This is a genomic window from Micromonospora sp. WMMD754 (assembly GCF_049315235.1).
Taxonomy (GTDB): Bacteria; Actinomycetota; Actinomycetes; order Mycobacteriales; family Micromonosporaceae; genus Micromonospora; species Micromonospora sediminicola.
In genome coordinates, this window is sequence record NZ_CP186058.1 from 6,057,875 (window position 1) to 6,171,331 (window position 113,457).

Sequence of the window (113,457 nt, forward strand, 5' to 3'; positions counted from 1 at the left end):
TCGCCGCGTTGCGCAACGCGCTGCCGGACAGCCCCTGCGCCCAGCTCGGCTGCTGCGCGTGCCAGAGCAGCGTGTGACCGCGCACGCTCATGCCGTTGGCCCGGGCGTGGCTGACCAGCCGGTCGCCGCCGGTGTAGCTGAACCGCCCCTGCTGGGGCTCGGTGGCGTCCCACTTCATCTCGTTCTCGGCCACCACGGAGTTGAACTCGCGGTTCAGGACGGTCGAGTACGTGCTGTCGGACAGTTTGCCGGTGGCGACCGCGGCACCGAAGTAGCGGCCCTTCTCGGCCGCCGCCGCGCGCAGCGTCGTGCCGGCGTCGGCGGCGGGGGCCAGCGCCACCGCCATGCCGGCCGCCAGCGCGCCGGCCAGCAGGCCGGTGGACAGCAGGGCTCTCGTTGGTCTCATACGGATTCCTCTTCCGGGATTGCGACGGTGGTGATGCGACGCCTCGACCCGTTTCCGGCGGTGGTGTCGAGGTCCGACCAACACGGCTCGCCCGGTGAGCCCTGCGGTGCTCCTGCCCTGCCCTCGACTGTGAGCGATAACATCCGCCCCGTCAAGCCCGGCGGACTAGGGATACACGTCCTCGTGCGCCTTGCGGTAGTCCGCGATCTCCGCCAGGCGGCCGGTCGCCGCGAGTGTCGCCCAGGCCGGGTTGCCGAGCAGCGCGCGACCCACGGCGACCAGGTCGAACTCCCCGCCGACCAGCCGGCTCGCGAGGCCGGAGACCGATTCCGGGCCACCCGGACGCAGGAACTCGCGGGTCAGTCCCACCGAGCCCACGGTGATCGACGGCAGGCCGGTGAGCCGTTTCGCCCAACCGGCCAGGTTCAGCGCCGAGCCGGCGAACGCCGGCTGCCAGAACCGGCGCTGCGAGGCGTGCAGGACGCCCGCGCCCGCGTCCGCGAACGCGGTGAGGATCTCCGCCAGCTCGGCCGGGGTCTCGGCGATGCGGGCGTCGAAGGCGCGCTCCTTGAACTGCGAGAACCGCACGATCACCGGACGGTCCGCCGAAAACTGTGCGCGCACCGCGCGCACGACCTCGGCCGGGAAGGCCGCCCGCCGCGCCGGTGAGCCGCCGTACCGGTCGGTCCGCCGGTTGGTGTACGGCCAGAGGAACTCGTCCAGCAGGTACCCGTGCGCGGCGTGGATCTCCACGGCGTCGAAACCGACCCGGCCGGCCGCCCGCGCCGCGGCCGCGTACGCCGACAGCAGCTCGTCGGCGTCGGAGAGCGTCATCGCGCGGGCGGGCGGCCGCCCCGGTTCCGGCACGCCGGACGGGGTCCACGCCGGGCGGCCGTCCACCGGCTCGCGCAGGCTGCCCAGGTGCCACAGCTGGGCGGCGATCCGGCCGCCGGCGGCGTGGACCGCCTCGACCACGCGCCGCCAGCCGGCCTCGGCCGGGCCGGGCGTCAGCCTCGGCACCGTGTCCTCGTGGCCGGCGCTGGGGTGGTCCACCAGGACGCCCTCGGTGACGATCAGCCCGATGCCCTGCTCGGCGCGCCGCCGGTAGTAGTCGGCCGCCTCCGGGGCGGGCACCCCGCCGGGCGCGCGGTTGCGGGTCATCGGGGCCATGACGATTCGCGATCTCAGCGGCATCCCGGCGACGGTGACGGGTTCGAGCAGGGCGGCCACCGGTGATCCGGTGTCGACGGTTGCGGTCATGGCCCGACCGTAGGAGGTGACACCGGTGTCAGGGGCAAGGCCGTTCAGGCCGCCGGTGCCGCGCCGTCGTCGGGGACGGTCATGTCGGCGACCACGTCGTCGAGCACCGACACGGCGTGCGCGAGACGGGCCATCTCGGCGACCATCCGGGACCGCTCCTCGCGCAGCCGGTCGGTGAGCCACCCGGTGCGGATGTCGGGGTTGGTGACGCAGGGCAGCAGCTCGGCCATCCGCCGGCTGCTCAACCCGGCGTCGAAGAGCCGCCGGATGAGGTCGACCCGCTCGACCGCCGACTCCGCGAACACCCGCTGTCCGCTCGCGGTGCGTACGGCCGCGAGCAGGCCCTGCTGCTCGTAGTACCGGATCGACCGGGCACTGACCCCGGTGCGTGCCGACAGCTCCCCGATGCGCATCACGCCTCCCGTCCGTTCCGACCTGTGCCTCGAGCATGCCAGCCGCCGCCGTGGTGTTCGACTGCCGATCGGGTACGTCCACTCGACGCCGCTCGAATCGCGCGACGTCTTCGCCGGCGGGGTGCGGGAACGCATCCCCGCCGGGTGGTCGACGCCCGGACCGTCCGGGCCGGTCAGGGCAGCAGCTCGACGTAGCCGCCGGAGCCGTGCACCCGGATCCGCTGCCCGTCCCGGATCAGGCGGGTGGCGTCCGGCACGTTCACCACGGCCGGCAGGCCGTACTCGCGGGCGATCACCGCACCGTGGGTCATCTGGCCGCCGACCTCCGTCACCAGGCCGGCGACGGCGACGAACAGGGGTGTCCAGCTGGGATCCGTGTGCGTGGTGACCAGGATGTCGCCCGGTTCGAGCTCGGCGCGGGCCAGGTCCAGGACGACCCGGGCCCGCCCCTCGACGGTCCCGTGCGAGACCGGCAGCCCGACCAGCGCTCCGGCGGGCACGTCGTCGCGCCGGTACGCCCCAGTGAGCGCCTCGCCGTCGGAGGTGAGCACCCGGGGCGGCGTCAGGGTCCGGTGCCACCGGTAGGCGTCCCGGCGCTCGCGGACGAGTCGCCCGTCGATCCGGTGCGTGCGCACCACGTCGCGGAACTCCGCGAGCGTGAGGAAGAAGACGTCCTCCGGGTCGGTGAGCACCCCGTCCCGGACGAGCCGGTCGGCCTCCGCCGTCAACGCCTGCTTGTAGAGGAAGTAGCGGCTGACGATGTCGTACTTCGGGTACTCCCGGTAACCGATGAAGGTCCGGACCCGGTCGATCATGCGGCGGGTCTCGTCGGCCCTGGCCTCCCCGTCCGGCCGGGCCCGCAGCCGGGTCAGCACCTCCCGGGCCTTGCGATCCGCCGCCTGCCGCCCCTGCTCGAAGCGCCGCGCGGCCTCACCCGGGGCGAAGTTCCGCACGTGGTCGAGGATCAGCGGCACGAGAGTGGCCGGACGCTCGCTCCACCGTGGCCGGGTGATGTCGATCTCGCCGACGCACCGCATGCCGTACCGGTCGAGGTACGCCCCGATCGCCTCGCGCGCCTCCGTGCCGCCCGGCAGTCCCGGCAGCTCGTCCAGGAAGTCGTCGTCACCGTCGACGTCGCGCAGGAACGCCACCACCTCGGGATGCGGGCGGATCACGTCGGCGACGTCGAGCAGCGCCAACCCCATCTCCGAGGTGACGTTCCCGGGCGCGGAGAGGGTCAGCGTGTCGGCCGCGTTCGTCTCGCCCAGCCACTCCCCCAGCTTGTCGTTGAGCCACCAGGTGGCCTCCATGCCCGCCATGATCGCCTGCACGTTCACCGGATCGGCGAGGACCCGCTTGTGCTCGACGAACGCCTCCTCCTCCAGGAAGTCGAACAGCTCCGGCCCGGACCGGGCGCGGATGTCGCGGCGCAGCGCGGCGATGCTGGCCCGGCTGCGTTCGACGAGCGCGGTGACGACGTCCGGGTCGGTCTCGACCGCGGCCGGCGGGCCGCCGAACGGCGGCCCGGCGGGGGTGTGCTCGGGCGGCGTCGACGCGATGTCCCCGCGCTCCAGGACCGTCTCCAGCGCGTCCCGGGTCAGCGGGTCGGACCGGCTCATAAGGCCGAGGAAGGCGGCCCGGCCCGCCGGCGTGGCCAGATGCCGGGTGGCGTCGACGAACAGCCGGCCGCCGGCCTCGTGCATCGGCGCCATGGCGGTGCGCCGCCACATCGACAGGCCCAGCGGCTTCATCGCGTCGGTCATCATCTGCTGGTGCCCGACCGACAGGTAGACGCGGCTCTCGTCGTCGTCGACGGCCGGTAGCGGGAACAGCGTGGTGATCGGCCGGCTCTGGAGGATGTGGAAGTCGTCGTCGACCAGCCCCCACTCGATGTCCTGGGGGCGCCCGAACCCGGCCTCGATCCGCCGGCCCAGCCGCACGAGCCGGACGACCTGCTCGTCGGTGAGCGCGGGCTGCTCCTGCCGCGCCGGGTCGACCTCCTCCTCCCGGGTCCCGCCGCCGGGCAGGGCGTGGACGGCGCGCCGCTTGGCGGCGATCCTCCGAGCCACGATCTGGTCGTCGCGGACGGTGAACACGTCCGGGTCCACCAGCCCCGAGACCAGCGCCTCGCCGAGGCCGAACCCGGCGTCCACGGTGGCGACCCGGCGGTTGCCGGTGACCGGGTCGGCCGTGAACATGATGCCGGCGGCGTCGGGGAACACCATCCGCTGCACGACCACGGCCATCCGCACGCTCCGGTCGTCGACGCCGTTGCGCCGGCGGTAGGTCACCGCCCGCTCGCTGAACAGCGAGGCCCAGCACCGGCTGACGTGCCGGAGGATGTCGGCCGGACCCCGCACGTTCAGGTAGGTGTCCTGCTGGCCCGCGAACGAGGCCGTCGCCCGGTCCTCCGCCGTGGCGCTGGAACGTACGGCGTAGGCGGCGTCGGAGCCGAGGCCGGCCAGCGCCCGGGTGATCTCCGCGGCGACGTCCCCGGGCACGGCGACGTCCTCGATCGCGCGACGGATCTCCGCGCTGAGCGACCGGATCGCCTCCCGGTCCTCCGGCCGCAGCCGGGTGAGCCGGTCGAGCCGGTCGGTGAGGGACGGCGTCTCGGCCGTCACCCGCCGGAAGGCGTCCGTCGTCACGCAGAAACCGGCGGGCACCCGCACGCCGCCGACGCGCGACAAGGCGCCCAGGTGCGCGCCCTTTCCGCCGACGACGGCGACCTGCGTCCCGTCGACCGCGTCGAGGCCCACCACAAACTGTCCGGTCATCGCCGCTCCCCCGTTTTCCCAGCTCAGCCGCGTCCGGCCGACGATTCTGCGGCATGACCGGGGTCTTGCGGCAAGCCCCCGGGTGCGATATACGTTAGAAGTGGCAGGGAGTCGCCTCCCTGCCTTTGCCATGTCCGGCTGTCCTCCAGTCGGTCCGGCTCGGGTCGCGCCCGGCCGGTCAGGTGCCACACGCGACGCGGCTGCCGGTCGGGAGCCGCACGCGCGCCCCGACCCTGCTCTCGGCCTTGGCCGACACGTCCCCGCCGACTCCGTCGGCTCGAACCGTCCGGATATCCCCTATTTGTCGGTAAAGCGATGGTGCGTGAACTCGCTCTCGTTTCCGCGTGGGCGGAATGGCGGGGACCGTGCCGGGGCAAGAGCGGATCACGAGGGCCGCGGCGAGGCGACCCGGACGGGCAGAATCACGCGTAGTGAGGGAGACTCGGGCGATGACCGGCGCTGACACCGACCCGCGTACGCGTGCCGACGTGTTCGCCGTCGACGGCGAGATCGGTCCCGACCTGGCCCGGGTCGACTGGTCGGCGCACCCGCTCGGGCCGCCGGAGGAGTGGCCGCAGAGCCTGCGCACCGCGGTGCGGATCCTGCTGTCCTCCCGCTTCCCGATGTGGATGGCCTGGGGTCCCGAGCTGACCTTCTTCTGCAACGCCGCCTACCGCCGGGACACGCTGGGCCGTAAGTACCCGTGGGCGCTGGGCCGGCCGGCCGACGAGGTGTGGGCCGAGATCTGGGACGACATCGGCCCCCGCATCGACACCGTGCTGCGCACCGGCGAGGCGACCTGGGACGAGGGGCTCCTGCTGTTCCTGGAGCGCGCCGGCTACCGCGAGGAGACCTACCACACGTTCTCCTACAGCCCTCTGCGCAACGACGACGGCACCCTGGTCGGCATGCTCTGCGTGGTCAGCGAGGACACCGAGCGGGTGATCGGCGAACGCCGGATGGCCACGCTGCGCGACCTCGGCTCCGACCCGAGCGTGGTCCGCACCGAGCGGGAGACGCTGGCCTTCGCCAACCGCCAGTTGGGGCGCAACCGGCAGGACCTGCCGTTCGCGCTGACGTACCTGTTCGGTGCCGACGGTGACGCGCGGCTGGTGGAGGCGACCGGCCTGGCCGCGGGCCACCCGGCGGCGCCGGCGGCGTTGTCGCCGGCCGACCCGGCGCCGGTCTGGCCGGTGCGGGCCCTGACCGAGGGTGAGGCGGTACGGGTACCGCTCGACGGCCCCGCCTTCGCCGATCTGCCCGCGGGCGCGTGGCCCGATCCGCCGACCGAGGCGCTGCTGGTGCCGCTGCGGCAGCAGGGCGCGGCGCCCTACGGGTTCCTCGTGGCCGGGCTGAACCGCTACCGGGACCTGGACGACGGCTACCGCGGGTTCGTGGAGCTGGCCGCCGGCCACGTGGCGACCGGCATCGCCAGCGCCCGCAGCTACCAGGCGCAGCAGCGTCGGGCCGAGGAACTGGCCGAGCTGGACCGCGCCAAGACCGCCTTCTTCTCCAACATCAGCCACGAGTTCCGCACCCCGCTGACCCTGATCATGGGGCCGGTGGACGAGCTGCGGGGCCTCATGCAGGACGCCGACCCGCGGATCCGCGAGGAGCTGGAGGTCATCCGCCGCAACGGGCTGCGCCTGGGCCGGCTGGTCAACAGCCTGCTCGATTTCTCCCGGATCGAGGCCGGCCGGATGCAGGCCCGCTACGAACCGGTGGACCTGGCCGCGGTCACCGCCGACCTGGCCAGCGTCTTCCGCTCGGCGATCGAACGTGCCGGCCTGACCTTCGAGGTCGACTGCCCGCCGCTGCCCGGCCCGGTGCACATCGACCCGGGCATGTGGGAGAAGGTCGTGCTCAACCTGCTCAGCAACGCCCTGAAGTTCACCTTCGACGGCAGCGTGCGGGTGGAGCTGCGGGCGGAGGACGGGCAGGCCGTCCTGCGCGTGTCCGACACCGGCATCGGCGTCGCGGAGGACGAGCTTCCGCGCCTGTTCGAGCGCTTCCACCGGATCGAGAACGCCCGCTCCCGCTCCGACGAGGGCAGTGGGATCGGGTTGGCCCTGGTCAAGGAGCTGGTCGGGCTGCACGGTGGCACCATCACCGCCAGCAGCACCCTGCGGGAGGGCACCAGCTTCACGGTCCGGCTGCCGTTCGGGGTCACCCACCTGCCCGCCGACGCGCTCGCGCCCGCGGGCACCGGCCGGGTCGCGGCGTCGGCCGAGCCGTTCGTGCAGGAGGCGTTGCGCTGGCTGCCCGGTGACCTCTCCGACATGCCCCCGGACGACGCGGCCCCGGTCGACGGGCCGGTCACGCCGCTGCCCGGCGGCGCGCCGGCCCGGATCCTGGTCGCCGACGACAACGCCGACATGCGTGAGTACCTGACCCGCCTGCTGCGCTCCGCCGGGCACCGGGTGGAGGCCGTCGCCGACGGTCAGGCGGCCCTGGAGGCCGCGCGTACCCGGACGCCGGACCTGGTGGTCAGCGACGTCATGATGCCCCGCCTCGACGGTCTGCAACTGGTCGCCGCGCTGCGTACCGATCCGCGCACCGCCGGCACTCCGGTGCTGCTGCTCTCCGCCCGCGCCGGGCAGGAGGCCTCCATCGAGGGGCTGGAGGCCGGCGCCGACGACTACCTGGTCAAGCCCTTCCCGGCGGCCGAGCTGCTGGCCCGGGTCCGGGCCAACGTGGAGCTGGCCCGGCTGCGCAACCACCACGCGCGCTGGCGCACCGCCCTGGTCGACTCGTTGCAGGAGGCGTTCTTCGTCTGCGACGAGGACGGCGCGGTGGTGGAGATCAACGCCGCGTTCACCGACATCCTCGGCTATGGCCCCGAGGGACTCCCCTACCCCCCGGTGCAGCCGTGGTGGCCGGACCCGGAGGCCGAGCCGGAGGCGCACCGCCAGGTGGCGGCGGCGTTCTCGGTGCTGATCGGCCAGAACCAGGGCACCTACACCGTGCCGGTGACCCACCGCAACGGGCACCGGCTCTGGATCGCCGCCTCGTTCAACCAGGTCGACGACCCCGACACCGGCCGGCGGATGATCGTGGGCACGTTCCGCGACGTCACCGCCGAGCACTACGCGGTGCAGCGGGAGACCGCCCTCGCCGGGCTGGGCATGCGGCTGTCCCAGGCGGAGGACCTGCCCGACGCCCTCCACGGCGTCCTGGACGAGCTGCGCCGACTGTGGCGCGCCACCGGCGTGGTCACGGCCGTGTTCGGCGAGGCCCCGACCCCGGTCGTCACCGCCACCGACGCGGCGCTGCGCTGGGACTCGCTGCCGGACGCGCGCCGACAGGCTCTGGTCGCGCTGCGGGACACACCGCTGCTGACCCCGGTGGCGACACGGACGCACGGCGCCGGCATCGCGGTCGAGCACCCGGACGGCACCATGGCGATCTGGATCGACCTGGGCGAGAAGCGGCCCTTCACCGAACAGGACCAGACGCTGCTGGCGCTGCTCGCCGGCCACATCGGTCAGGGCCTGCACCGGGTGCACCAGATCGACCAGCAGCGTGAGACCGCACTGGCCCTGCAGCGGGCGATCCTCGGCCCGGCGCAACTGCCGGCCGGCTTCGCCGTGCGCTACTCCCCCGCCACGCTCCCGCTCAAGGTCGGCGGCGACTGGTACGACACCGTCGAACTGCCGGACGGCCGGATCGCGATCGTGGTCGGCGACTGCGTCGGCCACGGCCTGCGGGCCGCCACGGTGATGGGGCAGTTGCGCAGCGCCTGCCGGGCCCTGCTGCTGCAGGACGCCAGCCCCGCCCAGGCGCTGGCGGCCCTGGACCGGTTCGCCGCGCTGCTGCCCGGGGCGTCCTGCGCCACGGTCTTCTGCGGCGTGCTCGACCCGGCCACCGGGCGGTTGCGCTACTCCAGCGCGGGGCACCCGCCGGCCATCGTGGTGCGCCCCGACGGCACCTCACAACTGCTCGAACAGGGCCGGTCCCGGCCGCTGGCCGTCCGCCCGGGACTCGAACGCCCCGAGGCCGAAGCCACCGTGCCGGCCCGGGCCACCCTCATGCTCTACACCGACGGCCTGGTGGAGCGCCGGCGCCAGCCGCTGACCGTCGGCATCGCCCATGCCACCGCCGCGATCCAGCAGGGCCGCGGCACCCCGGTCGAGGACCTCGCCACCGAGGTGATGGACCAGCTCACCCCGGAAGGCGGGTACGCCGACGACGTGGCTCTGCTGCTCTACCGTCACCCCGGCCCACTGGAGCTGGACTTCCCGGCCGAGTCGTCCCGGCTGGCCGAGGTGCGCACCGCGTTGCGCGGGTGGCTGGACCGGTGCGGGCTGGCCCCCGCCAGCGCCTACAACGTGCTGGTGGCCGCCGGCGAGGCATGCGCCAACGCCATCGAACACGGCCACCGGGACAGCCCCGGCGGCCGGATCCGGTTGCGCGCCGCCGCCACCGCGGACGCCCTGCGCCTGAGCGTCACCGACAGCGGCCACTGGCGCGACCAGAACCGGCCGGCCGACCCGCACCGTGGGCGGGGTCTCGTGCTCATGCGCGCGTTGATGGACACCATCACGGTCACCCCCGGAGCCGGCGGCACCACCGTCCACATGCAGGCAAGGATCATCCGATGAGCACGGCCCTCACCCTCACCACCGGCAGCCGGCCCGACGGCACCCGCGTGCTGACCGCCGTGGGCGAGATCGACATGAGCAACGCGGCCTCGTTCGCCGACGCGCTCGGCGACGCGGTTCGGCCCGACGGGGATCCCCTCGTCGTGGACCTCACCGGCGTGGAGTATCTCGACAGCGCGGGGCTGGCCGCGCTGTTCCCCCACGCGGAGCGGATCGCGCTGATCGCCGGCCCGCTGCTGGAGCCCCTCCTGACCATCTCCGGGCTGGCCGACCTCACCACCGTCAAGAGCGGCTGACCGAGCCGCCCACCTGGGCGGGGCGGGCGGCGTACCGGCGCGTCCGGCGCCGCCGTCCCGGCGAGGTGGAGCGGCCCCGTGCCCGGCTCGGCGGTCAGCGGGACGAGCGCAGCCAGTCCGCGTAGTGGGTGGGCGCGAGTCGGGCGTCCGGGCCCGGGACGAGGACGTCGCCGTCGACGGCGGCGAACATGCCGGCCGAGTCGTCGACCACCACGTTCCGGTCGTCGTGCCGCGCGGCCAGGGTGACCCGGCCCAGCTCGTCGAGGGTGAAGGCGTCCGGTCCGCCGACGTTGCGGATGGCGTTGAGCGGCGCGCCGGTGGCGACGTGGACGACCGCGGCGACCACGTCGGCGGCGGCCATCGGCTGCACCGGGGTGGCCGGCAGCCGCACCGTGCTGTCGTCGGAGGTCCAGGACAGGATCGCGTCGACGAACTCGAAGAACTGGGTGGCGCGCACGACCGACCAGGGGGTTCCGCTGTCCCGGAGCAGTTCCTCCTGCAGCGTCTTCGCCCGGTAGTAGTCCAGCTGCGGCACCTGGTCGACGCCGACGATCGACAGCACCACCTGGTGACCGACGCCGGCGCGCTGCCCGGCGGCGAGCAGGTTGCCCATCGAGGTGCGGAAGAACTCCAGCGACGCCTCGTCGAAGGTCGGCGAGTTCGCCACGTTGACCACGACCTCCGCCCCGGACAGCACCTCGTCCAGCCCCTTGCCGCTGATCAGGTCGACGCCGGTCGAGAGCGCCGCGGGCACGGCGTCGTGCCCGGCCTCGGACAGTTCGCGGACCACCTGCGACCCGATCAGACCGGTGCCACCGATGACGACGATCTTCATGGTTCCCGCCTTTCCCGACGTGGCTCAAGCACGACGGATTCCCGTTCGAGGAGGCCTCAAACTCGGACACGTTATATCCGGGATATTAGTCGGATAGAGTTTGTCCGAGTCAAGGGGGTGGGCGGGTGAAGCTGTCCGGTGGGGTCGAGTGGGCCCTGCACTGCTGCGTGGTGCTGACCACGGCCGCGCAGCCGGTGCCGGCCGCGCGGCTGGCGGAGCTGCACGACGTCTCCGGCAGCTACCTGGCCAAGCAGTTGCAGGCGCTCTCCCGCGCCGGCCTGGTGACCTCCGTGCAGGGCAAGGCCGGCGGATACGTGCTCACCCGGGCGGCGGAGCAGATCACCGTGCTCGACGTGGTGACCGCCGTCGACGGCGCCCAGCCCACGTTCGTCTGCACGGAGATCCGCCAGCGCGGGCCGCTGGCGAGCCCACCCGAGGCCTGCACCCGGCCGTGCGCCATCGCCCGGGCCATGGCCGACGCCGACGCCGCCTGGCGCGACGCGCTGCGCGCGGTGTCCGTGGCCGACCTGGCCCGCAGCGTGGACGAGGACTACGGGCCGGCCACGCTCGCCGGCGTACGCGCCTGGCTGGGCGGGCCGGACGACGCCGGCCGGGGCTGACCGCGTACCTCGGATCGCCTGGCCGGCGACCACCGCGAGCAGGCGCAGCTTCCCGTGGCGATGCGGCGCTGAGATCCCCCGTCGAGGCGGCTACCCGGCGTGCCGCGCGATCACCAACGGGGCGTGCGCGTGGTGCAGCACCGCGTGGCTGACCGAACCGAGCAGCAGCCCGGCCAACGCGCCCCGACCGTGCGCGCCGACCACCACCAGCTGCGCCGAGGCCGACTGCTCCACCAGCACCCGCGCCGGGGCGCCGCGCACCGACCGCTGCCGCACCTCGACGTCCGGGTAACGCTCCGACCAGCCGGCGACGGCCTCGGCGAGGATCCGCCGCGACTCCTCGGCCAGCGCCTCGGGGTCGTAGACCAGGGGCACGATGTCGCCCGGCCCGATCGGGGTCGGGTACAGCCAGGCGTGCACCACGACCAGCGGCGCGCCCCGGCGGGCGGCCTCCTCGTACGCGAACCCCACCGCGACGCCGGAGTGCGCCGAACCGTCCACGCCCACCACGACCGGGCCGTCCGCCCGCGCCTCGCCGCGCGTCACCAGCACCGGACAGTGGGCGCGGGCGGACACCTGGAGGGTGACCGACCCGATCAGCAGGCCGGCGAAACCGCCCAGGCCACGATGGCCGAGCACCATCAGCGTCGCGCGCCGTGACTCCGCCACCAGCACCGCCGCCGGCGCGCCGTCGACCACCACGCCGGTGACCGGCACGTCCGGCGCGACCTTGCCGGCCTCGGCGACCGCCTCGGCGACGCACCGCTCGGCCTGGTTGCGCAGCCCGGCTCCGGCGGGCGCACCGGGCGCCGGGGTGAGCGGCGCCCGGGTCAGCGGCCAGATGAACGCGTGCACCACCCGCAGCGGCCGGTGCCGGAAGGCCGCCTCGCGGGCGGCCACCCGCACCGCGTCCAGGGCGGTGGCGGAGCCGTCCACCCCGACCACGACGGGGTCCGCGGAATGGATCGTCATGACAACCTCCTTCACGATCGTCAACCGGACCGGCGGGTCAGCCGCAGCAGCAGCCCGGGCAGGACACCCACCGCGGCGCAGCCGAGCAGGTCGGGGAGGGCCAGCGGCGCGGTGCCGAGCAGATCGCGCAGCGGCGGCAGCAGCACGCCAGCCACCTGGAGCGCCGCGGAGACGGCGACCGCGAGCGGCAGCGCGCGGTTGCGGTCCGACGAACCCGGCGAGCGGGTCGCGCGGACGGCCAGCGCCACGCCGAGCTGGGAGAGGCCGAGCACCACGAAGACCACCGACTGCCACGGCCGGTCCGCGTACGCGGCCGCCACCCCGGCGCCGAGCGCCGCCGCGGCGATCAGCGCGCCGGTGACGAGCACGTCACGGCCCAGCCCGCCGCCGAGCACCGACTCCTGGGGCGAGCGCGGGTGGCGTCGCAACGTGCCCGGCTCCGCCGGCTCGGCACCCAGCGCCACCCCGGGCACACCGTGGGTGAGCAGGTTGATCCAGAGAATCTGCGCCGGCAGCAACGGCACGGGCAGTCCCAGAAGCGGGCCGAGAAGCATCACCGCGATCTCGGCCACTCCGCCGGCGAGGGCGTAGCGCAGGAACCGACGGATGTTGTCGTAGATCCGGCGGCCCTCGCCGATCGCCGTCGCCACCGTGGTCAGGTCGTCGTCGACCAGCACCAGGTCGGCGGCCTGTCGGGCCACCTCGGTGCCGCCCCCCATCGCCACGCCGATGTCCGCGCGCCGCAGCGCCGGGGCGTCGTTGACGCCGTCACCGGTCATCGCCACGACGTGTCCGCGCGACTGCAGACCGGCGATGATGTCGAGCTTCTGCTCCGGCTGGGTCCGCGCGTACACCCGGGTGTCGGGATGGGCCCGGCCCGGGTCGCCGTCGTCGCCGTTGGCCAGCGGGTCGCCGTCGGTCCAGAGCCCGAGCCGGCCGCCGATCGCCGCGGCGGTCGCCGGGTGGTCTCCGGTGATCAGCACCAGCCGGATCCCGGCCTCCTCGAAGCCCGCGGCGATGCCCGGCGCCTGGACACGCAGTGGGTCACCCACCCCGACCAGGCCCAGCGGTCGCAGGCCGGTCGGGCGGGCCGGGTCGGGAGGGGTGTCGACCACGGCGGAGGCCACCGCCAGCACCCGCAGCCCCTCGGCGGCGAGCCGGCGCGCGGACTCCGTCAGCTCGGCCAGCTCCTCGGCGTCGGCGTCGGTCAACGGCGTGGTCAGCACGTTCTCGGGCGCACCCTTGCACACCACCAGGTACCGCCCGTCGCCGCGGCGGTGCACCGTGGTCATCCGGCGCAGCTCCTGGTCGAAGGGGTGCTCCGCCACCCGGGGCCACGCGTCGCGGGTGGTCTCCGGGTCGACCCCGCACCGGGCCGCGAACGCGACCAGCGCCGCCTCCAGCGGGTCGCCGATCGCGGACCACTCCGGCCGGTCGTCGGTCGGTGGCGTCAGCGTGGCGTCGTTGCAGAGCAGCCCCGCGCGGGCCAGCCGGCGCAGCTCGTCCGGCGCGTCCACCGGCTCGTCCCGGTGGCGCACCTCGCCGTGGGGGGCGTAGCCGGTGCCGGTGACGGCGTACCGGGCACGACCGGCGGTGACCGCCTGCTGCACCGCCATCCGGCCCTCGGTGAGCGTGCCGGTCTTGTCCGAGGCGATCACGGTGACCGAGCCGAGCGTCTCCACCGCGTGCAGGCGTCGCGGGATGGCCCGGCTGCCGGCCATCCGGCGGGCGCCCAGGGCGAGCGCGAGCGTGACCACGGCGGGCAGCGACTCCGGGACGGCCGCCACCACGAGACTCACCGCGGTGACCGCCATCTGCGCGACCGGCCGCCCGTCGAGCACGCCGAGGGCGAAGACCAACGCGGAGAGGACCACCGCGGTCAGGCCGAGGACCCGTCCGAGCGAGGCCAGCCGGCGTTGCAGCGGGGTGGGCGCCGGCCGGGTGGCGGCGACCAGTGCGCTGATCCGGCCCAGCGCGCTGGACGCGCCCGTCCGCAGCACGGTGCCGGTGGCCCGGCCGGTGGTCACCACGGTGCCCGCGCTCGCCTCCTCGCCGGCCGACCGCCCGACCGGCACCGACTCGCCGGTCAGCGCCGACTCGTCCAGGCTGAGCCGGGCCGCGTCGGTGAGGCGCAGGTCGGCGGGCACGACGTCACCGGCCTCCAGCCGGACGAGATCGTCGCGGACCAGCGCCGCGGCGGGCAGCACGAGGTCACGGCCGTCGCGGACCACCCGCGCGGTCGGCGCGGCGAGCCGGTCCAGGGCCGCCACCGCCCGGTCGGCGCGGATCTCCTGAACCACGCCGATCGCGGTGTTGATCAGGACGACCAGCACGATCACCGCGGTGTCGGGGTAGTCGCGAAGCAGGGTGGTCACCACGGCGGCGGCCAGCAGGAGCGCCACCAGCGGGTCGGTGAGTTGGCGCAACACGCGGCCGGCCGGTCCACGACGGCGCGGCGGGGCGACCGTGTTCGGCCCCTCGGCGCGCAGCCGGGCCGCGGCCCGGGTGGAGGTGAGCCCGGCCGCCGGCGGCGGGATCGGGGAGGTCGCGGTGGTCGTCACTGTGCCCGGCCCGCCGTTGCTCACCCGCATCACCCTCACGTCGTTCCGTGCCCCGCGCGTCGGCGCCCTCCCAGCCTGGCCCTCGCGGCGTCGGACCGTCAGGGGCCGAGCGCCCCGGGACCCGGGACCAATGGCCCCCGAGCGATGAACCCCGGCCGGCCCGGGCCGGTTTGTGCCGGCGCACCGGGGGCACTGGGCGGTCATGACGGAACCCGAGCAGTTCGGACGGCAGCAGGAGGACCCGCTGGAGACCGGGCGGGTGTTCCAGGACGCCGAGGGACGGCGCACCACCGACCCGGCCGAGGGGGAGGCGAACGCCACCCACGACGCCGACCGCAACGCCGCACACCTGGCCCACGGCGAGGTCGGCCCGGGCGTACCGGAGGAGTAGCGGCGGCGGTCACCTGTCAATGTACTGTTGACAGGTGACTCCGGAGCTGACCCGCCTGTCCGAGGTCGCCGCGGCCCGGGCCCGGCTCGACGAGCGGGAGCTGGAGTTGATCGACCGGGCCCGGCACGACGGGGCCACCTGGGCCGAGATCGCCGGCGCGTTGGGCCTGAGCAGCCGGCAGGCCGCCGAGCAGCGCCGGCAGCGTCTCGTGGCGGCGCGCCGGTCGCGGCAGGCGCGGCGGGACCGGGCCTGCGCCCCCGACGTCGCGGCGGTGCGGGCCGCCGTGTCCGACCTGCACCGGTGGATCGAGGCGGACCGGGGGTGGGACGGCCGTTTCCGCCGAGCGCCGCTGGTCCGGCGCACCACCGTCACGGCCCTCGACGCCGCCGCCCCGGGTTCGCTGTACGCGCTCGCCGCGTACCTCGTCGGCGACCTGACCGACGTCGGGCCGCGACTGCCGGCCCCCGCCCGTGAGGCGACCCGCCGCCTCGCGGCGGCGCTGTCAACGCATCGTTGACGTTGCTCCACAGCATTGCCAGTGGATGACTCAACGCCGGACGATATGAGCCTTCTCCGCTCAACCCTGGAGGGCTCGTGCGTCGCAACGCCGTCCTGTTCGTGGCCATCTCCCTGCTGTCCGGCCTCGGCAGCAGCGCCATGGCCCTGGTCGCCGGCATCTGGATCCTCGACCTGACCGGCTCCACCGGCCTGGCCGCGCTCGCCGGGCTCTGCGTCTACGCCCCGGTGCTGGCCGGGCCGTGGCTCGGCGGGCTGCTCGACCGGGCGCCCCGGCGACCGCTGGTCATCGGGGTGAACCTCGCGCTGGCCGCCGTCCTGCTCAGCCTGCTCACCGTCCGAAGCCCGGACCAGGCCTGGCTGATCTTCGTCGTCTCGCTCGCGTACGGCGTCGGGTACGTGCTGATCGACGCCGGTGAGACCGCGCTGCTGCCGGCGGCGCTGGACCCCGCGCGCCTGGCCGACGTCAACGGCTGGCGCTCCAGCGCCCAGGAGGGCACGAAGCTGATCGCGCCGCTGCTGGGGGCCGGGCTGTACGCCTGGCGGGGCGGGCACCCGGTCGCCGTGTTCAGCGCCGCGACGCCGGTGCTCGTCGCCGCGCTCTACGCGGCCCTGCGGTTGCGCCGGACGCCGGCGCCCGCACGGACGGGCGAGCCCCGGCCCGGCCTGCGGGCCGGGCTCGCCGTTCTTCTCCGGCGGCGGGCGGTACGCGTACCGGTCGCGCTCGCCGCGGTGTCGATCGCGATGTCCGGCTTCACCACCGCGCCGCTCTACGCCGTGGTCGTGACCGAGCTGGCCCTGCCGTCGACGTTCCTCGGCGTGCTGGCCGGCGCCCAGGGCGCCGGTTCCGTGCTCGCCGGGCTGGCCGTCGGCCGGCTCGTCTGCCGTTGGGGCGAGGTCGGGGTGGGGATCGCCGGCACCGCCCTCTTCGCCGCCGGCTGCCTGGGTCGGTGCCTGCCCTGGTGGCCGGCCACGGTCGCCGCCTCGGTGGCGATCGGCGTGGGTCTGCCCTGGACGCTGGTCGCCGCCGTCACCGCCGTGCAGACGCACACTCCGGCGGCGGTGCTCGGGCGGGTGTCCGGCACCGCGAACACGGCGATGTTCGGACCGATCACGCTGGCCATCCCGCTCGGCTCGGCGGCCGTCCACGTCGGCGGTCGTCCCCCGCTGCTCGCCGCCGCGGCGGCCTGCCTGACCGCCGCGCTGGTGGCGACGGTCCGTCGTCAGTCCGGTTCGGACGTCGACCGGCGGGACAGGTGGCGGATCAGCTCCGGACGCGAGCGCAGCCGCAGCTTCCGGTAGACGTTGCCGAGGTGGTACTCGACGGTCTTGGGAGACAGGAAGATCCGGGTCGCGATCTCCCGGTTGGTCAGCCCCTCCGCGACGTGCAGGGCGATCTGCCGCTCCTGGCTGGTCAACCGGTCGACGGTCCGGTCGTCGCGGGCCGGCGCGCCCCGGCCGGTCGCGTCGATCTCCACGCGGCACCGCCGGGCCCACCCCTGCGCGCCGGCCGCCTCGAACAGCCGCAGCGCGGCGTGCAGCTGGACCCGGGCGTCCCGTCGCCGCTTCGCCCGGCGCAGCCGCTGGCCGTAGCAGAGCAGCGTGCGGGCCCGCTCCAGCGGGACGACCGTCGGGTCGCACCGCGCCAGCACCGCCGGGAAGACGACGTCCAGGTCCGGCTCGGCGGCGAGCAGGCCGGCGACCCGGGCCGTGGCGGCCGGGCCGCCGTCCGGCAGGTCCCGAAGCCGTTCCGGGCGGGACAACCAGGCGTACGCCTCGGCCAGCTCGCCGGCGACCGGCAGCCAGCCCGGCGCGGTGATCCCGCCCCGCGCCTGGGCGGACCGGATCCACTCCAGGTCGGTCACGGCCTCCTCCCACCGCGCCGCGACGACCGACATCATCGCGGCGGCGTACCGGAGCCGGGCCTCGACCTCCCCGAACTCCGCCGGCAGCAACCGCCGCGCGTCGTCGATGTGCGTCCGCGCCTCCGACTCGTCCCCGAGCAGCCCCTCCACCAGGGCGAGGGTGGCCAGCGCCTCCGCCCGCAGCAGCGGCAGGGCCACCTGCTCGGCGATGCCGACCGCCTCGGTCGCGGCCCGGTACGCGTCGTGCAACGCGCCGGCGCGCCAGCGGAGTTCGGCGAGCCGCGGCAGGGCGTAGGCCAGCAGGAACACGTCGTCGGCCGCGCGCGCCCGGTCGATCTCCGGCTCCAGCAGCGCCCGCGCGGCGTCCAGGTCACCGAGCCAGCAGAACACCTGCGCGAGTTCCGCGGCCGAGCCGTCGGCGTGGCCCGCGCAGGCCGCGACGCAGTCGCGGGCCGACCCGGCCCCCTCCGGCCGGCCGGCCAGCACCTGCGCGGCGGCCAGCCGGATCGCCCCCTTCGGCCAGGGCGTGCCCGGCGCGGTTCCGGCCAGTTCCACGATGCGCTCGCAGAACGGCAGCATGCCGGTGACGTCGAGTCGCGCCCAGAACTGGTTGACCCCGGCGCTCATCATCTTGGCCGCGCCGAGCGGGTCGGTGCGCGCGCACTCCTCCGCCTCGGCCAGGTACGCGTCGTCCACCACGGTCAGGTCGCCGTGCTGCTGGGCGAGATGGGCGAGCAACGGCGTCATCCGGCACCGCAGGTCGACCCGCCGGGTGAGTCCGAGCGCCTCCTCCCCGAGCGCCACGGCGTGCCGGCTCGCGCCCGCGTTCGTCCAGGCCCGGGCGGCCCCGATCAGGCGCCCCGCCCGGACGTCCGGGTCCGGGGTGAGGCGGGCCGAGCGCTCGTACGCCCGCGCCTCGGCCACCACACCACCGCGACGCTGTGCCCGCTCGGCCGACCCGGCCAGCAGCGCGGCGACCCGCTCGTCCGGGCCGGTCGTCGCGGCGGCGAGGTGCCAGGCCCGGCGGTCGGCCGTCTCCGGGCCGGTCAGCACCGAGGCGATCGCCAGGTGCGCCGACCGGCGTCGCCCGGGTCCGGCCGCCGAGTGCACCGCCGCCCGCATCAGGGGGTGGCGGAACGTCACCTCCCGGGTCGTGACCCGGATCAGACCGGCGTCCACGGCGCGGTCGAGCGCGTCCAGGCCCAGCCCGTCCACCGTCAGCACCTGGTCCAGCAGCGCCAGCCCGGGGGTCTCGGCCACGGCGCAGACGACCAGGGCCCGCCACGTCGCCTCGGGCAGGTCGCGGGCGTGCGCCAGGACGCTCGTCCGGATCCGGTCGGCCAGCACCAGCGGTTGCTCCAGCGGCAGCCAGCCGTGCCGGCGTTCCTCGGCCAGCGTCACCGGCAGCTCGACCAGGGCGAGCGGGTTGCCGGCGGTGGCGACCGCGAGTTCGGTGGCGACCCGCCGGTCCAGCCCCGCGCGCATGGCGAGCCGCACGGCGGCCTCCGGCGCCAGGCCGGTCAGCGGCAGCTCCGGCACGCCGCGCCCGTCGAACCCGGGCACGTCGCGGGTGGCGAAGACGATCGCGACGCGGTCCGCGAGCAGCCGCCGCGCGGTGAACAGCAGCGCCTCGGCCGAGGCCGGGTCGATCCAGTGCGCGTCGTCGACCAGGCAGAGCACGGGCGTCGCCTCGGCGGCCGCGGTGAGCAGGGTCAGCGTCGCCACGTACGCGGCCAGCCGGTTGACCGCGCGGGACCCGCCGTCGACGGCGAACACGGTACGCAGCGCGTCGGCCTGCTGGGCCGGCAGGCCGTCCAGCCGGTCGAGCAGCGGGCGGGCGAGTTCGTGCAGCGCGGAGAACGGCAGGTCGGCCTCGAACGGCACCCCGGTGGCGCGCAGCACCCGCATCCCGACGGCCCGCTCGGCGCAGTGGTCCAGCAGGGCCGTCTTGCCGACGCCCGCCACGCCCCGGACGACCAGCGCTCCCCCACGACCGTCGCTCGCGTCGGCCAGCAACGCGGCCAGGCGGCGGCACTCGTCGGTCCGCCCGAGAAGGCCCTCCCGCCCGTCCCGGGCCGTGCCGTCGGCGAGGGTCGGAACCGTCGCACCACCCATGGACGCACGCTAACCGCTGATCGGTTCCGGACCGGCGGGGCCGACGCGAACCCGACATCCCCGTGCCGGGACCCGCGTCGACTAGGAGGTTCCCGGATCCGGGCGCGTCCCGCGCTCCCTAGCGTCTGCACCAGCCGGGGACGAGCACCGACGGGGACCGTCCCGGGGTGCGCCGGTCCCGGCGAGGGAAGGCGAGGTCCGATCCGATGGGAGACGCAACGATGATCAGAAACAGAGTCGGCGGGGCGGTGGCGGCGAGCCTGCTGGCCGCCGGGCTGGGTGCCGCGGCGCTCGGGCAGCCGGCGCAGGCGGCGGGCGGCCACTACCAGATCGTCAACTACGGCAGCGGGAAGTGCCTGGAGGTGGACCGGTACGGCGCCCCGTCGTCGCTGGGCGGGCTCGTCGTGCAGCGGACCTGCGACGGGCAGGCCGTGCAGCGCTGGTCCCCGGTGGGTCAGAGCACCTACACGTTCGTCAACCAGTCCAGCGGCATGTGCCTCGACGTCCGCAACGGCGTGAACGCCGACGGCACGCCGTTGCAGCAGTGGGCCTGCACCGGGACGACCAGCATGAAGTGGACGGTCAACCCGAACTCGTTCAGCGGGGTGCACCAGGTCAGGTCGCAGATCGGCGGCCGGTGCCTGGACGTGCGCGGCGGCTCCTCCGCCGACGGCGCGACCGTCCAGATCTACCACTGCACCGGGTTCGGCAACCCGGCCCAGGTCTGGTCGTTCGTGCCGGCGTGACCGCCGGACGCGGCCCGTCCCCGGGAGTCGGGGACGGGCCGCCGTCGGCGCTCAGCGCCAGGTGTCGGTGGCGGTGCGCGTGCCGCCGCCCGGTGTGGTGAAGGTCCGGTTCGCGCCGGACTCCCAGGTCACCGAACCGTCCGGGTTCCGCTTCACGTACTTGTACTCGACCGCCGTGTTCGGCGGCAGCTCGACCGTCGCCCGCCACACCGGGTAGGCGGCCGGGGAGAGCGGGACCGCCGCGGCCGGGTTCCACCCGCCCAGCGCCGGGACGTTGCCGACGACGAAGACGTTCTGGCCGTACGCGGTGGTGGCGGTGACGGCGAACGTGGCGGCCACCGTCGAGGTGACGGTGTCACCCCGGAACGTCTCGGTCACCGCGTAGGTGCCGGCGGCCGGGGTGGTGAGGGTCCGGTTGGAGCCGGACTCCCAGGTGACCGCCCCACCGGTGGTCACCTTGACGAACTTGTACTCCACGGTGGCCGACCGGGGCAGGTCGACGGTGGCGCGGTAGCTGCCGCCGCCCTGCGCGGCCAGCTTCACGGCGTTCGCCGGCGACCACGAGCCCAGCTCGGGGACGTTGCCCACGACGTACACGTCCTGGCCGGCCGCCGGGGTCGCGGCGACCGTGAACGTGGTGGCGACCCGGTCGGTGGGGTTGCCGGTCGGCGAGGCGGTCGGGGACGCGGTCGGCGACGGGTTCGTGCCCGGCCGGGCCCCCACGTGGATCGCGACGGCGTCGTTGGCCGGGACGGTCACGGTGGCCCGGCCGCCGGAGACGGTCACCGTGCCTCCGGTGCAGCCGGTGGCGGTGGCGACGCCCGAGATGACGTCGCAGTACCGGCCGTCGGCCAGGCCGGTGGTGAAGGTGGCGGTGGTGGCGGAACCGGAGTCGTTGATGCCGATCCAGGCCCGGTCACCCCGGTGGAAGCCGATCACGTTGCTGGTCACCGTGGTGAAGTCGGAGACGGTCTTCACCGGGCGGGCGGCGTTCGCCCAGCCGACCATGCCCTTGATGCCGGTGGTGCGGCTCAGGCAGGTCCAGGCGGCGCCGCAGACCGTGTCGGTGACCCGGCCGATGCCGTCGTGCGGCGGTGACTGGTTGCGGTCGGTCCAGGTGAAGCTGTCGTAGACCGAGGGCTTGCCGTGCGGGTGGGCCAGCCCGAAGTAGGTGGCGAGCACGTAGTCGGTGCCGTTCTTGTAGGACAGCACCACCCCGTCGCGCTCCAGGTCGTGGTTGGTGACCATGGCGAAGACGTTGGCGCTCGGCGCGTCGAGGTTCCAGTTGGCCACGTTGGCCAGCGCGGCGATGGAGCCCTGGAAGGCCGAGCGGATGCCCTTGGCGTACGCGAAGTCCAGCACGTCGCCGTTGCCGGTGAACGCCCGGGCCTGCAGGGCCGGGTTGCTGGCGCCGTCGAAGATCTCCTGGGCCACGTACGGGCGTCTGCCCTCGGCGACGGTGTTGTTCAGCTTGCCGAGGATCGCGGCGAAGTCATCCTTGCGGACGTGTTTGACCGCGTCGACCCGGAAGCCGTCGACGCCGAGCCCGATCAGGTCGTTCAGGTAGCCGGCGATCGTGTTCCGGACCGCTTCCTTCTCGGTGTAGAGGTCGGACAGGGACAGCAGCTCGCAGCTGGTCACCTGGGCCTCGTTGTTCCAGTCGCTGATGCCCCCGCCGGTCGGGCAGTTGTCCCCGGGGCGGTGGAAGTCGCCGCTGCCGTAGGGCACGGCCGGGTAGCTGTAGCCGGAGAACTCGGTCCCGGCGTACCCGCGCGTGCCGGCCGGGTTGTTGGTGCCGGCCATGTGGTTGACCACGGCGTCGACGTAGACCCGCACGCCGGCGGCGTGGCAGGCGCTGACCATGGCGGCGAACTGCTGTCGGTTGCCGAACCGGCTGTCCAACCTGTACGACACCGGCTGGTAGACCTCGAACCAGGGGTGCACGCCGTCGGGGCTGCTCGGCAGGCTGACCGACTCCTGCGGCGGCGCCACCTGGACCGCGCCGTAACCGGCGGGGCCGAGGTGGTCGGTGCAGGCGGCGGAGACCGAGGCCCAGTTCCATTCCCAGAGGTTGGCGGTCACCTCACTGTCGTTGAGGACGGTGGCGGCGCGGGCGGGGGCGGCGGTGGTGGCAGCCGTGACGACCGCCGAGCCGCCGGCCGCGACCAGCGCGGCGGCGAGCATCAGGCGGCCGGCACGGCCACGGGGGTGTGGCCTGGCGGATTCCATGGCAGGGGGACCTCTTCCGTGCTCGACGGGGGTGCGCGGAGGTGGACGGCCGTCCGGGTAGCGAACACCATGCGGGATCCATGAAAGTCTTTGCAATACCTTGCGGCAAAGTTTTCGAAACCGGCTGGCAACACCTATGCCGCAACATCCCCCTCGACCAGCGGAGATCCCTTCTCGACGGACGTCGACGACGCGGGCAGCGCTCCCACGGCGCGGGACGACCGGGCTTGCGCTCTGGGAAGACTGGTCGGGTCGAGCAAGAAATTCCAAACCGCGTTCCGCTGATCCGACCTCGCACCCGGGGATCCGTCACGCGACCCTTCCGGTCCGGACGGCGCGACGCCGCAGGACGACGGCGCCGACCGCGTTGAGGGACACGCCCCACAGCAGCGCCGCGGTCACCCACCACGCCCATCGCGGGCCACCCGGCGCCGCGCCGAGCAGCCCCTGCAGAGCCCCGTACGGCGTGAGCCGGTCGCGGGCCGTGCCCAGCGGCGTGAGCAACGCGTACGCCCCGAGCGGCAGCACGATCGTGGCCGGGCAGGCCCACCCCGGCCGGGCGATCAGCAGTCCCAGCCCGGTGCCGACGAGCTGCGCGAGCACCTGCACCAGCACGCCCGCCACGGCGAGCCCGCCGACGTGCGCCCACGGGTCGGACGCGGTGGACCCGGACGTGGCCAGTGCGGCGACGAAGAGCGCGTCGCCGGCCAGCCCCGCGGCCACCGCGATCAGCGTCGCCGCGGCGAGCGTGGGCAGCACCGGGGCGCCGGGCGCCCGGCGGAGGTCGTGGGCGAGCAGGACACCGACGAACGGCAGCGGGACGGAGACGAACGCGTGCACCGTCTCGGCGAACGTCGCGGCGGTGCGCTCGGCGGGCGGGAGCCCGGCCAGAAGCGCGGCGGTGGCGAGGATCCCGGTTCCGACCGTCACCAGCAGAAGGAGCCGGCGTCCCCGGCTGCCGGCCGCACGCCGCAGCGCACCGGTGGTCGTCTCGTGCAGGTCCACGTGGGCCTCCCCCTCGTCCGGTCGACCCGACCGAGGATCGCCGTCGCACGGGTGCCCGGGCACGAGCCGGAGGACCGACCCGCACCCCTACTTTGGTAGCTGGCGTCGCCACCCGTACCGCCTAGGCTGCCGGCATGGCCGCCGCGCTGTTCGCCCTGCTCGTGCCGGACCCGACCGGCGACCGGGTGACCGCGCGGCACCGCCTCGCCGACACCGTGGCGGTCACCGTGGCGCTGGGTTACGGCCTGACCATGCTGCGGATCGGTGACGCGACCGCGCCCGGCGCGGCGATCCCGTGGCCGGTCGACGTGCTGATCGGCGTGCTCTGCGCCGTCCCGCTGCTGCTCCGGCGACGCCGGCCGGTGCCCGTGCTGCTCGCGCTGCTGCCGTTCGGCGCGATCTCGGTGACCGCGACCGGGCCGATCCTGGTCGCGCTGTTCACCGCGGCGGTCCGCCACCGGGCCCGGCTGCTGTTCACCCTGGGCGCGGCGCACGTCGGCACCGGCGTGGTCTACTTCCTGCTCCAGCACGACCCGCCGTACCCGGTCTGGGTGGACGTGGTGATGCGCGCGGTGACCGGCGTCGCGGCGATCGGCTGGGGCCAGTTCGTGCAGGCCTACCGGCGGCTGACCGAGTCGCTGCGCGCGCACGCCGCGCGGTTGCAGGCCGAGCAGCACCTGCGCGTCGACCAGGCGCGGCTGACCGAACGGGCCCGGATCGCCCGGGAGATGCACGACGTGCTGGCGCACCGGATGTCGTTGATCAGCCTGCACGCGGGCGCGCTGGAGGTACGCACCGACGCCCGGCCCGAGGAGATCGCGATCGCGGCCGGCGCGATCCGGTCCAGCGCCCACGAGGCCCTCGAGGAACTGCGGGCCGTGGTCGGCGTCGCGGACCGGCCGGAGCCGCCGCAGCCCGGCTTCGCCGACGTGCCGGACCTGGTGGCCGGCGCCCGCGCGGCGGGGATGCGGGTCGACTACGCCGACGAGGTGACGGGTGACGAGCCGCCGACGGCGCTGGGACGGACGGTCTACCGGATCACGCAGGAGGCGCTGACCAACGCCCGCCGGCACGGCAGCGACGCCAGCGCGGCGGTCCGGCTGGCCGGCCGACCGGGCGACGGACTGCGCGTCGTGGTGGTCAATCCGTCGTCGCCGACGGGCGGACGCGCCGGCCGGCCGGGTGGGATGGGACTGGTCGGCATCGGCGAGCGGGTGGCGCTGGCCGGCGGGCGGGTGAGCCACGGCGCGGAGGGCGGGCAGTACCGGCTGGAGGCGTGGCTGCCGTGGCCGACGTGAAGGGACCGCCCGCCGCCGGGCCGGATCGCGGCCGGCGGCCGATCCGGCTGGCCGTCGTCGACGACGACCCGCTGGTCCGGGCCGGGTTGCGCATCCTGGTCGGCGGGTCGCCCGACATCGAGGTGGTCGCGGAAGCGGCCGATGGCGCGCAGGCCGTGTCGATGGTCCACGCGCACTGGCCGGACGTGATCCTCATGGACGTCCGGATGCCCCGCGTCGACGGGCTGGTCGCCACCCGCCGGATCCGCTCCCGGCCGGGCGCACCGGAGATCATCGTGCTGACCACGTTCAACGCCGACGAGTACGTGCTCGACGCGCTCCGCGGCGGCGCGTGCGGCTTCCTGCTCAAGGACACCCCGCCGCGGGAGATCCTCGCCGCCGTCCGTACCGTCGCCGCGGGTGCGGCGATCCTGTCGCCCGCGGTCGTCCGTCGGCTGATCGACCACGTCGCGGACCCGGTCGCGGGAAGCCGCCGGGCACGCGCGCGGGAGCGGCTGGCCGCCCTCACCGACCGGGAACGGGACGTGGCGGTGCTCGTCGGTCAGGGCGGGTCGAACGCCGAGATCGCCGCCGGGCTGGGCATGGGCGTGCCGACGGTGAAGGGGCACGTGTCGCGGCTGCTGGCCAAGCTGGGCCTGAACAACCGGGTGCAGATCGCCCTGCTCGTGCACGACGCCGAGCTGCTCTGAGCGTCGTCCGGCCGCACGGGTCGACGGTCGCCGGGCAACCACGGCGGCCGGTGGTCAGTAGCGACTGCGGGGCAGCCAGCCCAGGAAGCGCGCCCGGGCCTCGGCGACCGGCATGGTGGGCAGGTCCTCGGCGGCGGCGACCAGACACGTGCCGAGGTAGACGGCCAGACCCGCGGTGGTCCCGCCGAACTCGACCAGCAACTGGCTCTGCTTGGTCGGACAGGGCCACTCCGCCGCGCACCCGGTGCACCGCCAGTCCGGCGGCAGCGGCAGGTGCGCGGGCGGCGCGGCGACCACATAGCGGCGGGACGCGTCGTTGCGACTGCGCGGTTCCCGGTGCGGCGTGTGCGGACCGGCGGGAGGGGCGTGCGACAGCCGGTGACGGGCCCGGGTGAGCATCGCGCCGACACGGACCAGCACGTCCGGTCCCAGCCGCTGCGCGAGCACCGCGGTCAGCAGGTGGTGCCCGAGCGCGTCGAACTCCTCCGGCGTCCACCCCAGTCGCCGGCACAGTTCGGCCAGCGGTCGGCCGTCCGCGGCGGCAGTCCCGCGCAGGGCCTCGTGCAGCGTCTCCCGCAGCGCCACCCCGAGGGCCGTCTCGTGGCCGTCGAACCGACCGCCACCGCCGGCGGCGCCGTCGAGACGCCGCATCGACTCCGCGGCCACCACCCACGCCACTCTTCGTGCCTCGGACCCGTCCACCCGCGCCCCCTGTCGACCGCACCCGGTACGCCCCAGGCACCGACCCTTCCCGATCACGCGGGCCGGGACTACGTCCGACAGCGAAAGGACGTGACGACACCTGGTCGCTGAACGAAAGTCCTATCAATGGGATCTGCGTTAGGCGCAATTCCCGTTGGGGAAATGGCATCGGGAGAACGCGAAGCGCAGTACCATCCAGGACTCACGAAGGACATTCGGCGGCGGCGCAGTTCGGTCGCAATCCCGCATTCCCTCCATCGCGGGCGAAGGACTCCCACTTACGGCATCGAGTTCGCCAAGGGGACGCTGTGAGGCTCGAATCGACCGTCAGCCACCACTTCGACAGCCGGGACCCGGAGCACATCCACCGCCATCTCACCGAGGCGTACGGCACCCGGGGCATGCGCATCGACAGCGACGAGCGCCGCTACCGGCTGAGCCACCGCCGGCTGCACGCCGGGCCGATCCGCGTCGACCGGGTCGTGCAGTCCACCGACCTCCGGGTGGAGGTCGCGGAGATCGAGTCCCTGGTCGTCTGCGAGAGCACGACGAGCACGGTCACCCGTAGCTGCGACGGGGAGGAGAGCCGTTACCGGCCCGGTGACGTGTTCCTGAACGCCCGGCCCGGTCGCCCGTACCGGGTCCGGTGGCAGCCCGGCGAGGTGGTGCTGTGCCAGCTCGACCGGCAACTGTTCGACCAGATCGCGTCCCCCGCCCCGGGACGGCGGCCGTCGCCGGTCCGGTTCACCGGGCTGGAGCCGGGCTCGGCCGTCCTCGCCGACCACTGGCGGGCCACCGCCCACTACGTTCGTCTCGCGGTGTTGAGCAATCCCGAGGCCAGTCGCCAGCCGCTGGTCCTCGGGGCGGCGGCACGGACCCTCGCCGCCGCCGCCCTCGCCGTCTTTCCCAACACCGCGCTGACCGAGCCGACCGGCCCGGACCGGCGCGACGCCGTCGCGCCGGTCCTGCGCCGCGCGATCTCCTTCATGGAGGAACACGCCCACCGGGACATCGGTCCCGCCGACGTGGCGGCGGCCGCGGCGGTGTCCGTCCGATCGCTGCAACTGGCCTTCCGGCGGCACCTGGACAGCACCCCGATGGCCCACCTGCGGCAGATCCGGCTGGAACGTGCCCATCAGGACCTGCGGCTCGGCGACCCGCAGCACGACACGGTGAACCGGATCGCCACCCGGTGGGGCTTCCTCAGCCACAGCCGGTTCACCGCCCACTACCGGTCCGTCTTCGGCATCCCGCCGAGCCGGACGCTGCACAGCTGAGGGTCAGCCCCCGAACTGCCAGCTCAGCCCGTCACCGCCGAGCCGGACGAGCAGCAGGACGATCCAGACCAGCAGGTCGAGCACGCCCAGGGTGACGCCGAGGCGCCCACCGATCCGGCCGAAGCGTCCGCCGGCGGGATTCCGCGCCGCCCGCAGGCCCAGCACGATGGCGATCGGGCCGAAGAGCACGTTGAACACGAACAGGCCGGCGCCGCCCAGCATGAGGGCGGCCGAGGCACGGCCGTCGAGACGCGGCGTGTTCCCGGCGGAGCGGCGGGGCGCGGTGTGGATCGGCCGTTCCCGGCTGGCGACGGACATGGGTGTCTCCCTTCGCGGAGGAGCGGGGTTCTCCCGGTGCGGCCCGATCAGCCCTCGCGGGCGCGGCGGCGGGCCAGCAGGCCGCTGCCGCGGGTCAGGACCCCGACACCGCCCGCCACCAGCGCGGCCGCGACCAGGCAGAGCAGCGGCCGGTCGGAGAAGGCGGCGGTGCCGAGCGTCAGGGCGGCCAGCCAGAGCGCGGCCATCAGGGCGAGCATCGGATCGACCTCCACATCGGATTGGTGAACACTTGTTCACTCGGTGCCCAGGCTAGGGGAACGAAAACGTCGGTGCACAGGTGTTTACTGAGTGACGTGTCCCATAGCCGATCCGCGCGCAAGGAACTCACCCGGCAGGCGCTCCTGGACGCCGCCGTGCACCTCCTCGCCGACCAGGGCCTGAGCAGCCTCAGCCTGCGCGAGGTGACCCGGGCGGCGGGCATCGTGCCGGCCGCGTTCTACCGCCACTTCGCCGACATCGGGCAGCTCGGGGTCGCCCTGGTGGAGCAGTCCCTGGGCGGCACGCGCGACGCCGAGCGGATGGTCCGCATCGGACTGACCGGCAGCGACGAGCTGATCGAGCAGTCGATGGCCGTCCTGTTCGAGGAGGTCCGGCGCCACCCGGAGCGGCACCGGTTCATCGCCCGGGAGCGGTACGGCGGCGTCGCCGTGGTGCGCCGCGCCATCGAGGAGCAGCTTCGGCGCGGCGCCGACGAACTCGCCGCCGACCTTGTCTCCGGCGACCTGGACGCCGCCGCCTACCTGCGCGACTGGCCGGCCGAGGACGTCCGGATGGCCACCACGCTCTTCGTCGACCACATGTGGCAGACCGCCGCCGCCCTGCTCGACGTGGTGGACGACCCGCGGGCCATGGCGGACCTGCGCGACCGCGCGACCCGGCAACTCCGCCTCGTCGTGGCCGGGTGCGAACACTGGCGCGGCTGACCGCGCCCGACCACGACCCCGGGCACGGGCGAGCCCCGGTCGATCCGGGGACGGATCGACCGGGGCTCGCCGGACTGACTGCGGATCAGGCCAGGTCGAAGCGGTCCAGCTCCATGACCTTGGTCCAGGCGGCGACGAAGTCGGTCACGAACTTCTCCCGCGCGTCCTCGCTGGCGTAGACCTCGGCGAGGGCGCGCAGCTGGGAGTTGGATCCGAAGACGAGGTCGACCGCGGTGGCGGTCCACTTCACCTGGTCGGTGGCCAGGTCCCGGATCTCGTACACGTGCTCGTCGGACTCCGACGCCTTCCACCGGGTGCCCGGCGAGAGCAGGTTGGCGAAGAAGTCGTTGGTGAGCACGCCCGGCCGGTCGGTGAGCACGCCGTGCGACGTGCCGCCGACGTTGTTCCCGAGCGCCCGCAGACCGCCGACGAGGACGGTCATCTCCGGCGCGGTCAGGTCGAGCATGTAGGCACGGTCGACGAGCAGCACCTCCGGCTGGGTCTTCTCCCCCGGCCGCAGGTAGTTGCGGAACCCGTCGGCGCGCGGCTCCATGACCCGGAACGACTCGACGTCGGTCTGCTCCTGGGTGGCGTCGGTGCGGCCCGGCCGGAACGGCACGGTCACCTCGACGCCGGCGTCCCGCGCCGCCTTCTCGACCGCGGCCGAGCCGGCGAGCACGATCAGGTCGGCGAGCGAGATCTGGGCGCCGCCGGCGGCGTTGAACTCCCGCTGGACGCCCTCCAGGGTCGCCAGCACCGAGGCGAGCTGCTCCGGCTGGTTGACCTCCCAGTTGCGCTGCGGCTCCAGCCGGATCCGGGCGCCGTTGGCGCCACCGCGCTTGTCGGTGGAGCGGTAGCTCGCGGCCGACGCCCAGGCGGTGGAGACCAGCTGGGCGGTGGTGAGTCCGGAGTCGAGCACCTTCGCCTTGAGCGCGGCGACGTCGGCGTCACCCACCAGCTGGTCCTCGGCGGCCGGCACCGGGTCCTGCCAGAGCTGGGCCTCCGGGACCCACGGCCCGAGGAAGCGGCTGACCGGGCCCATGTCGCGGTGCAGCAGCTTGTACCAGGCCTTGGCGAAGGCCAGCGCGAACTCGTCCGGGTTCTCCAGGAAGCGCCGCGAGATCTTCTCGTACGCCGGGTCGACACGCAGCGACAGGTCGGTCGTGAGCATCGTCGGCCTGTGCTTCTTCGACGGGTCGTGGGCGTCCGGGATGATCGCCTCGGCGTCCTTGGCGACCCACTGCTTCGCCCCGCCCGGGCTGGTGGTCAGCTCCCACTCGTAGCCGAAGAGGATCTCGAAGAAGCGGTTGCTCCACTGCGTCGGCCGGTCGGTCCACGTCACCTCGAGACCGCTGGTGATCGTGTCGCCGCCCTTGCCGCTGCCGTGGGTGCTCAGCCAGCCCAGGCCCTGCGCCTCCAGCGGCGCGCCCTCGGGCTCCGGACCCACGTGGTCGTCGGCGACGCCCGCGCCGTGGGTCTTGCCGAACGTGTGGCCGCCGGCGATCAGCGCGACGGTCTCCTCGTCGTTCATCGCCATCCGGCGGAAGGTCTCCCGGATGAAGTGCGCCGCCGCCAGCGGGTCGGCGTTGCCGCGCGGACCCTCCGGGTTGACGTAGATCAGGCCCATCTCGGTCGCGCCGACTCCGGCCGCCATCTCCTTCTCGGAGGCGTAGCGCTCGTCGCCGAGCCAGGTGTCCTCCGGGCCCCAGAAGATCTCCTCGGGCTCCCAGACGTCCTCCCGGCCGAAGCCGAACCCGAAGGTCTTGAAGCCCATCGACTCCAGGGCCACGTTGCCGGCGAGCACCAGCAGGTCGGCCCAGGAGATCTTCTGGCCGTACTTCTGCTTGACCGGCCAGAGCAGCCGGCGGGCCTTGTCCAGGTTGGCGTTGTCCGGCCAGCTGTTGAGCGGGGCGAAGCGCTGCCCGCCGTCACCGGCGCCACCGCGACCGTCCTCGATGCGGTAGGTGCCCGCCGCGTGCCAGCTCATCCGGATCATCAGGCCGCCGTAGTGCCCGAAGTCGGCCGGCCACCAGTCCTGCGAGGTGGTCAGCACCTGGGTGATGTCGCGCTTGAGCGCCTCGACGTCGAGCTTGGCGAACTCCTTGGCGTAGCTGAAGTCCGCACCCAGCGGGTTGCCCTTGTCGGAGTGGGCGTGCAGCACCGACAGGTCGAGCTGGTTGGGCCACCAGTCCCGGTTGGTGCGCGGACGACCGCCGGTCTTCGGGGTCGGCGAGTCGATCGCGGGGTTCTCGCTCTCGCTGCCGTGCGCGGTCACGGAGTCGTGCGCGACCGGGCAGCCGGCCGCCTCCTTGGCGTCCACGCCCTGAGCGCTGACGGGCGCGTTGTCCTGGGTGTCGCTCATCTGCTTCCTTCCGAACAACTGGCGGATCACTGGGCGGTACGGGCGGTCGCGCACCCGGGGCAGGTGCCCCAGTAGACGACCTCCGCCTCGTCGACCACGAAGCCGTGGTCGTCCGAGGCGGTGAGACAGGGGGCGTCGCCGACGGCGCAGTCGACGTCGGCGATCGCGCCGCACGAGCGGCACACGACGTGGTGGTGGTTGTCCCCCACCCGCATCTCGTAGCGGGCGGTGGCGCCGGCCGGCTGGATGCGGCGCACCAGGCCGGCGTCGGTGAGCGCCCGCAGCACGTCGTAGACCGCCTGGTGGGAGACCGTGGGCTGGTCCGCCCGGACCAGCGCGATCACGGTGTCGGTGTCGACGTGCGGGTGGTCCCGCAGCGCGGCGAGCACCGCCAGCCGGGGGCGGGTCACGCGCAACGAGACCGCTCGGAGCTGGGTCTCGAAGTCGGCCGTCACCCGACGAACACTAGTCCAGTCTTTTGGAATGAATCAAGTTTTTGCCCGGGTGTGTCCGCCGGCACACACGAACGGTGGGGGCGCCGCGTGACCGCGGCGCCCCCACCCCTGGGGACCGGCTCAGCCGGCCGAGCAGCTCGCCGTCGGCGTGTTGCTGTTGCCGTTCTTGTAGAGCGTGATGCCGAAGGAGTTGCCGTTGCCGTTGGGACGGGCGGTGAGCGTGCCACTGGTGCCGCTCACCGAGGCGTTCCAGCTGTTCTGCAGGCTCTGGCCGCCCTGGGTCTGGATGCTGACCACCCAGTTGCTGGACCCGCTGACCGAGAAGGTCACGTTGAACCGGTCGCCCCACTCCTCGGCCCGGCTGACGCTGACCGTGCACCCGCCGCCGTTCGGCGGCGGGGTGGTCGGGTTGGACCCGCCGGAGCCGCCCACGGTGATGTTGGAGTTGCCGCTGCTCTGGTAGCCCTCCGTGGCCATGATCTGGTAGTCGTGGCTGCCCAGGTTCATGCCGTAGCGGGACCAGGCGTCGAAGTGGTTGCCCGCGGTGATCGTGCCGCCGACCCGCTTCGACTGCCGGACGCTCCAGTACTGGTAGAACGTGCGCGTGCCCTCGATGGAGGGCGCGTTGACCCGCTGGGTCCGGTAGATGTCGTACGTGCCGCCGTCGGTGGAGACCGAACCCATGTAGCCGCTGCCCGGGGGCCGCCAGCTGCCCCAGCTGTCGACGATGTAGTACTCGACCAGCGGGTTGCGGGTCCACCCGTAGAGCGTCAGGTAGGCGTTGCCGGAGGGGTTGAAGCTGCCGGAGTAGGTGACCGTGCGACGGGCCCCCGGGTTCCAGCCCTTGCCGGCGACGAAGTTGTTGATGCCGCTCCACTGGGTGCTGTACTGACCGCCGTTGCCCATGGTCATGGAGACGTTGCCACTGTCCTTCCAGAAGGAATAGAAGTAGCCGTTGTGCGTGCCGGTCGAGTTCGAGGTCACTGTCTGGTCGGCGTAGGCCGGGCCGGACAGGACCGCGGTCGCGCCGGCGGCGACCAGCGCCACGGCGCAGGCCCCGCCGAGGACTGTCCTGAGGCGTCCGCGTCGGCGGCTGCCCGAGCGGACGGGGGCGTCGTTCATGGGCGTGTTTCCTCCCTGGGACGGCCGGCACGAAGGCCAGCGGGATGACACGGACCGCGCGGTGTGGGCGGACATCGACGGCTATAGAGGTGCGTCGATGGCGCCAGTATTGAAGTCGTCCGTTCGTCGTGTCAACGACTTCCGGAAACGTTCTGGAAACACGAACCGGCGTCCATGAGGGATCCCGCCCCGGCAGCGCGGTCGCCGACCGGGGCCGGCCACCCATCGGGAACCGAAACTTTCGACCCCGTTCCGGTGTCGGACCGGGATGCGCGCGCCCGGTACCGTGAGCGGTCCGAGGCCAGACGGTTGGAGGTCGGGATGCCGGACGAGCTGCTGCCCTACGTCGAGGTCACCGACCCCGGGTACGCGCAGCGGGCGGCGGGCACGTTCACCGCGCGTCCGCACGGCCCGGCGGTGCTGCTCCACGGCCCGTGTCCCCGCTGTGGCCACGCGACCACCAGCGCGCTGGTCGACGAGCTGTACCGGCGGGAACCCGCGACGGTCGGGCCGGACCCCGGCTACCGGACGGTGCTGTGCGAGTGCGCCGCCGAGCATCCGCAGCGGCCCGCCGCGATGGTGGGCTGCGGCGCCTACTGGACGCTGGTGCTGGAGGACGAGGCGTGATCCGGCTACGCCCCGGCCCGCCGCCGACCGCGACCGACCTGCGCCGCGCCCAACAGCTGTCCGGCCTGCTGCGCGGCGAGCTGGACCGGGTACGCGGGGCGGCGCTGGCCTGGCGCAACGGCCTCGGCGGGCTGCTGGTCGCGCTGCTCGGCTTCGGTCTCGTCCGGGGCCGCACCGACGTCACCACGCTGCGGCCGGGCTGGGCGGCGGCGGTCGGGCTGCTGCTGCTCGGCGCCGTCGTCGTCGGCGCGGTCGGCGCCCTCGCGCTGCTGCGCGCCGCGCACGGCCGGCTCACCGTCACGCCGGTGTCCGCGCTCGCGCCGTCACCGCTGGCCGACCACCAGGAGGCGGTGGCCGCCGCCCGCGCGCTGCGCGCCGGCGTGGTGCTGGTGCTGGTCTGCGCCGGCCTGCTGGTCGCCGCGGTCGGCGTGACCTGGTACGCCCCGGCCCGTCCCGCCCCGGCCGCCGTCACCACCCGCTGAGCCGGTCACGGGCCCAGGTGCGCGTACGCGGCCCACAGCTCGGCCCGGCCGGGCAGCGCGGCGCGCAGCCCGCGAACGGCGTGGTGCAACGCGACCGCCGCCCGGTCCGGGTCGACCCCGCCGGGCACGGCCAGCGCGTCGTAGAGGTCGGCGCAGAGCTGGACGGTCACCGGGTCCGAGATGGACCAGAGCGCGCCGACCACCTGCCGGAACCCGGCGAGCTGGAACGCGGTGCCGAGGGTCAGCACCTCGTCGGGCAGGGCCGCCCCGCCCTGCGCCGTCTCGCAGGCCGACAGCACGGCCAGCGCGGCGGCCCCGCCCGACGGACGCCACAGGTCACGCACCCGGAGCGGCCCACCGCTGAGCGCGAGGTGACCGGCCAGCGGATCGCCCAGGTCCTGCCGGCCGTGGCAGGACAGGTGCACCAACGGCTGCCCGGGCAACGCCGCGACGACCGCGTCCGCAGTGGCGCTCGCGCCGCTGAGCGTGCCGCCGTAGGGCAGGTGACCCCGGACGATCCGCGCCTCGTGTGCGGCGCCGGGCAGGTCGGGCAGGCCCGGTGTGTGCGGCAGGCTGACCACCAGCGCCCGGTCGACCGGCGTCGGCACGTCCGGCACGGCCCGCCGGGCGCGGTCGAGCGCGCGCAGGGACGCGGTGTAGGAGGGGACCACCCGGTCCAGGACGCCGGGCCCGCCGTCGAGCGGCGCGGCGGCGTGCAGCGGCAGCAGCGTCAGCAGGCCGGTCGGGCACCACCAGAACCGCTGCCACTCCCCCGGCTCTCCGGACGGCGCGGCCACGTCGAGGACCGGCGCGGCCACCGCCCGCCAGAGCCAGTCCAGCGTGCGACCCACCGTGGCGCGGGCGGCCACCACGCGGCGGCTCGCCGCCGGCTCCGTCACCGGCGGCGCCTGCCCGGTGAGCACCGCCACCGCCACGACGAACTGGGCGGTGCGGGCCGCCACCTCGGCCGGGGTCACCTCGGGCAGCGGCACGACGGTGACGTCACCGGCGGCGACGACCAGCGCGTCGCTGCGGCGCTCCCCCACGTTGACCAGCGCCACCGGTCCGCAGCCGGCGGCCAGGTCGGCGAACTCCGGCGGGCGCAGGAAGCGGTCGAGCCCCGGCAGGGCGCGGATCTCGGCCAGTAGCCGCCGTCGGCGTTCGGCCAGCGCGTGGCGGCGCTCCGGGGGCGGCCCGCCGGCCGGGCGCGGGGTGGTGTCGGCCCCGGCCGGGCGGAAGCCGTCCAGTTCGGTCTGTACGGCGGTGAACGCGGCGGCGAGGTCGGGTGCGCCGGCCCGCAAGGCGGTGAGGTCGGCGGTCGCGTCGTGTGCCCGGGTCAGCAGGACGCCGCGCCCGTACTCGAGCACCTCCACCGCGCGGCGCGGATCGCCGAGCGCGACGGCGACCGCCGCGGCGTCGGTGGCCAGCCCCCGGAAGCGGGCGAGCAGCCGGGCCTGGTCGTCGGGGTCCATGCCGTGCCAGGCGACCAGGTCGAGCAGCTCGATCGCGGCGGCGTAGCCGTCGAGGGCAGCCGGCAGGTCGTCGGCCAGGTCGGCCAGGCGCGCCGCGCGGTGGGCGGCGACCGCGCGCAGCGACGACGGCGCGGCCGGCACCGACGCGGCCTCCCGCAGCGCCGCCCGGGCCCGCGCGTCCGGCACGGCGCCGGGCGCGGTGGTCGCCTCCAGCGCGGTGGCCAGGTTGCTCAGGCACATGGTCCGGTCCGGGTGCTCCGGCGGCAGCACGTCGGCCGCGCCCCGGTACGCGGCCAGCATCGCCTCGGCGTCGTCGGCGGTGGCGGTGGCGCGGTGGCGCACCAGCAGCGCGTTGCCGAGGTTGGTCAGCGCCCGGTGCCGGTCGGCCGGGCGCAGCGGGCCGGCCCGGGTCAGCCCGTCCAGCAGGTCGATCGTCTCGTCCAGGGCGGCGGTGTCCCCGGTCGTCCGGTGCCGCAGGAACAGGGCGGTCGCGAGGCTGCCGCCGCTCTGGGCGTACTCCTGGGGGTCGGTCGGGTCGGCGAGGGCGACCGCCTCGCGCAGCGCGGCGACGGCGGCGTCGGTGTCGCGCCGGGCGGCCCCGGTCGCGGCGGGGCGGGTGTCGTCGACGGCGAGTTCGGCGCGGCGGTTGAGCGCCGCGCCGTAGTTCGTCAGCGCCGCCGCCCGGGCGGGGTGGCCGGGCGGGGCCGCCTCGACGGCGTCGGCGAGCACGGCGACCGCCTCGGCGAGCGTGGCGAGATCCTGGGTGACGGCGAACCGGGCCTGGAGCACCAGGCCCAGGTTCGACAGGTAGTCGGCCGGCGTCCGGGGATCCGTCTCCGCCACCGCGGCGCGCAGCGCCTCCGCGGCCGGCTCCAGCAGGTCCGGGTCGTCACCCTGGTCGGCCCGCTCACGCAGGGAGTTCCCGAGGTTGTTCAGCGACCGGTGGCGGGCCGGGTCACCGGGGGGCAGCAGCGCGACGGCCTCGCTCAGCGCGTCGCAGGCGGCCCGCCACGCGTCGACGGCGCCGTGCTCGGGACGGCCCCGTGCCAGGGCGTACCCGAGGTCGGCCAGGCGACGCCCGCGCACGACCGGGTCGTCGGCGGCGGCCACCCCGGCGCGCAGCAGCCGCACCGCCTCGGCCAGGTCCCCGGCGTCGCCGCCGCGCTCGTAGCGGTGGGTGAGCAGAATGCCGACCTGGTGGCGCAGCGCGTCGTCCCCGGTGGCCCCGGCCGCCGCGCGGTAGGCCGCGAGGGCCGCGTCGAGGTCGGCGCCGGCGGCCGGGGCGCGCTCGTCGGCGCGGTAGCGGTCCTCCAGCAACGCGGCGAGGCCGCCCCACGTGGGTCCGGCCAGTTCCGCGTCGAGGGGGGTGTCGGCGCCCACGGCCGCCCGGAGCGCGTCGATGCCGGCGTCCCGGTCGGCCGGGGAGCCGTCGCGCAGGAAGCGTTCGGACAGGACGATGCCGTGCAGCGCGGCGAGGCGGGGGTCACCGGTCGGCCGGCCGCGGCCGAAGGCGTCGACGGCCTCGTCCAGGTCGGCCGGGCGGCCGTGGATCCGCCACCGGTGCCGGAGCACCTGGCCCAGGACGGCCGAGGCGAGGGCGCGGACCGTCGGGTCGGTCGCCGACGCCGCCGCCTCGCGCAGCAGGCCCCTCGACTCGTCCAGCGTGGCCGGATCGCCGTCGACCTCGAACCGGTCGGACAACACGTTGCCCAGGTTGAACAGGCGGGTGGGGCGCTGCGCGTCATCGGCCCGGGTGGACTCCAGGCTCTCCCGGTGCGCGTCGATCGCGGCCGGGAGGGCACGCGACCGGCCCAGGTGCCGGAACTGGTCCCGGTGCACGCGACCGAGCATGGACAGGTAGGTCGCCCGCTCGGGGCCGGGCGGGGTGGCGTCGATCGCCTGCCGCAGCAGCGCCTCGGCCCGGTCGGCGGCCGCGTACCGCCCGGTGCGTTCCGCGTCGCCCATCAGCAGCACCGCCTGCATGGCGAGCGCGGCCGGCGCGTCGGTCGACGTCGCGCGACCGGTCTCCGGGGCCCGGCTGCGGGGCACCCGGGCCGGGTCGGCGACGGGGGCGTGCGCGCGGTAGAGGGCGAGCAGCGACGGCGGCACCCGGTCCGGGGCGGCGTGCAGCAGCAGCCGGGTCAGCGTCACGGCCTGGGCGAGGTCGTCGGCGTCCCGACCGGCCGGCAGCACCTGGTAGCGGTACCAGTGCAGGCAGGCGAGCAGGAACAGCGCCTCGGCGGTCCGTTCCGGCAGCGGCGCGGTCGGTTCGGTGGCGCTGACCAGGTCGACCACCGCCTCGGCGTCCCGGGCGGCGCCGGCGTCGAGGAGGTGACGCGGATCGTGGCCGGCGCCGAAGCGGTCCAGGCGCTCGCGGAGCCGGCGTACCGGATCGGACCGGAACCGCTGCCACATCGGACCTCCCGGGGATCGGTCCACCATGCGTAGCAGGAGGGACGCGGACCGTGCCAGGGGGTTGTCCGCTTCTGTTCAGCCTCCGGTGCGGTGCGGGGCGCCGGTCTCCGCGTCGAGGACGGCGCCGCTGACCTCGCCCACGAACGCGACGACCTCGTCGGCCCGGCCCGGATCCGTGTCCGGGCCGTGGTCGTACCACCAGTCGTGCGCCCAGGTGATGAGGTCCGCCCACCGGGGCAGGTCGACGACGCTCCGCTCGGCGGCCCGCCGCTTGGACAACTGCCGACCGTGCCGCAGCCGCTGGAACGCCCGGCAGAGGGTGAGCACGGCGTAGGACTGGGCGCCGGGGGTCGTCATCCCGGTCACCCAGTCCGGCCAGTCCCGGACGTGGTCCAGCAGGGCCGCCCGGACGCGGTCCGGGTCGACGGCGGGCAGCAGCTCGGCTGCCGGCGGCCCGAGCAGGCTGCGGCCGTGGTCGTGGACGGCGGCCCAGGTGACGATCCGGTGGGTGGTGGCGGGCAACAGGTGCAGCAGTTCGCCGGGGCTGACCCGGGCGATGAGGTGGTCGCGGTCGACCCGCCCGCGCGCCGCGTCGTGGACGGCGTCGCGGGACACGTACTCGACCTCGATCCGCCCGGCCCAACCCGGGTGCCGCCGGTCGAGGCCGCGGTGCAGCCCGGCGAGCACGGCGAGCAGGTGCTCGTCCGGGTCGTGGTCGAGCACGGCGAGCAGGTCCAGGTCGCTGCGGTCCGGGGCGAAGTCGCCGGCCACCAGCGAGCCGTGCAGACAGAGCCCCAGCAGGTGGTCGCCGAGACCCGCGCCCCACGCGGCGCGGAGGTCGGACAGGACGGCTTCGGGAGACGGCATCGGATTCCTTCCGGTACGCAGACGGCCTGGCAACCGGTCAGGGCGAGGCGGAGAAAGCGGCGGTCAAGCCGAACAGCCCGCAGCAGAGCAGCCCGCCGACGGCCAGGACGACGAGCAGGATGCTGTAGTTCGACCACATGCCGAAGCGGGTCACGTCGGTGCCGTACCCGTCGTGGACGCGGTTGCGCCAGCCGCCGAAGCGGAACGACAGGTGGTGCGCGGCCCCGGGCTGGGCGACCAGCGAGGTGGTGATGACCGGGATGCCCATGAAGTCGGTGTACCGGACGTCGCGCGGCCCGGCCGGGACCGCGACGTGCCAGGTCCCCTCCCCCGGGATGGCGACCACCCGACCGTCGACCTTGAAGCGGCTGGTCGCCGGCGCGGGCACCAGGTAGGGGCCCCGGTTGACCGTGACGACGAGCACCGCGCAGCCGGGCGGCGGCGTGATCGGGTGCGGGTAGGCGATCAGCGGCGTGACGGCGCCGGGCATCGGCGGGTACGGCTGGGCGGGGTGATAGGACACGGCCCGGATTCTGGCACGGCAGCGCACCCGCACCGCGGCGGGTCGGCCAAATCGTTGAACCAGTAAGTTCAGTGTTATACGGTGAACCACATGGTTCAGCAAGAAGTCCTGAATCGGGTGTTCGCCAGCCTGGCCGACCCCACCCGACGCGACATCCTGATCCGGCTCGGCGCCGGCCCGGCCACCATCAGCGAGCTCACCGCGCCGACCGGGATGAGCCTCACCGGCATGAAGAAACACGTCCAGGCGCTGGAGAACGCCGGCCTCGTGGTCACCGAGAAGGTCGGCCGGTCGCGACAGTGCCGGCTCGGCGACGCCCCGCTGGACGACGCGATGGCCTGGATCAGCTTCTACCAACGGCTCTGGGCGCGCCGCCTGGACGGCCTGGACGCCTATCTCACTCTCCACAACGGCCCGAAGGAACGTGACCGATGACGCTCGACATGCGAATGACCCGGCAGCTTCCCGGCACCCCGGAGGACGCCTTCGACGCCTACACCGACGCCGAGAAGCAGAAGATCTGGTTCAGCATCCTCGAAGAGGAGCCCGGCGTGGTCGAGATCGAGGTGGACCTGCGGGTCGGCGGGCGGCAGACGGCCGTGTGGGGCCCCTCCCCCGAGATGCTGTTCCGGGAGACGCAGACGTTCCTGGAGATCGACCGGCCGCACCGGCTGGTCACCGAGTCCACCGGCAGCAGCCCCGACGGCACCACCATGACCACCCGCATCGAGGTCACCTTCGAGGAGCACGACGGCGGCACGCTGATGACCGTCGTGCAGAGCGGCTTCCCGACGCCCGAGCTGCGTGACTTCTTCGTCGGCGAGGTCATGCCCGGGGCGTTCGACCGGATCGAGGCGTACCTGATCCGCGAGCGGTCGCATGGCTGACCTGTCCCGCGCCGCCATCGTCGCGCTCGCCGTCGTGGGCGCGGTGGTCGTCAACCTCGTCGTGTACGCCGTGGGCCGGGCGGCCGGCGGCACGTTCCGGTTCACCGCCGCCGGCGGACCGGCCGAGGTCGACGCGGTGACCGTGGCGGCCTTCAGCGCACTGCCCCTGCTGGTCGGGCTCACCGCCGTGGCCCTGCTGGCGCCGCGCGCCGGCTGGGTCGTCCGGGCCGCGTCGGTCGTCGGCCCGGCGCTCGCCGTCCTGACGATCATCCTGATGACCCTGCCCACGGACCTGGACGCCACCAGCAAGACGACGCTGGCGCTGTGCCACCTGACCCTCGTCCCGATCGTCGTCGTCGCGGTCGCCGCCCTCGGCCGGCGCACCCGGGTCGTCGCGGACCGGCTCGCGACCTGAGCGACCGGCCCCCGGGGCCGCCCGCCGCCTCACTCGGCGGCGCAGGCGACCCCGTCCGTGCCGGCGAGCAGCTCCGTGGTGGTGTGTGCCCGGATGCCGTCCGGGACGTCGTCGGTGAACCGCGCCACGACGTCCCGGACGTGCCGCTCGGCCGGTCCGGCCAACCCGTCGTAGACCGCCGTGAACAACTCCCGCGCGGCCTGCCGGGGCCAGTCCGCCGGCAGGAGTTCCAGCGGCAGCCGCGGGTCGAGCGTGGGAAAGCGCCGGAACGTGTCCATCACCTCGGTGCGCGCCCGCACCGCCTCCGCGCCACCCGGCGACGCCGATCGGCCCGCCAGCGGGGTCCACCGGCGCAGGAACGTCTCGTACTGCCGGCGGATCGCGGCGAGGTCCCAGGCCTCGATGGGCGCCCGCTGGCCGAGCAGGTCCGAGGCGGCCTGCCGGCCCCGGAACACGGTCACGGCGCCGTCGGCGAGCGGAGCGAGACGCGAGCGGGCCGCCGGACCCAGCTCGTACGGCGAGATCCACAGCCCGTCGTACAGCGGCGCGCAGCCCAGCCAGCGGAGCTGGCCGCGCAGGGCCCGGCGCTGCGCGGCCCGGTCCTGCGGCAGCGAGAAGGCGACGACGGTCCAGCACCCGTCCCACGGGGTGGCGGTGGTGGCGGTGAGGATCCACCGGCCTCCCGCGCAGAGGTTGGCGGCGGCGGCCGGGCTGAGCCGGTAGGCGCTGGTCCGCCCCCGCCGACTGCCCTCCAGCACGCCGCGACGGGCGAGCCGGCTGATCGCGGTCCGAGCGCCCGCGCTGGTCACGCCCGATTCGCCGAGCAGCGCGACCACGGCGGCGGACGGCAGGGCCGCCCGGCTGTGCACGGTGTAGTCCGCCAGGAGGGTGACCGCGAGCCCCTGCGGCGACGCGCCGGCCTGCCGCCGGGGCAGTCGCGGCGGGGCCTCCCCGTCGTCGGGGTAGATCTCCTCGATGTCGAAGGGGCTTGCCACAGACGCTCCGGGCTCGGCTCGGGGACGGTGGGTCGACTGTAGACGGCCGCGGCGCGCACCCCCGTCGCGCATCGGACTTCGTCGATTGACACTTCGACGCTCGGCAGGAACACTAACTGACACGCGACAGGGAGCCGGGCCCAGCGAGGCCATTCGTCGTGGGCGACGCGCCGTCGTGGTCGACCGGGCCGACCGCGAGCCGAGGGCGTCCGCCCGACCTGCGCCTCAGACAGGCGCGCGAAGGAGTCCCCGTGCGAATCAGAAACACCGCGCTGCTCGCCCTGGCCGCGGCCCTGGCGGCCGTCGCCCTGGTCGTCCCCACCGTCCGACCCGCGTACGCGGCCACGCTGACCGAGGTGACCAGCTTCGGTGACAACCCCGGCCGGATGCGCATGCACGTCTACGTGCCCGACTCCCGTCCGGCCCGGCCGGCGACCGTGGTGGCCATGCACGGCTGCGGCGGCTCCGGCCCCGGCTTCTACTCGGGCAGCGAGTTCGCCACCCTGGCCGACCGGTACGGGTTCATCGTGATCTATCCCACCGCCACCCAGCAGGCCGGGTTCGGCAACTGCTTCGACACCTGGTCCGATGCCGCCAAGCGCCGCGGCGGCGGCAGCGACCCGGTGTCGATCATCTCGATGATCCGGCACGTTCAGCAGCAGTACGCCGCGGACCCGGACCGGGTCTACGCCACCGGCAGCTCCTCCGGCGGCATGATGACCAACCACATGCTGGCCCTCTACCCCGACGTGTTCAAGGCCGGGGCCGCGTTCATGGGCGTGCCGTTCACCTGCTTCGCCAACGCGGCGGACTACCCGCCCGGGACCAGCCGGTGCACCGGTGGCGCGATGGACCGCACCCCGCAACAGTGGGGGGACGCGGTCCGCCAGGCCTATCCCGGCTGGTCCGGCCCCCGCCCCCGGGTGCAGCTGTGGCACGGCACCAGCGACACGCTCGTGCCCTACCAGCTGCTCCAGGAGACGATCGAGCAGTGGACGAACGTGTTCGGGCTCGGTCAGACGCCGACCTCCACCGACACGCCGCAGGCGAACTGGAACCGGCGCCGGTACGCCGACGGCACCGGCACCGTGCAGGTCGAGGCCTACAGCATCCAGGGAGCCGGGCACAGCCTGCCCGCTAGCGGCATGGCCGCGGCGGCCGTCCAGTTCTTCGGCCTGACCACGCCGCCGAGCCCGACCACCTCGCCCAGCCCGACCGGCTCGCCGACGCCCACCACGTCACCGAGCCCCACCACGTCACCGACCCCGACCACGCCCCCGGGCGCCGGCGCCTGCACGGTGGCCGTGGAGCTCAACGCGTGGAACTCCGGGCTGACCGCGAACGTCACCGTCCGCAACACCTCCACCGTCGCGGTGAACGGTTGGTCCCTGGCGTTCACGCTGCCCGCCGGCCAGACCATCACCTCGGGGTGGAACGCCACCTACTCCCCCACCTCCGGCCAGGTGACCGCCCGCAACGTCGCCTACAACGCGGTCATCCCGCCGAACGGGTCGACCAGCATCGGCTTCCAGGCCACGCACACCGGCAACACCGCCCGACCGACCGCCTTCACCCTCAACGGCGCGGCCTGCGCCGCCGCCTGAGCGCCACGCTGCGGGGACGGCCGCGTCGCCGTCCCCGCAGCGTCGGCCCGGTCAGGGCAGCGGCTCGCCCCGGGCGGCGAGCCACAGCTCGTACCACTCCTCGCGGGTCAGCTCCGGCTCGCGCGCGACGGCGTCCCGGCACGCCCGGATGCGGTCGGGACGCGCCGTGCCGATCACCGGCGCCACACCGGCCGGATGCCGCTGCACCCACCACAGGACGACGGCCTCCGGGGTGGTCCCCCTCCGCTCGGCGAGCGCGGCGACCACGTCCGCCGTGGCGCGGTCGCCCGGCGTCCGGGGAGCGCCGGTGAAGCGTCCCCCGGCGAGCGGGCCCCACGCCTGCAGACCGATCCGGTTCGCCCGGCAGTACTCGACGGTGCCCAGCGGGAAGCCGGTCGCGGTGGACGCCGGCGTGTTCACCAGGACCCCCGCCTCCACCCAGTCCCGGCGGGCCAGGCTCATCTCCAACTGGTTCACGACGAGGGGAACCTCCAGCGGCTCCTGGAGGTGCGCGATCTGCGCCGCCGCCATGTTCGACACGCCGAACTGCCGCACCAGCCCCTGCCGGTGCAGGGAGGTCAGCGCCGCCGCCACGTCCTCCGGGTCGGCCAGCGGATCCGGGCGGTGCAGCAGCAGCACGTCGATCACGTCGGTGCGCAGCCGGGCCAGGCTCTCCTCGACGCTGCGCACGATGTGCGTCCCGCGCAGGTCGTACCGGCCCGGCCCGGCGTCGCCGTCCAGCCGGATGCCGCACTTGGTCTGCAGCAGGATGCGCGCCCGCAGGTCCGGCGCGCGGGCGAGCACCTCGCCGAAGACGGCCTCGGACTTGCCGTGGCGGTAGATGTCGGCATGGTCGAACGCGGTGACGCCGATCTCCAGGGCGGCCTCGACCGCCGCCTCCGCCGCCGCGATCTCCCGCGCGCCGTACGGTTCGGTGTTCCAGTCGCCGCCCAGGCCCATGCAGCCGTAGAGCAGTCGGTGATCGCGGATGTCGGCCATGAGACCTGGATAGCACAGGGCCGGAGGCGGCCGACGTCGCACCGGGACCGGCGGGGCAGGCGTGATCGCCGGTGGAACGGGTAGGCGCGCCCCGCCACGCGGACGACCGGACGCCGGCCGGCCGGCGCCGGCGTCGACCTGGGAGGGGCCATGGCGGACACGCCGAGACCGCCGCGCCCGCCCTCCGGCTCCGGCGGCGTGGTCGAGCTGCGGGTGCACGGCGTCTCGGGCGCCGACGCGCGGCGGATCCTGGACCGGCCGAACACGCGCCAGGTCGCCGGCGACCGCAGCGGCGGCTTCCACCGTCCCCCGCCCGGTTACCCCGACACCCGCGGGCCGGGCGGGGTGCTCCTGGAGGCGTACCGGTGGAGCGAGCTGCCCTCGGGCACCGCGGTCCGGACCGTGTCCCTGGTCTTCCTGCTGCCGTTCATGCTCGGCAACGTGGCGCTCTGGATGCGGCCGGACGGTCAGGGCCCGACCGCCACGACGGTGACGAAGGCGCTGTGCCGGGTGCTGGCGCTCACCCTGACCGCGCTGTACGTGCTCACCGTCGCCGGCGTGGCGCTGGACCAGGTCGGCTGGAAGTGCATGGCGATGCCGAGCTGCCTGTCCGGGCGGGCCTGGTTGTCCTGGCTCGGCGGCCGGCCGCTCGGCGTGCGGCTGGCCGTGCTCGCGCTGGTGCCGGCCGGCGCCGTCGTCCTGGTCTGGCGACTCGGCGCGGGCGCGAGCTGGAGCCGACAGGCGTTCCAGGGCGTACCCCGACCCTCGGGTACGCACCGGCTCAGCGACGTCGGGCAGTGGGACGCCATGCCGGTGGTCGAGCGGCTGCGCGCGATCCACGTCGCCGCCGCGTTCGCCGTCCTGGACCTCGTCCTCCTGCTCGCCCGCGCCGGCGGCGGAGCCTCCCCCGGCACCGTCGCCCTGACGGTGACTGCCGGCGCCGTGCTCGTCGGCTGCTTCGGGCTGGTCTGCGCCCATCCGCTCGTCGACCGGCCCGAGCGGGTGCCGGGGCTCGACCGGGTCACCCGTGTCCTGCGCGTCACGTCCGGCGGGCTCACCGCGGTCGTCCTCGTCGCGGTGGCCGTGGACCCGGCGCCGTGGTCGTCGGCAGACGCGCTGCCCGGCTACGCCGCGACGGTGTCCTGGCTGTTCTTCGCGCAGACCCTGCTGTTGACCGCGCTCTGGGTGGTGGTGGTACGCGGGCGCGGCCGCACCCGGGAGGACGCGCCGCTGCGGGGGCTCGGCGCGCCGGTCCTCGCCGCCGTGGCCACCGGGGTGGCGGTGGCGTTCTCCGCCGAACTGGTCTACCGGGTCGGCGACCTGCTCGACCGGGGCGCGTCGACCGGGCTGTACTCACCCACCGGTCCGCCGCTGGCGTACAAGTGGGCGCTCTTCGCGTTCTTCCTCGCCGTGCTGGCCGCGGTGACGGTCGGCGTCGTGGTGCTGCTGGCCTCCCGGCCGGGGCGACGCCGCGCCGCCCGCGCCGCGGTCGCCCGCGACTTCCCGGACGCCCCGCCCGAGGCCGCGCCGCGGCTCGACCAGGTCCGCAAGGTCGTCGCCCGGGCCCGGTTCACCGACCGGCTGGCGCCGCTCGCCGTGGTCTACGCCGGGCTCGCCGGGTTCGGCATGGCCACCAGCACGCTCGGCCTGCTGGGGCTCTACCCGGGAACCGTGCTCGAACGGTGGACCGGGATACCGGAGGGACTGGTCAACTTCGGCATCGAGATGGGCAGCTACGCGATCACGGCGCTCGTGCTCGGGCTCGTGGTCGGCGGCCTGTTCGCATACCGGACGGCGGAGTTCCGCCGCTACGTCGGGGTGCTGTGGGACCTGGGCACGTTCTGGCCCCGGATCGCGCACCCCTTCGCGCCCCGCTGCTACGCCGAGCGGGCCGTGCCGGAGCTGACCCGACGCATCTGCCACCTGACCTCGCGCGGCGACCGGGTGCTGCTCGCCGGGCACAGCCACGGCTCGGTGCTGCTCGCCGCGACCGTGCTCCAACTGCCGCCCGGCGTCGGCGACCGGGTGGCGTTGCTGACGTACGGCTCGCCGCTGCGCCGCCTCTACGCCGAACTCTTCCCCGCCTACGTCGACGACGCCGCGCTGTGCGAGGTGGGCGACCGGGTCGGCTGGCGGTGGCTCAACCTCTGGCGGGACACCGACCCGGTGGGCAGTTGGATCTTCTCGCCGCACCGCGACGGCGAGCCGCCGACCGTCGCCGGACCGGTCGGCGCGGTGGACCGGCGGCTGCGCGACCCGTGCGGCGTCGTGGTGCCCACGACCGACACCGTCTCGCCGCCCATCGTCGGACACTGGCCCGGCGAGAACGATCCCCGATTCGACGACGCGGTCCGGGACCTCGCGGAGCGGCTGCGCCGGACCTGACGTCGCGACCCGTCAGGTCAGCGGCGCGTACCACCGGGCGCCGCTGACCCGGATCCGGGTGGACCGCCGCCGGTTCCACTCCACCCGCATGCCGTGCCGGTGGAGCACCGGGAACACCTCCCCGTCCAGGAGCCGTTCCAGGTCCGCCTGGTAGCGGGCCCGCTGGTCGGCCTCGCTGAGAGCGTCGTAGGCGGCCTCGTCGAAGTCGGCCGGCGGGTAGACGCCGTAGCCGAGGTAGACCCCGCCGTCCTCGCTCGCGAGCAACGCCTCCGTGTCCTGCTGGTGGAACCAGAGGTAGCCCCGCCAGTGGCGCGAGTCGTCCCGCTCGTCGTGGATCTCGGCCGCCGCGCAGGTGCCGCAGCAGCTGAAGTTTTCTCGGGCCAGCACGCCGATCCCGTTCAGCTCGGCGAAGGCGCGGGTCAGGTTGCCGCGCACCTCGCCCCAACCGCGCTGCTGCTCCCGCCGCGCGGTCACCGCCCGCTCGAAGGCGGCCCGCAGCTCGTCGTCGGTGGCGCCGTGCCGCTCGTCGTCGTCGTCGAAGAAGTCCACGAAGTCGTCCGGGTCGACCTCGCCGCGGACCACCCGGCCCCAGATCTCGGCCTCGATCTCGCCGCGGCCGGGCTCGCCGATCCGCTCGGTCAGGAAGGCCACGCCCGCCGGGCGCTCGTTGTAGATCCATCCGGTCACGGCGACGATCGTTCCACGCGCCTCCGACAGACCGCCGCTTCCCAGGCGTCAGGTCCTCGGGGACGGGTGGTGGTTCGGCGCGGCGGGCGGCGCCGGGGTGCGCAGGATGTCACGGGCCTGCTCGGCGGCACGGGTGATGCTCTCGCTGATGAAGTCCATGAAGCGGGCGATGTTCTCCAGCCGGGCGGCGGCCGCGGTGCCGGGCCCCAGGACGACGACGCCCTGGCGGGCGATCTCGACGAGCTGCTGGTTGGCCCGGGCGCTGGCGATCGTCGCCTGGTAGAACAGCTCGTCGTCCACCGTGTACCGGTCGCGGCGGCGTTCGTCGCGTTGCCGGCGCACGAGGCTCTGGCTCTCCAGGAAGGCGATCGCCTTGGAGATGGACGCCGGGCTGACCCCGAGACGCTGGGCGAGCCGGGACGCGGTCAGACTGCCCGGATCGGTGGTGAACAGGCAGGTGAGCACCCGCGCCGCCATCCGGGGCAGGCCGGAGGCCATCAGCACGGTGGTGAGCGTCTCCTCGTACTCGGCCAGGGCCTCGACGTCGCGGCCCGACGGTCGCGGCGTCGGCGCGGCGGCGGGTCGACGCCGGCGGGCGCGCAGCTCGGCGGAGCGGTGCGCCAACCCCGGACGGTAGGCGGTGGGACCGCCGTTGCGCATCACCTCACGAGTGACGGTCGACGTCGGGCGGTCGAGGCGTCGGGCGATCTCGGCGTAGGGCAGGCTGTCCGCCAGCCCCGCTGCGATCTGCTGACGGTCCTGCTGCGTGAGCCTGCCTCCCGGCATCGCGTTCCCCCTCGGCGCTGACGCGTGGTCCGGCCCCGACGATAGCGTTCACCTCTGCCCATTGCAACGATCTGATGGCCCGAGCGTTGCATTGCGTTTGAGCCTATTGCAACGATTAATCGGCTCTGAGCTGTATGTATTGGCACTCAACGCAACACAGTCGTTGCCCGGATACTGAAGGCAACGTAGCGTTTCTCATATCGGAAAACACCTGTGACACCGGGAGAACGCGATGCGCACCTTCGACACCCCCACCCCGATCACCGCCGTCCTGACCGTCCCCGCCGGTCGGGTCCAACTCGTCGCCGCCGACCGGCCCGACACCACCGTCGACATCCGTGCCGCCGACCCGGCCAACGACCGCGACGTGCGAGCCGCCGAACGGACCACCGCCGACTACGCGAACGGGATCCTGCGGATCGACAGCTCGTCGGTGGCGAACCGGCTCCTGGGCCCCACCGGCGCCGTGGAGGTCACCGTCCAACTGCCCGCCGGGTCGCGGGTCGACGCCACCTGCTCGGGCGCCGAGTTCCGCGGCGTCGGCCGCCTCGGCGACATCGCCGTGACCGGCGCATACCGGCAGATCAAGATCGACGAGGCGGCCGGCCTGCGGCTCGACGCACTCGACGGCGACGTCGAGATCGGCCGGCTGGACGGCCCCGGCGAGGTCAGCACCGGCCGGGGCGACATCCGCGTCGCCGAGGCACGGCGCGGCACGCTCGTGCTGCGTACCGGGTCGGGCGACATCACCGTGGGCGCCGCCGACGGCGTCTCCGCCGCCCTGGACGCCGACACCGGACACGGCCGGATCGGCAACGCCCTGCGCAACGACGGTCGCACCGAACTCGACATCCGCGCCACCACCGGCCGGGGCGACATCAACGCCCGCAGCAACTGACCGCCCGACGAACGAACCGACGAGGAGACGACCATGACGGCACCCCGCACCCCTTCCCTTCCCCGCTGGACCGGCACGGTGGCGGTTGACGACACCGCCCTGGCCGCCACCGACACCGGCGGGTCCGGCGTCCCGGTGGTCTACCTCAACGGGCAGTTCGCCACCCAGGGCTACTGGCGGCGCGTCGTGGCCGACCTCGGGCCCGGGTGGCGGCACATCACCTACGACGAGAGAGCGCGCGGCAGGTCGAAACGGTCGGCTGACTACTCGTTCGCAGCCGCCGTCCGGGACGTCGACGCCGTGCTCGCGCACCGGGGCGTGAAGCGGGCGGTGGTGGTGGGCTGGTCCTACGGCGCGGTCGTCGCGGCACACTGGGTCAGCCGGAACCCGGACCGCGCCATCGGCGCCGTGATGGTCGACGGGGCGTTCCCGTACGACTGGCTCGACGACGCGATGGAGCAGCGGATCCGCACGCTGTTCAAGCGGATGAGCTGGTTCACGCCGCTGCTGCGCCCGACCGGACTCACCCCGCGGATGAGCGCGGCGCAGCAGGCGGAGAGCAACATCGAACTCGGCCGACTCTCCCGGGAGCGCGAGCTGGGCCCGGTGCTGGACTCCGTCACCGTGCCGACCCGGTACGTGGTCGCCTCCGGCACGTCCCTCGGCAGTCGGGGCGACGAGCAGGAACGCATCCGCACCGCACTCGACGCGGTGACCGCGCGCAACCCGCGGATCCGGATCGCCGCGAAGGTCGCCAGCAACCACGGCGCGTTGCTCCGCAAGGATGCGCCGGCCATCGCCGCGGCCGTACGGGAGGTCACCGCGCTCGACCGCGAGCGGCCGGCGCGGTGACGACACGGTCGGCCGGGGCGCGCGGGCGCCCCGGCCGCCCGGCGCCGTCGTACCGTGGATCGATGACGGGCATCGTGGCGACCATCCGGCGGACCTGCCTGGCTCTGCCCGAGGTGACGGAGCGGCTCAGTCACGGCACCCCCAGCTGGTTCGTCCGCGGCCGGACGTCGTTCGCCACGGTCTGGCCCGACGGCCACCACCGGGACGAGTTCCCGCACCTGTGGTGCGCCGCGCCGGCCGGGGCGGCCGTCGAGCTGGTCGCGGTCGACCCGCGCACGTTCTTCCGTCCGCCCTACGTCGGGCACCGCGGCTGGATCGGCGTACGCCTCGACACCGGCATCGGCGAGGCCGAGCTGGCCGAGATCGTCCGGGACGGCTACCTGTCGGTGGCGCCGCCCGCCCTGCGGGCCCGGCTCGATCAACCCTGACCTGCATCGATACGCTGAGTCACCATCGCGACACACCTCTGGCCCGCCGTCGGCACCCGGGTGAACACTGCGCCCATGGAGAACGGCGAGCGTGAGCGCACCAACGAACGTTTCGAGAAGGTGGCCGGCGAGACCTCCGAGACCGTCACCCACGCGGCCTCGGTGCTGGAGGAGGAACTCGCGGCGGGGCTGGCCGGCGCCCGGCGGCTCGAGGAGAAGCTGAGCGCGGACCGCAGGGTGGACCCGGAGGCGTTCGACGAACTCGTCGCGCGGGTCCGCACCGACGGGCACGCACTCATCGACACCGTGGTCGCGCAACTGAAGATGTCCGACGACCAGCGCGGCGAGGTCGTCCGCCGCTACACCTCGGACGCGCACGACGCGCTGGACACCGTCCTCAATCTCGCGCGGCTGGCCCCGGACGTGGCCAACGGGCTCGCGGACCGGCTGGCGACGCCGGCCCCGCGCAGCCGGCCGCGGTCGGAGAAGTAGCCGGGCGATGGCGCCGACCACCGGGGTGGCCGGCGGGCACGTGGAACGGGTGCTGGAGCGCTATCGCGGGCTCGCCCTCGGCGCGCTGCTCGACGACCTGCCGTCGGGCGGTCCGCGATACCTCTACGACCTGGTCGCGGAGTATCCGCGCCGGTGGGGCAAGGGGCTGCGGGCCGCGCTCTGCCTCGCCACGTGCCGGGCGTTCGGCGGCGCGGAGGCGGTGGGGCTCAACGCCGCCGTCACCGTGGAACTGTTCCACAACGCCTTCCTCATCCACGACGACATCCAGGACGAGAGCGAGCAGCGGCGCGGGGCGGCGACCCTGCACGCCGAGTACGGCGTCGGCGTGGCCCTCAACGTGGGCAACATGACCAACCTGCTGGCGTTGCAGCGGCTCGCCGCGAACCGGGCGGCGCTCGGTTCCGGGATCGCCTGGCGGCTGTTCGAGGAGACCGAGCTCATGCTGCGCCACTCCCTGGAGGGGCAGGCGATCGAGATCGGCTGGATCCGCGACAACGTGTCCGACCTGGACGCGGACGACTACTACCGGATGTGCCTGAAGAAGACGTCCTGGTACACGTGCATCTACCCGTGCCGGGCCGGGATCCTCGTCGCCACCGGCCGGCAGAACGCGGTCGACGTGCTGGACCGCTACGGGTGGTACCTGGGCGCGGCGTTCCAGATCCAGGACGACGCGCTCAACCTCGTCGGCGACTACGCCCGCTACGGCAAGGAGATCGCCGGCGACCTCTGGGAGGGCAAGCGGACGCTCATCCTCATCGACTTCATGCGACGGTGCACCGCCGACGAACGCGTGCGGACGCTCGACTTCCTGAGCCGGCGGCGCGGGCAGCGCACCGCGTCCGAGGTGCGCTGGCTGCACGGGCGGCTGCTCGCGTACGACTGCGTGGAGTCGGCGCGGCGCAGCGCCCGGGACCTCGCGGAGGCCGCCCGGCGCGAGGGGCAGCGGGCGTTGGGAGCGGCGGCCGACACCGAGGACGGCCGCTTCCTGCTCGACCTGACGGACTACGTGGTCGAGCGCCACCGTTAGGGCGCGACCGGCCCGTCGACCGCCGTGCCACCGACCGTCAGCACCGCGAGCAGCGCCGGATGGTCGGTGGCCCCCCGCATGCCCACCGCCCGGTGGCAGCAGATCGTGACGCCACGGGTGGTCACGATCTGCTGCCGGGCGCCGTCGTCGACGCGCACGTGGTCCGGTGGCACGCACGACCGCACGTCCGGGGCGCCGCCCCGGCTCAGGTTGAGGTCGCCGCCGAGCACGGCCGACGCGTACCCGGCGCCCCGGCGGATCTCCGGCAGCACCGTGTCGAGCAGGTGGGCGCACTGGGCCAGCGCGACCGCGCCGCTGGTGTTCGCCAGGTGGGTCGTGCAGGCGTGCAACGCGTCCCCGACCCGCAGGCAGAGCCAGGCCCGCTCCTCGGGATCGGCGAGATCCTGCGTCGGGTGGATCCCACCGCGGACGTCGGGGCGGGCGTCGCGGGTGTCGAGCCGGGCGACCAGCCCGATGCCGAACGGCTGCCCGTTGCGGCAGCGGGTGACGGAGCGGCTGGGCCGGTCCCCGGCGGCCTGGAACGCCGACCGGACCGTCCCACGGGGATGGACGGCGGCGAGCGCGCGCTCCAGCACGGGCAGGTCGTCCCGGCAGATCTCGTTGACGGTGACCACGTCCGGCGTCTCGGCGGCGATCACCTCGACGGCCTCGGGCACGGCTCGGCCGGTGTAGCAGCCGGCGCGTCCGCTGTTGCACAGGTTCATCTGGAGCATCCGCAGCGTCGTCGGACCGGTCGCCCCGGCCGTCGACGAGCCGGCGGGCAGGGCGGCCACCACGAGCAGGCCCACGACGGCGAGCACCCGGCGGGCCCGCCGGGTGACGCGGGTGGGTGACGGCTCGGAAACGCGGAACTCCGGGGGTGGCGGACTCGGGCGGGGTGAGCCGTGATCCTATCGCCGGTCCGGGGCGCGTCGTCGCCGCCGCGCCCCGGACCGCGGTCAGCCGCCGGGGTGCAGCAGCACCTTGGTCCAGCCCTGGTCGCGCCGGTCGAAGTGCCCGTACGCCTCGGGCGCCTGGGCCAGCGGCAGTTCGTGGGAGACCAGGAACGATGGTCGCGCCCGGCCGGTGATGATGAGGTCGCGCAGTTGCCGGTTGTAGCGCATCACCGGGCACTGCCCGGTGCCCATCCGCTGGCCCTTGCTGAAGAAGGTGCCGTACTGCCAGCCGATGCGCCCCTGCTGCGCCTTCTTGTCGGGCGCGCCGGGGTCCTGCGGGACGTAGACGCCGACCACGCCGATCCCGCCGGTGGAGCGGACCACGTCGACGAGGTTGTCCAGCACCAGTTCGGGGTGCTCGTCGCCGGAGGGGTCGTGGGCCTGGAAGCCGACGGCCTCCACGCCGCAGTCGGCGCCGACGCCGTCGGTGGCGTCAATGATCTGCTGCACCGGGTCGCCGTCGGCGAAGTTGATCGGGATGCCGCCGATCTTCTCGGCCATGGCGAGGCGGTCGGGCTCCTTGTCCACCACGAAGACGCGGTCGGCGCCCTTGATCAGCGCGCTGTGCGCGGCCATCAGGCCGACCGGGCCGGCGCCGAAGACCGCGACCGTGTCGCCGGGGGCCTGCCCGGCGAGTTCGGTGCCGTGCCAGCCGGTCGGGAAGATGTCCGACAGCATGGTGAAGTCGTTCTCGTGCTCCGTGCCGGGCGGCAGGTGCAGCAGGTTGACGTCGGCGTACGGCACCCGCAGGTACTCGGCCTGGCCGCCGTCGTACGGGCCCATGTTGGCGTAGCCGTAGGCGGCGCCGTCCATCCCCTCGGTCGGGTTGGTGCGCAGGCAGAAGCTGGTCCAGCCGCGCACGCAGTTGCGGCAGGTGCCGCAGGCGATGTTGAACGGCACCGAGACGCGGTCGCCGACCCGGATCCGGGTGACGGCGTCGCCGACGGCCTCGACGACGCCCATGTTCTCGTGGCCGAGGATCTTGCCCTCCTCGACCGAGGTGCGTCCCTCGTACATGTGCAGGTCGGAGCCGCAGATGTTGGTGGTGGTGATGCGGATGACCGCGTCGGTCGGGGCCTGGACCGTGGGGTCGGGCCGGTCCTCGACGGCGACCTCGTGCGGGCCCCGGTACACGAGAGCCTTCATGGCGTACTCCTGGAGGATCGGTGGGTTCGCGGGCGTCCTCCTGTCACCTTTCCACCGTGTCGCCCCGGAAACCGTGGGTCGCGAAAAAGCTGCCGAATAGCGCGTTCGACCTCGACCCGATCGGGCGGTCGGGTTGGATCGGGTGATGGGTGCACGCCGCCCCGGGGTCGGGGTCGGGATGTTGCGGGGCCCGGGCAGCGGCCCGCACGCGACGTTCGCCGAACTGTTCTTCGACCTGGTCGTGGTGTTCGCGCTGACCCGGCTCGCGGCACAGGCGGTCCCCGGGCTGTCGGCGCCGGCGCCCGCGGACCGGTGGATGGCGGCGGCTCGGACGCTGCTGTTGTTCCTGCCCCTGACCTGGGCGTGGACCATCACGTCGTACGTGACGGCCCGGTTCGAACCCCGCCTCGTCGGGGTCCGCCTCGCGGTCGTGGTCAGCGCGTTCGGGCTGTTCATGATGGCCTCGGCCGTCCCCGCCGCGTTCGACGCCCGTGGCATGACCTTCGCCCTGTCGTACGTCCTGCTCCAGGTCGGCCGCACCGTGGGCTTCGGCCTCCTGCTGAGCGGCCTTCCGCTGCAACGCCTCTACTTCCGGTCCGGCGCCTGGTACTGCCTGAGCGCGATCCCCTGGTTGTGGGGCGCCACGGTGTCGGAGACCGCTCGCACCGTGCTCTGGACCGTCGCCATCGCCATCGACCTCGGCGCGGCCCGGCTCGGTTGGCCGCTTCCCCGACTCGGCCGCGGGCGGGCGGCGGCCTGGGAGACCGGGGGCGCGCATCTGAGCGACCGGTACCGGCAGTTCCTGATGATCGCGCTCGGGGAGGGTGTGATCTCCGTCGGCATCGCCTACACGAACGAGGGGACGCCGGAGGCGGCGCACACGTGCGGGGTGGTCGTGTCGTTCGTGACCACGGTGCTGCTGTGGCGGATCTACTTCTTCCGCTCCGGCGAGCTGCTCGGCGAGGCGGTGGACGCGGCCGACGACCGCGCCGCGTTCGGCCGCTCGGTGGCCTTCGCCCACACCGTCATGATCTTCGGCATCGTGGTGGTCGCGGTCGGCTACGGGCTGGTGCTGGACCACCCGTTCGCGCGGCCCTATCCGGTCTGGCTGGCGGTGGTGCTCGGCGGACCGATGATCTACCTGCTGGGCCGGGCCCGCCTGGAACGCCTCGTGTTCGACCGCGTGTCCCCGCGCCGGCTCCTCGGCGTGGCCTGCCTCGCCCTGCTGGCGGTGCCGGGTCACGCGGCCGGCCTGCTGGCCGCCTCGATCGGCGCGGCCCTGGTCCTGCTGCTCGTGGCGGTGCTCGACGCGCGCGCGGCGGTGCGCGTCCCGGAGGAGCACCCCACCCCCGCCCGCTGAGGGCGGAGCAGCGCAAGACATCGAGGCACACCTATTGACAAAGGTTGTTTCCGAATTCAGGCTCAGAGAGCGCTCTCTCCCGTCCCCGCCACCACCCGAGGTGTTCCTATGCGTCTCCGAAGAAGACTGCTCGCTGCCGCGTCCGCCCTGCTCGTCGGCGTGGCCGGTGGCCTGCCCCTCGCCCTGCCCGCGCACGCGGTCGGCCCGTCCCTGCTACCGGTCACGGTCACCAACACCACCGGACGCGCCGACGCGGTGCACCTCTACGTCATCGGCACCAACCTGACCACCGGCCGGCTCGGGTACGTCACCTCGGCCGGCACGTTCGTGCCCTGGACCGGCGGCCAGATCCCGCCGGCGCCCGCGCCCGACGTCTCCATCCCCGGCCCCGCCAACGGCGGCAGCACCACCATCCGGTTCCCGCGCGGATTCTCCGGTCGGGTCTACTTCGCCCTCGGGCAGAAGCTGACGTTCCTCCTCACCCCCGACGGGCTCGTCCAACCCGCCCCCTGGGCGGCCGGCGACGCCAACCGCGACGTCCTCTTCGACTGGAGCGAGTTCACCTACAACGACGCCGGCCTGTGGCTGAACAGCTCGCAGGTCGACATGTTCGCCGTGCCGCACGCGGTCACCGTGACCGGCGCCGGCGGCGTCACCCGCCGTACCGGCGACGTGGTGGCGAACGGACGCGACGCGGTCATCGACGGGATCCGGGCGCAGTCGGGCTGGGCCAACACCGTCCAGACCCGCTCGGACGGCACCGTGCTGCGCGTGCTGGCCCCGGGCAAGGCGGCCGGCGCCGGGCTGCTCAGCGCCACCTACCTGGACTCGTACATCGCCGCCGCGTGGAACGCGTACACCACGAGGACCCTGACCGTGGCGCCCTTCACCGACCAGCCGTCCGTCCGCTACTACGGCCGGACCTCCGGCACCACCATGACCTTCACCAACGGCGGCGGCCAGGTGGTCGCCTCGTTCCGCCGGCCCTCCTCGGCCAGCGTCTGGGGCTGCGACGGCGACCTGCCCGCGCCGAACGACCAGGTCGTCGGCCCGATCTCGCGGACGCTCTGCGCCGCGCTCAACCGCGGCACCCTCGGCACCGTCGACACCCAGCCCAGCACCGACGCGGCCGCCTTCTACCGCAACAGCCCGACCAACCAGTACGCCCGCCTGATCCACGCCAACATGGCCGACGGCAGGGCGTACGCGTTCGCCTTCGACGACGTCGGCGGCTTCGAGTCGCTGGTGCACGACGGTGATCCCCGTTCCGCCGGACTGATCCTCAGCCCGTTCGGGGCGGGCGGGACCGGCACCCCGACCAGCGCACTGGTCAGCAGCCTGAACGACAAGTGCGTCGACGTGCCCGGCTCGAACTTCGTCGACCGCGCCCCGCTGCAGATGTGGACCTGCAACAACACCAACGCGCAGCGGTGGACGTTCAGCGGCGCCGCCCTGCGCAGCCAGAACGGCAAGTGCATGGACGTCGACGGTGGCTCGACCGCCAACGGCGCCACGGTGCAGCTCTACACCTGCAACGGCACCGGCGCCCAGCAGTTCACCCTCACCGCCGCCGGCGACCTGGTCAACCCTCAGGCGAACAAGTGCGTCGACATCAAGGACCGCAACGCGGGCGACGGCGCGCGGCTGCAGCTGTGGGACTGCTCGGGCACCCCCAACCAGAAGTGGCGCCGGGGGTGAGCGCCGGCCGCCCGCACTACCGGACCTGACCCCTCGGGCCGGACGCGCCGAGCCGCCGGGACGTACGATCGATGAGGTTCGACGTGTCGGCGGCGGCGAAGGGCGGTTTCCGGGATGGGGCCGGACGAGCGGGAACGACTCTTCGACCGGGCGCGCGAGTGCTCGACCACGCCCGCGTCCTGGCCGGAGGCGGACCGGTTGTGGACCGACGTCGTCGCCGCCTACCGGGACGCGGTACGCGGTCCCGGTCGGGTGGATCCGCACGACCGGCGGCAACTGGCCCGGGCGCTCTGGCGACACGGCATGCTCCTGGCCGCGCGCGGCCGAGCGGCCGAGGGGCTGACGCCGGGCCGCGAGGCGGTCGCCCTCTTCGAGGAGCTGAACGACGCCGCCCGCGCCGCGACCGGCCCGCAGCGGGACGAGGCGCTGGCCGAGCTGATCACGGCGGTGCTGGACCTCGCCGAGACCGCCTACGCCGCCGGTCAGCCCACCCTGCGGATGGAGCTGCTCGACCGGGCGGTGCAGGTGGGGTTGCACACCGCCGGCCCGCCCCCGAACGCCGGACCCCGCACGCGCGAGGCGATGGGGACGGCGTACCACAACCAGGCGACCGCGTTGCTGGAGCGGGCCCGGACCGGCCGGTCGTCCGAGGCCGACGCCCGGGCGGCGGCGCTCGCCGCGTCGCGGGCCTGCGAGCTGCGGCAGCGCCTGCTCGACCCGAGCCGCCCGCTCAGCCTGTGGGAGATGGCCAACACCTACGGCATCTACGCCCAGTGCCTGGTCGCCATCGGTGACGTCGACCGCGCCCGGATGGTGCTCGATCTGGGCAACCGGTTCGCGGCGGTGCTCGGGCCGGCGGGTGAGCAACCGGCAGCCAAGCTGCGCGCCGCGGCCGAGATGCTCGCCCGACGGCAGGCGTCGTCCCGCGGCGGCCGCCGGCGGTTCAGTCCACCCTGGTGAGCAGCGGCTTGCCCTTCTCCACCACGTAGGTGGCCAGCTCGACCGCGATGCCGCGCCCGACGTTGCGGGCCTGGTGGTGCACGCCGTACCCGACGGTGAGGGCGTCACCCGCGTGGCACACCACCGGTGGCCGGCCGTCGAGCCGATACTCCAGCGACCCCTGGAGCACGTAGATGATCTCTTCACCGGGGTGGAAGTGCGTGAACGGCGGCGAGTCCGGCGTGAACTCCACCCGGGTCTGCACGACCTCACGCCCCGGCACGCTCAGGTCGTGGCGTTGCAGGTCGACGCGCCACAGTCCCGGCGCCGCCTCGACCGCGGCCGGACTGATGCCGTCCGGTCGAACCGTCCCACCCATCGTGCCCTCCCGACCGTGCCCCGCCGCGCCGACCGTCGTCCTGGTCGAACGATAGGCGGCCCGGGGCGGCCCGGGACGGGAACGACGGAACCGCCGGACGCTCCGTCAGTGCACGACCACGACCGCCGGCGCCGGCTCCAGGTCGGCCAGCCGGGCCGGTCGGACGACCAGCAGCAGCACCGCCAGCGCCGCCACCATGCCACCGGCCACTACCAGGGCCATCGCCACCGCGCCGGTGCCCAGCACGCCCACCAGCGGCGCGGCCACCGCACCCACGCCGAACTGCACGGCGCCGAGCAGGGCGGAGGCGGTGCCGGCCGCCTCGCCGTGCCGGGACAGCGCCAACGCCGGGGCGTTCGGCATCGCCAGACCCGCCGCCGCCAGCACCACCCACAACGACACCAGCAGGGCGGGCAGCCCACCGAGGCCGGTCGCCGCGAAGGCCACCAGGGCCAGCCCTGCCAGGGTCCCCACGCCCAGCGAGGCGACGAGGATCCGCTGCGGTGGGTAGCGGCGCAGCAGCCGAACGTTGTACTGGGTCGCGCCGATCAGGCCCACCGCGCCCGCCCCGAATGCCAGCCCGAACTGCTGCTCGTCGAGCCCGTACCCCTGTTGCAGGACGAACGACGAGCCGGCCACGTAGGCGAACAGCGCCGCCATGGCCAGGCCGGCGACCAGGACCAGGCCCACGAAGACACGGTCGCGCAGCAACGAGCCGTACAGGCCCACGGTGGCGACGACGCCGCCGCGACGACGGCGCGCGGGTGGCAGCGTCTCCGGCAGGCCGAGCGCGGCCACCGCGACGAGCAGCACGCCGAAGACGGCCAGGGTCACGAAGACGCCGCGCCAGTCCGTCCACCGCAGCACGCCACCGCCGAGGGTCGGGGCGAGAACCGGCGCCGCCCCCATCACCAGCAGCAGCCGGGAGAGCAGGGTGGCGAAGGCCCGGCCGCTGAACAGGTCCCGGACCACCGCCATCGCCACCACCGTGGTGGCGGCGACGCCGAGGCCCTGCACCACCCGCAGGACGCCGAGGACGGCGATGTCGGGCGCCACGACGCAGAGCGCCGACGCCACGACGTGCAGCGCCAGGCCGGCGACCAGCGGACCCCGCCGGCCGACGGCGTCCGAGAGCGGCCCGATCAGGAGCTGGCCGAGGGCGAGGCCGGCGAGCGTGCCGGTGAGCGTCAGCTGGACCGCCGCCGAGGAGGTCGCGAAGTCGGCGACGATCGCGGGCAGCGCGGGCAGGTACATGTCGATCGTCAGCGGACCGATCGCGATCAGCGAGCCGAGGACCAGCACGAGCCGCAGCCGCTGCCCCCGGCTCATCAGGTCACCGGGCGTGGAGGCGGGAGTCGTCCCGGCGGGGAGGACATCGGTCATCGGAGGACCTCCACCCGGTCAGGACACGACGAGGCGGAGGACGGTGCGACAGTCACACCTGGGTTCAAATCCTCGTCACCCGGGCTGATTCCCCCTCCGCCCAGAGGTAACGGGCGTCACACCCGGTGGAGCTGACAGCGCCGGCGCGGTTTCCGAGAACGCGCATCTCCGACGTGTCACAACGCCGTCACAACGGGTGATCGTCCCCCGTATCGATGGTTGCCTTTTCCTGTCCGGCGACATGGCTGCCGGCTAGTGAATGGAGCGGCGATGGGGCTCTTTGCTCGAACACGCGGGGTGACCCGCAGACTGACCGGCGTCACGGCGCTGGCGGTGCTGATCGCGGTGGGCGGATCCGCCGCGACGGCGAACGCGGCACCCTCGGCCACGAGCCTGAAGGCATGGCAGACGGAGATCACCGCCGTCCCGCACCCGTCGGCGAAGGGATGCTTCACCGCCGACTATCCCCGACTGGCGTGGCAGCGGGCCACCTGTGTTTCCGCGCCGGCGATCCCGATGACGCCCAAGCGCAGCATCCGCCCACTGGTGGTGGGCAACGGCAACGACATCTCCGCCCAGGCGCCGAGCGGGTTCATCTCCGAGTCGTCCGGCACGTTCGAGAACATCGTCAACGTGACGAGCGAGAGTTCGCCCATCGCCAACGCCGGGCCGCCCGTCGCGAACGCCTACACCCTCCAGATCAACACCGACTTCTTCGCCAGCACGGCCTGCGCCGGCTCGCCCAACGCCGGGTGCCGGGGCTGGCAGCAGTTCGTCTACGCCAACAACGGCTCCAGCGGCCAGGTGTTCATCCAGTACTGGCTCCTCCAGTACAACGCGGCCTGCCCGGCCGGCGGCTGGACCCAGTTCTCGTTCACCGGCGACCCCGACATCTACTGCTACCGCAACAGCCCGGGCGCGGCCGCCGTGCCCAACCAGCCGATCACCAACCTCGGGTCGCTGCGGTTGACCGGCACGGTGAACGCGACCAGTGACAGCGCCACCCTGTTCGTGGGCGCCACCGCCTACACCGCGGCGGGTTCCAACTCCGTCAACGCGGCGGCCGGCTGGACCACGTCCGAGTTCAACGTGTTCGGCTACGGCGGCAACAGCGACGGCGGAGGCGCGGCAACCTTCAACGCCGGCGCGTCGCTGAACGTCCGGACGAGGATCACCTACGGGGGCACCGCCGCCCCGATCTGCGTGGCCCAGGGCTTCACCGGCGAGACCAACAACCTGAACTTCGGCTCGCCCGCGCCGGCCGCCACCGCGCCCGGCCCGGCCGTGGTCTTCGTGGAGAACACCGCCGGCGGCGCGGCGACCAACTGCGCGGCGGCCTCCGTCATCGGCGACACCCACCAGCACACGTTCGCCGGCCTGCTGTACGACTTCCAGGCCTCCGGCGACTTCGTCGAGGCGCAGGCCGGCAGCGGCTTCGAGGTGCAGACCCGCAAGGCGTCCGGCGCGCCCACCTGGCCGAACGCCTCGGTCGACCGCTCGGTCGCCACGCGGATGGGCAGCACCAAGGTGGCGCTCTGCGACGGCAAGAGCCTCGTCGTGGACGGCCGGACCAGGGACCTCCCGTCCGACGGCGCGCTGCATCTGCCCTCGGGCGTGGACATCCACCGGATCGGCAACGTGTACGTGGTGACCGACTCCAGCGGCAACAGCATCCGGGTGACGGTCAACAGCGGCTACATCGACGTGGCGGTCGGCCTCGGCACGTACCCGACCCCGGTGGTCGGTCTGCTGGGCAACCCCGACGGCGATCCGAAGCGCCTCGCCGCCAAGGACGGCACCCAGTTCGCCGTCCCGCTCTCCTTCGAGGACCTCTACCAGCGCTTCGGCGCGAGTTGGCGGGTCGCCCCGATCCGGACCCTGCTGGCGCCCTGCGGCGCGGTCGCCTCCGGCAATCCGTCCGCACCGTTCTTCGCCCGGGACCTCGACGAGGAGCTCCGCAAGCGGGCCGAGGCCACCTGCCTCCAGTACAAGGTGCGGCAGGAGTGGCTCGACGCCTGCACCCTGGACGTCGCGGTGGTCGGCGGCCGGGCCGCCCTGACGTACGTCGGTCTGGTGCCGCCGGTCGTCGACGGCAACCGGTGACAGTGACGCCGGGAGCGGTCCGCACGCGACGGTCCGCTCCCGGCGCCCTCCAGGAGGTCGGTGATCGTCCCGTCCCCGCCGGTCGGCTCAGACGATCCGGAGGTTGGCCATCATGCCCATCGCGCTGTGGTCGACCATGTGGCAGTGGTACGGGTAGACGCCGCGCCAGGTGTCGAAGGTGGCCTGGAGCCGGACGCTCTGCCCGGGCCAGACGATCACGGTGTCCTTCAGGCCGGACTCGGTGGGGTCGGCCGGCGCGCCGTTGCGGTCGAGCACCCGGAACTGCACCAGGTGCAGGTGGAAGTTGTGCGGCATGAGGGTGTTGGCGTTCGTCACCGTCCACTCCTCGGTGCTGCCCCAGGCCACGGTCGTGTCGATCCGGGCCGGGTCGAAGACCTTCCCGTCGATGTACGCCCGGTGCCCGCCGGACCCCGCCTCGTCCATCCGCAGCTCGATGCTGCGGCGCACGGTCGGCGTCGGCGGCGCCGGCAGGGTACGCAGCCGCTGCGGCACCGAGGTGCGGTCCCGTCCCCGCGCCGGTACGACGTCGAAGCGCATCACCTGGCCCACCTGCTCGGCCGGGCCCGGCCCCAGCATGTTCTGCAGCACCACCGAGGTGCCCGGCTGGTAGCGGGCGAAGTCGACCACCACGTCGAGCCGCTCGCCGGGCGAGAACAGCAGGTACGGCATGGTCACCGGCGCCTCCAGCAGCCCGCCGTCGGAGCCGATCACGGTGATGTCCCCGCCGTCGGCCAGGCGGAGCAGGAAGAACCGCAGGTTGCTGGCGTTGACCAGGCGGAAGCGGTATCGCCGGGCCTGCACCTCGAAGCGCGGCCACGGTCGCCCGTTGACCAACAGGGTGGTCCGGTTGTCGGCGTCGTCCATGGTCCAGACCAGCTGGGCGTTCGCGTCCAGATGGGCGTCGCGCAGCACCAGCGGCACGTCGAACTGGCCGGCGGGCAGCGGAAGCGCCGCCTCGGTGCGGTCGGTGAGCAGGTAGAGGCTGGACAGGCCCCGGTAGAGGTGCTCGGCCTCCATGTGGTGGGTGTGGTCGTGCATCCAGAGCGTGGCGTGCGGCTGCCGGTTCGGATAGGTGTAGACGCGCTCGCCGCCGGGCGGGATCGTGGCGTCGCCCGAGCCGTCGTCGCCGGGGGCGGTGGCGCCGCCGTGCAGGTGCACCGCCGTGGGCATGGCGAGCCGGTTGCGCTGGCGTACCACCACCCGGCGGCCGGACCGGGCGCGGATGGTCGGGCCGGGCAGGTCGCCGTTGTAGGTGAGGACCTCGGTGCGGGTGCCCGGCACGATCTCCAGTCGCCTCCGGTGCATGGTGACCGAGTAGTAGTCCGTGGTGGCGGTCCGCAGCACGGGACGCAGCGTCTGCGGCACGGTCAGCGGGACGGTGAACGGCGTGACGGGCGTGGCGGTCGGCGCGGCGACCTCCGCCGTGGCGGGGGTCGCGGCCAGCTGTCCGGCGAGGCCGGCCAGGCCGCCGGTCGCCCCGACGATGCCCGACGCCGCGCCGAGGCGCAGCAGTTGACGACGAGTCGACACGGCAGTTCCTTCCACCGACGGTGAGTGTGAGAGATCCGGCAGCCGCCACCGGGCGGTCGTCGCAGGCCGATGATGCCGGGTGTCCCGACGCCGGAGGACCCCTATCGACCGCACAATCGACCCGGCATTCCCCCTGTCCGGAGGCGTCGGAGCAGGTGTGGCGGGGTAGGTACGGTCGGTATGGCCGACGCTGCGCTGCTGGACCTCGACGCCGACTACCAGGTACGTGACGGATACGACGACGATCCGGTGCTGCTGCTGCCCGACGGCCGCCCGGTGGAGACCTGGCGCGACGGCTACCCCTACGACGAGCGTCTCGACCGGGAGGCGTACGACCGGGAGAAGCGCCTGCTGCAGATCGAGCTGCTCAAGCTCCAGGACTGGGTGAAGGACACCGGCGAGCGGATGGTGATCCTCTTCGAGGGCCGCGACGCCGCCGGCAAGGGCGGCACGATCAAACGCTTCATGGAGCACCTCAACCCGCGGGGCGCCGGTGTCGTCGCCCTGGAGAAGCCGGACGAGCGGGAGGCCGGCCAGTGGTACTTCCAGCGTTGGCTGGCGCACCTGCCGGCGGCCGGGGAGATCGTGCTGTTCGACCGGTCCTGGTACAACCGGGCCGGCGTGGAGCGGGTGATGGGCTTCTGCTCCCGCAAGGAGTACCTGGAGTTCCTGCGGCAGGCCCCGGACCTGGAGCGGATGCTGGTCCGCTCCGGCATCCGGCTGGTCAAGTTCTGGTTCTCGGTCTCCCGCAACGAGCAACGCACCCGCTTCGTCATCCGCAAGGTCGACCCGGTACGCCAGTGGAAGCTCTCCCCGATGGACCTCGCCTCGCTGGACCGCTGGGACGACTACACCGAGGCCAAGGAGGCGATGTTCTTCTGGACCGACACCGCCGACGCCCCGTGGACCGTGGTGAAGAGCAACGACAAGAAGCGGGCCCGGCTGGAGGCGATGCGCCACGTGCTGCACCGCTTCGACTACACCGGCAAGGACGCCTCGGTCGTCGGCGTACCCGATCCGCGGATCATCGGGCCCGCGGGCCTCGACCTCGACCCGGAGGACCAGCCGGTGCCGATCTTCCCCCGCCCCTGACCGCCGTGCGGGCGGCGCGGTGGCCACCTGGGACGACAGCTCGGGGCTGATCAGTTCGGTGTCCGGGCGCGGCCAGGTCGCCAGGTGCACCGACTCCGCGGCCGACCCGTCCCCCGGGGCGGACGACCTGCTGCCACACCTCCTCGGTGAGAAACGGGATGAACGGGGCGAGCAGCCGCCCGGCCCGGGCCGTGTCGTAGTTCTCCATCCGGATCAGCGCGAAGTGCACGACCCAGGCGTGCCGGACTCCACCCCGCAAGCCCATCGCCGCGCCGCGCCGGCACTCCTGGCGCAACGGCGCGACCGTCGCGCCAGTACCGGGGCCCCCGGTTCTGCCGCGGGTCCCGCCCGGGCGGGACCCGCGGTGACAGGTGACCCGGCCGACGCGGGGCGCTCCGGGTCACCTGTTCCGGGCGGTGACCAACTCGGTACGGCGGCGGTGTCGCCAGTACATCTGCCGGTACACGCCGTCGGGGAACTCCGGCTGCCACGGCTTCACCGGGCCGGCGAAGTGGATGACGGACGCGTCGGTGACGTTCCCGCCGACGCGCGGATCGAGTCGCCACGCCATCATGTGGTTCCAGCGCTTGGGCATCCGTGTCCACCGCCCGTAGACGGCGTGGTTGAGGGCGTCCTGGTCCGGGAAGCGCGACTCGTCCGCGTGGCGGGCGACGTAGTCGAGCGCCTTGGCGGTGACATCGAGCGCCTTCCACCGCGGCACGTCGATGAGCAGCACTCCGGAGTTCAGGTACGGGGCCTGGGCGTCGAGGTCGTGGTACCGGCCGTAGATGCCCGGCAGGCCGCCGGTGTCGATGAGCCGGCGGGTGAACGCGTCCCGGACCGCGCCCAGTGGCGCGCCGGCCAGGTCGAGGTCACGCAGTTCCGCGAGCGAGCCGGTGCAGAGCACGTCCGAGTCGAGATAGACGAGGCGGTGGACGTCCGGCGGCAGGGCGTGCGGGATCAGCAGCCGCAGGTACATGGCGGCCGACAGGTAGCTCAGGTGGGGTTCGCGGGAGCCGGGCAGGCGGATCGGGGGTGGGTCCACCGTCAGGAAGGAGACGGTGGCGTGCCCGGCCGCCCGGGTCAGGGCGGCCCGGCTCCGCTCGGTGACGTCGTCGCCCGCGGCGAACCAGAACCGCAACGGTTCGGCCGGCATGTGGGCGACCACAGTGGACACAACGACGGCGGCGTGGGGGGCGTAGGTGGCATCGAAGGCCAGTGCGCAGTCCAGAACTACCTCCTTCGTCGAACATGGACGCACGCCAATTTACAACGATGCAGAAGGGGATGACAACCAACCCGGTCACCGGCCCGCACACCTCGACGTGGCCGCTTCCGCCCCGCCCGTCCGGGAGTGAGATGCACCGTTCGTCCCTCCGGGCGATGTTCGCCCCGACCTCCCGGGCCGGCGGCCGACGCGGGATGCGTCGGCGGCCCTGTGGTGCGTACAGTTCCGGGTCGGACGTGGGGCGGGCCGGGTGGATCCGGTGCGGGAACGGAATGAGACAGCGGCGGCATGACGGCGGACAAGAGCACCGAGAACGGCCAGAACGGCATTGACCGCGATCGGCTGGAGACCTGCCTCAGCGTCTTCGAGGCGTTGGAGGATCTGCCTCCCGATCACCCCGACGTGGTGCGGGTGCAACGGGCCACCGCGAGGCTCTACAAGGTGATCAAGCAGCGGCGACGCGAGGAACGCCGGAACGCCGTCGTGGCGGCCGACCGTGCGGTGACGGCGGCCACCGCCACCGGCGCCCCGGGCCGGATCGACGACGAGACCCAGGGCATCCCGCTGGCCTCCCCTACCGTCGGTGCCACGGCCGGCTTCCTGCACAATCCGCGCGGCTGCTACGTCTGCAAGCAGCGTTACCGCGAGGTGGACGCCTTCTACCACCAGCTCTGCCCGCCCTGCGCCGCGCTCAACCGGGAGCGCCGGGACGCCCGCACCGACCTGACCGGCCGGCGCGCGCTGCTCACCGGCGGCCGGGCGAAGATCGGCATGTACATCGCGCTGCGGCTGCTGCGCGACGGCGCGCACACCACGGTAACCACGCGGTTCCCGCACGACGCGGTCCGCCGATTCGCCGCGATGCCCGACAGCGCGGACTGGCTGCACCGCCTGCGGGTCGTCGGAATCGACCTGCGCGACCCCGCCCAGGTGATCGCCCTCGCGGATTCGGTCAGCGCCCAGGGACCACTCGACATCCTGATCAACAACGCCGCGCAGACCGTCCGCCGCACGCCCGGGGCGTACGCGCCGCTCCTGGCCGCGGAGGCGGCGGCGCTGCCGGACGGTCCGCTGCCGGAGATCGTCACGTTCGCCTCGTCGACCGGCCGGAGCGACCCGGCGGGCAGCCTGACCGCCGGGCCGCGCCCGGCGCTCACCCCGCACGCGCTCACCGCGCTGGCGCTGACCGGCGGCTCCGCCTCACCGGAGCGGATCGCGGCGGCGACCGCCATCGACGCCGGCGGTCTGGTGCCGGACCTCGATCCGGTCAACAGCTGGGTGCAGCGGGTGCACGAGGTGGACCCGGTCGAGCTGCTCGAAGTGCAGCTGTGCAACGTGACCGCGCCGTTCGTGCTGGTCAGCCGACTGCGACCGGCGATGGCCGCAGCGACCGCCCGCCGCAAGTACGTGGTGAACGTGTCGGCGATGGAGGGCCAGTTCGCCCGCGGCTACAAAGGGCCGGGGCACCCGCACACCAACATGGCCAAGGCCGCGCTGAACATGCTCACCCGAACCAGCGCCCAGGAGATGCTGGCCGACGGCATCCTCATGACCAGCGTCGACACCGGCTGGATCACCGACGAGCGGCCCCACCCGACGAAGATGCGGCTGGCGGACGCCGGCTTCCACGCCCCGCTGGACCTGGTCGACGGCGCGGCCCGGGTCTACGACCCGATCGTCCGCGGCGAACAGGGCGAAGACCTGTACGGCTGCTTCCTGAAGGACTACGCGCCCTGCGCCTGGTGATCGGCGCGCGGGAACTCACCGTCGGCCGCCGCGCCTCCCGGACCGCAGTGCCGGCCCGCTGTCGGCGGGAAAGCTCCGCAGCGTGCGCGCCGACCGTCCGGTGACGCGCTCGACGGTGTCGGTCACCTCCGCGAAGGCGCCGGCACGCACCCGCTCGAACGTCAGCGCGGAGAGGTGCGGAGGAGCGAGCGCGGTGGGACCGCCGTTCCGCACTAGCTCCGAGGCAGCACGGTGACGGCCACGATGGTGCTGTTGACGACCGTGGCCGTGACGGTACGGGTCACCGCCTCGGCCGCGGCGTCGGCACCCCAGTCACCGCGCTCGAGCGCCTTGGCCCGCGTGATCACTTCTGACGTCCACGGGATCTCGCGGTGGAACTGCGGCAGTGTTCCGCTGGCCGAGAGCAGCGCCGCGAGCGCGGCGACACGGGCTCGGGGCTTCGCACCCTCCACGAGAACCTGCCGAACATCGGCGATCAGGCGGGCCCGTCGTTCGGTCCTGCCGTCGCGCAGGGCCGTCGTCCGGAACAGGCCGAGCACCTTGCGCGGCACCTCGTCGATGTCGCCACGGGCGACGAGCCGCTCCAACACCGGCTTGCGCAGGGCGGGACCGATGGCCGCGAGTGCGGTCTGCACTCCCCTCGGTTTCTCGGCGAGGTAGGTCCACGCCGGGCGGAGGAGGTCGTCCGACGGTGGGTGACCCGCCACGCCGCTGACCCGCCCACGGTCCGCCGTGGTCAGGTGGTCGCCGAGCGCCAGGTCCGCCAGGACCGCGCCACCGAGGACGTAGAAGAGGGTGTTCTCACCCGCGATGGTCCCGGATGCGGGCTGGAACAGGAGCAGGAGGAGGTCTTCGACGAGGGTCGGGGCGTCCGACCGGGGTGGGGTGGTCATCGGCGGGGCTCCCAGCGGAAGAGGCGAGCGGCGAGGGCGACGGAGATGACGACCCAGCCGAGCGTGGGCGCGAGCAGGACCAGGGAGTCGGTCACGGCGACCCCGCCGTTCCAGGCGTTCATGGTCAGTTCGGTGGCCGCGCCGCCGGGCAGCAGCCGCTTGAGCCAGGCGAGGTTCTCCGTGCCGGAGATGCCGACCCAGGTGGCCATGGCGATCACACCGAGGGTGACGGGCAGGGTGGTGACCTGAGCGTGTTCCGGGGAGTTCGTCAGCCCAGCCGTGGCCAGGGCCAGGCCGACCATCATGGCCAGGGTCGCGAGGAACGCCACGACCAGCAGAGCGACGTCGGCCGGTCCGCCGGCGACCACGGCCAGGACGGTCAGGATGGCGGTCGCCTGCACCACGGCGAGGACGAGGACGGGCAGTAGCAGGCCGGCGAGGATGCCGGCGTCCCCCTCGGCGGTGGAGCGCAGTCTCTTGAGGAAGAGGTTCTGCCGCCGGGAGGCCAGCGTGGTGACCGCGGTGGCGTAGAGCCCGAACGCGGTGATCGTGAACATCACGATCGCGGCGATGTAGCCGAGGCTGCCGAGGGCGGCGTAGGTCTCGTGCTGGCGGACGAAGAACGCGCTGACGACCACCGGGACGATGAGGCTGGTGATCAGTACCAGCCGGTTGCGGAAGATCTGGATCAGCTCGCTTGCGGCGATGGACAACACGGGGGAACTCCTGTCGAGGTCGCGGTTCAGTTGCTGATGGCGCGGAAGACGTCGTCGAGGCGGGTCGGCCCGGCCTCCAGACCCTGCAGTTCGACGGCGTGGTCCTGGGCCCACCCGAGCAGGACGTGCAGGTCCTTCTGCAGTCCGAAGGTCTCGACGACGACCTTCCCCTCGGCGTCGACCGCAGCCTGCAGCGGCAGCGCCGGCGCCCCGGCCGGGAGCGAGAAGCGGATGACCGCCGGCAGGGTGCGGGTCAGTTCCGCCACGGTGCCCTCGCGGTGCAGGGTGCCCTGGTGCATCAGTCCGATCCGGTCGGCACGCTGCTGCGCCTCCTCCAGGTAGTGGGTGGTGAGCACGATGGTGGCGCCGTTCTCGCGGAGCCGGTCCACAGTCGCCCAGACGGCGTCGCGGGACTGGATGTCCAGCCCCGTGGTCGGCTCGTCCAGGAAGATCAGCTCTGGGGTGCCGTAGACGGCGGTGGCGAAGTCCAGCCGCCGCTTCTCGCCGCCGGAGAGCTGCGAGACCTTGCGGCCGGCCCGCCCGGTGAGGTCGACCAGGTCGAGCACCCGGTCGACGTCGTCGCCGCGCCGGGTGAGCCGGCCGATGAGCCGGACGGACTCGCGAACCGTGAGGTCCGGGGAGAAACCGCTCTCCTGGAGCATGACGCCCATCCGGGGACGGACCAGACGGCGGTCCTGCGGGCTGTGCCCGAGGACGCGGACGGTCCCGGAGGTCGGTCTCCGGTGTCCCTCGACGACTTCCAGGGTCGAGGTCTTCCCGGCGCCGTTGGTGCCCAACAGCGCGTACAGCTCTCCGGGCCGTACCTCGAAGGAAAGGTCCTTGACGGCGTGGAAGTCACCGTACGTGAGGTTCAGCCGGTCGACTTCGATGACGGGTGAGGTGGACATGCACCCATGACAGCGCGGGCGCCGCCGACCCGTCAGTGGCGCGGTGTCATCACCGCATGTGACGTGGTGTCACTGGTCGCGACCCGTGGCTGCCGGATACTGGTGTGGTGACCGCGAGATCACCACGCTTCACCGAGTCGACGCAGGGAAGGCTGCGCCGGCTCAATCTCGTCACGTCACTACCGCCCGTGGTGTTCGCCGCCGCGGTCCTCCTCTACATCGACGCGCGTACCTGGTGGCACATCGTCATCCTGGCGCCGGGGGCGGTGGCGGCCGTGGTGGCCTTTGAACGATGGACGGCCAACGACCTGGCCCGGGTGGCGGTGCCCTGCCTGGTCGTCGGGGCAGCGGTGTGGCCGCTGGGGGTCCTGGTGACCGGCAGTCCCAACGCCTACTGGGGGTTCTGCGCCGTGGGTTCCCTCGCCCTGCGGGAGGTTCGGCGGCACCGCGGGCCGGCGGTGGCCGGGCTGTTCTCCTACGTCGCCGTCGTCGGCGCGGCGCGGCTGCTGGTGCAGCGGGACGACGTCGCTCACGTCCTGGTCACCTACGTCCTCGTCCCGACCGCCCTCACCGTCGTCGTGACGGTCTTCACGATCGTGGGCGAGCGGTTCTACGACCTCATCCGGGAACTCGAACAGACCCGGGAACGCGAGGCGGAGCTGGCCGTCGTCCGGGAGCGCGTGCGATTCGCCAGCGACCTGCACGACATCCAGGGCCACACCCTGCACGTGGTCAAGTTGAAGATCGCCCTGGCCCAGCGACTGCTGCTCCGCGACACCGCGCGGGCCGAGGAGGAACTGCGCGAGACGTACGCGTTGGTCAGCGACACCATCACCCAGACCAAGGAACTCGCGTACGCCCAACGGCGGCTCAACCTGACCGCGGAGATCGAGAACGCGAAGAACCTGTTCGAGGCCGCCGGCATCCGGGTGCGGGTGACCCGGGAGGCCGAGGTCGACGCCCACGTCAGCGAACTGCTCGGGCAGGTGCTGCGCGAGACCACCACCAACATCCTGCGCCACGCGCAGGCCACCCAGGTGCAGATCACGCTCGCCGGGTCGGGCATCACCATCGTCAACGACGGCGTGACCGCCGACACCCCACCCGAGCTCAGGGGACTGTCCGCGCTGCGGCAACGGCTGGCGGATGACGGCGGTCAGCTGATCGTGGAGCAGCACGAGGGGCGCTTCCGGACGGCCGCGACGTTCCCGCCCGCCCGTGGCGCGGTGCAGCCACCGGCCCTGAAGGAGGACGGTCGATGACCACAATCGTGCTCGCCGACGACGAGGTGCTGCTCCGGACGGCCCTCGCCGCGCTGCTGCCCCTGGAGGGTGACATCACCGTTCTCGCCGAGGCGCAGGACGGTGAGACAGCCATCGAGGCCACCCTGCGGCACCGGCCCGACGTCCTGGTCATCGACCTGGAGATGCCCGGCGTGGACGGCCTCGGCGCGGTCGCCGAGATCCGTCGAACGCGACCCGAGCAGGTGATCCTCATGCTGACCCGGCACGCCCGCCCCGGCGTGCTCCGCAAGGCCCTGAAACTCGGCGTCCAGGGCTTCATCAGCAAGTCCGCCGAGCCGGCCCACATCACCTCCGTCATCGCCACCCTGGACTCCGGTAAGCGCTGGATCGACCCGGACGTGTCGGCACTCGCCGTCACCGACGACTCCCCCCTCACCGACCGCGAAGCCGACGTCCTCCGGGTCACCGGCGAGGGCTACTCGGTCACCGACATCGCCGCCCGACTGCACCTCGCGCCGGGAACCGTCCGCAACTACCTCTCCAACGCCATGCGCAAGACCCAGACCCGGACCCGCCACGAGGCCGCCCGGTACGCCCGCGAACACGACTGGTTGTAGCGGACGATCCTCGTCCGGCCTCCGGTCGTCGGTTCCATGCGTTCCAGGTATAGGTTCGGCAGGTGGATGTGGTCGCCGCCTGCCGGGCCTTCGTCGCCGTCAGCGGGCACGGCAGTTTCACCTCCGGCGCCGCCGCGGCGGGCATCCCCCAGTCGGTCGCCAGTCGCCGCATCGCCGCCCTGGAGGAGCACTTCGGGGCGCGGTTGTTCGACAGGTCCTCCCGGGCGGTCCGGTTGACGTCGTTCGGGCGGGACATGCTGCCGACGGCCCGTCGCCTGGTCGATCTCGCCGACGCGATGACCGACGACGCCGAGCGCGCCCGGCTGCGCCCGCTACAGGTCGCCGTCCCCGAGACCTGTCCCGCACCCCGCCTCGCCGCCCTGGTGGTCGCGAGCCGGCGTCACCGCCTCCAGCTGGAGGTACGGCCGGCCGGCCCGCAGGAACGCGACCGGCTCTGTCAGGCCCTGGAGGTCGGCGCGGGGATCCTGGCGGTCCCCGAGGCGGCGGCGTCCTGGCGGGTTCCGCTCGGGCTGGCCGCCCGGACCCCGTTTCCGGCGGCGACGGTGTTCCTGGAGACGCTGCGCCGCGGCCGAGCCCGCACCCAGGCACGACGGCGGATCCTCATCCAGCCCGAGGACGACCTCGCCCACCTGCGGGATCCGCTGACCCGCGCCGGCCAGTCGGCCGGACTGGCGCCGGCCCAGGTCACCGTCGCGCCGTCGCTCGTCGACGCCGCGGCGAAGGCGCTCAGCTCACCCGACCTGCTGCTCTGCTCCCGCCAGCAGGCCGAGGACTTCGGGCTGCACTGGTGTCCCCTCGCCGAGCCTCGACTCGTACGCGGCTACGACATCGCCGCCGGCCTCCGCGAGGACCTCGAACAGCTGCGAACGGTTCTGCATTCGGACATAGCGCGATGCCTGGGCGCGACGACGTGAGTGCCACCACCGTCGTGCGCGACGCGCGCGGGCTCCTCGACGAGGCCGGGCTGCGCGGCGCCTTCCTGGTCCGCAACCTCGACAGCGGCGCGGAGATCGGCTTCGACGCGGACGCCCGCTACCCGTCGGCGTCGCTGGTGAAGGTGCCGTTGGCGGTCGCCGTGCTGGAACGGATCGCCCGTGGCGAAATAGACCCGGCGCTGCCGGTCGACGTCGCGCCCGGTCGGATCACCACCCCCGGCCCGACCGGTCTGAGCCGATTCCGGCATCCGGCACGGATCGCCGTGGACGACCTGCTGTACCTGAGCACGTCCGTCAGCGACTCGGTCGCCGCCGACGCGTTGTTCGACCTCGTTCCGCCGGCCGCGGTCGCCGCCGAACTGCGGCGACTGCGCGTCGACGGCATCGCCGTCCGGCACCGGGCGGGCGACCTCGCCGACACGCCGGCGGAACGGCTCGGGCCCGACGACGCGCATCTGGCCCACTCACTCGCCATCGGTGCGGCGACTCCCGGGCAGGGCCATCCGGTCGCCCAGCTCGACGTCACCCGTGCCAACACGGGATCGGCGCGGGCCTACGTCGACCTGCTGCAGGCCCTCTGGCGACCGTCGGTGATCCACCCGACCACCGCCGCGCGGGTGCGCGCCCTGATGGGCGACAACCTGCACCGGCAGCGGCTCGCCCCCGACTTCACCTCCGACGCCTCCCGCTGGTCGTCCAAGACCGGCACCCTGCTGCACCTGCGCCACGAGGTCGGGGTGGTGGACCACGGCGACGGGCAGTCGTACGCGGTCGCCGCACTCACCGCCTCCCGGGTGCCCGCCGTCGCCCAGCCCGGCAGCGAGGCGACGATGGCCCAGGTCGCCCGTTCCCTGCACGACCACCTGCGCACGGGCGCGCTGCCCTGGTGGGGTTAGCCGGCGGTCGTGGACCGGGTCCGCCGCTCACGCGACCAGACCAGCACCACCATGGCGACGTTGACGGCCGCCAGGATCAGCAGGGACGCGTCGCCGGAGTCGGTGGCGCGGTCGATCGCGTAGGGCTCGCCGTCGGCCATCACCGTGCTGACGACCCCGAACAGGACGTTGTTGGCGACGTGGAAGGCGACCGGCGCCTCGATGCCGCCGCTGATGATCGCCATCAGGCCGGTGCAGAGGCCGATGAAGGTGAAGTAACCGAACAGCCAGGGGTCGCTCGACCCGTGGAGCACGGCGAAGCCCAGACTCGACACGACGAGCCCGACGGCCAGCGCCGGCCGGACCGCACGCACCCAGGACGCGGCGGCGGGCAGCACGGCGCTGCGCCACAACAACTCCTCGCCGGTGGACTGCAGCGGCGTACTGAGCACGGTGACCGCCAGCAGGCCGATCGTCGTGCCGCTGACACCGAAGGTGGTCCAGCCCGGCGAGTCCGGCGCCACCAGCGCCACGACGCCGATCCCCGCGCCCACGAGCACCGCGGCCATCACGAGGTGGTACGCCAGGCGGCGGGTGTCGACGGCCCGGGGTGAGCTGATCAGCCTGCGCCACGGCACCTTGGCGATCCGCGCCAGGAGCAGGACCGCCACCACGCCCGACGTGCCGATGCTGATGTTGACGGCCAGGGACTTCAGCGGCGTCATGACGGGGGACATCGGGTCGTCGCTGCCCTCGATGGCGCCCACGACCTGATAGAGCAGGACCTGGAGGACCAGCATCACCACCGGTGGGACACCGATGACCACGAGCGGCTTCCACCAGCTCATCCGCAGGTGGGCCCCGAAGGGCCGGGAGCTGTCGACGGCCGGCCGGTGACGCTGCGTCGGTTCGTCGGTTCGTGTGGCGTCCATGGGGTTCCTTCCAAGCGGCGTGGCATTCCCATTGCAGCGCTCGCCGGACGGCGCGGGCAGTGTCACCGCGTCACCGTCGCACCGTGACATTCGTGGTTCTCGGCGTCGGTGGTGTCGGTCCTGCCGGCGACCGGCGCGTTCACCGCGGCCTCCATCCGCGCTGCCGGACGGCTGGCGCCGCACCGGCTGGTGGAGCCGTCACAACGCGGCGATCGCGACCTCGGCCGCCCGGGCGATCAGGGCGTTGTCGTAGTCGGCGTCCTTCTGGTCGCGGCTGGACAGCACCGCGAGCACGATCGGCGCCCGGTCCGGTGGCCAGACCACCGCGATGTCGTTGCGGGTCCCGTAGCCGCCGGAACCGGTCTTGTCCCCGACGACCCAGCCGTCGGGCACACCGGCGCGGATCAACTCGCCGCCCGTGGTATTGCCCCGCAGCCAGCCGTTGAGGATGTCGCGGTCCGCGGGGTCGAGGGAGTCGCCGACGGCGTACGCCCGCAGGTCCTGAGCCAGGGCCCGCGCGGTGCTGGTGTCCCTACGGTCCCCCGGGCGCGCCTCGTTGAGCGCGGTCTCGTACCGTGCGGGGGCGGTGACCTTGTCGCCGACCCCGCGCAGTTCCTTCTCGAACCTCTGCGGTCCGCCGAGCCGGCGCAGCAGCAGGTTACCGGCGGTGTTGTCGCTGTAGCGCACGGCCGCGTCGGCGAGCGCGCGCAGCGTCATGCCGTCGGCGACGTGCTTCTCGGTGATCGGCGAGTAGGTGACCAGGTCGTCCGCCGAGTACCGCACCACCCGGTCCAGCTCGGCATCCGTGGTCTCGTCGAGAACCTCCGCGGCGGCCAACGCCTTGAACGTCGAGGCGTACGCGAACCGCTCGTCGGCCCGGTAGCCCACCGTCGTGCCGGTGCCGGTGTCGATCGCGTACACCCCCAGCCGCGCGTCGAACGTCTCCTCCAGTTGCCGGAACGCGCGATCCCGGTCGGCCGCGGCGGACGCGGTGGCCGTCACCGGGCGGTCCGGCGTCGGCCGTTCGGCGGCATCGCCGGCATCGGCGGGACCGCAGGCGGCGAGGGCCACCGCTGACACCGCGGCCACCAGACGGTGTGGGGCGAGCACCATGATCACTCCTTGTCGGTGTCGTGCGTCCGGCGCCGGACAGCGCCGGTTGGGCAGGACTCGACCATGACAGCGATCGGGCATGCGGTCGAAGACGGAATCGGCGGTGTTCATGCCGATCCGGCATCGCCGTGGTTGCGGGGCGGTTCCTGCCGGCCGCTCCCCCGCCAGGTGAGCGTGATCCCTGCTCGACGGGAGGACAGACCAAGCGTCGCGACGTCTCCTGGACAGCGTCGGGGCGCGCGGCGCGGTCACGCCGATCCCGCTCGCGACTGGAGCGCCTGCCGGGGAGATCGGGCGCGACCAGCCGCCAACGGTCGCCGAGTCGTCCCGGCATCAGGTCGCGGAACTGGAAGGACGAGGACGGGTGGCCGTGCGGCAGCGGCACCACCGGGCGTCCGGAGGTCCGGCCTCTCGACAGAACGTACGGATGCCGTCGGCGGCGCAAACGGTCCTCGCGTAGGAGCGTCTGTCGTACGGACGTGGCAGCATCACGGTCGTGGCGACATCAAGGCAGCCGGTGACGGTTCCCACCGATGCGAGCGTCGACGATTTCCTGGCGGCGGTTGCGGACGAGCGCCGGCGTGCCGACGCCCTGCGCCTGTGCGCGATCCTGCGCGACGTGACGGGTGAGCCGCCGGTGATGTGGGGCCCGAGCATCGTGGGCTTCGGCAGCTACCACGGCCCCACGGGCGCCTGGCCCCTGGCCGGGTTCTCGCCCCGCAAGCAGCAGCTCGTCCTCTATCTGGTCGGCGGTTACGAGGAGCGCTACCCGACGTTGCTCGCCCGGCTCGGCCCGCACAGGACCGGCAAGGGCTGCCTCTACCTCAAGCGGCTCGACGACGTCGACGAGGGCACGCTGCGTGAGCTCGTGGAGCGCACGGTCCGCGTGCACAGGGGCGTGGACCGATCCCACCGACCCGCGTGACCCGGGGGCGGTCGACGCACGCCGCACCGCGCCCGCCAGGTCATTCGCTGAGCCGAACGACGGCGGCGCGGCGTCGATGGGTCCCGGGGGTGTGGTGACCTCCCGGCGCAGCCGGGTGCTCCGCCTTCGGCACCACCGCGATCCGAGCTGAGGATGGACCACGCCTCGGTGCTCCACAGCGACTGGGCGCTGTCGGAGGTGAACGGGCGGGGCGAGCTGACGTGCACCACGGCCAGGCCTCGCGGCCGGTGCGCGGTCCGGTCCTCCTGAGGGGTGCCCGACCGAGGGGTGTCGACGAGGTTGTGGGGTGGATGCCGTGCGGGGCGGGGAGGAGTCCGGGCCGCCGCCCGTACTCCTCCCCGGCTCCACCGCCCTGGTGGAACAGCTCTCAGAAGCCGGCGGAGATCCGGCTGAACTCCCAGTCGCTCTGGGCGATGCCGCTGCAGTTGGACACCACGCCGCCGCCGGCGCAGCCGCGATCCCGGTTCACCGCCCAGAACGTGAATCGAGCGAGCCCGTTGCTCCTGGCGTAGTCACGGATCCGCGCCCAGGTCTCCGGCGTGGTGACCTCCTGCTGGTCGGACAGTCCGTTCATGCCGGAGATGCCCATGTGGGCGTACGCGGTCTGGTCGTTCCAGCCGAACGTGGACTTCAGCTGATTCTTCAGGCCTTCCGCGGCGTTGCGGGTGCTGGTGTACATGTCCGCGCCGCCGCCGAAGTCGAACGGCATGATGGTGAAGACATCCACGTTGGCGTTCAGCGCCCGGGCCTGGTTGATCAGCCGGACGCCGTGCACGTTGGGTCCGGTCGTGGTCGTACCGAAGGTCAGGATCGTGGTGACGCCCGGGTTGTTGCGCTTGATGATGCCCAGGGCGCTCACGATGCGGTCGGCGACCGTGTAGTTCTCGAACTCGTCGTAGTTCTCGATGTCGATGTCGATGGCCTTGAGCCCGAAGGTGTTGATGACCTTCTGGTACGCCCCGGCGAGGGCCTCCGGGGTGGCGCAGTTCGGGCCGAGCTTGTTGCCCTGCCAGCCGCCGATCGACGGGACGATGGTGGCGCCGGCGGCCTTGGCCTGGTTGATCCAGGACTCGTGGACGCCGCCGGTCAGGCCGCCCTCGCCGTCCCAGACCGGGTTGCAGCCGTTCGCCAGCACGAACGCGACGGTGAACGCGCGGACGCCCTGGCCGGTGATCGTCGAGGGCGCCGGCGGGTTGCCCCAGCCGGGATAGACGTACGGCGCCGCCGCCATCCTGCCGGCCGGGGGCGGGTTGGTCGGGCCGGTGGGTGGCGGGGTGGTCGGGGTGGTGCCGCCGCAGGTGCCCTGGTTGGCCCAGACGTCCCACTGGCCGCTGTGGGTGGCCGGGTTCTCGTTCTGGGTCCACCACTTGGCCTGGTAGTTGACGCCCTGGTACGACGCCTGGCCGCCGCCGACGTACACGGTGGACGACGACCAGGCCGGGTAGCAGGCCGCGGCCGCGCTCGACGTGGTCATCGGGGCGACGGCGACGGCGGTGGCGGTGGCCGTGACGGCGGTCAGGGCCAGGATCTTCTGCCTGAGTTTCATGACACTCTCCTGCGGGGGTTCAGGGAAGGGTGTTGAGGTGGGGGCGGACGGTGTTGGCGAATCCGTTGCCGTTGGTGACGTCCCAGTTGACCGACCACGTCATGGCGCCACGGATCCCCGGGTAGGTGCGCGGCGGTTTCACGGAGCCGCAGTTGATGCCCTTGGCGAGGCAGTCGAGGGCCTGGTTGACCACCGAGGGGTTGACGTAGCCCCCACCGGCGGCGCTCGGCGCGGCCGGCAGTCCGAGGGACACCTGGTCCGGCCGGAGCCCGTTCTCCAGCTGGATGCAGGCGAGCGCCACGAGGAAGTTGACCGTTCCCTGTCCGTACGCGGCGTTGTTGTCGCAGCCGAGCATCGCACCGGAGTTGTAGAACTGGGTGTGGACGACGGTCAGGATGTCCTTGATGCTCAGCGCCAACTGGAAGTACTGACTGCCGGTGCTCTGCATGTCGATGGTCTGCGGCGCCATCGTGATGATCAGGTTCGGGTTCGTCCGGTTGCGGATGTCACGCAGGGCCTGACCCATGTACGTCGCGTTGACGCCGTTCTCCAGGTCGATGTCGACGCCGTCGAACCCGTAGCTGGCGATGAGGCCGACGATCGAGTTGGCGAAGTTCGTGGCGGCGCTGGAACTGGCGACCGAGATCGTGCCGCGCTCGCCACCGACCGAGATGATCACCTTCTTGCCCCGCGAGTGCAGGGTGGCGACGTCGTTCCTGAAGTCGGCGTCGGTGTAGCCGCCGAGTGAGGCGCTCAGGCCCGCGTCGATGCTGAAGGACACCGTGCCGGGCGTGTTCGTCGCATCGGCGAACGCGACCGCGATCAGGTCGTAGGTGGCCGGTACGTCACGGAGCCGGATCTCCCGGGCCGGGTTGTCGAAGTTCTGCCAGTAACCGATGAGGAAGTGCTTCGGCAGCTGACCGTTGCCGGTCGGCGGGGGCGTGGTCGGCGGTGGGGTGGTCGTCGGGGGCGGGGTGGGCGGTGGCGTCGTGGTCGGGGGTGGCGTGGTCGGCGGGGTGGAGCCGCCGCAGGCGCCCTGGTTGGCCCAGACGTCCCACTGGCCGCTGTGCGTGGTCGGGCTCTCGTTCTGGGTCCACCACTTGGCCTGGTAGTTGACGCCCTGGTACGACGCCTGGCCGCCGCCGACGTACACGGCGGACGACGACCAGGTGGGATAGCAGGCGGCGGCCGCGGAGGCGGACGACGCCAGGTAGACGGTGGCAGCACCGGCGGCCAGGACGGCGGCCAGGGCGAGGATGGCGGGGCGGCGCATGGGGGTGGCCCTTCCGGATCGGGGCGGAACCGAGGGCCTTATTATTAGGACTGTTAACAGTAAAGGTCCAGAGTTAGACCACCTTGAATTTGCTATGACGAATGAGACGGGCCGGCGGCGCTCTCACCACCACGAGGTCGCCCGGTGGACCGGAGGCGGCCGCTCGGCGTGGTCAGAGGCCGGCGGCGGCGTCGTACCGGCGCCGCAGGTCGGCCATCTCCGATGCGGGCAACGCTTCCCTGAGTGCCAGGTCCTCGTACTTGTCGGGGAACATCTCCCGTAGCCGGTCGACGAACCTGACGTCGGCGGTCGCCTCGACCACCTCGACGCCGGGAGGTCGGGTGGTCATGTCCATGATCAGCGGGCCGACGAGTTTGACCGCTCCGTCCCAATGGCGCTTCTGTTCGGCGACGCCACAGAGGTGGAAGCCGTAGACCGTCCGGACGTCGGCCAGCGTGGTGGCCCCGGTGGGCTCGTGGCCGTAGACATGCACTCCGCAGACGACCGCCGGCGCGGCCTGCTCTCCGGCCGGTCCCTGCGGGGCGGTGTGCCCGGCGTGGCCGTGATGTGTCGGGTCCACCTGCTCGAGGGTCGTACGCATCAGGGCCAGGATCTCTTGGCGGAGAACCGCCGGGTCCGTCCTCGGGGTCGTCGAGGTGACCAGGGCGGCCACACCGATCGACGCGGCCAGCAGGCCCACCTCGATCCACACGAAGCCGCTTCGGCACCAGCCGCTGACGCGTACCCGGGAAATCATGGTCGTTCCTCACCTCGTCGCGGTTCCTGATGGTGGCGGAGAGCAGCGCACGGACCTCTGCCCGGAGGTCGGGTCCGTCCGCACCGCCACCCCCGGCGCACGGCCCTGCCGGCGGTGGGGTGGCGCGTGCCGCGCCACCCCACCGCCGATGCTGTTACCGGGCGGTGCAGGTGAGGGTGGGTGCGGAGTTGGTGCCGTTCCAGGAGGCGTTGAAGCCGAAGCTGGCGGTGGCGTTGGCGCTCAGGGAGCCGTTGTAAGCGACGTTCGACGCGGTGACCGAAGAGCCGCTCGAGGTGACTGTCGCGTTCCAGGCGTTGGTGATGCTCTGGCCGTTGGGCCAGGTCCATGCCACCGTCCATCCGGAGATGGCGGCGTTGCCGGCCCGGACGGTGACCTCGGCGCCGAACCCACCGGACCACTCGCTGGTCTTGCGGAACGTGGCGGTGCAGGCACCATTTCCGGCCGGCGGCGGCGTGGTGGGCGGCGGAGTCGTCGGCGGCGGGGTCGACGGCGGCGGCGTGGTGGGCGGCGGGGTCGTCGGCGGCGGGGTGCCGCCACCGCCGAAGATCACGTCACTGCAGAGGTAGTACGGCTGGTCGAGGTGGGACGCCTGCCAGATGGTGTAGACGACGTGCCGCCCGGTGCGGTTGCCCGCGTTCACCTGCGCCTCGTAGAGCCCGGTGGTCGGGTAGCTGCCGGTGCGGAGTACCAGCTCGAGGCTGTTCCAGGTGAGGGGCTGGGTGGTCGGGTCGAAACCCTGCTTGGTGATGTAGATCAACATGTAGTCGGCGCCGTGCCGAGCGCCGTCGGTCAGCGTCAGGGTGAAGTTGTTCGGCATCGGCTTCGCGGTCCACGCGCCGACCGCGTCGAGCGATGCGTACAGGCCGCCCTGGGTGCGACCGCCGCTGCACAGTTGTCCGTCCGGCACGGCGGCCTGGTGGTTGCCGCCGACGTTCTCGCGGTACAGGCCGTTCCAGTTCCACATGGTGTTCGGGTTGGCCTGCCACGCCTGCCAGCACATCGGGTCGGTCTGGGCCATCGTGGGGTTGAGGTGGTCGGAACCCCAGCGCTCGTAACATCCGTAGTTGCGTGACGGCGGGTTGGTGACCGATCCGTGCGCCGAGGCCGGACCGGCCTGGTTGACGGCGACCATCGTGAACGAGGCTACGAGAACCGCGACCGCGCCCAGTCCCAGACGGCGTGCTGTCCGTGAGATTTTCATGATGCTCCAGTGGATGCGCCGGCGCCCAGTGGCCCTCGCTGGGTGCCCACCCCGGAGAAGGTGACGCCGATCGATTCAAGCCGTCCCAGAGGTGGACGACACTGCTGCCCAGCAGCGCTTGGCGACTCCCAGCCACGATGTTAGTAGAGACCACCGTCAATGTAAATCGATACCGACGCACCGGCCGGCGGGCGCGACGCGACCCGGATCAGACCGCGAGGGCCGCGCGCACCTCCCGCTCCGCCGTGACTCCCCCGTCGCCGTGCGAGGTGACCCGGCCGGATTCGAGGACGTGGTAGCGGTTCGCCACCCGCAGCGCGAACCCGAGGTGCTGCTCGACGAGCAGCACACTGAAGCCGGACTGCCGGGTCAGCTCGACGATCCGCTCCTGGATCTCGGCGACCACCGACGGCTGGATGCCCTCGGTCGGCTCGTCGAGCATGAGCAGCCGCGGCCGGGTGATCAGCGCGCGGGCGATGGCGAGTTGCTGACGCTGACCACCGGAGAGCAGCCCGGCCCGCCGCCGCAGCAGCGGGCGCAGCGCCGGGAACAGGTCCAGCGCCTCCGCCGTCGCCACCGCGCCGTCGCGCCGGCCGTCGGCGACGAGGCGCAGGTTCTCCGCCGCCGTCAGGTGCGGGAAACACTGCTGGCCCTGCGGGACGTACGCCATGCCGCGCGCCACCCGCTCGTGCGGCGCGAGACGGGCGACGTCCTCGCCGTCCAGCTCGACGGTGCCGGCGGTCGGGCGCAGCAGGCCTGCCGCGACCCGCAGCAGGGTGCTCTTGCCGGCGCCGTTGTGCCCGAGCACCGCGGCCACCCCGTCGGGCGGGACGGCGAGGTCCACGCCGTGCAGCACCCGGGAACGCCCGTATCCGGCGTGCACCCCACGCAGGGTCAGCATCATGCCTCCAGACCGCTGGGGACCGACCCGGCGTCGACCGGGTGGCCGAGGTAGACCTCCTGCACGCGCGGGTCCGCCTGGACCTGCGCCACCGTGCCCTCGCTGAGCACCTTCCCCGCGTGCAGCACGGTAACGCTGCGCGCGAAGCGACGCAGGAAGTCCATGTCGTGCTCGATCACCACCACCGTGCGGTCCCGGCTCACCGTCTCCAGCAGGGCGCCCGTGGCGTCGCGCTCCTCGTGGCTCATCCCGGCGACCGGCTCGTCGAGCAGCAGCAGCCGCGCGTCCTGCACCAGCAGCATGCCGATCTCCAGCCACTGCTTCTGGCCGTGCGCGAGGGTGCCGGCGAGCTGGTCGGCCCGGCCGGCCAGCCCGATGGTCTCCAGCGCGGCGGCCACCTCGTCGGGGATGCCCCGCCGCCGCCGGGCCAGGGTGGCCCAGCTCCGGCGGGCGCCCGCGGCGATGTCGAGGTTCTGCACGACCGACAGCTCCTCGAAGACCGTCGACGTCTGGAACGTCCGGCCGATGCCGAGCCGGCTGATCCGGTGCACCGGGCGGCCCAGCAGCTCCTGGTCGCCGAAGCACACCGAGCCGGTGGCCCGCACCAGACCGGTGATCGCGTCGACCAGTGTGGTCTTGCCGGCACCGTTCGGCCCGATCAGGAACCGGATGTCACCGGCGGGCACCTCCAGCGAGACGCCGTCGACGGCGGTGAAGCCGTCGAAGCTGACCCGCACGTCACGGACGGACAGCCCGTCCAGCCGGTCGTCGCTCATTGGCGCACCTCCGCCCGCTCGGCGCGGCGGCGGGCCAGCGTCCACAGCGACGCCAGGCCGCCGGGAAGGAACGCCACCACCACCACGAAGAGCAGACCCTGCAGGTACGTCCAGGTGCCCGGGAAACGTTCGGAAAGGGCGGTACGCGCCCAGGCGACCGCCACCGCGCCGAGCACCGGCCCGAGCAGCGTGGCCCGGCCGCCCACCGCCACACCGATGACGAACTCGATCGACGGGACGATGCCGATGAGGGCGGGCGAGATGATGCCCACCGCCGGCACGAACAGCGCGCCGGCGAGGCCCGCCATACCCGCCGCCACCACGTAGGCGACGAGCTTGACCGACGCCGGGTCGTAGCCGAGGAAACGGACCCGCTCCTCGCTGTCCCGCACCGCCACCAGCAGTTCCCCGTAGCGGCTGTGGATGAGCTGGCGGGCCAGCGCGAGCAGCGCGAGCAGGACGCCGGCGATGATGAAGTAGACCATCCGCTGGTTGATCGGGTCGTCCAGGTCGTAACCGAAGAAGCCCTGGATGTCGGTGAGCCCGTTGGTGCCGCCAGTGGTCCCCTGCTGGCCGATCAACAGGATCACCATGGCGGCGGCGAGCGCCTGGCTGAGGATGGCGAAGTACGCGCCCCGCACGCGGCGGCGGAACACCAGTGAGCCGAGCCCGAGGGCGACGGCCATCGGCAGCAGCACCGTGGCCGGCAGCGCGAACCACGGGCTGGCGAACGGCCGCCACCAGACCGGTAGTTCGTCGAGCTGCCCGTACAGCTGCATGAAGTCGGGCATCCCACCGGGACCCGCGTCGGCGAGCTTGAGGTGCATGGCCATCGCGTAGCCGCCCAGGCCGAAGAAGACGCCCTGGCCGAGGGTGAGCATGCCGCCGCGCCCCCAGGCGATGCCGATGCCGACGGCCACCATGGCGACGCAGAGGTACTTGGCGAGCAGGGCCAGCCGGAAGTCCGACAGCGCCAGCGGCGCGACGGCGAACAGCAGCGCCGCGCCGAACGCGAACCCCGCCGCCGCGCGCATGCGGGACCGGCCACCGGACCGGCTCTCAGGCGCGATGTCGGCCGGCGCCGGTGCGCCGGCGGTGTTCGGCGGCGCGGGTGTCACGGCGGTCATGCCAGGCTCCTGGTCCGCAGGGTGAACAGGCCCTGTGGCCGCCACTGGAGGAACGCGACGATCGCCACGAAGACGATCACCTTGGCGACGCTGAGGGTCGTGAGGTACTCCCCGGTGGCCTGGAGGACCCCGAGGGCGAAGGCGACGATCACGCTGCCCTTGAGCTGACCGATCCCGCCGACCACGACGACCAGGAAGGCGTCGATGATCAGGTTGGTGCCCATGGTCGGGCCGATCGGGCCGAGGAGGGTGAGCGCCACCCCGGCGAGCCCGGCCAGGCCCGAGCCGAGAAAGAAGGTCGTCCGGTCGACCCGGGCGGTGGGGACGCCGGACACCGCGGCGAGGTCGCGGTTCTGCACGACCGCGCGGATCCGACGCCCCAACGGGGTGAGCCGCAGCGCCAGGGTGAGGGCGGCGACGGCGGCGAGGGCCAGGGCCAGGATGAACAGCCGGTTGTTGGCGACCGTCAGCCCGCCGGGCAGGGCCACGTTGCCGGTGAGCAGGTCGGGCGCGCGGGTCTGCACGTTCGGACTGCCGAAGACGTCCCGGGCGAGCTGTTGCAGCATCAGGGACACGCCCCAGGTGACCAGCAGCGTGTCCAGGGGCCGGGCGTAGAGCCGACGGATCAGCAGGAACTCCAGCAGCACCCCCATCGTGCCGGCGACCACGAACGCCACCGGCAGCGCGATCAGCAGCGACAGGCCGGCGCCGGTGATGCTCTGTTGCAGCACGTACGTGGTGTAGGCGCCGGCCATGATGAACTCGCCGTGCGCCATGTTGATGACGTTCATCTGGCCGAAGGTCAGCGCCAGCCCGAGCGCGACGAGCAGCAGCACCGCGCCGATGCTGATGCCGGTGAAGAGTTGACCGAAGAGGACTGTCACGGTGGGTACTCCCGTACTGCTGGTCGGGGGGCCCGGGCGGGACGCGTCGTCGCGGTGCCCGCCCGGGGCCGGCGTCGTCAGCTCAGGCCGCTCGCCCACGGATAGGTCTTGAGGTACGGGTCCGGCGCGACCGGCTTGCCGGAGTTCCACACCTCGGTGATCAGGCCGTCCGCGCCGACCTTGCCGATGCGGGCGGTCTTGGCGATGTGCTGGGTCTTGCCGTCGACGGTGACCAGGCCCTCCGGCGCGTCGAAGGTGATTCCGTCGGAGGCGCCGCGGACCTTCTCGACGTCGAACGCGCCGGCCTTCTCGACCATCGCCTTCCACAGGTAGACGCTGACGTAGGCGGCCTCCATCGGGTCGCTCGTCGGCTTGTCCGCGCCGTACTTCGCCTTGTACGCGGCCACGAACTTGTCGTTCGCCGCGCCGGGCGTGGTCTGGTAGTAGTTCCAGGCGGTCAGCTGGCCCTCCAGGTACTGGGTGCCGATGCTCTTGACCTCCTCCTCGGCGATGGACACCGACACCACCGGCATCGCGGCGGCGGTCAGCCCGGCCGACTTGTACTCCTTGAAGAACGCCACGTTGCTGTCGCCGTTGAGGGTGTTGAAGACCGCCTTCGCGCCGGACGACTTGACCTTGTTGACGATCGTGCCGAATTCGGTGGACCCGAGCGGCGCGTAATCCTCGCCGACCACTGTCATCCCGTTCGCCGCCGCGTACGCCTTGATGATTTTGTTGGCCGTGCGCGGGAAGACGTAGTCGCTGCCGACCAGGTAGACCGTCTTCGTGCCCTGGGCCTTGAGGTAGTCGAGCCCGGGGACGATCTGCTGGTTGGTCGTCGCGCCCGTGTAGAAGATGTAGGGCGACTGTTCCAGGCCCTCGTACTGCACCGGGTAGAACAGCAGCGCCTTGTTCTTCTCGAACACCGGCTTGACCGCCTTGCGGCTGGCCGACGTCCAGCAGCCGAAAACGGCGGCGACCCGGTCCTCGGAGATGAGCTTCTCGGCCTTCTCCGCGAAGGTGGGCCAGTCCGAGGCGCCGTCCTCCCCGACCGGCTGGATCTTCCTACCGAGGACGCCGCCGGCCGCGTTGATCTCCTCGACGGCGAGCATGATCGAGTCGCGGACGGTGACCTCGCTGATCGCCATGGTGCCGGAGAGCGAGTTGAGCAGGCCCACCTTGACGGTGTCGCCGGAGACGTCGGCGGCGACGCCGGCCGCGCCGCCCTCGTCGCTGGTCCTGCTGCCGCACGCGGTCATGGCCGCCGCGGCGACGAGGGTCATGGCACCCGCCAGGATGCGGCGGCGGAAAAGAGGTGACATCTAATCTCCTGCGGTGTGCAGTGAAGTAGCGAAAGGACGGTCGGTGCGGTCCGGTGGAGTTGGCGATGCCGAGGCCGACGGGTGGACGTCGCCTGTCGTCATCGCATCGAACACGGGCACGCAAAGCGTCGACCGGCATGATTGCGCGGACGTTTCCCAGCCCTTAATTGACTGTTTCCCGCGCACCTGGAGAGAACGCATGCCACAATGGCCGGCATTGTCTGAGGCGAGACGGTGCCGGCCGTGACGAACTCGGTGAAGAATTGCCACCACAATGGTCGACGGGCAGATTCCGCCGACGGTGGACAGACATTCGTGGTATCCACCCCACGGGTAGATACTTCACGCAGGAAGCATTCTAGGGCCGGGCCGGGTGGACGTGTCAAGGGTCCGGACCGGACGGTCAGATCTGGGCGAGCACGGTGAAGTCGAGACCGTCGGCCTCGGCAAGGTAGATCCGCTGGCGCACGTGCCGTCGACGCAGCTGGAGCCGACCGCGCGGCCCGTGGTACGCCACCGTGTCGGCAGCCGTCTCGATCGCCCGCACGTCGAGGGTGCGGGCCTGCCCGATCAGGGCGGCGAGCAGCATCACGCCCTCGTAGCAGGACTCCCCCAGGCTGCCCAGCGGCGGCGCCTCCACCCCGAACCGGCGGGCGAACTCGCCGTGGAAGTCGAGGTTCTCCTGCGTCACCAGACCGGCGAAGAAGCCCGCCGTGCTGTAGAGGCGCCGGGTCGCGCCCGCCCCGCTGGCCAGCAGCATGTTCTCGTCCATCAGGGTGCTCAGCCGCAGGCAGCGCTGGTCCATCGCGGCACGCGCGAACGCCCGGTTGAACCGCACCGCGTCCGCGCCGACGAGCAGCATCACCACCGCATCGGCCTCGCTGCGCTCGATCCGGCGCAACACGTCGTCGAAGTCGTGCGTCTCCAACGGCAGGAACGCCTGGCCCACCACGCGGCCACCGCCGCGCAACGCGTACCGCTGGGCCGCCCGCGCGGTGCGCCGGGGCCACACGTAGTCGTTGCCGACCACGAACCAGCGGCGCACGCCCTGCTCCCCCGCGAGCAGCCGCATCGCGGGCCACAGCTGGGCGTCCGGCGTCTCGCTGGTCAGATAGACCCCCTCGGTACGCTCACCGCCCTCGTACAGGGCGGTGTAGACGTACGGCACGCGGCCCGCGACCCGGGGCGCGAGCGCCTGTCGCACCGAGGAGATGTGCCAACCGGTCACGCCCTGCACGGCGCCCACCGACACCAGCGCCTCCACCTGGGCGGCCACCTCGGTCGGCGGGGCGCCACCGTCGACCGGCACCAGCCGCACCTCGCGGCCCAGCACCCCACCACCGGCGTTGATCTCCTCGACCGCGAGCTGGGCACAGAGTTCGCAGGTCGGGCCGAACATTCCCGCCGGCCCGCGCATCGGGTACACCAGCGCGATGCTGACCACGGTCCGATCGACGGTGAGCCACGGCGGTGCCGGCGCGGACATGAGCCCATGATTGTCCGGCCGACGTGGGAAAACCACAGCTCTCCACGGACCGGGACGAGTCGCTACGATGACAGGGCCACCGGCCCAGGGGGTTCCATGTCAGACGTGCCCGGGGCGCCAGCCGATCTGCTGCGCTCGCTCACCCGCGCCGAACGGCTGCTCTCCCGCCGGTTGGCCGCCGTTCTGGCCGACGACGACCTGACCACCGAGGCGTGGCGGGTGCTCTGCCTGCTCGCCGACGGTCAGGGCCATCCGATGAGCGAGGTGTCCGCCGAGGCGTCGTTGCCGCCGGGGACCCTCACCAAGCTGGTCGACCAGCTCGTCGACCGTAACCTGGTGTTCCGGCGGATCGACCCGCTGGACCGCCGACGGATCCGGGCCTACCTGACGACGCGGGGCCGCCGCGAGCACGCCCGCCTCGACCAGCGGGTCCGGGCCAGCCTCGCCGAGGCGGGCGTACCGGCCGATACCGCCCTGCTCGACCACATCGCCGACCTGATCGCCCGACTCGACCCTGCGGGTCGCCGCGACAACGCCGAGGCGGCCGGCCCTCGCCGCTGACCCCGCTTCACTCCACCTCGGTGAGCAGCGGCTCGACCTCTACGTCGAGGTGGGCGCGCAGCGTGTGCGCGTCGGGGGCGGTGGCGGTCCACAGTGTCGCCGGACCACCTGCCAGGGGCAGCCGGGCGAGGGTGCCCTCGACCGTCGCGGGCTCGTGGGGCAGCGACGGGTCCACCACCAGCAGCGACCCGGTGGCCGACGCGCCGCCGAGCACCGCGGGGCCGGCCCAGCCGGGCGCGTCCGGCCCCACGGCCAGCGACTGGCGCAGCAGCGGCCGGCCGTCGTGGTCGACCCGCGTGTGGACGACCGCACCGCCCGGCGCCTCGCCGTACCGACCGCAGATCACCTCGTCGCGCCAGATCAGCCTCGCCCCGGCGGCCAGCTCGACCCGGGACTCGGCGAGGTGGGCGCAGCCGGCCGCGGCGACCAGTTGCTCGGGCAGCCAGTGCAGGGCGCCGCCGTCGTGCACCACGGCGCGGACCGCCATCCGCGACACGGCGTCGGGCCGGCCGGGCAGGGCGACCGAGGCGGCGACGGTGTGTATCCGCACCGCCGCCCCCGGTCCCACGTCGATCTCCAGCCGCAGGTCGTCGCCGGCGAGCGGGCCGGCCGCCCCGCCGACGACGTACACGGTTGCGACACGACCGCTGCCGGGCGTCTGTCGCAGCAGCAGCGGCGTCTCACCGCGCAGCTCGGCGAGGACCGTGCCGCCCCGGCCGTCGGCCCGAGCCACCAGCCGGGCGTCCGCGCGCATCAGGCCGGGGCGATCGGGTGCCGGGCCGCGTGGTGGGCCAGTTCGTGGCGGATCCAGTCGGCGACCCGCCCCGCCGTCGGGTCGCCGACGATCGACAGGAACACGGTCGGCAGGTCGCCGCGCCGGGCCCGCGCGTCCCGGTCCATGACGGCCAGGTCCGCGCCCACCATCGGGGCCAGGTCGGTCTTGTTGATCACGAGCAGGTCGGCGGACGTCACCCCGGGTCCGCCCTTGCGCGGCACCTTGTCCCCGCCGGCCACGTCGACCACGAATATCTGCCGGTCCACCAGGCCCCGGCTGAACGTGGCGGTCAGGTTGTCGCCGCCGCTCTCGACCAGCACCAGGTCCAGCGGGCCGACCGCCTCGGCCAGCTCGTCCACGGCGTCGAGGTTGGCCCCGATGTCGTCCCGGATGGCGGTGTGCGGGCAGCAACCGGTCTCCACGGCGCGGATCCGGGTCGGGTCCAGCACGCCGGCCCGCTTGAGGAAGTCGGCGTCCTCGGTCGTGTAGATGTCGTTGGTGACCACGCCGAGTCGCAGCTCGCCGGCGAACGCCCGGCACAGGGCCGCCACCAGGGCGGTCTTGCCGGACCCGACCGGCCCGCCGATGCCGACGCGCAGCGCCCGGCCGGCTCGGGCCAGCGGCGGATGCGGGTCCACCCCCGGTTCGGGGTGGGTGTGCGGAACGGTCTCGTCGTGCGGGGCGGGACTCCGGTCGGCAGTGGGCGCAACGGTTTCAGGACGCAAAGAGACGCACCTCCCAGGTGGCATGAGCTTCGGCATGGATGTCGGCAAGGGGGGCGGCCGCCGCGGGCAGCCGCTCGGGTGGGTCGTCGGCGGCCCGCGCCGCCGCGGCGGCGACGCCGTCGCACCGGTCGGCGAGACCGACCAGCAGGGCCTGGACCTGGTACGGGTCGAGGCCGAGCAGGCGTACGCCCGCACTGGCCGCGCCGGTCACCGTCCCGTGGGTGGCGACCGTGGCGGTCTCGGCGCGGCTCAGGCCGGCGGCGGCGCAGAGCAGCCCGAGCACCAACGGCTGGTGCGCTCCGCCGGGTGTGCAGGGCAGTTCGGCGAAGGACGCCTCCGGCCAGATGGCCCGGCCCGCGCGCAGCAGAGCCCGCCCCTGGCGACGGGACACCGTGCGCAGCGCCGGTGCCGCCGTCCGGGCGTCCAGCTCCGCGTCGAGCAACGCCAGCGTGGACCCGCGAACGGCGGAATTCGCCGAGGTCACGGCCCGGTGCGCCGCCGCCGCGAACGCCGCGCCGACCAGCCCGGCGGTGGCCAGCCGGCCGGCCAGGAACGCCTCCAACGTGGCCAGGTCGGTGACCCGGCCGGCGGCGACGGCGGCCTCCAGGCCGCCGGAGTGGGCGTGCGCGCCGGCCGGGAAGCGACCGTCGGCCAGCAGCAGGAGCAGGCTCGACGTCGCCATCAGAACAGGAAGTACCGCTGGGCCATCGGCAGGCGTGGCACCGGGTCCGGCTCCACCACCTGACCGTCGATCCGCACCGTGAAGGTGTCCGGGTCCACCTCGATCCGGGGCATCGCGTCGTTCTCCGGCAGGTCGGCCTTGCCCCGCGAGCGCACGTCCGCGACGGGTACCACCCGTCGCCGCACGTCGAGGCGCAGCCCGGCGTCGAGAGCGGCCGGCGCGACGAACGCCAGGCTGGTGGCCGACGCCGCGGCGCCGTACGCCCCGAACATCGGGCGCGGCAGCATCGGCTGCGGCGTGGGGATGGACGCGTTGGCGTCACCCATCTGGGCGTACGCGATCATGCCGCCCTTGAGCACCAGGTGCGGTCGTACGCCGAAGAACGCCGGATCCCACAGCACCAGGTCGGCCAGCTTGCCCGGCTCGACCGAGCCGATCTCGCGGTCCAGCCCGTTCGCCATCGCCGCGCAGATGGTGTACTTCGCCACGTACCGGCGGGCCCGGTGGTTGTCGGCCGCGCCGTCGCCGGGCAGCGCGCCGACCCGCTCCTTCATGACGTGCGCGCTCTGCCAGGTTCGCAGGATCACCTCGCCCACCCGGCCCATCGCCTGGGCGTCGGAGCCGATGATGGAGATCGCGCCGAGGTCGTGCAGCAGGTCCTCGGCGGCCATGGTGGACGGTCGGATGCGGCTCTCGGCGAAGGCCAGGTCCTCCGGCACGGACGGGTTGAGATGGTGGCAGACCATCAGCATGTCCAGGTGTTCGGCGAGGGTGTTGGCGGTGTACGGCCGGGTCGGGTTGGTCGACGACGGCAGCACGTTGGGCTCACCGGCCACCGTGATGATGTCCGGCGCGTGCCCGCCTCCCGCGCCCTCGGTGTGGTACGAGTGGATGGCCCGGCCGGCGATCGCCCGGAGCGTGTGGGCCACGAAACCGGCCTCGTTGAGGGTGTCGGTGTGGATCGACACCTGCACCCCGGAGGCGTCCGCCACCCGCAGGCAGGCGTCGATCGCCGCCGGTGTGGTGCCCCAGTCCTCGTGCAGCTTGAAGCCGCCCGCGCCGGCGCGCAACTGCTCCCACAGCGCCTCCGGCGAGACGGTGTTGCCCTTGCCCAGCAGCAGCACGTTGACCGGCAGCGTGTCCAGCGCCTCGTGCATGCGGGCCAGGTGCCAGGCGTTCGGGGTGACCGTGGTGGCCCGGGTGCCCTCGGCGGGGCCGGTGCCGCCGCCGACGAGTGTGGTGACGCCGCTTGCGAGCGCCTCGGCGACGATCTCCGGGCAGATGAAGTGCACGTGGGTGTCGACGGCGCCGGCCGTGAGGATCCGGCCGTTGCCGGCGATGACCTCGGTGGCCGGGCCGATGACCAGCTCGGGGTGGACGCCGGGCATGGTGTCCGGGTTGCCGGCCCGGCCGAGGGCGACGATCCGCCCGTCGCGCAGACCCACGTCGGCCTTGACCACGCCCCAGTGGTCGAGCACCACCGCGCCGGTGACGACGGTGTCGAGGGCGCCCTCGGCGCGGGTCGCCCGCGACTGGCCCATCGACTCGCGGATCACCTTCCCGCCGCCGAAGACCGCCTCGTCGCCGCCCACGCAGTGGTCGGTCTCCACCTCGATCAGCAGGCTCGTGTCGGCCAGCCGGATGCGGTCACCGGTGGTCGGCCCGTACAGGTCGATGTAGCGGTCCCGCCGCACGGCACTCACCGCGCCGGCCCGTCGGTCATCGGTGCGGCTGTTCCCGGCGCGGCCGGTGACGCTTCGTCCAGCGGCCCGGCGCACTCGCCGCGCAGGCCGGGCACGACGCGTGCGCCGCCGAGCGGGACCAGCTCGACGGTGCGGCTCACGCCCGGCTCGAACCGGACCGAGGTTCCCGCCGGAACGGCGAGACGCTGGCCCCAGGCGACGGCCCGGTCGAACATCAGGGCCGGGTTGGCCTCGGCGAAGTGGTAGTGCGAGCCGACCTGCACCGGACGGTCGGCGGTGTTGACCACGACCAGTGTGGTCACCGGCCGACCTACGTTGATCTCGACCGGGCCGGCCGCCGGCAGGATCTCCCCGGGGATCACGGGATCGGGTGGTGCACCGTCACCAGCTTGGTACCGTCCGGGAACGTCGCCTCCACCTGCACCTCCCTCAGCAGCTCGGGGATGCCGTCCTGGACGTCCTCGCGGCCGAGCACCGTCCGGCCGGCGGACATGAGGTCGACCACCGACCGCCCGTCGCGGGCCCCTTCGAGCAGGAAGGCAGTGATGATCGCGACGGCTTCGGGATAGTTGAGTCGCAGGCCGCGCTCGCGGCGGCGGCGAGCGACGTCGGCCGCGACGTGGACGAGCAGGCGATCCTGCTCGTGCGGGCTGAGGAACACGGGATTCTCCGGTGGGGATCGGCGTGGCCCGCTCGCCGTCGGCTCCGCGCGGAGCCGCGCCGGGCAGCACCACCCGGAGGACGAGCTGGAGTCACACGACCGCCGCGACGACCGCCGACGGGGTCGCCCGGGACTCCACCATCCCGGCCCGCGCGACGGGCACCCGGCGGTGTCGGTCGGATGCGGACCGCACCGCCCACCGCTTCAGCAGAACGTAGAGGATCGCCACCGGCGCGGGCAAGCGGGTGCTCGGGATGAGGGATCGAGCCGCGCCGGCGCCAACCGCTCACCGACCCTTGACGCATAGAAGGCCGATTATTAAGGTCCTGACCGTAATGTTGTCGACGAACGGAGACTCCCATGCCCCTCAGCCGTCGCACACTGCTCGCAGGTAGCGCAGCCGCCGGAGCATCGCTGGCAGTCGGGCATGCTGGGCTCTCGTCCCCCGCCTCCGCAGCCGAAAAGCCCCTAACGCCGATTAGTTTCGGCCCCGCCTCTTTGACCGCCGCCGTGCGCGGGGCCGCCGTCATCGGCGACAGCGTCTTCATCACCTCACGGTTCAACACGCCGGAGGGCCGGATGCGGCTCGGCGAGTTCGACGTGCACACCGGCGAGCAGCGGAGGATCGCGGACCTGGCGATCCCGAGCAATGGCGGGCAGAAGCTCGCCGCCGACGGTCGGTACATCTACATCGGTCCCGCCGGCAGCGCGGACGTGTACCGGTACGACCCGCAGACCGGCGACGTCGTCGCGTGGTCCCGGGCCGGTGCCGCCACCACCTGGTACTACGACATGGTGGTGCACGGCGAGCACCTGTACATCGGCACGTACCCGGACTGCACGGTCAAGCGGATCCGGTTGGCCGACGCCACCGTCGAGACGTACGGTCGCATCTCGACCTCGCAGTACGCGGCGGCCGTCGCGGTCGACGACGAGTACGTCTACGGCGGTTCGGCCGCCCCCGGCACGCTGCTGATGTGGCCGAAGGGCGGCGGCGCGCCGACCAGCCTGACGTCGTACCTCAGCGCCTCACCGGTGGGGATCCTCGACCTGGTCGTCAGCGACGGGATGCTCCACGTCGCCTGCGGCCGGCAACTGATCTCCTTCCGCCGGGACGGCTCGCAGCGGGTGTCCCGGGACATTCCCGCCGAGGACCGCTACATCGACCAGCTCACCGTGGGCAGCGACGGCAAGGTGTACGCGTTGTGCCGGCTGACCACCAACCTGTACGAGGTCACCGCCGACGGCCTGACCAAGGTGGGCCGGCCCTTGGCCGACGTGGAGAATCAGCTGCTCGCTCCGCTGCCCGGCGGCGCGCTGCTCGGGGTGAGCGGGCTCGGCCACCTGTGGAAGGCGACGCCCGGCGGCACCGCCAGCGTGTGGCAGACCGCCGACCGGGGCTTCGGGTACCCGGAGACCATCCAGTCGATGATGCGGCACAGCCGGAACCGGATCTGGGTGGGCGGCCACTACGCGATGACCGTCCACCGGCCGAAGGCCGGCACCAGCGAGCGCTTCGACATCAACGGCGAGGTCAAGGCGATGGCCGAGGGCCGGCGCGGGGTGGTGTACGCCGGCCTCTACCCGAGCGCCCAGATCGTCGCGATCGATCCGGACAGCTACGAGATCACCCCGCTCGGACTGCTCGGCAACGAGCAGCTGCGCACCAAGCGGATCCACCACGACCGGGCACGCAACCAGCTCGTCGTGGCGTCCAGCCCGCAGACCACCAAACACACCGGCGCGCTCACCTTCATCGACCTGAGCGACAACACCTTCGACTCCCACCGGGAGTTCCTGCCCGAGCAGAGCGTGATGGACGTGGTGGTGCGGGGCACCACGGCCTACCTCGCCGGCGACACCTACGGCGAGGGCACCAGCGGCCCGATCCGCAAGGTGGCGCAGGTGGCGGCGGTGGACATCGTCACCCGGACCCTGCTGTGGCGGGAGGAGATCAAGCCGGACTGGCTGTCGTACGAGAGCCTGTTCGTCGTGGGCAACCTGCTCTACGCGATGGGCCGCCGTCCGCGCGGGGCCTGGTTCGCCTACGACCTGCACAGCCGGCAGATCGTGATGGAGGGCGACCTCGGCGGGTACGGCCAGTTCAACGGGATCGACGGCCGGGTCTTCTCCTGGGTGCACTGGACCAACGACATCTCCGAGCTGCCGACCGTTCCCGGCGGCGAGGTGACCACCCTGTACGACAACGTGCCGCGGGGCTGGTACAACAACCCGTCGTTCCACTTCACCCCGGACGGCAAGGCCACCTGGGGGATGCTCGGCAACGACCTGGCGCTGTTCCCACTGCCGGAGAAGAAGAGGAAGAAGTAGACGGCGGTCGTGGGGCCGTCCTTCCAGGTCGGGTGGGCGGCCCCACGCCGTGTCCGCGGTCAGCCGGTGACGTCGAGGCGGAACAGTTCGGCGGCGTTGCGCCAGGCGACCCGCTCGGCCAGCGCCGGCGGCAGGTCGGCGGCGAGCACCGCGCCGTACGCGGCGGCCGGGTCGATCAGGGTGGCGTCGGTGCCGAACAGCAGCCGTCCGGGGTCGACCGCAGCCGCGACGGCGGCGAAGCGGCCCGCCTCCGTGTGCGAGAAGCACGGTTCGAGCCAGAGCCGGTCCACCGCGTTCGCCGCCTCGACCGCGTGCCGCCAGCCGTTGGCGCCCATGTGCCCGGCGATGGCCCGTAGGCCGGGGATGTCCACACAGGCCTGGGCCAGCTCCAGCGGCGTGGCGTCCCAGGTGTGCACCAGGGCGGGCAGGTCGTGGGCGGCAACCAGCTCCAGCGCCGCCCGGGTCTGCGGAGAGCGCACCGGTGAGCCGGTGTAGTCGGTGTGGATCTTCACCCCGACGAACCGGCCGGTGGGCAGCAGCTCCCGCAGGTCGCGTTCGGCGTCGTCGAGCCGGCGCGGGTTGACCGTCAGGTAGCCCCGCAGCCGGTCGCTGTGCTCAAGCGTCCGCGCCATGGCCCGGTTTCCGGCGGTCACGTCGTAGATCACCGCCTCGGTGGCCGAGGCGATCGCGAGGTCGATGCCGTACCGGTCCATCACGGCGAGGTTGGTGGCCAGCGCGCCGACCTCCATGCTGAAGAACCACGGTCCCCAGTGGGCGTGCACGTCGATGATCATTCGGTCGGCTCCAGGATGCGGCGGGCGTTGCCGCCGGCCACGGCGGCCACCTCGGCCGGCGTGAGGCCACCCCGGGCCAGCCGGAGCCGGGGTACGACGGCCTCGTAGAACGGCGTACGGGAGCCGTAGAGCAGCCGGCCGATACCCACGTGCTCCGCGACGGTCTCTATCGCGTCCGGCGAGTTGAGCAGCCGGGTGGAGGTGTGGAAGCCCGGTTCGTCGCGGGCGGCGACGACGAAGTCGCCCAGGTGGTAGAAGTGCGTGTCGAGAAAGACCACGGTCGCCCCGCGAAGTGGACGCCAGAACCGGCGGACGTCGCCGCCGGTGAGGACGACCAGGCCGGCCGCGGCGGCTCGGCGGGCCACGTGCCGGACGGCCGGGAAGTCCGCCTCCACCCGCTGTTCGTCGGGGAAGAGCCGGATCGCGTGGACGCCCCGCTCAGCCAGCCGGTCCACCTCCCGCTCGGCCCCGAGCGGGTCACGCAGGTCGACCCCGCCGACTGGAAGCACGCGCGGGCCGGCGAGTGCGGCGCACTCGTCGTTGCCGGTGGGCACGTCGAACAGGGCCGCCCGCAGGTTGGCCACCGCCGCCCGGCCGATCCCGTTCGTGGTGAGCGCGTCAACCACCTGGCGCGGGTCACCGACCGGCCCCGGGCGGTCGGCGTACCGGCCGACGAGCACGTCGACGTCGAGTGTGACGGGCGGCAGGTCGCCGGCGGTGAACGGAGAGGTCACCGTGACCCCGCCACCGCGAGCACCCGCGCCCGGTCGTCCGCGGACAGGGCCGGCCCGTACCTGTCGTCGGCGTACGACTGCGGGATGCGTCCCTCGGCGGCGGCGATCCAGAGCATCCGGCGGACGTACCCCTCGATCGGTTCGGTGAAGGTCACCTCGGCGAGCCGGTCCAGGCGCGCCGAGGCGGTGACGAAGTCGGCGTACCGCCGCTCGGCGAAGGCCCGGAGCACGGCGGCGGTTACCGGCACCGCGGCGGCGGCGAGGCCGACGAGCGCGGCCTGCGCACCCCACATCAGCGACGGCCCGAACATCCGGTCCTCGCCGGTGACGGCGAGCCGGTCGGCGGCGTGGGCGGCGGCGAGCGCGGCCTGGCAGGCCATCGCGTCGTGCAACCGCGCCACCTTGACGCCGGCCACGCCGGGGTGGTCCAGCAGGTCCACGAGCCGCTCCGGTGGATAGGGCCGGACGTAGAGGTCGAAGGCGAGCATCGGCAGGCCGGCGGCCCGCCAGATGGCGTCGTGGTGGGCCGGCGCGTCACCGTCGACCGGGAAGACGAGCACCCCGGCGGCGCCGAGGGCGGCGGCGGCCGTCGCCTGGTCGGCGACATCGCCGGTCCGTTCCCCTGGCCGGCCGCCCACCCCGACGATCACCGGTACGCCGGTCGCGACGGCCCGCCGGACCACCCGGTCCCGGGTGGCGTCGTCGAGGAACGGGCCGCGACCGGTGTGGGCGAGCACCGCCAGGGCGTCGGCGCCGTCGGCGACCAGGCCCCGCAGGTAGCGGTCGAGGATCGCCCCGTCCGTCGCGCCGCCGCCGTCGACCGGGGTGGCGGTGGCCGCGATGAGGGTCCACCGCAGCCGGTCCCGCAGCGCGGCGGCGGCCGGGGCGATCACGCCGTCACCGCGGCCCGGACGGCGCGGGCGATCTCGTCGACGTGGTCGTCGGTGTAGCGCTCGTTCCAGTCGATCACCAGCAGGGTCTCGTCGATGAGCCGCTCGGCCACCGGGCAGGTGCCCGGCCCGTAGGTGGGTTTCCGATCGGCGGGCGGGACGGTGAGCGGGAAGCGGGAGGTGCCGTAGACCGGGGCGTCGGTGAGCGCGGGCGCGTGGTGCAGCGGCTGGTCGAGGTAGCCGGCGCGGGCCGGGATCCCGGCCGCGGCGAGCGTCGCGGCGACCTGACGGTTGGTCAGGGGTGGGTCCAGCACCACCGGGAAGAGCCACCAGGCGTGCGCGTCGACGTCGGCGGGCAGGCGTACGCCGGGCAGGTCGGCCAGGGCGGCGTGCAGCCGGGCGGCGGTGCGGCGGCGGTCGGCGAGCACGCCGGGCAGCTTGGTGAGCTGGGCGCGGGCGACCGCGCCGGCCAGTTCGGTCATCCGGTAGTTCAGACCGAGGCCGACGTGCCGGCGGGCCTCGTCGCGCGGCCAGCCCTTGTCGGCGAAGAGCCGCATCCGCCGGGCCAGCGCCGGGTCGTCGGTGACCGCCAGGCCGCCGTCGCCGCAGGTGATGTGCTTCCACTGCTGGAGGCTGAAGCAGCCGACCGCGCCGGCGGTGCCGACCAGGGAGCCGTCCGGATAGGCCGCGAGCCAGGCCTGGGCGCAGTCCTCGATCAGTGCGACGCCGGCGGCGTCGGCCACCGCCCGCAGGTCGACCGCCGCGCCGAACAGGTGCACCGCGAGGATCGCCCGGGTACGGGGTCCGATCGCGGCGGCGACAGCGTCCGGATCCAGGTTCCCGGTGTACGGGTCGACGTCGGCGAAGACCGGCACGGCGTTCTGCGCCAGGATCGGTGCGACGGTGCCGAAGTCGCTGATCGGAGACGTGATGATCTCGTCGCCCGGGTCGGGCGCGACGGCGGCGACCGCACAGTGCAGGGCCGCCGTCCCCGAACTGGTGGCCACGGCGTGGGAGACTCCATGCCGGTCGGCCATCTCGCGTTCCAGGGCCCGGACCTCGGTGCCCCACACGGAGCTCAGCATCCCCGAGTGGAGCACCCGGGCGACGGCGTCCAGTTCCTCGGCGCCGAGGGTCCGGCCACCGGCATCCGCCATGCTGGGAAACGACACGTACCCTCCCGACTTCCGGAAATACCGGGCCTGACCGTAATCTTGAGCTACGGAACATGCAACCCTTCGACCGGAGGCAGCCGTGACCATCGAGATAGGGGTCGTCGGGCCGCACGACCTTGTCGACGACGTGGCGGCCGTCTGCGAGGAGCAGCCCGGCGTCACCGCGCGGCGGCTGCACTACGACCACGAGTCGCAGACCCCGGCACTCGTCGACGCGCACGCGACACAGGTCGACGCGTGGCTGTTCACCGGTGTGGTGCCGTACACCCTGGCCCGGGACGCCAACGCGCTGACCCGGCCGGCGGGTTTCGTCGACTACACCGGAGCGACACTGCTCCAGGCCACCGTGCGACTGCTGCGCGACGGGCACGACGTCACCCGGATCTCCATCGACACGATCACCGGCGCGGACATCGCGACGACGTTCACCGAGGCCGGACTGCCGGTCGACCGGGTCCGCACCCTGCCGTACCGGGGCAGCCTCAGCTCCGACGACGTGGTGGCCTTCCACCGGCGGCAGCACAGCTCCGGCGCCCAGGTGGCGGTCACCTGCATCAGGTCGGTCTACGAGGCACTGCGGCACGAGATGCCGACGTTCCGGCTCGCCCCGTCGATCCACTCGGTGCGCACCGCGCTGCGCCAGGTGCTGCTGTCGGTCAACAGCCAGGCCCAGGAGGACGCACAGATCGCCCTCGGCCTGGCCAGGCTCCCGGACGGTGACGACGGCCTGCTCAAGGAGGTCGCCACGCTCGGCGGGACGCTTGCCCGGTTCGCTCCCGACACGTACCTGATCGTCACCACCCGCGGTCCGCTGCACGACGCGACCGGCGGCTTCACCGCGCTGCCGATGCTGCGTCGCCTGGCCGAGCGGCACGGCACCGTCCAGATCGGCTTCGGGCTGGGGCGCAGCGCCGCGGAGGCGGAGAACCTGGCGCGCCGGGCGTTGAGCCGGGCCCGTCGGGTCGGGTCGACGACCGCGGTGCTGTCGCTGCGCGGCGAGACCGACATCGTGCTGGAGTCGACCAGCCCGACCCCGCCACCGGCGGAGGCGAACCTGGCCGTCATCGCCCAGCGGGTCGGCCTGTCGGTACCCACCCTGCTGCGCCTGCGCGAGGTCCGCGCCGCGGCCGGCGACGAGCCGCTGACCAGCCGCGAGGTCGCCGCGCAGCTCCACATCCAGCAGCGCACCGCCCGCCGCATGCTGCACCGCCTGGAACTGGCCGGCCTGGCCGAGCGCCTGGGCAACCTCGCCTCCGGCAGCAGCGGCCGTCCGCTGACGCTCTACCGGCTGACGGTGTGACCCCGACCCGGTCCGTGCCCCGTGGCACGGACCGGGGTGAGCGGGGATCAGGCCAGCCAGGTGTCGAGATGCTCGGCGACGAACGCGTCGTCGCGCAGGTGCGGGTAGGCGGCGTGGACGCGGTCCAGCTCGGCGAGCTGCCCGGGCGACAGCTCCTCGGCCGGGTCCAGGCACCAGCGGCCGGCCAGCAGGCCCTGGCGGCGCAGCACCTCGTGGATCCCGGGGATGCAGCCGTGGTAGCCGTTCGCGGCGTCGAAGATGGCGGCGTTGGCGTCGGTCAGGTGACCGTCGAGGGTGAGCAGCCGGCGCAGCGCGATGTCGTCACCGCCGCGCGCGCCACGGGCGTCCTCCAGCAGGCCCACGGCGGTACGCGCCCACACCGCCCACTGGCCGAGCAGTCCGCCGACGAACTCGACCTCGACCGGCCGCCCGTCGACAGTGATCCGGTGCGGGGCCACCAGGTCGGCCAGGATGTGGTCGTCGTTGCCCGTGTAGAGCGCCAGGTCGCCGGTGCGCCCGGCAGCGCAGACGCCGTGCAGCACGTCGAGGGTGCGGTAGCGGTCGAAGGGCGCGACCTTTATCCCGACCACCGACTCCAACGCGGCCAGCCGGGCCCAGAACTCACGGGACAGGTGCCGGCCACCGACGGCGGGCTGGAGGTAGAAGCCGATCACCGGCAGCACCTCGCCGACCGCCCGGGCCCGCTCGATCAAGGCGTCCTCGTCCAGCGGCGCGTACGGCGACAGCAGCACCAGGTCGTAGCCGAGCGACGCGGCGAGTTCCGCCTCACGCACCGCCTGCGCGGTGTCTCCGCAGACGCCGGCGACCAGGATGGCCCCCGAGCCGGCGGCGGTCTCGGCGGCCAGCTCGAGCACCGGGGCGAGCAGCCCGACCGCCGGGTCGTGGATGGCGAACTGGGTGGTGTGCACGCCGACGGCGATGCCACCGGCACCGGAGGCGAGGTAGTAGCGGGTCAGGGCCCGCTGCCGGCGCTCGTCGAGCCGCCGGCCGGCGTCGAGGGCGAGCGGGTGTGCGGGGATGACGCAGCCCTGCTTGAATCGGGCCAGGGCCGTGGTCTGTCGGGTGTCCGGTGCGGTCAACACGGTCTCTCCTAGAAGTTGCCGTCGCGGCGCTGGAATCCGGTCGGCTTGCCGAGCAGGGGAAGCCCGTCGCCGACCCAGTCCGCCGTCAGCTCGATCAGCTCGGCGACCGGCACGTCCGGGTAGCCGAACAGCCGGTGGCAGAGCTGCGCGTTGGACAGCAGCGCAGTCGGCGCCTCGGTGCCGGTGAAGCGCGCCTCCCGCCCCAGCCGGTCGGCGAGCGCGGTGGCGACCTGACGGACCGAGACCAGCTCCGGGCCCGTCAGGTTCAACACGAACGGCGGTGTCCGTGCGTGGTGCAGGGCACGCAGTGTCACCTCGTTGGCGTAGCCCTGCCAGACGATGTTGGCGTGCCCCATCGTCAGGTCCACGGGCTTGTCGGCCAGCACTGAGGAGGCGATGTCGACGAGGACGCCGTAGCGCATCTCGACGGCGTAGTTGAGCCGGATCAGCGCCAGCGGAGTGTCGTGGCGCTCGGAGAAGTGGGTGAGCACGCGTTCCCGGCCCAGGCAGGACATCGCGTACTCGCCGACCGGCTGCACCGGGGTCGCCTCGACGCAGCCGCCGGAGGTGACCGGCACCAGCGGGTAGACGTTGCCGGTGCTCAGCGCGACGATCCGCGAGCCGGCGAAGCGCTGCCCCACCCGGCCGGGAAGGTAGGCGTTCGTCGCCCAGGTGGCGTGTTCCCGGCCGCTGGTGCCGAACTTGGCACCGACCAGGAAGACCACGTTCGGCGCGTCGGGCAGGGCGGCCAGGGCGGCGTCGTCGGTGATGTCGGCCTCGACCACCACCGCGCCCTCGTCCCGCAGCGCGTCGGCGAGGCCGGCCTCGGAGAAGCGGGACACCGCGATCACCCGGGCGCCGGTGCCCGCCTCGGCGACGCCGCGCAGCGCCAGCCGGACCAGGCTCGGCCCCAACTTGCCGCCCGCACCGAGGATCAGCAGGTCACCGTCGATCTTGCGCAGGTCGTCCACCAGGACGCCGCGCGGCCGGGCCAGGCGCTCCTCCAGGTCCGCCACGGTACGCATACCACCACACCCTTCCGGATTAACGGTCATGACCGTAACTTCCGTCCCAGGGGGCGTCAAGGTGTCGTGGCGACCGGATCGGCCGCGGCGGTCAGGTCAGGTCGCGGGCCGCGGCGAGGATCTCCAGCACCGCCCGGGTCTGCTCCCACGGCACCGGGGCCGGCGCGCCGGCCACCATGTCCAGGAAGGCGTCCACCGTGGCCCGGTAGCCCAGCTCGTCGGCGCCGCCGCGCAGCGCCACCCGCCGTTCCCCGGCGGCGGTGTACACCGTCACCTCGTACGACTCGCCTTGGCTCACCCCGAGCACCTCGACCGTTCCGGGCACGCCGTCGTCCCACTGCACGGTCAGCAGGCCGGTGTCCTCGGAGCGCAGGCCGTGGTGCCGGCGTACGGTCGCGGCCGCCCCGACCAGCCGGACCGCCGGCCCGAGCAGCGCGACAAGCAGCTCGACTCCGTGCAGGCCCATCATGACCAGGGTGCCGCCGCCCACGCCGGGATCGTCCTGCCAAGGGTTGTAGCCGGTGGCCCAGAGGCCGACGTCGTGCCGGACGGTGACCCGTACCGCGAGCACCTCCTCGCGCGCCACGTCGAACGCGGCGAACGCCGGGGCGAACCGCAGCACCGAGGAGGTGAGCACCAGCTCGGGTGCCCGGCGGACCACCGGTTCCAGCCGGTCCAACTGGTCGCGGGTGGCCGCGGCCGGCTTGTTGACGAAGCACGGCAGCTTCCGGTCGAGGATCCGCGCCAGCGCCTCCGGCACCCCCGAGGTGGGCACGGTGAGCACCACCCCGTCCGGGGCGGTGGCCAGCAGCGCGGTCAGGTCCGGCACCACGACGGCGTCGGGCTGTTCGGCCCGGAACCGCTCCAGCCGCTGCGGATCCGGCTCCCACACCACCAGCTCGGGAGCTGCCGCGCCGGCACGCAGAGTTCGGGCGTCGGTGTACGGGTGACTGGTGGCGAGTCCGGCGATGGCGATGCGCATGACCGCAGAGGCTACTTCTCCCCCTGGCCCGTCGCGACGCAGGTCAGCCGGTGGTGTCGAGCAGTTCCACTGTCACTTCGTGGCGCAGTGGCTCGCCGCGCAGGAACCGGTCGATCTCGGCGCACACGATCGCGGCGGCCCGCCGCCGCGACTGCACGGTCCCGGCTGACTCGTGCGGTGTCAGCAGGACGTTCGGTAGCGCGCGGAGCGGGTGGCCGGTGGGCAACGGCTCGGCGTCGAAGACGTCCAGCGCGGCATCCAGCCGTCCGCCGCGCAGCGCCGCCAGCAGCGCTGTCTCGTCCACCAACGCCGCCCGTGCGGTGTTGACCAGGAGGGCGCCGTCGGGCATCAGGGCGAGCTCCCGGGCGGAGATCATACCGGTCGTCTCCGGCAGCACCGGGGCGTGCAGCGATACCACCAGTGACCGGGTGAGCAGGTCGTCCAGGTCGACCCGCTCGACGCCGAGGGCGGCGGCCTCGCCGACGTCCAGGTACGGGTCGGCGACCAGCACCCGCGCGCCGAGCGCCCGGACCAGCGCCAGGTACGCCCGGCCGGTACGGGACGCGCCGACCACCCCGACCGTGGCGCCGCGCAACTCGCGCCGGGGCGGGGCCGCCTTGGCCGTCGCCCAGTCGACCCCGGTACGCATCGCGTGGTCGAAGCGGTGCAGCCGGTGCAGCAGCGCCAGGGTCAGGGCGAGCGCCTGCTCCCCCACCGCGTACGCCATGGCGTCGCCGGCCTGGGTGACGCGCACGCCAGCGGCGAAGCTGGCCGGCGTGACGAACGGCTTCACGCTGGCCCCGGTGTGTGCGAGCAGCCGCAGCCGGGGCGCGGCGGCCAGCACCCGGGCGGTCAGCGGCGCGGTGTCCCAGCCGGTGACCACCACGTCGGCGTCGGCGAGCAGCCGGGCCAGGACGTCCTCGTCGCCGACGTCGTCCCCGGCGGGCAGCCGCACCTCGCCCAGCCGGCGCAGCGCCGCCCACGCGTCGGCGTCGAAGAAGAGGGATCGGACCCCTGGGGTCACCGCCACCGCGACGATCGGCCCACTCATCCCTTGATGCCCGTGCTCGCGACGCCCTCCTGGAAGTAGCGCTGGCCGATCAGGTACGCCATGAAGATCGGCACGAACGCCACCACCGAACCGGCGAGCAGCATGTTCAACGCCACGTTCTCCTGCTGGAGGGAGGCGATGCCGGTGGTGAGGGTGCGCATGTCCAGGCTCTGCCCGACGATCAGCGGCCAGAGGAAGTCGTTCCAGTGCCAGAGGAAGACGAACACGCCGAGCGTGGCCAGGATCGGCTTGATCAGCGGCAGCACGATCGACACGTAGACCCGCCACTCGGAGCAGCCGTCGAGCCGGGCGGCCTCGAACAGCGAGTCCGGCAGCGAGGCGATGAACTGTCGCATGAGGAACACCGCCTGCGCGTTGGCCAGCGTCGGCACGATCATGCCCCAGTAGGTGTCCACGCCGCCCAGCTCGGAGATGATGATGAAGGTCGGGATCATCGTGACGTGGTACGGCACCATCAGCATCGCCAGGAACGACCAGAACATCGCCTCCTTGCCGGGGAAGCGGCGCTTGGCGAAGGCGTATCCGGCCATCGAGGCGAACAGCAGCACCCCGACCACCGACACGACCGAGTAGACGATGGTGTTCCACATCCACCGCAGCACGCTCTTGGCGCCGATCACCTGGTCGTACGCCTCGGTGGAGAACGGCCACGGCAGCAGGCTGTCCGGGAAGGTCACCGGGCCGGTCGGTTTGAACGACAGCACGACCATCGCGTAGAAGGGGAACAGCGTGATCGCGGCGCCGACGAGCAGCAGCAGGCTGCGACCGACGAGCCAGCGCCGGCTGGTCCGGCCGACCCGGTAGGGCCGGCGCGGCCGATCCAGGGCGGGCGTCGGTTCGGCCACGGCGGGCGTGGCCGCCAGGGTGTCGGTCATTCTTCCCTCCCGAGGGTCAGCCGCTGCACCAGCGCGACCACGATCGTCATCACGAACAGCGCGACGCCGATGGCGCTGGCGTAACCCAGATCGAAGTACTTGAAGCCCTGGTCGTAGAGCAGGTAGACGAGGCTGTAGCTGGCGCGCACCGGGCCGCCGCCGGTCATCACGTAGATCATGTCGAAGACCTGGACCGCCACCGTGGTCTCGATGACGGCCACGAAGAACAGCGCCGGGCGCAGCTGCGGCAGCGTGACGTAGCGGAAGCGCTGCCAGGCCGATGCGCCGTCGGTCAGCGCCGCCTCCTCGAGTTCGGCGGGGATCTCCTGGAGCCGGGCGAGCAGGATGAGCATGCCGTAGCCGAAGCGGGACCAGACCGCGACCAGCACCAGCGCCGGGATCACCAGCACGCTGTCGGCCAGCCAGGACTGTGCCGGCAGGCCGAGCGCGCCCATCGTCCGCGACCACGGGCCGCCGTCGCCGAAGACCCAGCTGAACACCACCCCGGCGAGGACCAGGCTGGTCACCACCGGCAGGAAGAACACCGACCGGAAGACCTTCGCGCCGCGGAAGGCCCGCCGGGTCAACAGCGCCATGCCGAGCGAGGCCAGCATCGACAGCGGTACCGACAGCGCGGTGAAGATGACCGTCACCCGCAGCGCCGACCAGAACGTCGGATCGTCGGCGAGGCGCCGGAAGTTCTCCACGCCGACGAAGGAGGTGTCGCCGCCGATCGTGTAGTCGGTGAAACCCAGGACCACCCCGGCGATCGCCGGTCCGAAGCGGAACAGGGCGAACAGCACCAGGAACGGCAGGACGAACAGCAACGCCGTCCCGGCCTCCCGGGCGGACGGGCGGCGGACGCGCCGACGGCGGATCGTCGGTAGTGCAACCATCTGACAACCTTTCCGGCGGCCCGCGGTGGACGGTGTGCGCCGTCCACCGCGAGCCCTGTCCGAGCTAGCCGAGCAGCGGGTCGGCGGCCTTGGCCGCGTCGTCGAGGGCCTGCTCGACCGACTTCTTGCCGAGCAGCGCGGCCTGGATCTCCGGGGCGAGCACGCCCTGGACGTCGCGGGCCTTCTCGTTCAGCGGGCCGACGGTGCTGACGGCGACCTGCTTCTCCTGCTCACCGAGGACAGAGTCGTCGGCGTAGAGCGCGCCGACGGACTTCTTGGCCGAGAAGAAGCTGGCCGCGAGGTCGTACTTCTTGGAGTTCTCGGCGTTCGAGGCGAACGCGATCCACTTGCCGGCGGCCTGCTTGGCGTCGGAGTTCTTCAGCATCGACAGCGAGCCGACGGTGCCGTAGCCGATCTGCTTGGTCTCGGTGAAGTGCGGCAGCGCCTGCATGTTCTCCTTGCCCCAGAACTTCTCGATCTCGGCCGGCAGCACGTGCCAGACGCAACCGACCTTGTTCTGGGCGATGCGGGTCTGCTCGATCGGGGGGAACGAGGTGAGGAGGTTCTTGTCGACGAAGCCACCGTCGACGAGCTGCTTGACGAAGCTCAGCGCCTTGCGGCCCTCGGGGCCGTTGAAGGCCACCGACTTACCGTCCGGGCTGAACACGTCGCCGCCGGCCTGCCACAGCAGCGGGTAGAAGGTCTGGTTGAGCGTGTGCTTGACGTCGCCGCCGTACGCGGCCACGTCGTAGCCCTTGGCCTTGAACGCCGGCGCCATGGCCAGCAGGTCGTTCCAGGTCTTCGGGTAGGTGGTCTGACCGACGGCGGCGAAGACCTTCTTGTTGCACAGCGGGGTGACGGCGCTGGTCAGCACCGGGGCGCCCATCATCTTGCCGTCGATCGTGACGGAGTTGACCACGTTGGGCAGGTAGTCGGCCCTGGCGGCGTCGTCGAGGTACTTGTCGACCGGCTCGATGTTGCGGACGTACTTGGGCAGCTGGTCCGGGATGAGGTAGACGACGTCCGGCCCCTTGTTCCCGGCGATGGCCGTGGCCAGCGCCTGGTCGCGGTTGGCCCAGGGGAAGATTTCGGTCTTGACCTCGATGTCCGGGTTCTCCGCCTGGAAGGCCTTGGCGGTCTCCTCCCAGTAGGCGCGGTGCTTGGCCTCGTCGAAGATCACCGGGTAGATCCACATCGTAACGGTCTTCTTGCCGGAGTCACCGGAGCCGGAACCACCACAAGCCGTGGCCGCGAGCGCGGCGACGAGCGCCACCGCCACGGCCGACAGGCTCTTGCGAACACGCATCTCGCATCCTTCCAGGGGAGGTCAGGTGGGCAGTACAGTAACTTACGGTCCGGGCCGATACTAGAGTCGAGAAGGATCGAGATCACATCATGACTGCTGGTAAGCCAGGCGAGTCAAATCGAACCTGCCCGTAATGCCGTCAGCGCAGATCGACGCGGATCAGGTCGGTGCCTCGGGTGGTGAACAGCGTCCGCACGCCGTCGGTGACCACCTCCGGAGCGCCGAACCAGGACTGCGCAAGCCCGTCGGCCAGCACGGTCAGTGCCGGTTCGCGGCGGCCCACCCGCACCGACCACAACCGGCCGCCGTCGGTGCCGAAGACCCGCTCGTCGATGACCGCCAGCTTGCCTCCGACCGGGCCGACGTCCACGCGCCACAACACCGAGCGGGTACGTGGGTCCAGCGCGAACAGCTCACCGTCGCGGGTCACCCCGACCAGCACCCGCCCGATCAGCTTCAGGTCCACGATCACCCCGCCGTCGGTTGGCTCGACGAGCCAGGCCAGCTTCCGGGCGCGGTGGTCGAAGTAGCCGAGCTTGGCGCGTGTCGTGGTCGGGGTGGTGCCGTAGCCGTTGATGACGCTGCCGCCGAGGAACACGCCGTGCGGATCCGGGCACAGCGACTGGACGGTCTGGTCCGGCAGGATGCCCCGCCAGGTGTGCGACCGCCGTCCGTCGAAGATGGTGAGCGCGCCCTCCCACCGGCCGTAGTCCGGTTCGGTGGACATCAGCACCACGCCGCGGCGCCGGTCGACGACCAGCGACGTGGGCCGGGTCTGCTCCTCGGCGGGGTCGACCCGGGCCACCTCGGTGGCCACCCGGTCACCATTCCGCAGGGTCAGGTGGCGGGCCAGCGTGTAGACGCCCATGTGGGTCACACCCCGCCAGTGGTCCATGTCCTTGGCCTCGCCACCGAAGGGCACCCGGTAGGTCTCGAACGCGGGCGTGGGCTGGGTGGAGACGACCTGGACGCCGAGCGTGCCGCCGACCACGATCCGGTCGCCGGCGTGGCAGAGCGACATCGGGCGCTCCGGCGTGGGCGCCAGGTTCGGCGAACTCATGTCCAGCGCCTCGGTGGTGCGGGAGTCCAGGTCGTAGAGGATGCCGCCGGCACCCTGCACCGCCCAGAGCCGGCCGTCGTCCAGGAAGCCGATGCGTACGTTGGACGCCTCGGCCACCGGCACACCGACCAGCGTGGGCGAGGTGTCGCCCAACGTGAAGCGGTACAGCGACCCGCTGGGCCGGGTGGTGTAGAAGACCTCGTCGCCCCGGCTGGTGATGCCGACGACGAACGAGTCGTTCGGCGTGCCGAGGATCTGGTACCGGCTGTGGTCGCGGGTGTCGACGACCAGAATCTCGGCGGTGGGCGAGATGCCGACCACGAGGTGGTCACCCACCAGGTGACAGACCGCGCCGAAGGTCCGCCCCCGCAGCTCGGCCGGAAGGATGTCGGTGCGCGTGCCGGTGTCCCGGTCGTAGGCGACGAGGCCGGCGCGGGAGCCGATGCCGCAGTACACCGTCGTCTCCGTCGCGACCAGGTCGCGGACGTAGGTGTCGTCGGGATCCATCCGCCCGTGGTCGGTGGCGTGCCCGGTGGCCGGGTCGTACTCCCAGATCCGGGCCGAGGGGTACGTGCCGACGAAGACCCTGCCGTCCGGCGACGCCTTGACGCTCCAGCCGACCTCCTGGTCGAGGTCGAGCACCTGCGTGACCGCGAGGGTGACGGTGTCCACCTTGAACAGCAGACCCGGGGTGTACGAGCTGACGAACAGGTCGGTGCCGACCGCGTCGATTCCCCACAAGCCGGGCACCCCAGGGATCAGCGCGGTCTTGGTGATCCGGCGTTCGGTCAGGTCGTACGCGGCGACCCGGGTGGGCATGATCTGCCGGGTCGCGAACCAGATCTCGTTGCCGACGCGGAGACCGTTGCCGAAGTTCAGCACCCGGGAGGCAGGTCCGAGGTCGGTGATCACCACGTCGGACGGCTCGGGCGCACCGGAACCCGGGGCGGCGTGGGCGGCTCGTGGAAATACGGCTCCTGCCGTTACCGCACCGAGACCGGCAAGCATCGCTCGCCGCGATACAACTCCCGACATGATGTGCCCCTTCCGCGCAGACAGTTGCAGGCCGGGCCATTTACGGTCGGGCCCGATACTGGCCTCGACCCTAAAGTTGGGCATCAGCCCCCGTCAACGGGCCGCCCGGACCGGATGTCACGCGGCGTCCGCCACGTCCCGGGCCACGACCGGGGAGAGCTCCATCGCGGCCGGGCCGGACAATCCGTCACCGATCGACCCGCACACCCCGGCGGGGAGCTTCCTCGCCACGACAGCAGAGATCCCCGCCCAACGGGACGGGGATCACAAGCAACGTGCCCGGTGCTCGACGCAATCCGGTGCACGCTCATGTCGATGAGCGGGCGTCGGGTCGCTGTGGCACTGAAGTGAGTTCACCGGCAAATGGCCGTCGAGTACCGGCCTGGCCGCGCAGGTCTTGGAGGGCGACCGTACTGCCCGGCGATGTGCGGACCTGCTGGCGGATGCCGGTTGTCGGCAGGCTACAGGTTGTTGATCCGGGCCAGCAGCTCTGCCTCGGTCAGGTTCTCCAGGACCGCGTCCTGCTTGCGGCCCAGGACCGCCAGCAGCTTCTCCTTCTCCAGCTTCTTGGCCGCCGCCGCCTTCGCCGCCTGCTCCTCCGCGAGGCGGACGGCGATGACGTGCTTGACGACCTCCAACTTGGCCTCCCAGATCGCCTTGGCCGGATTGGCCTCGGTGGCCACGAACGACTCGGTGTCGACGGCCTTGAGTTCGGCGTTGACCGCCTTGGCCACGTCGTCGAGGCTGAAGCCGGACTTGGCGGTCAGCGGAAGCTCCCACAACTGTTCGGTGGTCAGCTGTCCCTTGGCCGACGGATAGCGGAACTTCTCCCGCGTGGCCTTCTCGAAAACGGTCACGATGGTCTCTCTCCGATATCTGGTAGGGAATCAGAACTGGATGCCGATGAGGCGGCGCCGGCCGCCGGTCATGGTCACCTTGGCGACCACAGAGCTGCGGACCGTGGAGCTGAAGCCGAGACCGGACAGCTGATCCGGAGACGGCTCGCACTTGGTGCGGTCGCCGAGAACCTCGAACACCTTGCGGTGCGGTTGCAGGTCGCCGCGGAGGAACTCGTTGTAGATCCCGCGCGCCGGCTGGTCGTTCACGCACCCCTTCAGGATGAAGAAGTAGTGCCGGTTGCCGACCTCGTTGTCGTCGAAGTGGTTCGGCGAGTACATGATGGTGGACACCGGTACGAACTGTTCGGTGGTGATACCCCACACCTCCTTGCTCGCACTGCCCGGCTGCACGTCTCTGCCCGGCCGGAAAGCGGTGATGACCCCGCCGGTGACCGTCATCCGGCCCACCTCGACGGTCTCCTTGTGGCCGACCGCGCGCTCGTGGCGGTAGTGCTCGATCTTGCCGTTGCTCTCGGTCTCGATCACGAAGCCGCCCTGGGCGCTGTCCCGCCTGCGGTACTGGTTCACCTCGATGCGGTACTCACCGTCGGGGACCCGGTCGGTCCAGGTGACGTTCTCCACCGGCTCACGGGAGAGCGTCCCGCCGGCGTTCATGTCGACGTCCAGCTTGTTGCGCTTCTCCTGGTACCAGATGTGGTCGCCGTTGGGCTCGAACACGTGCAGGTCGAGGTCGTCGTGGTTGAACCAGGACAGGCTCACCCGCAGCTTGCCGGTGACGTTGCCGCCGGCTCGCTTGACCTTCTCCCGGATCGAGTCGGTGACGTTGCCGCCGTACGACCAGGCGAAATCGTTGTCCCACTTGAACAATCGCGGAGCGCCCGAGTGCCGGCCGGTCGTGAGACTGACGAAGTGCGGCTCGTGGGCGGTGTCGACCCACAGGTCGATGCTGGTGGCGCCGGGCAGGATGTCCTTCATGAAGGAGACCACCGGAATCTCCTCCGGCTCCGCGTCCCGAAGGCGCGCGCCTGCCGACCTCACGGTGGTCGCCTGCATGAGCAGCCCTTCGATGCCGTCCTTCATTCGCGGCTGCGTGTCGTTGTCGACCCACAGCACGTTGGTGACCGACACATCGGACAACCGGGCGAACCGCCGCTGCAACGACTCCTCGATGCCCAACTCGTCAATGGTCTTCATGGCCGCCTTGACCATGGCCGGGGTGATCAACGCCGTGGGGCGCTGGTAGTTCTGCGGCGCCACCTTCGTCTCGAACGACCGGACGGCCTGCTCCAGGTCGACGCCCGCGGAGAGATCCTGAACGAGGGTGCCGATCACCGTGTTGCGGATGCGTGCCGCCGGGTTCATGGCGTTGGCGAAGACGAAGGCCCGTCCGTCGGTCGCCGTCGTCCACCGGCTCTGCAGCGACCGAAACTCGGTCACCGCCCGACGGTGCTCCGCGCCGCGGTAGAGGGCGTTGCCGTCGATCAGGTCGACGACGGTGTCCAGAGCGTGCGGGGCAAGCTCGGCCAGGCCACGCTGGAAGACCTGCACCGCGGCGTCGAAGTTGCCCTGTGCCGCGCCGACGTCCGCGACGCGATGCCGCTCCTCCACCCGGCCGTGCAGGTGGTGCCACACCTCGACCTGGCCGTCGCGCAGCGTCCGGGTGGTCTTCGTCCCGTACTGCGCCTGAGTGGACCGGAAGACGGTGGACAACGGCAACGACAGAACGAACTCGTCCAGAGCGGCGGCAACGACGGAGAAGACCGGGTCGGATGCCGACACCCCGGACCAGACGGTACGGACCAGCCCGTCGTGGATCTCGACGACGGTGCCGAAGTGCTTGATGAAACCGCGGCACGTCGAGCAGTCGTACTCGGACCGCTCACGGAACCGCAGATTGGTGCCGGCGGGGAAGGAATCGAGAAACGTGAGCCAGAGTGAGTCCCGGTCGAGACCGTCGCCGACGACGTACAACTCGCCCCTGGACATGGTGGACAGACGCGAAGTCACATCCGTCACGAACTGCTGGAAATCGCCCACCGTTTCATCCCCCTTGATCGCCGGAGATCCTACGGAGCGGACGCCGACCGGAGGAAACGCGTTTCCGGCTCTCCGCACGGTCGTAGACGCCCTGCCGAAGGCCGTCGGGTGTCACTGGTTCACGCGCGTGCACCCGGTCGAGGTCGGCAACCCGCCGCGACCCGCCGGATCGCGCCAGGCCGGGCTCAGCTCGTCGCGCGAGTGCGTCGCGCCGCGACGTAGCGGCGCATCTTCTCGGAGGTTCCGCAGTCGTCCATGCTGCACCAGCGGCGACTGCGGTTCTTGCTCTCGTCGTTGAAGAGGAAGCGACAGCCGCCGCATCCCTTGATCCGGTCCAGTGCGCCTGTGGTGAGGAGTTGGACCGCCGCGTGCACCACCGGCCGCAGCGGCCGGGCGAGTGTCTGGTCGTCTCGCCAGGTCCATCCGAACGTACGCCCTTGATCGAGTCGTGCGTGACCGAGCGCGTCCGCTTCGTCGTCTCGCAGACGGGCCAGCACGGACGTGTCCGGGCTGCGATCAGCGGCGACCGCCCGGAACACATCGTCGAGATCGTCGCGGATGCGCAGCGATCGGGCGAGGGCGGTCCGGGAGCCGGCCGGATCATCGTGTGACAGCCGGCGCAACACCTCCGCCTCCGGCTCGCTGAGCGCACCCGCGTACACGCTCCAGGCAAGGAGCTCGGGGTAGCCGGTCAGCACGTCGTCGTCCGGAGATCCGACGGGCGGACCGGAACGGGTGTTGATGAAGTCCAGCGCGAGATTGCCGCCTACCAGGCGCATCCGCGTCACGCCCTCGAGTGTTTCCATCGAAACTCACTTTACCAGTTGACCCGCATCGAAGGACGCCACTAGCATGTTTCCATCGTAAGCGCTTTTGCCGGAAACTGGGGGTCTGATGAAACGCGGACGGGCAGCGGGGGCGCTGATCGGCTTGTCCGGTGGGACGTTCCTCTACACCACCGCCGAGGCGCTGCCCATCGGGCTGCTGCTGCCGATGGCGGGGGACCTGGCCGTCTCGCCGCCGCAGGTGGGCATGCTCGTCACCGCCTACGGCGCGGTGGTGATGGTCGCCTCGGTCCCGTTGACGGCGCTGGTCCGCAGGGTCCCTCGCCGCCGGCTGCTGTCGGCGCTCCTGGCCGGCTTCGTCCTCAGCACCGCCGT

Annotated in this window: 103 protein-coding genes (2 of these 103 only partly in view); 38 read left to right on the forward strand and 65 right to left on the reverse strand. The window is 73.0% G+C overall.

Annotation, left to right across the window (positions count from 1 at the left end):
• From ACN27B_RS28420 to rph, 4 genes are all read right to left on the reverse strand, one after another.
• Positions 1–406, reverse strand: the 5' portion of a protein-coding gene (locus ACN27B_RS28420; RefSeq protein WP_422742234.1) for an endo-1,4-beta-xylanase. It extends 950 nt beyond the left edge of the window; 406 of the gene's 1,356 nt are visible here — the first part of the coding sequence; the start codon lies at positions 404–406; its stop codon lies off the left edge, out of view.
• Positions 407–571: 165 nt separating this feature from the next.
• Complete coding sequence (locus ACN27B_RS28425) at positions 572–1,666, reverse strand: 12-oxophytodienoate reductase (RefSeq protein WP_422742236.1); 1,095 nt, start codon at positions 1,664–1,666, stop codon at positions 572–574.
• Between the two features lie 44 nt (positions 1,667–1,710).
• Positions 1,711–2,079: a MerR family transcriptional regulator gene (locus tag ACN27B_RS28430; RefSeq protein WP_422742239.1), complete on the reverse strand. Its 369-nt coding sequence runs from the start codon at positions 2,077–2,079 to the stop codon at positions 1,711–1,713.
• Between the two features lie 173 nt (positions 2,080–2,252).
• Complete coding sequence (gene rph / locus ACN27B_RS28435) at positions 2,253–4,856, reverse strand: rifamycin-inactivating phosphotransferase (protein ID WP_422742241.1); 2,604 nt, start codon at positions 4,854–4,856, stop codon at positions 2,253–2,255.
• A gap of 449 nt (positions 4,857–5,305) precedes the next feature.
• Here rph and ACN27B_RS28440 point away from each other — a divergent pair, with 449 nt between their 5' ends.
• Together ACN27B_RS28440 and ACN27B_RS28445 are read left to right on the forward strand one after the other, a co-directional pair.
• Positions 5,306–9,457, forward strand: a complete 4,152-nt coding sequence (locus tag ACN27B_RS28440) for a SpoIIE family protein phosphatase (protein ID WP_422742243.1) — start codon at positions 5,306–5,308, stop codon at positions 9,455–9,457.
• Positions 9,454–9,753, forward strand: coding sequence for an STAS domain-containing protein (locus ACN27B_RS28445; RefSeq protein WP_091573851.1), 300 nt, complete (start codon positions 9,454–9,456; stop codon positions 9,751–9,753). The genes ACN27B_RS28440 and ACN27B_RS28445 overlap by 4 nt, the downstream gene beginning before the upstream one ends.
• 94 nt (positions 9,754–9,847) lie before the next feature.
• On the opposite strand, the gene ACN27B_RS28450 is transcribed toward ACN27B_RS28445, so the two are convergent.
• The gene (locus tag ACN27B_RS28450) at positions 9,848–10,588 is read right to left on the reverse strand and encodes an SDR family oxidoreductase (RefSeq protein WP_422742246.1); all 741 of its coding nucleotides are present in this window, start codon (positions 10,586–10,588) and stop codon (positions 9,848–9,850) included.
• Between the two features lie 125 nt (positions 10,589–10,713).
• Between ACN27B_RS28450 and ACN27B_RS28455 the strand changes: the two genes are divergently transcribed.
• Complete coding sequence (locus ACN27B_RS28455) at positions 10,714–11,208, forward strand: RrF2 family transcriptional regulator (RefSeq protein WP_422742248.1); 495 nt, start codon at positions 10,714–10,716, stop codon at positions 11,206–11,208.
• A gap of 90 nt (positions 11,209–11,298) precedes the next feature.
• Here the strand turns inward: ACN27B_RS28455 and ACN27B_RS28460 are convergent, their stop codons facing one another.
• The gene (locus ACN27B_RS28460) at positions 11,299–12,180 is read right to left on the reverse strand and encodes a universal stress protein (RefSeq protein WP_099160424.1); all 882 of its coding nucleotides are present in this window, start codon (positions 12,178–12,180) and stop codon (positions 11,299–11,301) included.
• A 20-nt stretch (positions 12,181–12,200) separates the two neighbouring features.
• The gene (locus tag ACN27B_RS28465) at positions 12,201–14,765 is read right to left on the reverse strand and encodes a cation-translocating P-type ATPase (protein ID WP_253866318.1); all 2,565 of its coding nucleotides are present in this window, start codon (positions 14,763–14,765) and stop codon (positions 12,201–12,203) included.
• A 178-nt stretch (positions 14,766–14,943) separates the two neighbouring features.
• On the opposite strand from ACN27B_RS28465, the gene ACN27B_RS28470 reads away from it, so the two are divergent.
• The 3 genes from ACN27B_RS28470 to ACN27B_RS28480 all read left to right on the forward strand — a co-directional run bounded on the left by ACN27B_RS28470 (position 14,944) and on the right by ACN27B_RS28480 (position 16,950).
• Entirely contained in the window at positions 14,944–15,132 is a 189-nt protein-coding gene (locus ACN27B_RS28470; RefSeq protein ID WP_099164517.1) for a ribonuclease, read from the forward strand.
• 34 nt (positions 15,133–15,166) lie between these two features.
• Complete coding sequence (locus ACN27B_RS28475) at positions 15,167–15,649, forward strand: hypothetical protein (protein WP_422742252.1); 483 nt, start codon at positions 15,167–15,169, stop codon at positions 15,647–15,649.
• Positions 15,650–15,726: 77 nt separating this feature from the next.
• Positions 15,727–16,950 carry an MFS transporter gene (locus tag ACN27B_RS28480; protein WP_099160420.1) on the forward strand — a complete coding sequence of 408 codons (1,224 nt, stop codon included), beginning with the start codon at positions 15,727–15,729 and terminating at the stop codon, positions 16,948–16,950.
• On the opposite strand, the gene ACN27B_RS28485 is transcribed toward ACN27B_RS28480, so the two are convergent.
• Entirely contained in the window at positions 16,872–19,628 is a 2,757-nt protein-coding gene (locus ACN27B_RS28485) for an ATP-binding protein (protein ID WP_422742255.1), read from the reverse strand. The two genes, ACN27B_RS28480 and ACN27B_RS28485, sit on opposite strands and share 79 nt — an antisense overlap.
• Before the next feature lie 221 nt (positions 19,629–19,849).
• Here ACN27B_RS28485 and ACN27B_RS28490 point away from each other — a divergent pair, with 221 nt between their 5' ends.
• Positions 19,850–20,374 (forward strand): RICIN domain-containing protein, encoded by a 525-nt coding sequence (locus ACN27B_RS28490; protein ID WP_099160417.1) that lies wholly within the window; start codon positions 19,850–19,852, stop codon positions 20,372–20,374.
• Positions 20,375–20,425: 51 nt separating this feature from the next.
• On the opposite strand, the gene ACN27B_RS28495 is transcribed toward ACN27B_RS28490, so the two are convergent.
• On the reverse strand, positions 20,426–22,603 hold the full coding sequence (locus ACN27B_RS28495; RefSeq protein ID WP_422742257.1) for a carbohydrate-binding module family 20 domain-containing protein: 2,178 nt from the start codon (positions 22,601–22,603) through the stop codon (positions 20,426–20,428).
• Between the two features lie 309 nt (positions 22,604–22,912).
• Positions 22,913–23,608, reverse strand: a complete 696-nt coding sequence (locus tag ACN27B_RS28500; RefSeq protein ID WP_422742259.1) for a hypothetical protein — start codon at positions 23,606–23,608, stop codon at positions 22,913–22,915.
• A 134-nt stretch (positions 23,609–23,742) separates the two neighbouring features.
• Between ACN27B_RS28500 and ACN27B_RS28505 the strand changes: the two genes are divergently transcribed.
• Entirely contained in the window at positions 23,743–24,906 is a 1,164-nt protein-coding gene (locus tag ACN27B_RS28505; protein ID WP_099160411.1) for a sensor histidine kinase, read from the forward strand.
• A complete protein-coding gene (locus ACN27B_RS28510; RefSeq protein ID WP_422742262.1) occupies positions 24,885–25,595 on the forward strand; it encodes a response regulator in 711 nt (236 codons plus the stop codon). Before ACN27B_RS28505 ends, ACN27B_RS28510 begins: the two co-directional genes overlap by 22 nt.
• Before the next feature lie 54 nt (positions 25,596–25,649).
• Here the strand turns inward: ACN27B_RS28510 and ACN27B_RS28515 are convergent, their stop codons facing one another.
• Positions 25,650–26,273: a hypothetical protein gene (locus ACN27B_RS28515; RefSeq protein ID WP_422742264.1), complete on the reverse strand. Its 624-nt coding sequence runs from the start codon at positions 26,271–26,273 to the stop codon at positions 25,650–25,652.
• Positions 26,274–26,605: 332 nt separating this feature from the next.
• Here ACN27B_RS28515 and ACN27B_RS28520 point away from each other — a divergent pair, with 332 nt between their 5' ends.
• Positions 26,606–27,574 (forward strand): AraC family transcriptional regulator, encoded by a 969-nt coding sequence (locus ACN27B_RS28520; RefSeq protein WP_422742267.1) that lies wholly within the window; start codon positions 26,606–26,608, stop codon positions 27,572–27,574.
• Between the two features lie 3 nt (positions 27,575–27,577).
• Here ACN27B_RS28520 and ACN27B_RS28525 read toward each other — a convergent pair whose 3' ends face one another.
• Positions 27,578–27,892 (reverse strand): hypothetical protein, encoded by a 315-nt coding sequence (locus ACN27B_RS28525; protein ID WP_099160408.1) that lies wholly within the window; start codon positions 27,890–27,892, stop codon positions 27,578–27,580.
• A 47-nt stretch (positions 27,893–27,939) separates the two neighbouring features.
• Positions 27,940–28,125 carry a hypothetical protein gene (locus tag ACN27B_RS28530; RefSeq protein WP_098746479.1) on the reverse strand — a complete coding sequence of 62 codons (186 nt, stop codon included), beginning with the start codon at positions 28,123–28,125 and terminating at the stop codon, positions 27,940–27,942.
• 81 nt (positions 28,126–28,206) lie between these two features.
• Here ACN27B_RS28530 and ACN27B_RS28535 point away from each other — a divergent pair, with 81 nt between their 5' ends.
• On the forward strand, positions 28,207–28,836 hold the full coding sequence (locus tag ACN27B_RS28535) for a TetR family transcriptional regulator (protein WP_099160406.1): 630 nt from the start codon (positions 28,207–28,209) through the stop codon (positions 28,834–28,836).
• 85 nt (positions 28,837–28,921) lie between these two features.
• On the opposite strand, the gene katG is transcribed toward ACN27B_RS28535, so the two are convergent.
• The 3 genes from katG to ACN27B_RS28550 all read right to left on the reverse strand — a co-directional run bounded on the left by katG (position 28,922) and on the right by ACN27B_RS28550 (position 32,775).
• Entirely contained in the window at positions 28,922–31,198 is a 2,277-nt protein-coding gene (katG, locus tag ACN27B_RS28540) for a catalase/peroxidase HPI (RefSeq protein ID WP_099160404.1), read from the reverse strand.
• A 26-nt stretch (positions 31,199–31,224) separates the two neighbouring features.
• Positions 31,225–31,653, reverse strand: a complete 429-nt coding sequence (locus ACN27B_RS28545) for a Fur family transcriptional regulator (RefSeq protein ID WP_091573833.1) — start codon at positions 31,651–31,653, stop codon at positions 31,225–31,227.
• Positions 31,654–31,773: 120 nt separating this feature from the next.
• On the reverse strand, positions 31,774–32,775 hold the full coding sequence (locus tag ACN27B_RS28550; RefSeq protein WP_355526086.1) for a glycoside hydrolase family 11 protein: 1,002 nt from the start codon (positions 32,773–32,775) through the stop codon (positions 31,774–31,776).
• A gap of 321 nt (positions 32,776–33,096) precedes the next feature.
• On the opposite strand from ACN27B_RS28550, the gene ACN27B_RS28555 reads away from it, so the two are divergent.
• A complete protein-coding gene (locus ACN27B_RS28555; RefSeq protein ID WP_091573831.1) occupies positions 33,097–33,402 on the forward strand; it encodes a hypothetical protein in 306 nt (101 codons plus the stop codon).
• Positions 33,399–33,884, forward strand: coding sequence for a hypothetical protein (locus ACN27B_RS28560; protein WP_091573830.1), 486 nt, complete (start codon positions 33,399–33,401; stop codon positions 33,882–33,884). Before ACN27B_RS28555 ends, ACN27B_RS28560 begins: the two co-directional genes overlap by 4 nt.
• 5 nt (positions 33,885–33,889) lie before the next feature.
• Here ACN27B_RS28560 and ACN27B_RS28565 read toward each other — a convergent pair whose 3' ends face one another.
• From ACN27B_RS28565 to ACN27B_RS28575, 3 genes are all read right to left on the reverse strand, one after another.
• Positions 33,890–37,771 carry a CHAT domain-containing protein gene (locus tag ACN27B_RS28565; protein ID WP_422742272.1) on the reverse strand — a complete coding sequence of 1,294 codons (3,882 nt, stop codon included), beginning with the start codon at positions 37,769–37,771 and terminating at the stop codon, positions 33,890–33,892.
• Between the two features lie 75 nt (positions 37,772–37,846).
• The gene (locus ACN27B_RS28570; RefSeq protein WP_099160394.1) at positions 37,847–38,638 is read right to left on the reverse strand and encodes an aminoglycoside adenylyltransferase domain-containing protein; all 792 of its coding nucleotides are present in this window, start codon (positions 38,636–38,638) and stop codon (positions 37,847–37,849) included.
• Between the two features lie 37 nt (positions 38,639–38,675).
• Entirely contained in the window at positions 38,676–39,161 is a 486-nt protein-coding gene (locus tag ACN27B_RS28575; RefSeq protein ID WP_099160392.1) for a hypothetical protein, read from the reverse strand.
• A 90-nt stretch (positions 39,162–39,251) separates the two neighbouring features.
• Here ACN27B_RS28575 and ACN27B_RS28580 point away from each other — a divergent pair, with 90 nt between their 5' ends.
• The 3 genes from ACN27B_RS28580 to ACN27B_RS28590 are packed head-to-tail and all read left to right on the forward strand — an operon-like array spanning position 39,252 to position 40,463.
• On the forward strand, positions 39,252–39,596 hold the full coding sequence (locus ACN27B_RS28580) for an ArsR/SmtB family transcription factor (protein WP_099164515.1): 345 nt from the start codon (positions 39,252–39,254) through the stop codon (positions 39,594–39,596).
• Complete coding sequence (locus tag ACN27B_RS28585) at positions 39,593–40,048, forward strand: SRPBCC family protein (RefSeq protein WP_422742275.1); 456 nt, start codon at positions 39,593–39,595, stop codon at positions 40,046–40,048. The genes ACN27B_RS28580 and ACN27B_RS28585 overlap by 4 nt, the downstream gene beginning before the upstream one ends.
• Positions 40,041–40,463, forward strand: coding sequence for a DUF6069 family protein (locus ACN27B_RS28590; protein ID WP_099160390.1), 423 nt, complete (start codon positions 40,041–40,043; stop codon positions 40,461–40,463). Before ACN27B_RS28585 ends, ACN27B_RS28590 begins: the two co-directional genes overlap by 8 nt.
• A 29-nt stretch (positions 40,464–40,492) precedes the next feature.
• On the opposite strand, the gene ACN27B_RS28595 is transcribed toward ACN27B_RS28590, so the two are convergent.
• Positions 40,493–41,458, reverse strand: a complete 966-nt coding sequence (locus tag ACN27B_RS28595) for a PaaX family transcriptional regulator C-terminal domain-containing protein (protein WP_099160388.1) — start codon at positions 41,456–41,458, stop codon at positions 40,493–40,495.
• A 251-nt stretch (positions 41,459–41,709) separates the two neighbouring features.
• On the opposite strand from ACN27B_RS28595, the gene ACN27B_RS28600 reads away from it, so the two are divergent.
• Entirely contained in the window at positions 41,710–43,062 is a 1,353-nt protein-coding gene (locus ACN27B_RS28600) for a PHB depolymerase family esterase (RefSeq protein WP_099160386.1), read from the forward strand.
• Between the two features lie 51 nt (positions 43,063–43,113).
• Here the strand turns inward: ACN27B_RS28600 and ACN27B_RS28605 are convergent, their stop codons facing one another.
• Complete coding sequence (locus ACN27B_RS28605) at positions 43,114–44,061, reverse strand: aldo/keto reductase (RefSeq protein ID WP_216642318.1); 948 nt, start codon at positions 44,059–44,061, stop codon at positions 43,114–43,116.
• A 150-nt stretch (positions 44,062–44,211) separates the two neighbouring features.
• On the opposite strand from ACN27B_RS28605, the gene ACN27B_RS28610 reads away from it, so the two are divergent.
• The gene (locus tag ACN27B_RS28610; protein ID WP_422742279.1) at positions 44,212–46,446 is read left to right on the forward strand and encodes a hypothetical protein; all 2,235 of its coding nucleotides are present in this window, start codon (positions 44,212–44,214) and stop codon (positions 46,444–46,446) included.
• 12 nt (positions 46,447–46,458) lie between these two features.
• Here the strand turns inward: ACN27B_RS28610 and ACN27B_RS28615 are convergent, their stop codons facing one another.
• Positions 46,459–47,133 carry a DUF6891 domain-containing protein gene (locus ACN27B_RS28615; protein WP_422742281.1) on the reverse strand — a complete coding sequence of 225 codons (675 nt, stop codon included), beginning with the start codon at positions 47,131–47,133 and terminating at the stop codon, positions 46,459–46,461.
• 48 nt (positions 47,134–47,181) lie between these two features.
• Positions 47,182–47,919: a helix-turn-helix domain-containing protein gene (locus tag ACN27B_RS28620; protein ID WP_422742283.1), complete on the reverse strand. Its 738-nt coding sequence runs from the start codon at positions 47,917–47,919 to the stop codon at positions 47,182–47,184.
• A 232-nt stretch (positions 47,920–48,151) separates the two neighbouring features.
• On the opposite strand from ACN27B_RS28620, the gene ACN27B_RS28625 reads away from it, so the two are divergent.
• The 5 genes from ACN27B_RS28625 to ACN27B_RS28645 all read left to right on the forward strand — a co-directional run bounded on the left by ACN27B_RS28625 (position 48,152) and on the right by ACN27B_RS28645 (position 51,640).
• Positions 48,152–48,817 carry a DUF4097 family beta strand repeat-containing protein gene (locus tag ACN27B_RS28625; protein ID WP_099160378.1) on the forward strand — a complete coding sequence of 222 codons (666 nt, stop codon included), beginning with the start codon at positions 48,152–48,154 and terminating at the stop codon, positions 48,815–48,817.
• Positions 48,818–48,850: 33 nt separating this feature from the next.
• Positions 48,851–49,669, forward strand: a complete 819-nt coding sequence (locus ACN27B_RS28630) for an alpha/beta hydrolase (RefSeq protein ID WP_099160376.1) — start codon at positions 48,851–48,853, stop codon at positions 49,667–49,669.
• Between the two features lie 62 nt (positions 49,670–49,731).
• Positions 49,732–50,097, forward strand: a complete 366-nt coding sequence (locus tag ACN27B_RS28635) for an MmcQ/YjbR family DNA-binding protein (protein ID WP_422742286.1) — start codon at positions 49,732–49,734, stop codon at positions 50,095–50,097.
• Between the two features lie 75 nt (positions 50,098–50,172).
• On the forward strand, positions 50,173–50,589 hold the full coding sequence (locus ACN27B_RS28640; protein ID WP_396821401.1) for a hypothetical protein: 417 nt from the start codon (positions 50,173–50,175) through the stop codon (positions 50,587–50,589).
• A 7-nt stretch (positions 50,590–50,596) separates the two neighbouring features.
• Positions 50,597–51,640: a polyprenyl synthetase family protein gene (locus ACN27B_RS28645; RefSeq protein WP_099160370.1), complete on the forward strand. Its 1,044-nt coding sequence runs from the start codon at positions 50,597–50,599 to the stop codon at positions 51,638–51,640.
• On the opposite strand, the gene ACN27B_RS28650 is transcribed toward ACN27B_RS28645, so the two are convergent.
• Both ACN27B_RS28650 and ACN27B_RS28655 read right to left on the reverse strand, forming a co-directional pair.
• Positions 51,637–52,461, reverse strand: a complete 825-nt coding sequence (locus tag ACN27B_RS28650; RefSeq protein ID WP_422742288.1) for an endonuclease/exonuclease/phosphatase family protein — start codon at positions 52,459–52,461, stop codon at positions 51,637–51,639. The two genes, ACN27B_RS28645 and ACN27B_RS28650, sit on opposite strands and share 4 nt — an antisense overlap.
• Before the next feature lie 138 nt (positions 52,462–52,599).
• Positions 52,600–53,742, reverse strand: coding sequence for a glutathione-independent formaldehyde dehydrogenase (locus ACN27B_RS28655; RefSeq protein ID WP_422742290.1), 1,143 nt, complete (start codon positions 53,740–53,742; stop codon positions 52,600–52,602).
• Between the two features lie 145 nt (positions 53,743–53,887).
• Between ACN27B_RS28655 and ACN27B_RS28660 the strand changes: the two genes are divergently transcribed.
• From ACN27B_RS28660 to ACN27B_RS28670, 3 genes are all read left to right on the forward strand, one after another.
• Entirely contained in the window at positions 53,888–55,102 is a 1,215-nt protein-coding gene (locus tag ACN27B_RS28660) for a low temperature requirement protein A (RefSeq protein ID WP_099160364.1), read from the forward strand.
• Between the two features lie 108 nt (positions 55,103–55,210).
• On the forward strand, positions 55,211–56,800 hold the full coding sequence (locus tag ACN27B_RS28665; RefSeq protein ID WP_422742294.1) for a beta-1,3-glucanase family protein: 1,590 nt from the start codon (positions 55,211–55,213) through the stop codon (positions 56,798–56,800).
• A 114-nt stretch (positions 56,801–56,914) separates the two neighbouring features.
• Positions 56,915–57,760: a hypothetical protein gene (locus tag ACN27B_RS28670; protein ID WP_099160360.1), complete on the forward strand. Its 846-nt coding sequence runs from the start codon at positions 56,915–56,917 to the stop codon at positions 57,758–57,760.
• On the opposite strand, the gene ACN27B_RS28675 is transcribed toward ACN27B_RS28670, so the two are convergent.
• Positions 57,744–58,118 (reverse strand): cupin domain-containing protein, encoded by a 375-nt coding sequence (locus ACN27B_RS28675; protein WP_099160358.1) that lies wholly within the window; start codon positions 58,116–58,118, stop codon positions 57,744–57,746. The genes ACN27B_RS28670 and ACN27B_RS28675 overlap by 17 nt on opposite strands.
• A 105-nt stretch (positions 58,119–58,223) precedes the next feature.
• Positions 58,224–59,447, reverse strand: coding sequence for a multidrug effflux MFS transporter (locus ACN27B_RS28680; protein WP_422746091.1), 1,224 nt, complete (start codon positions 59,445–59,447; stop codon positions 58,224–58,226).
• 351 nt (positions 59,448–59,798) lie between these two features.
• Here ACN27B_RS28680 and ACN27B_RS28685 point away from each other — a divergent pair, with 351 nt between their 5' ends.
• The gene (locus ACN27B_RS28685) at positions 59,799–61,604 is read left to right on the forward strand and encodes a VWD domain-containing protein (protein ID WP_422742297.1); all 1,806 of its coding nucleotides are present in this window, start codon (positions 59,799–59,801) and stop codon (positions 61,602–61,604) included.
• An 87-nt stretch (positions 61,605–61,691) separates the two neighbouring features.
• Here ACN27B_RS28685 and ACN27B_RS28690 read toward each other — a convergent pair whose 3' ends face one another.
• On the reverse strand, positions 61,692–63,155 hold the full coding sequence (locus ACN27B_RS28690) for a multicopper oxidase family protein (RefSeq protein WP_099160352.1): 1,464 nt from the start codon (positions 63,153–63,155) through the stop codon (positions 61,692–61,694).
• Positions 63,156–63,335: 180 nt separating this feature from the next.
• On the opposite strand from ACN27B_RS28690, the gene ppk2 reads away from it, so the two are divergent.
• Positions 63,336–64,247: a polyphosphate kinase 2 gene (gene ppk2, locus ACN27B_RS28695; protein ID WP_099160350.1), complete on the forward strand. Its 912-nt coding sequence runs from the start codon at positions 63,336–63,338 to the stop codon at positions 64,245–64,247.
• 400 nt (positions 64,248–64,647) lie between these two features.
• On the opposite strand, the gene ACN27B_RS28700 is transcribed toward ppk2, so the two are convergent.
• A complete protein-coding gene (locus ACN27B_RS28700; RefSeq protein ID WP_422742301.1) occupies positions 64,648–65,508 on the reverse strand; it encodes a glycosyltransferase family 8 protein in 861 nt (286 codons plus the stop codon).
• 255 nt (positions 65,509–65,763) lie between these two features.
• Here ACN27B_RS28700 and ACN27B_RS28705 point away from each other — a divergent pair, with 255 nt between their 5' ends.
• Positions 65,764–67,221, forward strand: coding sequence for an SDR family oxidoreductase (locus ACN27B_RS28705; protein WP_099160346.1), 1,458 nt, complete (start codon positions 65,764–65,766; stop codon positions 67,219–67,221).
• Positions 67,222–67,433: 212 nt separating this feature from the next.
• Here the strand turns inward: ACN27B_RS28705 and ACN27B_RS28710 are convergent, their stop codons facing one another.
• The 3 genes from ACN27B_RS28710 to ACN27B_RS28720 are packed head-to-tail and all read right to left on the reverse strand — an operon-like array spanning position 67,434 to position 69,738.
• Positions 67,434–68,114 carry a GOLPH3/VPS74 family protein gene (locus ACN27B_RS28710; protein WP_099160344.1) on the reverse strand — a complete coding sequence of 227 codons (681 nt, stop codon included), beginning with the start codon at positions 68,112–68,114 and terminating at the stop codon, positions 67,434–67,436.
• Positions 68,111–68,830, reverse strand: coding sequence for an ABC transporter permease (locus ACN27B_RS28715; RefSeq protein WP_099160342.1), 720 nt, complete (start codon positions 68,828–68,830; stop codon positions 68,111–68,113). Before ACN27B_RS28715 ends, ACN27B_RS28710 begins: the two co-directional genes overlap by 4 nt.
• A 26-nt stretch (positions 68,831–68,856) precedes the next feature.
• Positions 68,857–69,738 (reverse strand): ABC transporter ATP-binding protein, encoded by an 882-nt coding sequence (locus tag ACN27B_RS28720; protein ID WP_422742305.1) that lies wholly within the window; start codon positions 69,736–69,738, stop codon positions 68,857–68,859.
• A gap of 107 nt (positions 69,739–69,845) precedes the next feature.
• On the opposite strand from ACN27B_RS28720, the gene ACN27B_RS28725 reads away from it, so the two are divergent.
• The 4 genes from ACN27B_RS28725 (at position 69,846) to ACN27B_RS28740 (ending at position 73,451) form a co-directional block, all read left to right on the forward strand.
• A complete protein-coding gene (locus ACN27B_RS28725) occupies positions 69,846–71,000 on the forward strand; it encodes a sensor histidine kinase (protein ID WP_099164514.1) in 1,155 nt (384 codons plus the stop codon).
• On the forward strand, positions 70,997–71,599 hold the full coding sequence (locus ACN27B_RS28730; RefSeq protein WP_099160337.1) for a response regulator transcription factor: 603 nt from the start codon (positions 70,997–70,999) through the stop codon (positions 71,597–71,599). Before ACN27B_RS28725 ends, ACN27B_RS28730 begins: the two co-directional genes overlap by 4 nt.
• Positions 71,600–71,661: 62 nt before the next feature.
• Positions 71,662–72,534, forward strand: coding sequence for a LysR family transcriptional regulator (locus tag ACN27B_RS28735; RefSeq protein ID WP_099160335.1), 873 nt, complete (start codon positions 71,662–71,664; stop codon positions 72,532–72,534).
• Positions 72,513–73,451 (forward strand): serine hydrolase, encoded by a 939-nt coding sequence (locus tag ACN27B_RS28740; RefSeq protein WP_422742308.1) that lies wholly within the window; start codon positions 72,513–72,515, stop codon positions 73,449–73,451. Before ACN27B_RS28735 ends, ACN27B_RS28740 begins: the two co-directional genes overlap by 22 nt.
• On the opposite strand, the gene ACN27B_RS28745 is transcribed toward ACN27B_RS28740, so the two are convergent.
• Both ACN27B_RS28745 and bla read right to left on the reverse strand, forming a co-directional pair.
• Complete coding sequence (locus ACN27B_RS28745; protein ID WP_422742310.1) at positions 73,448–74,362, reverse strand: CPBP family intramembrane glutamic endopeptidase; 915 nt, start codon at positions 74,360–74,362, stop codon at positions 73,448–73,450. The genes ACN27B_RS28740 and ACN27B_RS28745 overlap by 4 nt on opposite strands.
• 198 nt (positions 74,363–74,560) lie before the next feature.
• Positions 74,561–75,475: a class A beta-lactamase gene (bla, locus tag ACN27B_RS28750; protein WP_422742313.1), complete on the reverse strand. Its 915-nt coding sequence runs from the start codon at positions 75,473–75,475 to the stop codon at positions 74,561–74,563.
• A 496-nt stretch (positions 75,476–75,971) separates the two neighbouring features.
• Here bla and ACN27B_RS28755 point away from each other — a divergent pair, with 496 nt between their 5' ends.
• The gene (locus ACN27B_RS28755; RefSeq protein WP_253866310.1) at positions 75,972–76,400 is read left to right on the forward strand and encodes a DUF1801 domain-containing protein; all 429 of its coding nucleotides are present in this window, start codon (positions 75,972–75,974) and stop codon (positions 76,398–76,400) included.
• 388 nt (positions 76,401–76,788) lie between these two features.
• Here ACN27B_RS28755 and ACN27B_RS28760 read toward each other — a convergent pair whose 3' ends face one another.
• The 10 genes from ACN27B_RS28760 to ACN27B_RS28805 form a co-directional block, all read right to left on the reverse strand.
• Positions 76,789–77,967: a carbohydrate-binding protein gene (locus tag ACN27B_RS28760; protein WP_422742315.1), complete on the reverse strand. Its 1,179-nt coding sequence runs from the start codon at positions 77,965–77,967 to the stop codon at positions 76,789–76,791.
• 19 nt (positions 77,968–77,986) lie between these two features.
• Positions 77,987–79,240, reverse strand: coding sequence for a chitinase (locus ACN27B_RS28765; RefSeq protein ID WP_422742318.1), 1,254 nt, complete (start codon positions 79,238–79,240; stop codon positions 77,987–77,989).
• 172 nt (positions 79,241–79,412) lie between these two features.
• Positions 79,413–79,997 (reverse strand): hypothetical protein, encoded by a 585-nt coding sequence (locus ACN27B_RS28770; protein ID WP_422742320.1) that lies wholly within the window; start codon positions 79,995–79,997, stop codon positions 79,413–79,415.
• A gap of 154 nt (positions 79,998–80,151) precedes the next feature.
• The gene (locus ACN27B_RS28775; protein WP_422742322.1) at positions 80,152–81,219 is read right to left on the reverse strand and encodes a lytic polysaccharide monooxygenase auxiliary activity family 9 protein; all 1,068 of its coding nucleotides are present in this window, start codon (positions 81,217–81,219) and stop codon (positions 80,152–80,154) included.
• A gap of 208 nt (positions 81,220–81,427) precedes the next feature.
• Positions 81,428–82,123 carry an urea ABC transporter ATP-binding subunit UrtE gene (gene urtE, locus ACN27B_RS28780; protein ID WP_253866308.1) on the reverse strand — a complete coding sequence of 232 codons (696 nt, stop codon included), beginning with the start codon at positions 82,121–82,123 and terminating at the stop codon, positions 81,428–81,430.
• The gene (urtD, locus tag ACN27B_RS28785; protein ID WP_422742325.1) at positions 82,120–82,896 is read right to left on the reverse strand and encodes an urea ABC transporter ATP-binding protein UrtD; all 777 of its coding nucleotides are present in this window, start codon (positions 82,894–82,896) and stop codon (positions 82,120–82,122) included. Before urtD ends, urtE begins: the two co-directional genes overlap by 4 nt.
• Positions 82,893–84,023 (reverse strand): urea ABC transporter permease subunit UrtC, encoded by a 1,131-nt coding sequence (gene urtC, locus ACN27B_RS28790; RefSeq protein WP_422742327.1) that lies wholly within the window; start codon positions 84,021–84,023, stop codon positions 82,893–82,895. Before urtC ends, urtD begins: the two co-directional genes overlap by 4 nt.
• Positions 84,020–84,907: an urea ABC transporter permease subunit UrtB gene (gene urtB, locus ACN27B_RS28795; protein WP_099160314.1), complete on the reverse strand. Its 888-nt coding sequence runs from the start codon at positions 84,905–84,907 to the stop codon at positions 84,020–84,022. The genes urtC and urtB overlap by 4 nt, the downstream gene beginning before the upstream one ends.
• A 77-nt stretch (positions 84,908–84,984) precedes the next feature.
• Entirely contained in the window at positions 84,985–86,229 is a 1,245-nt protein-coding gene (urtA, locus tag ACN27B_RS28800) for an urea ABC transporter substrate-binding protein (protein ID WP_422742330.1), read from the reverse strand.
• 403 nt (positions 86,230–86,632) lie between these two features.
• Positions 86,633–87,715, reverse strand: coding sequence for a substrate-binding domain-containing protein (locus ACN27B_RS28805; RefSeq protein WP_355522684.1), 1,083 nt, complete (start codon positions 87,713–87,715; stop codon positions 86,633–86,635).
• A gap of 96 nt (positions 87,716–87,811) precedes the next feature.
• Between ACN27B_RS28805 and ACN27B_RS28810 the strand changes: the two genes are divergently transcribed.
• Positions 87,812–88,276, forward strand: coding sequence for a MarR family winged helix-turn-helix transcriptional regulator (locus tag ACN27B_RS28810; protein ID WP_422742334.1), 465 nt, complete (start codon positions 87,812–87,814; stop codon positions 88,274–88,276).
• Positions 88,277–88,283: 7 nt separating this feature from the next.
• Here ACN27B_RS28810 and ACN27B_RS28815 read toward each other — a convergent pair whose 3' ends face one another.
• From ACN27B_RS28815 to ACN27B_RS28840, 6 genes are read right to left on the reverse strand one after another with little or no spacing between them, the layout of a single operon-like run.
• Entirely contained in the window at positions 88,284–89,030 is a 747-nt protein-coding gene (locus ACN27B_RS28815) for an urease accessory protein UreD (RefSeq protein ID WP_422742337.1), read from the reverse strand.
• Positions 89,030–89,776 (reverse strand): urease accessory protein UreG, encoded by a 747-nt coding sequence (gene ureG, locus ACN27B_RS28820; protein WP_098746575.1) that lies wholly within the window; start codon positions 89,774–89,776, stop codon positions 89,030–89,032. Before ureG ends, ACN27B_RS28815 begins: the two co-directional genes overlap by 1 nt.
• Positions 89,766–90,458, reverse strand: a complete 693-nt coding sequence (locus ACN27B_RS28825; RefSeq protein ID WP_422742340.1) for an urease accessory protein UreF — start codon at positions 90,456–90,458, stop codon at positions 89,766–89,768. The genes ureG and ACN27B_RS28825 overlap by 11 nt, the downstream gene beginning before the upstream one ends.
• Positions 90,458–92,161: an urease subunit alpha gene (locus ACN27B_RS28830; protein WP_422742342.1), complete on the reverse strand. Its 1,704-nt coding sequence runs from the start codon at positions 92,159–92,161 to the stop codon at positions 90,458–90,460. Before ACN27B_RS28830 ends, ACN27B_RS28825 begins: the two co-directional genes overlap by 1 nt.
• The gene (locus tag ACN27B_RS28835; RefSeq protein ID WP_422742345.1) at positions 92,158–92,523 is read right to left on the reverse strand and encodes an urease subunit beta; all 366 of its coding nucleotides are present in this window, start codon (positions 92,521–92,523) and stop codon (positions 92,158–92,160) included. Before ACN27B_RS28835 ends, ACN27B_RS28830 begins: the two co-directional genes overlap by 4 nt.
• A complete protein-coding gene (locus ACN27B_RS28840; protein ID WP_091573768.1) occupies positions 92,520–92,822 on the reverse strand; it encodes an urease subunit gamma in 303 nt (100 codons plus the stop codon). Before ACN27B_RS28840 ends, ACN27B_RS28835 begins: the two co-directional genes overlap by 4 nt.
• 510 nt (positions 92,823–93,332) lie before the next feature.
• On the opposite strand from ACN27B_RS28840, the gene ACN27B_RS28845 reads away from it, so the two are divergent.
• The gene (locus ACN27B_RS28845) at positions 93,333–95,153 is read left to right on the forward strand and encodes a YncE family protein (protein WP_422742348.1); all 1,821 of its coding nucleotides are present in this window, start codon (positions 93,333–93,335) and stop codon (positions 95,151–95,153) included.
• A gap of 59 nt (positions 95,154–95,212) precedes the next feature.
• On the opposite strand, the gene ACN27B_RS28850 is transcribed toward ACN27B_RS28845, so the two are convergent.
• The 4 genes from ACN27B_RS28850 to ACN27B_RS28865 are packed head-to-tail and all read right to left on the reverse strand — an operon-like array spanning position 95,213 to position 98,743.
• Complete coding sequence (locus tag ACN27B_RS28850) at positions 95,213–95,947, reverse strand: amidohydrolase family protein (RefSeq protein WP_099160295.1); 735 nt, start codon at positions 95,945–95,947, stop codon at positions 95,213–95,215.
• Positions 95,944–96,681, reverse strand: coding sequence for an amidohydrolase (locus ACN27B_RS28855; protein ID WP_216642316.1), 738 nt, complete (start codon positions 96,679–96,681; stop codon positions 95,944–95,946). The genes ACN27B_RS28850 and ACN27B_RS28855 overlap by 4 nt, the downstream gene beginning before the upstream one ends.
• On the reverse strand, positions 96,678–97,574 hold the full coding sequence (locus tag ACN27B_RS28860; RefSeq protein ID WP_157779029.1) for a dihydrodipicolinate synthase family protein: 897 nt from the start codon (positions 97,572–97,574) through the stop codon (positions 96,678–96,680). The genes ACN27B_RS28855 and ACN27B_RS28860 overlap by 4 nt, the downstream gene beginning before the upstream one ends.
• Complete coding sequence (locus tag ACN27B_RS28865) at positions 97,571–98,743, reverse strand: DegT/DnrJ/EryC1/StrS family aminotransferase (RefSeq protein WP_099160292.1); 1,173 nt, start codon at positions 98,741–98,743, stop codon at positions 97,571–97,573. The genes ACN27B_RS28860 and ACN27B_RS28865 overlap by 4 nt, the downstream gene beginning before the upstream one ends.
• 82 nt (positions 98,744–98,825) lie before the next feature.
• On the opposite strand from ACN27B_RS28865, the gene ACN27B_RS28870 reads away from it, so the two are divergent.
• Positions 98,826–100,046, forward strand: a complete 1,221-nt coding sequence (locus ACN27B_RS28870; RefSeq protein WP_098746590.1) for a hypothetical protein — start codon at positions 98,826–98,828, stop codon at positions 100,044–100,046.
• A 47-nt stretch (positions 100,047–100,093) separates the two neighbouring features.
• Here the strand turns inward: ACN27B_RS28870 and ACN27B_RS28875 are convergent, their stop codons facing one another.
• From ACN27B_RS28875 to ACN27B_RS28925, 11 genes are all read right to left on the reverse strand, one after another.
• Positions 100,094–101,149 carry a dihydrodipicolinate synthase family protein gene (locus tag ACN27B_RS28875; protein ID WP_216642315.1) on the reverse strand — a complete coding sequence of 352 codons (1,056 nt, stop codon included), beginning with the start codon at positions 101,147–101,149 and terminating at the stop codon, positions 100,094–100,096.
• 8 nt (positions 101,150–101,157) lie between these two features.
• Entirely contained in the window at positions 101,158–102,174 is a 1,017-nt protein-coding gene (locus tag ACN27B_RS28880; protein WP_357623010.1) for an NAD-dependent epimerase/dehydratase family protein, read from the reverse strand.
• A gap of 91 nt (positions 102,175–102,265) precedes the next feature.
• Positions 102,266–103,156 (reverse strand): Gfo/Idh/MocA family protein, encoded by an 891-nt coding sequence (locus ACN27B_RS28885; RefSeq protein WP_098746595.1) that lies wholly within the window; start codon positions 103,154–103,156, stop codon positions 102,266–102,268.
• Positions 103,157–103,199: 43 nt separating this feature from the next.
• On the reverse strand, positions 103,200–104,207 hold the full coding sequence (locus tag ACN27B_RS28890; protein WP_099160288.1) for a hydroxyacid dehydrogenase: 1,008 nt from the start codon (positions 104,205–104,207) through the stop codon (positions 103,200–103,202).
• Positions 104,204–105,103, reverse strand: a complete 900-nt coding sequence (locus tag ACN27B_RS28895; RefSeq protein WP_099160286.1) for a carbohydrate ABC transporter permease — start codon at positions 105,101–105,103, stop codon at positions 104,204–104,206. Before ACN27B_RS28895 ends, ACN27B_RS28890 begins: the two co-directional genes overlap by 4 nt.
• A complete protein-coding gene (locus ACN27B_RS28900; protein ID WP_099160285.1) occupies positions 105,100–105,999 on the reverse strand; it encodes a carbohydrate ABC transporter permease in 900 nt (299 codons plus the stop codon). The genes ACN27B_RS28895 and ACN27B_RS28900 overlap by 4 nt, the downstream gene beginning before the upstream one ends.
• A 64-nt stretch (positions 106,000–106,063) precedes the next feature.
• A complete protein-coding gene (locus ACN27B_RS28905) occupies positions 106,064–107,305 on the reverse strand; it encodes an ABC transporter substrate-binding protein (protein WP_422742356.1) in 1,242 nt (413 codons plus the stop codon).
• 139 nt (positions 107,306–107,444) lie between these two features.
• Positions 107,445–109,280, reverse strand: a complete 1,836-nt coding sequence (locus tag ACN27B_RS28910) for a hypothetical protein (protein ID WP_099160281.1) — start codon at positions 109,278–109,280, stop codon at positions 107,445–107,447.
• A 581-nt stretch (positions 109,281–109,861) separates the two neighbouring features.
• Positions 109,862–110,257 carry a hypothetical protein gene (locus ACN27B_RS28915; protein ID WP_098746605.1) on the reverse strand — a complete coding sequence of 132 codons (396 nt, stop codon included), beginning with the start codon at positions 110,255–110,257 and terminating at the stop codon, positions 109,862–109,864.
• A 30-nt stretch (positions 110,258–110,287) separates the two neighbouring features.
• The gene (locus ACN27B_RS28920) at positions 110,288–112,297 is read right to left on the reverse strand and encodes a hypothetical protein (RefSeq protein ID WP_422746093.1); all 2,010 of its coding nucleotides are present in this window, start codon (positions 112,295–112,297) and stop codon (positions 110,288–110,290) included.
• Positions 112,298–112,482: 185 nt separating this feature from the next.
• Positions 112,483–113,103 carry a CGNR zinc finger domain-containing protein gene (locus ACN27B_RS28925; RefSeq protein ID WP_422742359.1) on the reverse strand — a complete coding sequence of 207 codons (621 nt, stop codon included), beginning with the start codon at positions 113,101–113,103 and terminating at the stop codon, positions 112,483–112,485.
• 88 nt (positions 113,104–113,191) lie between these two features.
• On the opposite strand from ACN27B_RS28925, the gene ACN27B_RS28930 reads away from it, so the two are divergent.
• Positions 113,192–113,457 carry the start of an MFS transporter gene (locus ACN27B_RS28930; protein WP_099160275.1) on the forward strand. 970 nt of this gene lie beyond the right edge of the window, so only the first 266 of its 1,236 coding nucleotides appear in the window; the start codon lies at positions 113,192–113,194; its stop codon lies beyond the right edge, outside the window.

Excerpts from the sequence above, each read along its gene's own strand:
- ACN27B_RS28425 (WP_422742236.1), bottom strand. The coding sequence starts at position 1,666 with ATGACCGCAACCGTCGACACCGGATCACCGGTGGCCGCCCTGCTCGAA.
- ACN27B_RS28430 (WP_422742239.1), bottom strand. The coding sequence starts at position 2,079 with ATGCGCATCGGGGAGCTGTCGGCACGCACCGGGGTCAGTGCCCGGTCG.
- rph (WP_422742241.1), bottom strand. The coding sequence starts at position 4,856 with ATGACCGGACAGTTTGTGGTGGGCCTCGACGCGGTCGACGGGACGCAG.
- ACN27B_RS28440 (WP_422742243.1), top strand. The coding sequence starts at position 5,306 with ATGACCGGCGCTGACACCGACCCGCGTACGCGTGCCGACGTGTTCGCC.
- ACN27B_RS28445 (WP_091573851.1), top strand. The coding sequence starts at position 9,454 with ATGAGCACGGCCCTCACCCTCACCACCGGCAGCCGGCCCGACGGCACC.
- ACN27B_RS28450 (WP_422742246.1), bottom strand. The coding sequence starts at position 10,588 with ATGAAGATCGTCGTCATCGGTGGCACCGGTCTGATCGGGTCGCAGGTG.
- ACN27B_RS28460 (WP_099160424.1), bottom strand. The coding sequence starts at position 12,180 with ATGACGATCCATTCCGCGGACCCCGTCGTGGTCGGGGTGGACGGCTCC.
- ACN27B_RS28470 (WP_099164517.1), top strand. The coding sequence starts at position 14,944 with ATGACGGAACCCGAGCAGTTCGGACGGCAGCAGGAGGACCCGCTGGAG.
- ACN27B_RS28485 (WP_422742255.1), bottom strand. The coding sequence starts at position 19,628 with ATGGGTGGTGCGACGGTTCCGACCCTCGCCGACGGCACGGCCCGGGAC.
- ACN27B_RS28490 (WP_099160417.1), top strand. The coding sequence starts at position 19,850 with ATGATCAGAAACAGAGTCGGCGGGGCGGTGGCGGCGAGCCTGCTGGCC.
- ACN27B_RS28495 (WP_422742257.1), bottom strand. The coding sequence starts at position 22,603 with ATGGAATCCGCCAGGCCACACCCCCGTGGCCGTGCCGGCCGCCTGATG.
- ACN27B_RS28505 (WP_099160411.1), top strand. The coding sequence starts at position 23,743 with ATGGCCGCCGCGCTGTTCGCCCTGCTCGTGCCGGACCCGACCGGCGAC.
- ACN27B_RS28525 (WP_099160408.1), bottom strand. The coding sequence starts at position 27,892 with ATGTCCGTCGCCAGCCGGGAACGGCCGATCCACACCGCGCCCCGCCGC.
- katG (WP_099160404.1), bottom strand. The coding sequence starts at position 31,198 with ATGAGCGACACCCAGGACAACGCGCCCGTCAGCGCTCAGGGCGTGGAC.
- ACN27B_RS28550 (WP_355526086.1), bottom strand. The coding sequence starts at position 32,775 with ATGAACGACGCCCCCGTCCGCTCGGGCAGCCGCCGACGCGGACGCCTC.
- ACN27B_RS28555 (WP_091573831.1), top strand. The coding sequence starts at position 33,097 with ATGCCGGACGAGCTGCTGCCCTACGTCGAGGTCACCGACCCCGGGTAC.
- ACN27B_RS28565 (WP_422742272.1), bottom strand. The coding sequence starts at position 37,771 with ATGTGGCAGCGGTTCCGGTCCGATCCGGTACGCCGGCTCCGCGAGCGC.
- ACN27B_RS28570 (WP_099160394.1), bottom strand. The coding sequence starts at position 38,638 with ATGCCGTCTCCCGAAGCCGTCCTGTCCGACCTCCGCGCCGCGTGGGGC.
- ACN27B_RS28580 (WP_099164515.1), top strand. The coding sequence starts at position 39,252 with ATGGTTCAGCAAGAAGTCCTGAATCGGGTGTTCGCCAGCCTGGCCGAC.
- ACN27B_RS28585 (WP_422742275.1), top strand. The coding sequence starts at position 39,593 with ATGACGCTCGACATGCGAATGACCCGGCAGCTTCCCGGCACCCCGGAG.
- ACN27B_RS28590 (WP_099160390.1), top strand. The coding sequence starts at position 40,041 with ATGGCTGACCTGTCCCGCGCCGCCATCGTCGCGCTCGCCGTCGTGGGC.
- ACN27B_RS28605 (WP_216642318.1), bottom strand. The coding sequence starts at position 44,061 with ATGGCCGACATCCGCGATCACCGACTGCTCTACGGCTGCATGGGCCTG.
- ACN27B_RS28610 (WP_422742279.1), top strand. The coding sequence starts at position 44,212 with ATGGCGGACACGCCGAGACCGCCGCGCCCGCCCTCCGGCTCCGGCGGC.
- ACN27B_RS28620 (WP_422742283.1), bottom strand. The coding sequence starts at position 47,919 with ATGCCGGGAGGCAGGCTCACGCAGCAGGACCGTCAGCAGATCGCAGCG.
- ACN27B_RS28625 (WP_099160378.1), top strand. The coding sequence starts at position 48,152 with ATGCGCACCTTCGACACCCCCACCCCGATCACCGCCGTCCTGACCGTC.
- ACN27B_RS28630 (WP_099160376.1), top strand. The coding sequence starts at position 48,851 with ATGACGGCACCCCGCACCCCTTCCCTTCCCCGCTGGACCGGCACGGTG.
- ACN27B_RS28635 (WP_422742286.1), top strand. The coding sequence starts at position 49,732 with ATGACGGGCATCGTGGCGACCATCCGGCGGACCTGCCTGGCTCTGCCC.
- ACN27B_RS28640 (WP_396821401.1), top strand. The coding sequence starts at position 50,173 with ATGGAGAACGGCGAGCGTGAGCGCACCAACGAACGTTTCGAGAAGGTG.
- ACN27B_RS28645 (WP_099160370.1), top strand. The coding sequence starts at position 50,597 with ATGGCGCCGACCACCGGGGTGGCCGGCGGGCACGTGGAACGGGTGCTG.
- ACN27B_RS28655 (WP_422742290.1), bottom strand. The coding sequence starts at position 53,742 with ATGAAGGCTCTCGTGTACCGGGGCCCGCACGAGGTCGCCGTCGAGGAC.
- ACN27B_RS28660 (WP_099160364.1), top strand. The coding sequence starts at position 53,888 with ATGGGTGCACGCCGCCCCGGGGTCGGGGTCGGGATGTTGCGGGGCCCG.
- ACN27B_RS28665 (WP_422742294.1), top strand. The coding sequence starts at position 55,211 with ATGCGTCTCCGAAGAAGACTGCTCGCTGCCGCGTCCGCCCTGCTCGTC.
- ACN27B_RS28670 (WP_099160360.1), top strand. The coding sequence starts at position 56,915 with ATGGGGCCGGACGAGCGGGAACGACTCTTCGACCGGGCGCGCGAGTGC.
- ACN27B_RS28675 (WP_099160358.1), bottom strand. The coding sequence starts at position 58,118 with ATGGGTGGGACGGTTCGACCGGACGGCATCAGTCCGGCCGCGGTCGAG.
- ACN27B_RS28680 (WP_422746091.1), bottom strand. The coding sequence starts at position 59,447 with ATGAGCCGGGGGCAGCGGCTGCGGCTCGTGCTGGTCCTCGGCTCGCTG.
- ppk2 (WP_099160350.1), top strand. The coding sequence starts at position 63,336 with ATGGCCGACGCTGCGCTGCTGGACCTCGACGCCGACTACCAGGTACGT.
- ACN27B_RS28705 (WP_099160346.1), top strand. The coding sequence starts at position 65,764 with ATGACGGCGGACAAGAGCACCGAGAACGGCCAGAACGGCATTGACCGC.
- ACN27B_RS28710 (WP_099160344.1), bottom strand. The coding sequence starts at position 68,114 with ATGACCACCCCACCCCGGTCGGACGCCCCGACCCTCGTCGAAGACCTC.
- ACN27B_RS28720 (WP_422742305.1), bottom strand. The coding sequence starts at position 69,738 with ATGTCCACCTCACCCGTCATCGAAGTCGACCGGCTGAACCTCACGTAC.
- ACN27B_RS28730 (WP_099160337.1), top strand. The coding sequence starts at position 70,997 with ATGACCACAATCGTGCTCGCCGACGACGAGGTGCTGCTCCGGACGGCC.
- ACN27B_RS28740 (WP_422742308.1), top strand. The coding sequence starts at position 72,513 with ATGCCTGGGCGCGACGACGTGAGTGCCACCACCGTCGTGCGCGACGCG.
- ACN27B_RS28745 (WP_422742310.1), bottom strand. The coding sequence starts at position 74,362 with ATGGACGCCACACGAACCGACGAACCGACGCAGCGTCACCGGCCGGCC.
- bla (WP_422742313.1), bottom strand. The coding sequence starts at position 75,475 with ATGGTGCTCGCCCCACACCGTCTGGTGGCCGCGGTGTCAGCGGTGGCC.
- ACN27B_RS28760 (WP_422742315.1), bottom strand. The coding sequence starts at position 77,967 with ATGAAACTCAGGCAGAAGATCCTGGCCCTGACCGCCGTCACGGCCACC.
- ACN27B_RS28765 (WP_422742318.1), bottom strand. The coding sequence starts at position 79,240 with ATGCGCCGCCCCGCCATCCTCGCCCTGGCCGCCGTCCTGGCCGCCGGT.
- ACN27B_RS28770 (WP_422742320.1), bottom strand. The coding sequence starts at position 79,997 with ATGATTTCCCGGGTACGCGTCAGCGGCTGGTGCCGAAGCGGCTTCGTG.
- ACN27B_RS28775 (WP_422742322.1), bottom strand. The coding sequence starts at position 81,219 with ATGAAAATCTCACGGACAGCACGCCGTCTGGGACTGGGCGCGGTCGCG.
- urtE (WP_253866308.1), bottom strand. The coding sequence starts at position 82,123 with ATGATGCTGACCCTGCGTGGGGTGCACGCCGGATACGGGCGTTCCCGG.
- urtD (WP_422742325.1), bottom strand. The coding sequence starts at position 82,896 with ATGAGCGACGACCGGCTGGACGGGCTGTCCGTCCGTGACGTGCGGGTC.
- urtC (WP_422742327.1), bottom strand. The coding sequence starts at position 84,023 with ATGACCGCCGTGACACCCGCGCCGCCGAACACCGCCGGCGCACCGGCG.
- urtA (WP_422742330.1), bottom strand. The coding sequence starts at position 86,229 with ATGTCACCTCTTTTCCGCCGCCGCATCCTGGCGGGTGCCATGACCCTC.
- ACN27B_RS28805 (WP_355522684.1), bottom strand. The coding sequence starts at position 87,715 with ATGTCCGCGCCGGCACCGCCGTGGCTCACCGTCGATCGGACCGTGGTC.
- ACN27B_RS28810 (WP_422742334.1), top strand. The coding sequence starts at position 87,812 with ATGTCAGACGTGCCCGGGGCGCCAGCCGATCTGCTGCGCTCGCTCACC.
- ACN27B_RS28815 (WP_422742337.1), bottom strand. The coding sequence starts at position 89,030 with ATGCGCGCGGACGCCCGGCTGGTGGCTCGGGCCGACGGCCGGGGCGGC.
- ACN27B_RS28825 (WP_422742340.1), bottom strand. The coding sequence starts at position 90,458 with ATGGCGACGTCGAGCCTGCTCCTGCTGCTGGCCGACGGTCGCTTCCCG.
- ACN27B_RS28850 (WP_099160295.1), bottom strand. The coding sequence starts at position 95,947 with ATGATCATCGACGTGCACGCCCACTGGGGACCGTGGTTCTTCAGCATG.
- ACN27B_RS28880 (WP_357623010.1), bottom strand. The coding sequence starts at position 102,174 with ATGCGTACCGTGGCGGACCTGGAGGAGCGCCTGGCCCGGCCGCGCGGC.
- ACN27B_RS28885 (WP_098746595.1), bottom strand. The coding sequence starts at position 103,156 with ATGCGCATCGCCATCGCCGGACTCGCCACCAGTCACCCGTACACCGAC.
- ACN27B_RS28890 (WP_099160288.1), bottom strand. The coding sequence starts at position 104,207 with ATGAGTGGGCCGATCGTCGCGGTGGCGGTGACCCCAGGGGTCCGATCC.
- ACN27B_RS28895 (WP_099160286.1), bottom strand. The coding sequence starts at position 105,103 with ATGACCGACACCCTGGCGGCCACGCCCGCCGTGGCCGAACCGACGCCC.
- ACN27B_RS28900 (WP_099160285.1), bottom strand. The coding sequence starts at position 105,999 with ATGGTTGCACTACCGACGATCCGCCGTCGGCGCGTCCGCCGCCCGTCC.
- ACN27B_RS28905 (WP_422742356.1), bottom strand. The coding sequence starts at position 107,305 with ATGCGTGTTCGCAAGAGCCTGTCGGCCGTGGCGGTGGCGCTCGTCGCC.
- ACN27B_RS28925 (WP_422742359.1), bottom strand. The coding sequence starts at position 113,103 with ATGGAAACACTCGAGGGCGTGACGCGGATGCGCCTGGTAGGCGGCAAT.